Origin of the sequence: Bradyrhizobium sp. cir1, from assembly GCF_014198245.1 — a bacterium.
GTDB lineage: Bacteria > Pseudomonadota > Alphaproteobacteria > Rhizobiales > Xanthobacteraceae > Bradyrhizobium.
On sequence record NZ_JACIHE010000013.1, the window covers coordinates 56,399 to 169,870 of the forward strand.

Annotated in this window: 105 protein-coding genes, 2 tRNA genes and 1 pseudogene (2 of these 108 only partly in view); 66 read left to right on the forward strand and 42 right to left on the reverse strand. The window is 64.8% G+C overall.

The annotated features are described in order from the left end of the window. Positions 1–62 carry the end of a nuclear transport factor 2 family protein gene (locus tag GGD63_RS24440; RefSeq protein WP_183245710.1) on the forward strand. It extends 307 nt beyond the left edge of the window, so the window shows 62 of its 369 coding nt (coding positions 308–369); the start codon falls outside the window, past its left edge; the stop codon is at positions 60–62. 97 nt (positions 63–159) lie between these two features. Here the strand turns inward: GGD63_RS24440 and GGD63_RS24445 are convergent, their stop codons facing one another. Next, entirely contained in the window at positions 160–1,491 is a 1,332-nt protein-coding gene (locus tag GGD63_RS24445) for a histidine kinase (protein WP_183245711.1), read from the reverse strand. An 86-nt stretch (positions 1,492–1,577) separates the two neighbouring features. Between GGD63_RS24445 and GGD63_RS24450 the strand changes: the two genes are divergently transcribed. The 5 genes from GGD63_RS24450 to GGD63_RS24470 all read left to right on the forward strand — a co-directional run bounded on the left by GGD63_RS24450 (position 1,578) and on the right by GGD63_RS24470 (position 6,871). Then, on the forward strand, positions 1,578–2,222 hold the full coding sequence (locus GGD63_RS24450) for a response regulator transcription factor (protein ID WP_183245712.1): 645 nt from the start codon (positions 1,578–1,580) through the stop codon (positions 2,220–2,222). 546 nt (positions 2,223–2,768) lie between these two features. Next, on the forward strand, positions 2,769–4,187 hold the full coding sequence (gene thrC / locus GGD63_RS24455; RefSeq protein ID WP_183245713.1) for a threonine synthase: 1,419 nt from the start codon (positions 2,769–2,771) through the stop codon (positions 4,185–4,187). Beyond that, complete coding sequence (locus GGD63_RS24460) at positions 4,184–5,473, forward strand: pitrilysin family protein (protein WP_183245714.1); 1,290 nt, start codon at positions 4,184–4,186, stop codon at positions 5,471–5,473. The genes thrC and GGD63_RS24460 overlap by 4 nt, the downstream gene beginning before the upstream one ends. Positions 5,474–5,512: 39 nt before the next feature. Next, complete coding sequence (locus GGD63_RS24465; RefSeq protein WP_183245715.1) at positions 5,513–6,100, forward strand: GNAT family N-acetyltransferase; 588 nt, start codon at positions 5,513–5,515, stop codon at positions 6,098–6,100. A gap of 117 nt (positions 6,101–6,217) precedes the next feature. After that, entirely contained in the window at positions 6,218–6,871 is a 654-nt protein-coding gene (locus GGD63_RS24470; RefSeq protein WP_183245716.1) for a hypothetical protein, read from the forward strand. A 34-nt stretch (positions 6,872–6,905) separates the two neighbouring features. On the opposite strand, the gene dapE is transcribed toward GGD63_RS24470, so the two are convergent. The 11 genes from dapE to rpmH all read right to left on the reverse strand — a co-directional run bounded on the left by dapE (position 6,906) and on the right by rpmH (position 16,768). Then, a complete protein-coding gene (gene dapE, locus GGD63_RS24475) occupies positions 6,906–8,072 on the reverse strand; it encodes a succinyl-diaminopimelate desuccinylase (protein WP_183245717.1) in 1,167 nt (388 codons plus the stop codon). Further along, on the reverse strand, positions 8,069–8,719 hold the full coding sequence (locus GGD63_RS24480) for a DUF805 domain-containing protein (protein WP_183245718.1): 651 nt from the start codon (positions 8,717–8,719) through the stop codon (positions 8,069–8,071). The genes dapE and GGD63_RS24480 overlap by 4 nt, the downstream gene beginning before the upstream one ends. A gap of 224 nt (positions 8,720–8,943) precedes the next feature. Then, a complete protein-coding gene (gene dapD, locus GGD63_RS24485; protein WP_183245719.1) occupies positions 8,944–9,789 on the reverse strand; it encodes a 2,3,4,5-tetrahydropyridine-2,6-dicarboxylate N-succinyltransferase in 846 nt (281 codons plus the stop codon). Positions 9,790–10,032: 243 nt separating this feature from the next. Beyond that, complete coding sequence (locus GGD63_RS24490) at positions 10,033–10,725, reverse strand: pyrimidine 5'-nucleotidase (RefSeq protein ID WP_183245720.1); 693 nt, start codon at positions 10,723–10,725, stop codon at positions 10,033–10,035. Positions 10,726–10,961: 236 nt separating this feature from the next. After that, entirely contained in the window at positions 10,962–11,948 is a 987-nt protein-coding gene (locus GGD63_RS24495; RefSeq protein WP_183245859.1) for a DUF1036 domain-containing protein, read from the reverse strand. A 275-nt stretch (positions 11,949–12,223) separates the two neighbouring features. After that, positions 12,224–13,111 carry an acetylglutamate kinase gene (argB, locus tag GGD63_RS24500; protein ID WP_183245721.1) on the reverse strand — a complete coding sequence of 296 codons (888 nt, stop codon included), beginning with the start codon at positions 13,109–13,111 and terminating at the stop codon, positions 12,224–12,226. 83 nt (positions 13,112–13,194) lie between these two features. Continuing rightward, the gene (locus GGD63_RS24505; protein WP_183245722.1) at positions 13,195–13,563 is read right to left on the reverse strand and encodes a DUF423 domain-containing protein; all 369 of its coding nucleotides are present in this window, start codon (positions 13,561–13,563) and stop codon (positions 13,195–13,197) included. Positions 13,564–13,565: 2 nt separating this feature from the next. Further along, positions 13,566–14,219 carry a ribosome biogenesis GTP-binding protein YihA/YsxC gene (gene yihA, locus GGD63_RS24510; protein WP_183245723.1) on the reverse strand — a complete coding sequence of 218 codons (654 nt, stop codon included), beginning with the start codon at positions 14,217–14,219 and terminating at the stop codon, positions 13,566–13,568. A gap of 109 nt (positions 14,220–14,328) precedes the next feature. Then, a complete protein-coding gene (gene yidC, locus GGD63_RS24515; RefSeq protein ID WP_183245724.1) occupies positions 14,329–16,182 on the reverse strand; it encodes a membrane protein insertase YidC in 1,854 nt (617 codons plus the stop codon). A 16-nt stretch (positions 16,183–16,198) separates the two neighbouring features. Further along, entirely contained in the window at positions 16,199–16,606 is a 408-nt protein-coding gene (gene rnpA / locus GGD63_RS24520) for a ribonuclease P protein component (protein WP_183245725.1), read from the reverse strand. Between the two features lie 27 nt (positions 16,607–16,633). Then, on the reverse strand, positions 16,634–16,768 hold the full coding sequence (gene rpmH, locus GGD63_RS24525) for a 50S ribosomal protein L34 (RefSeq protein ID WP_008542748.1): 135 nt from the start codon (positions 16,766–16,768) through the stop codon (positions 16,634–16,636). Positions 16,769–17,132: 364 nt separating this feature from the next. Here rpmH and GGD63_RS24530 point away from each other — a divergent pair, with 364 nt between their 5' ends. The 3 genes from GGD63_RS24530 to queD all read left to right on the forward strand — a co-directional run bounded on the left by GGD63_RS24530 (position 17,133) and on the right by queD (position 19,419). Further along, entirely contained in the window at positions 17,133–18,632 is a 1,500-nt protein-coding gene (locus GGD63_RS24530; protein WP_183245726.1) for a HAMP domain-containing sensor histidine kinase, read from the forward strand. 265 nt (positions 18,633–18,897) lie between these two features. Further along, positions 18,898–18,974 (forward strand) — tRNA-Arg (locus GGD63_RS24535). A gap of 88 nt (positions 18,975–19,062) precedes the next feature. Then, positions 19,063–19,419 (forward strand): 6-carboxytetrahydropterin synthase QueD, encoded by a 357-nt coding sequence (queD, locus tag GGD63_RS24540; protein ID WP_183245727.1) that lies wholly within the window; start codon positions 19,063–19,065, stop codon positions 19,417–19,419. A 40-nt stretch (positions 19,420–19,459) separates the two neighbouring features. On the opposite strand, the gene GGD63_RS24545 is transcribed toward queD, so the two are convergent. From GGD63_RS24545 to GGD63_RS24560, 4 genes are all read right to left on the reverse strand, one after another. Next, positions 19,460–19,834: a hypothetical protein gene (locus GGD63_RS24545; RefSeq protein ID WP_183245728.1), complete on the reverse strand. Its 375-nt coding sequence runs from the start codon at positions 19,832–19,834 to the stop codon at positions 19,460–19,462. A gap of 188 nt (positions 19,835–20,022) precedes the next feature. Continuing rightward, positions 20,023–20,457, reverse strand: a complete 435-nt coding sequence (locus tag GGD63_RS24550; RefSeq protein WP_183245729.1) for a CBS domain-containing protein — start codon at positions 20,455–20,457, stop codon at positions 20,023–20,025. A gap of 340 nt (positions 20,458–20,797) precedes the next feature. Then, positions 20,798–21,118 carry a hypothetical protein gene (locus GGD63_RS24555; RefSeq protein WP_183245730.1) on the reverse strand — a complete coding sequence of 107 codons (321 nt, stop codon included), beginning with the start codon at positions 21,116–21,118 and terminating at the stop codon, positions 20,798–20,800. A gap of 37 nt (positions 21,119–21,155) precedes the next feature. After that, complete coding sequence (locus GGD63_RS24560; protein WP_183245860.1) at positions 21,156–25,979, reverse strand: NAD-glutamate dehydrogenase; 4,824 nt, start codon at positions 25,977–25,979, stop codon at positions 21,156–21,158. Between the two features lie 301 nt (positions 25,980–26,280). On the opposite strand from GGD63_RS24560, the gene GGD63_RS24565 reads away from it, so the two are divergent. Then, entirely contained in the window at positions 26,281–27,183 is a 903-nt protein-coding gene (locus GGD63_RS24565) for a hypothetical protein (protein ID WP_183245731.1), read from the forward strand. A gap of 286 nt (positions 27,184–27,469) precedes the next feature. On the opposite strand, the gene GGD63_RS24570 is transcribed toward GGD63_RS24565, so the two are convergent. Next, on the reverse strand, positions 27,470–28,333 hold the full coding sequence (locus GGD63_RS24570) for a LysR substrate-binding domain-containing protein (protein ID WP_183245861.1): 864 nt from the start codon (positions 28,331–28,333) through the stop codon (positions 27,470–27,472). Between the two features lie 102 nt (positions 28,334–28,435). On the opposite strand from GGD63_RS24570, the gene GGD63_RS24575 reads away from it, so the two are divergent. Together GGD63_RS24575 and GGD63_RS24580 are read left to right on the forward strand one after the other, a co-directional pair. Further along, positions 28,436–29,746, forward strand: coding sequence for an aspartate aminotransferase family protein (locus GGD63_RS24575; RefSeq protein ID WP_183245732.1), 1,311 nt, complete (start codon positions 28,436–28,438; stop codon positions 29,744–29,746). A gap of 71 nt (positions 29,747–29,817) precedes the next feature. Next, a complete protein-coding gene (locus GGD63_RS24580; RefSeq protein WP_210315952.1) occupies positions 29,818–31,377 on the forward strand; it encodes a gamma-glutamyltransferase family protein in 1,560 nt (519 codons plus the stop codon). A 147-nt stretch (positions 31,378–31,524) separates the two neighbouring features. Here the strand turns inward: GGD63_RS24580 and GGD63_RS24585 are convergent, their stop codons facing one another. After that, positions 31,525–32,301 carry a helix-turn-helix domain-containing protein gene (locus GGD63_RS24585; RefSeq protein ID WP_183245734.1) on the reverse strand — a complete coding sequence of 259 codons (777 nt, stop codon included), beginning with the start codon at positions 32,299–32,301 and terminating at the stop codon, positions 31,525–31,527. 211 nt (positions 32,302–32,512) lie between these two features. Between GGD63_RS24585 and GGD63_RS24590 the strand changes: the two genes are divergently transcribed. The 5 genes from GGD63_RS24590 to GGD63_RS24610 all read left to right on the forward strand — a co-directional run bounded on the left by GGD63_RS24590 (position 32,513) and on the right by GGD63_RS24610 (position 38,314). Further along, on the forward strand, positions 32,513–33,304 hold the full coding sequence (locus GGD63_RS24590; RefSeq protein ID WP_183245735.1) for an enoyl-CoA hydratase/isomerase family protein: 792 nt from the start codon (positions 32,513–32,515) through the stop codon (positions 33,302–33,304). A gap of 3 nt (positions 33,305–33,307) precedes the next feature. After that, positions 33,308–35,395 (forward strand): acetate--CoA ligase family protein, encoded by a 2,088-nt coding sequence (locus GGD63_RS24595; RefSeq protein WP_183245736.1) that lies wholly within the window; start codon positions 33,308–33,310, stop codon positions 35,393–35,395. Between the two features lie 22 nt (positions 35,396–35,417). Further along, positions 35,418–36,452, forward strand: a complete 1,035-nt coding sequence (locus tag GGD63_RS24600) for a tripartite tricarboxylate transporter substrate binding protein (protein WP_183245737.1) — start codon at positions 35,418–35,420, stop codon at positions 36,450–36,452. A gap of 139 nt (positions 36,453–36,591) precedes the next feature. After that, complete coding sequence (locus GGD63_RS24605) at positions 36,592–37,257, forward strand: class I SAM-dependent methyltransferase (RefSeq protein WP_183245738.1); 666 nt, start codon at positions 36,592–36,594, stop codon at positions 37,255–37,257. A 13-nt stretch (positions 37,258–37,270) separates the two neighbouring features. After that, the gene (locus GGD63_RS24610; protein ID WP_183245739.1) at positions 37,271–38,314 is read left to right on the forward strand and encodes a zinc-binding dehydrogenase; all 1,044 of its coding nucleotides are present in this window, start codon (positions 37,271–37,273) and stop codon (positions 38,312–38,314) included. Between the two features lie 45 nt (positions 38,315–38,359). Here the strand turns inward: GGD63_RS24610 and GGD63_RS24615 are convergent, their stop codons facing one another. The 7 genes and pseudogenes from GGD63_RS24615 to GGD63_RS24645 form a co-directional block, all read right to left on the reverse strand. Beyond that, positions 38,360–39,436 (reverse strand): M48 family metallopeptidase, encoded by a 1,077-nt coding sequence (locus GGD63_RS24615; RefSeq protein ID WP_183245740.1) that lies wholly within the window; start codon positions 39,434–39,436, stop codon positions 38,360–38,362. A gap of 180 nt (positions 39,437–39,616) precedes the next feature. Further along, positions 39,617–40,639: an LLM class flavin-dependent oxidoreductase gene (locus GGD63_RS24620; protein WP_183245741.1), complete on the reverse strand. Its 1,023-nt coding sequence runs from the start codon at positions 40,637–40,639 to the stop codon at positions 39,617–39,619. Between the two features lie 409 nt (positions 40,640–41,048). After that, on the reverse strand, positions 41,049–41,321 hold the full coding sequence (locus tag GGD63_RS40245; RefSeq protein ID WP_246785628.1) for a hypothetical protein: 273 nt from the start codon (positions 41,319–41,321) through the stop codon (positions 41,049–41,051). Between the two features lie 424 nt (positions 41,322–41,745). Next, positions 41,746–44,154, reverse strand: coding sequence for a GAF domain-containing protein (locus tag GGD63_RS24630; RefSeq protein WP_183245743.1), 2,409 nt, complete (start codon positions 44,152–44,154; stop codon positions 41,746–41,748). Positions 44,155–44,514: 360 nt separating this feature from the next. After that, positions 44,515–44,601, reverse strand: a pseudogene (locus tag GGD63_RS40995) (alkaline phosphatase family protein); the annotation flags it as partial. A 201-nt stretch (positions 44,602–44,802) separates the two neighbouring features. After that, positions 44,803–45,945 carry an MBL fold metallo-hydrolase gene (locus GGD63_RS24640; protein ID WP_183245744.1) on the reverse strand — a complete coding sequence of 381 codons (1,143 nt, stop codon included), beginning with the start codon at positions 45,943–45,945 and terminating at the stop codon, positions 44,803–44,805. Between the two features lie 569 nt (positions 45,946–46,514). Next, on the reverse strand, positions 46,515–48,536 hold the full coding sequence (locus tag GGD63_RS24645; RefSeq protein WP_183245745.1) for a YgiQ family radical SAM protein: 2,022 nt from the start codon (positions 48,534–48,536) through the stop codon (positions 46,515–46,517). A gap of 188 nt (positions 48,537–48,724) precedes the next feature. Here GGD63_RS24645 and GGD63_RS24650 point away from each other — a divergent pair, with 188 nt between their 5' ends. Both GGD63_RS24650 and GGD63_RS24655 read left to right on the forward strand, forming a co-directional pair. Then, positions 48,725–48,910 carry a hypothetical protein gene (locus tag GGD63_RS24650; protein WP_183245746.1) on the forward strand — a complete coding sequence of 62 codons (186 nt, stop codon included), beginning with the start codon at positions 48,725–48,727 and terminating at the stop codon, positions 48,908–48,910. A 180-nt stretch (positions 48,911–49,090) separates the two neighbouring features. After that, the gene (locus GGD63_RS24655) at positions 49,091–49,255 is read left to right on the forward strand and encodes a hypothetical protein (protein WP_183245747.1); all 165 of its coding nucleotides are present in this window, start codon (positions 49,091–49,093) and stop codon (positions 49,253–49,255) included. 6 nt (positions 49,256–49,261) lie between these two features. On the opposite strand, the gene GGD63_RS24660 is transcribed toward GGD63_RS24655, so the two are convergent. Continuing rightward, positions 49,262–49,957, reverse strand: coding sequence for a GntR family transcriptional regulator (locus tag GGD63_RS24660; protein ID WP_183245748.1), 696 nt, complete (start codon positions 49,955–49,957; stop codon positions 49,262–49,264). A 12-nt stretch (positions 49,958–49,969) separates the two neighbouring features. Continuing rightward, a complete protein-coding gene (locus GGD63_RS24665) occupies positions 49,970–51,382 on the reverse strand; it encodes an FAD-binding oxidoreductase (RefSeq protein WP_183245749.1) in 1,413 nt (470 codons plus the stop codon). Positions 51,383–51,561: 179 nt separating this feature from the next. Here GGD63_RS24665 and GGD63_RS24670 point away from each other — a divergent pair, with 179 nt between their 5' ends. The 8 genes from GGD63_RS24670 to GGD63_RS24705 all read left to right on the forward strand — a co-directional run bounded on the left by GGD63_RS24670 (position 51,562) and on the right by GGD63_RS24705 (position 63,388). Further along, on the forward strand, positions 51,562–52,446 hold the full coding sequence (locus tag GGD63_RS24670) for a dihydrodipicolinate synthase family protein (protein ID WP_183245750.1): 885 nt from the start codon (positions 51,562–51,564) through the stop codon (positions 52,444–52,446). 198 nt (positions 52,447–52,644) lie between these two features. Next, positions 52,645–54,990, forward strand: a complete 2,346-nt coding sequence (locus GGD63_RS24675) for a TonB-dependent siderophore receptor (protein WP_183245751.1) — start codon at positions 52,645–52,647, stop codon at positions 54,988–54,990. A gap of 2 nt (positions 54,991–54,992) precedes the next feature. Next, positions 54,993–56,183, forward strand: coding sequence for a PepSY domain-containing protein (locus GGD63_RS24680; RefSeq protein WP_183245752.1), 1,191 nt, complete (start codon positions 54,993–54,995; stop codon positions 56,181–56,183). 76 nt (positions 56,184–56,259) lie between these two features. Next, on the forward strand, positions 56,260–57,492 hold the full coding sequence (locus GGD63_RS24685) for a rhodanese-like domain-containing protein (RefSeq protein WP_183245753.1): 1,233 nt from the start codon (positions 56,260–56,262) through the stop codon (positions 57,490–57,492). A 309-nt stretch (positions 57,493–57,801) separates the two neighbouring features. Further along, the gene (serA, locus tag GGD63_RS24690; protein WP_183245754.1) at positions 57,802–59,046 is read left to right on the forward strand and encodes a phosphoglycerate dehydrogenase; all 1,245 of its coding nucleotides are present in this window, start codon (positions 57,802–57,804) and stop codon (positions 59,044–59,046) included. Between the two features lie 110 nt (positions 59,047–59,156). Next, positions 59,157–60,176, forward strand: coding sequence for a patatin-like phospholipase family protein (locus tag GGD63_RS24695; protein WP_183245755.1), 1,020 nt, complete (start codon positions 59,157–59,159; stop codon positions 60,174–60,176). 3 nt (positions 60,177–60,179) lie between these two features. After that, positions 60,180–61,634, forward strand: coding sequence for a GntP family permease (locus GGD63_RS24700; RefSeq protein ID WP_183245756.1), 1,455 nt, complete (start codon positions 60,180–60,182; stop codon positions 61,632–61,634). A gap of 92 nt (positions 61,635–61,726) precedes the next feature. Then, on the forward strand, positions 61,727–63,388 hold the full coding sequence (locus tag GGD63_RS24705) for a tannase/feruloyl esterase family alpha/beta hydrolase (RefSeq protein ID WP_183245757.1): 1,662 nt from the start codon (positions 61,727–61,729) through the stop codon (positions 63,386–63,388). Between the two features lie 177 nt (positions 63,389–63,565). Here GGD63_RS24705 and GGD63_RS24710 read toward each other — a convergent pair whose 3' ends face one another. From GGD63_RS24710 to GGD63_RS24720, 3 genes are all read right to left on the reverse strand, one after another. Further along, positions 63,566–65,281 (reverse strand): ATP-dependent Clp protease adaptor ClpS, encoded by a 1,716-nt coding sequence (locus GGD63_RS24710; RefSeq protein ID WP_183245758.1) that lies wholly within the window; start codon positions 65,279–65,281, stop codon positions 63,566–63,568. A 119-nt stretch (positions 65,282–65,400) separates the two neighbouring features. Next, positions 65,401–67,017 (reverse strand): MDR family MFS transporter, encoded by a 1,617-nt coding sequence (locus tag GGD63_RS24715; RefSeq protein ID WP_183245759.1) that lies wholly within the window; start codon positions 67,015–67,017, stop codon positions 65,401–65,403. Further along, the gene (locus GGD63_RS24720) at positions 66,965–68,224 is read right to left on the reverse strand and encodes an HlyD family secretion protein (RefSeq protein ID WP_183245760.1); all 1,260 of its coding nucleotides are present in this window, start codon (positions 68,222–68,224) and stop codon (positions 66,965–66,967) included. The genes GGD63_RS24715 and GGD63_RS24720 overlap by 53 nt, the downstream gene beginning before the upstream one ends. A gap of 142 nt (positions 68,225–68,366) precedes the next feature. Between GGD63_RS24720 and GGD63_RS24725 the strand changes: the two genes are divergently transcribed. From GGD63_RS24725 to GGD63_RS24755, 7 genes are all read left to right on the forward strand, one after another. Beyond that, positions 68,367–68,978 carry a TetR/AcrR family transcriptional regulator gene (locus GGD63_RS24725; protein WP_409334092.1) on the forward strand — a complete coding sequence of 204 codons (612 nt, stop codon included), beginning with the start codon at positions 68,367–68,369 and terminating at the stop codon, positions 68,976–68,978. 47 nt (positions 68,979–69,025) lie between these two features. Then, complete coding sequence (locus GGD63_RS24730) at positions 69,026–69,487, forward strand: MarR family winged helix-turn-helix transcriptional regulator (RefSeq protein ID WP_183245762.1); 462 nt, start codon at positions 69,026–69,028, stop codon at positions 69,485–69,487. Positions 69,488–69,497: 10 nt separating this feature from the next. Continuing rightward, positions 69,498–70,268, forward strand: a complete 771-nt coding sequence (locus GGD63_RS24735; protein ID WP_183245763.1) for an enoyl-CoA hydratase — start codon at positions 69,498–69,500, stop codon at positions 70,266–70,268. 110 nt (positions 70,269–70,378) lie between these two features. Next, complete coding sequence (locus tag GGD63_RS24740) at positions 70,379–72,460, forward strand: methyl-accepting chemotaxis protein (protein ID WP_183245764.1); 2,082 nt, start codon at positions 70,379–70,381, stop codon at positions 72,458–72,460. Positions 72,461–72,583: 123 nt separating this feature from the next. Then, complete coding sequence (locus GGD63_RS24745) at positions 72,584–73,522, forward strand: dihydrodipicolinate synthase family protein (RefSeq protein WP_183245765.1); 939 nt, start codon at positions 72,584–72,586, stop codon at positions 73,520–73,522. Between the two features lie 316 nt (positions 73,523–73,838). Beyond that, positions 73,839–75,239 (forward strand): selenium-binding family protein, encoded by a 1,401-nt coding sequence (locus GGD63_RS24750; protein ID WP_183245766.1) that lies wholly within the window; start codon positions 73,839–73,841, stop codon positions 75,237–75,239. Positions 75,240–75,244: 5 nt separating this feature from the next. Continuing rightward, positions 75,245–75,916 (forward strand): hypothetical protein, encoded by a 672-nt coding sequence (locus GGD63_RS24755; protein WP_183245767.1) that lies wholly within the window; start codon positions 75,245–75,247, stop codon positions 75,914–75,916. Between the two features lie 3 nt (positions 75,917–75,919). Here GGD63_RS24755 and GGD63_RS24760 read toward each other — a convergent pair whose 3' ends face one another. From GGD63_RS24760 to GGD63_RS24770, 3 genes are read right to left on the reverse strand one after another with little or no spacing between them, the layout of a single operon-like run. Further along, positions 75,920–76,618, reverse strand: coding sequence for a DUF1045 domain-containing protein (locus tag GGD63_RS24760; RefSeq protein ID WP_183245768.1), 699 nt, complete (start codon positions 76,616–76,618; stop codon positions 75,920–75,922). A gap of 18 nt (positions 76,619–76,636) precedes the next feature. Then, on the reverse strand, positions 76,637–77,830 hold the full coding sequence (locus tag GGD63_RS24765; RefSeq protein ID WP_183245769.1) for an alpha-D-ribose 1-methylphosphonate 5-triphosphate diphosphatase: 1,194 nt from the start codon (positions 77,828–77,830) through the stop codon (positions 76,637–76,639). After that, complete coding sequence (locus GGD63_RS24770; RefSeq protein WP_183245770.1) at positions 77,827–78,489, reverse strand: chloramphenicol acetyltransferase; 663 nt, start codon at positions 78,487–78,489, stop codon at positions 77,827–77,829. The genes GGD63_RS24765 and GGD63_RS24770 overlap by 4 nt, the downstream gene beginning before the upstream one ends. A 174-nt stretch (positions 78,490–78,663) precedes the next feature. On the opposite strand from GGD63_RS24770, the gene phnC reads away from it, so the two are divergent. From phnC to phnE (GGD63_RS24790), 4 genes are all read left to right on the forward strand, one after another. Continuing rightward, complete coding sequence (gene phnC, locus GGD63_RS24775; protein WP_183245771.1) at positions 78,664–79,473, forward strand: phosphonate ABC transporter ATP-binding protein; 810 nt, start codon at positions 78,664–78,666, stop codon at positions 79,471–79,473. A gap of 63 nt (positions 79,474–79,536) precedes the next feature. Then, on the forward strand, positions 79,537–80,472 hold the full coding sequence (gene phnD, locus GGD63_RS24780; protein WP_183245772.1) for a phosphonate ABC transporter substrate-binding protein: 936 nt from the start codon (positions 79,537–79,539) through the stop codon (positions 80,470–80,472). Positions 80,473–80,549: 77 nt separating this feature from the next. After that, on the forward strand, positions 80,550–81,434 hold the full coding sequence (phnE, locus tag GGD63_RS24785) for a phosphonate ABC transporter, permease protein PhnE (RefSeq protein ID WP_183245773.1): 885 nt from the start codon (positions 80,550–80,552) through the stop codon (positions 81,432–81,434). Beyond that, positions 81,431–82,279 (forward strand): phosphonate ABC transporter, permease protein PhnE, encoded by an 849-nt coding sequence (gene phnE / locus GGD63_RS24790; protein ID WP_183245774.1) that lies wholly within the window; start codon positions 81,431–81,433, stop codon positions 82,277–82,279. The genes phnE (GGD63_RS24785) and phnE (GGD63_RS24790) overlap by 4 nt, the downstream gene beginning before the upstream one ends. A gap of 161 nt (positions 82,280–82,440) precedes the next feature. On the opposite strand, the gene phnF is transcribed toward phnE (GGD63_RS24790), so the two are convergent. Continuing rightward, positions 82,441–83,172 (reverse strand): phosphonate metabolism transcriptional regulator PhnF, encoded by a 732-nt coding sequence (phnF, locus tag GGD63_RS24795; RefSeq protein WP_183245775.1) that lies wholly within the window; start codon positions 83,170–83,172, stop codon positions 82,441–82,443. A 120-nt stretch (positions 83,173–83,292) separates the two neighbouring features. Between phnF and phnG the strand changes: the two genes are divergently transcribed. Genes phnG through GGD63_RS24840 form a run of 9 tightly spaced genes read left to right on the forward strand, consistent with a single transcriptional unit; the run spans position 83,293 to position 90,262 of the window. Beyond that, positions 83,293–83,757, forward strand: a complete 465-nt coding sequence (phnG, locus tag GGD63_RS24800; protein WP_183245776.1) for a phosphonate C-P lyase system protein PhnG — start codon at positions 83,293–83,295, stop codon at positions 83,755–83,757. Positions 83,758–83,761: 4 nt separating this feature from the next. Next, complete coding sequence (gene phnH / locus GGD63_RS24805; RefSeq protein ID WP_183245777.1) at positions 83,762–84,370, forward strand: phosphonate C-P lyase system protein PhnH; 609 nt, start codon at positions 83,762–83,764, stop codon at positions 84,368–84,370. Between the two features lie 3 nt (positions 84,371–84,373). After that, positions 84,374–85,477, forward strand: coding sequence for a carbon-phosphorus lyase complex subunit PhnI (locus GGD63_RS24810; protein WP_183245778.1), 1,104 nt, complete (start codon positions 84,374–84,376; stop codon positions 85,475–85,477). Beyond that, positions 85,474–86,370 carry an alpha-D-ribose 1-methylphosphonate 5-phosphate C-P-lyase PhnJ gene (locus GGD63_RS24815; RefSeq protein ID WP_183245779.1) on the forward strand — a complete coding sequence of 299 codons (897 nt, stop codon included), beginning with the start codon at positions 85,474–85,476 and terminating at the stop codon, positions 86,368–86,370. The genes GGD63_RS24810 and GGD63_RS24815 overlap by 4 nt, the downstream gene beginning before the upstream one ends. Beyond that, complete coding sequence (gene phnK / locus GGD63_RS24820; protein WP_183245780.1) at positions 86,363–87,160, forward strand: phosphonate C-P lyase system protein PhnK; 798 nt, start codon at positions 86,363–86,365, stop codon at positions 87,158–87,160. The genes GGD63_RS24815 and phnK overlap by 8 nt, the downstream gene beginning before the upstream one ends. 8 nt (positions 87,161–87,168) lie before the next feature. Then, a complete protein-coding gene (phnL, locus tag GGD63_RS24825; protein WP_183245781.1) occupies positions 87,169–87,867 on the forward strand; it encodes a phosphonate C-P lyase system protein PhnL in 699 nt (232 codons plus the stop codon). Between the two features lie 5 nt (positions 87,868–87,872). Then, positions 87,873–89,030 (forward strand): alpha-D-ribose 1-methylphosphonate 5-triphosphate diphosphatase, encoded by a 1,158-nt coding sequence (locus tag GGD63_RS24830; protein WP_183245782.1) that lies wholly within the window; start codon positions 87,873–87,875, stop codon positions 89,028–89,030. Next, complete coding sequence (phnN, locus tag GGD63_RS24835) at positions 89,027–89,623, forward strand: phosphonate metabolism protein/1,5-bisphosphokinase (PRPP-forming) PhnN (RefSeq protein WP_183245783.1); 597 nt, start codon at positions 89,027–89,029, stop codon at positions 89,621–89,623. Before GGD63_RS24830 ends, phnN begins: the two co-directional genes overlap by 4 nt. Before the next feature lie 27 nt (positions 89,624–89,650). Next, on the forward strand, positions 89,651–90,262 hold the full coding sequence (locus GGD63_RS24840; RefSeq protein WP_183245784.1) for a pyridoxamine 5'-phosphate oxidase family protein: 612 nt from the start codon (positions 89,651–89,653) through the stop codon (positions 90,260–90,262). A 441-nt stretch (positions 90,263–90,703) separates the two neighbouring features. On the opposite strand, the gene GGD63_RS24845 is transcribed toward GGD63_RS24840, so the two are convergent. Then, positions 90,704–91,435 carry an SDR family NAD(P)-dependent oxidoreductase gene (locus tag GGD63_RS24845; RefSeq protein WP_183245785.1) on the reverse strand — a complete coding sequence of 244 codons (732 nt, stop codon included), beginning with the start codon at positions 91,433–91,435 and terminating at the stop codon, positions 90,704–90,706. 390 nt (positions 91,436–91,825) lie between these two features. Between GGD63_RS24845 and GGD63_RS24850 the strand changes: the two genes are divergently transcribed. The 3 genes from GGD63_RS24850 to GGD63_RS24860 are packed head-to-tail and all read left to right on the forward strand — an operon-like array spanning position 91,826 to position 93,968. Beyond that, positions 91,826–92,020 carry a hypothetical protein gene (locus GGD63_RS24850; protein WP_183245863.1) on the forward strand — a complete coding sequence of 65 codons (195 nt, stop codon included), beginning with the start codon at positions 91,826–91,828 and terminating at the stop codon, positions 92,018–92,020. Between the two features lie 28 nt (positions 92,021–92,048). Then, positions 92,049–93,002, forward strand: coding sequence for an aliphatic sulfonate ABC transporter substrate-binding protein (locus GGD63_RS24855; RefSeq protein WP_183245786.1), 954 nt, complete (start codon positions 92,049–92,051; stop codon positions 93,000–93,002). 27 nt (positions 93,003–93,029) lie between these two features. Then, the gene (locus tag GGD63_RS24860; protein WP_183245787.1) at positions 93,030–93,968 is read left to right on the forward strand and encodes a TauD/TfdA family dioxygenase; all 939 of its coding nucleotides are present in this window, start codon (positions 93,030–93,032) and stop codon (positions 93,966–93,968) included. Between the two features lie 23 nt (positions 93,969–93,991). On the opposite strand, the gene GGD63_RS24865 is transcribed toward GGD63_RS24860, so the two are convergent. The 4 genes from GGD63_RS24865 to GGD63_RS24880 all read right to left on the reverse strand — a co-directional run bounded on the left by GGD63_RS24865 (position 93,992) and on the right by GGD63_RS24880 (position 97,738). Beyond that, positions 93,992–94,495 (reverse strand): DUF6496 domain-containing protein, encoded by a 504-nt coding sequence (locus GGD63_RS24865; RefSeq protein WP_183245788.1) that lies wholly within the window; start codon positions 94,493–94,495, stop codon positions 93,992–93,994. A 67-nt stretch (positions 94,496–94,562) separates the two neighbouring features. Continuing rightward, the gene (locus tag GGD63_RS24870; RefSeq protein ID WP_183245789.1) at positions 94,563–95,345 is read right to left on the reverse strand and encodes an alpha/beta fold hydrolase; all 783 of its coding nucleotides are present in this window, start codon (positions 95,343–95,345) and stop codon (positions 94,563–94,565) included. A 4-nt stretch (positions 95,346–95,349) separates the two neighbouring features. Next, positions 95,350–96,645, reverse strand: a complete 1,296-nt coding sequence (locus GGD63_RS24875; protein WP_183245790.1) for an O-acetylhomoserine aminocarboxypropyltransferase — start codon at positions 96,643–96,645, stop codon at positions 95,350–95,352. 301 nt (positions 96,646–96,946) lie between these two features. Next, the gene (locus GGD63_RS24880; protein ID WP_183245791.1) at positions 96,947–97,738 is read right to left on the reverse strand and encodes an IclR family transcriptional regulator; all 792 of its coding nucleotides are present in this window, start codon (positions 97,736–97,738) and stop codon (positions 96,947–96,949) included. 132 nt (positions 97,739–97,870) lie between these two features. Here GGD63_RS24880 and GGD63_RS24885 point away from each other — a divergent pair, with 132 nt between their 5' ends. The 6 genes from GGD63_RS24885 to GGD63_RS24910 all read left to right on the forward strand — a co-directional run bounded on the left by GGD63_RS24885 (position 97,871) and on the right by GGD63_RS24910 (position 102,500). Further along, positions 97,871–98,836: a tripartite tricarboxylate transporter substrate binding protein gene (locus GGD63_RS24885; RefSeq protein WP_183245792.1), complete on the forward strand. Its 966-nt coding sequence runs from the start codon at positions 97,871–97,873 to the stop codon at positions 98,834–98,836. A 3-nt stretch (positions 98,837–98,839) separates the two neighbouring features. Then, on the forward strand, positions 98,840–99,457 hold the full coding sequence (locus GGD63_RS24890; RefSeq protein WP_183245793.1) for a flavin reductase family protein: 618 nt from the start codon (positions 98,840–98,842) through the stop codon (positions 99,455–99,457). 66 nt (positions 99,458–99,523) lie between these two features. After that, the gene (locus GGD63_RS24895; protein ID WP_183245794.1) at positions 99,524–100,384 is read left to right on the forward strand and encodes a fumarylacetoacetate hydrolase family protein; all 861 of its coding nucleotides are present in this window, start codon (positions 99,524–99,526) and stop codon (positions 100,382–100,384) included. 3 nt (positions 100,385–100,387) lie between these two features. Continuing rightward, positions 100,388–101,191 (forward strand): 2-oxo-hept-4-ene-1,7-dioate hydratase, encoded by an 804-nt coding sequence (gene hpaH, locus GGD63_RS24900; protein ID WP_183245795.1) that lies wholly within the window; start codon positions 100,388–100,390, stop codon positions 101,189–101,191. Between the two features lie 25 nt (positions 101,192–101,216). Then, complete coding sequence (locus tag GGD63_RS24905; RefSeq protein ID WP_027575064.1) at positions 101,217–101,612, forward strand: RidA family protein; 396 nt, start codon at positions 101,217–101,219, stop codon at positions 101,610–101,612. Positions 101,613–101,624: 12 nt separating this feature from the next. After that, complete coding sequence (locus GGD63_RS24910) at positions 101,625–102,500, forward strand: amidohydrolase (RefSeq protein WP_183245796.1); 876 nt, start codon at positions 101,625–101,627, stop codon at positions 102,498–102,500. A 109-nt stretch (positions 102,501–102,609) separates the two neighbouring features. Here the strand turns inward: GGD63_RS24910 and GGD63_RS24915 are convergent, their stop codons facing one another. Then, positions 102,610–103,617: an LLM class flavin-dependent oxidoreductase gene (locus GGD63_RS24915; protein WP_183245797.1), complete on the reverse strand. Its 1,008-nt coding sequence runs from the start codon at positions 103,615–103,617 to the stop codon at positions 102,610–102,612. Positions 103,618–103,806: 189 nt separating this feature from the next. On the opposite strand from GGD63_RS24915, the gene plsY reads away from it, so the two are divergent. Further along, positions 103,807–104,493, forward strand: coding sequence for a glycerol-3-phosphate 1-O-acyltransferase PlsY (plsY, locus tag GGD63_RS24920; protein WP_183245798.1), 687 nt, complete (start codon positions 103,807–103,809; stop codon positions 104,491–104,493). 63 nt (positions 104,494–104,556) lie between these two features. Then, the gene (locus GGD63_RS24925; RefSeq protein WP_183245799.1) at positions 104,557–105,033 is read left to right on the forward strand and encodes a Crp/Fnr family transcriptional regulator; all 477 of its coding nucleotides are present in this window, start codon (positions 104,557–104,559) and stop codon (positions 105,031–105,033) included. A gap of 1,158 nt (positions 105,034–106,191) precedes the next feature. On the opposite strand, the gene GGD63_RS24930 is transcribed toward GGD63_RS24925, so the two are convergent. After that, positions 106,192–106,266: transfer RNA gene (locus GGD63_RS24930), tRNA-Thr, on the reverse strand. 315 nt (positions 106,267–106,581) lie between these two features. Between GGD63_RS24930 and GGD63_RS24935 the strand changes: the two genes are divergently transcribed. The 5 genes from GGD63_RS24935 (at position 106,582) to GGD63_RS24955 (ending at position 110,624) form a co-directional block, all read left to right on the forward strand. Next, the gene (locus tag GGD63_RS24935; protein WP_183245865.1) at positions 106,582–106,782 is read left to right on the forward strand and encodes a hypothetical protein; all 201 of its coding nucleotides are present in this window, start codon (positions 106,582–106,584) and stop codon (positions 106,780–106,782) included. Between the two features lie 50 nt (positions 106,783–106,832). Further along, positions 106,833–108,539 carry an FAD-dependent oxidoreductase gene (locus GGD63_RS24940; protein ID WP_183245864.1) on the forward strand — a complete coding sequence of 569 codons (1,707 nt, stop codon included), beginning with the start codon at positions 106,833–106,835 and terminating at the stop codon, positions 108,537–108,539. A gap of 125 nt (positions 108,540–108,664) precedes the next feature. Further along, the gene (locus GGD63_RS24945; protein WP_124159447.1) at positions 108,665–108,973 is read left to right on the forward strand and encodes an EthD family reductase; all 309 of its coding nucleotides are present in this window, start codon (positions 108,665–108,667) and stop codon (positions 108,971–108,973) included. Positions 108,974–109,164: 191 nt separating this feature from the next. Continuing rightward, positions 109,165–109,674 carry a hypothetical protein gene (locus tag GGD63_RS24950; protein WP_183245800.1) on the forward strand — a complete coding sequence of 170 codons (510 nt, stop codon included), beginning with the start codon at positions 109,165–109,167 and terminating at the stop codon, positions 109,672–109,674. Between the two features lie 125 nt (positions 109,675–109,799). Beyond that, complete coding sequence (locus GGD63_RS24955; protein ID WP_183245801.1) at positions 109,800–110,624, forward strand: alpha/beta fold hydrolase; 825 nt, start codon at positions 109,800–109,802, stop codon at positions 110,622–110,624. Between the two features lie 167 nt (positions 110,625–110,791). On the opposite strand, the gene GGD63_RS24960 is transcribed toward GGD63_RS24955, so the two are convergent. Continuing rightward, positions 110,792–111,433: a TetR/AcrR family transcriptional regulator gene (locus GGD63_RS24960; RefSeq protein ID WP_183245802.1), complete on the reverse strand. Its 642-nt coding sequence runs from the start codon at positions 111,431–111,433 to the stop codon at positions 110,792–110,794. Between the two features lie 89 nt (positions 111,434–111,522). Between GGD63_RS24960 and GGD63_RS24965 the strand changes: the two genes are divergently transcribed. From GGD63_RS24965 to GGD63_RS24975, 3 genes are all read left to right on the forward strand, one after another. After that, entirely contained in the window at positions 111,523–112,461 is a 939-nt protein-coding gene (locus GGD63_RS24965) for an SDR family oxidoreductase (RefSeq protein ID WP_183245803.1), read from the forward strand. Between the two features lie 26 nt (positions 112,462–112,487). Continuing rightward, entirely contained in the window at positions 112,488–113,147 is a 660-nt protein-coding gene (locus GGD63_RS24970; RefSeq protein ID WP_183245804.1) for an NAD(P)H-binding protein, read from the forward strand. Positions 113,148–113,228: 81 nt separating this feature from the next. Continuing rightward, a protein-coding gene (locus GGD63_RS24975; protein WP_183245805.1) for a DUF2948 family protein crosses the window boundary here: on the forward strand, positions 113,229–113,472 show its 5' portion. 206 nt of this gene lie beyond the right edge of the window; 244 of the gene's 450 nt are visible here — the first part of the coding sequence; the start codon lies at positions 113,229–113,231; the stop codon falls past the right edge of the window.

Consider the following 113,472-nt stretch of genomic DNA (forward strand, 5'->3'; position numbering starts at 1 on the left):
AGATCTACAGCACGCTGTGCACGCCCGCGCGACAGAACGCCCACGGCGGCTGCGCGTGCTAAAGCATGATCCGGAAAAGTGCGAAGCGGTTTTCCGGAAAGATCATGCGTAAACAACAAGCTAAAGCGCGATGACGATTCATCCCAATCTCATCGCGCTTTAAAGCGCGTCTCGCGCCCTCTCCACGGGCAGGCGGCAGCGCACATGGGTTCGGTGGTCCGCGCGCAGCAATGACAGCGACCCGCTGAGTGCGCGCACGCGCTCATGCATGCCGGTCAGGCCGCGGCCGAACACATTGCCCTCGGGAAAGCCGCCGCCGTCGTCGGAGATCTCGATGACGAGCGCGTCGCCGACGATCGCCGCCTGCACGTCGGCGTTGCTCGCGCCGGCATGGCGCAGCACGTTGGTCAGCGCCTCCTGGATCACGCGGTAGACGGTCTGGGCCAGCGGTCCGTCGATCGCGTTGAGGCCGGGATCAATCGTGGCCGTCAGGCCGATATGCGGTGCCTGCTTGCGAAAGTTTCGAAGCAGCGTCTGCACGCTCGTCTCCAGCCCCAATTCCTCGATATAGAGCGGGCGCAGCCGGTCGAGGATGCGGCGGTTGGTCTGCTGGAGCGCCTCGACCGATTGCAGCACCTCCTCCGCCGAATTGCCGAGATTTCCTGCCGGTGAGGAGGCCTCGATCAGCGAGATCGTGCCGGCGCGGATGCTGAACAGGAGCGGGCCGAGCTCGTCGTGCAGATCGCGGGCGAGATCGCGCCGCTCGTCGTCCTGAAGCGACACCAGGCGGTGCAACAGGTCGCGATTGTCATGGCTCAATTGTGCGAGCGTTGCAGCCAGGGCGTTCGCCGCCTCGCAGCTGCGCCGGATCTCGGGCGGCCCTTCGACCGGGATCGGCGTCGCGTAGTCGCCGCGCCGTATTCGCGTCAGTCCTTCGCCGAGATATTGCAGCGGGCGCACCACCGATCCCGCGAACAGATAGGCGATGGTGCCGGTGAGCGCCATCAGCACGACGACAAGGCTGGTCAGCGCGAGGAAGCCGATCCACTTCTCGAACAGGTCGGCCGACAGGTCCGGCAGGAAGACGATGTCGCCGACATGCCTGCCGTCAATGACCACCGGCGACGCAGCGTCGATGTCCGGCATGGTCAGCAGGTGGAGAAACCACTGCGGCACTGTCTGCAGGTTGCGCAGACCGTCCTTCGCGGAGGAAATGGGACCCGCCTCCACTGCGCGGAATTGGATATCGGAGGAGGTGTCCAGGGATTGGACGAAGGCCTCGAGCGTTTTCTGCGGATCGTCCGAGGCGCGCAGCGTGTTGTTGAGCGCGGCGGCGATCGTTTTGGTCGAACGTCGAGCCGGCTCGTTCTCGTCGGCCAGTTGACCGGTTGCAAATATCTGCAGCAATATGCCGCCCAGGACCAGCGCCGCGAGAAAACCTGCGCCGAGCGGAAGAAACAGTTGCGTTCTGAACGGAAGTCGTTGCCACATTAGGTCAATTCTAACGCGTATCGGCGTGATTTTCTCTTTCCATTTGTTCCCGCCGGTCTATGAGTCGCAAAACAAGAGAGCGCGCGATGCAAGATATTGCCAAGCCGGCGACCCGGATTCTCATTGTCGACGACCACCCCGTGGTGCTGTCCGGCTGCCGCACCCTGTTTGCCTCCGACCATTCGATCCGGATCGACGAGGCCGGCGACGCCAAATCCGGTCACCGTGCCTATGTCAGCAAGCGGCCCGACGTCACCGTGATCGACATCAGCCTGCCCGACGTCTCCGGCTTCGAGCTTATGCGACGCATACGCAAAGACGATCCCGAGGCCAAGATCATCATGTTCAGCATGAATGACGATCCGGCCTTCGTGGTGCGGGCGGTCGAGCTTGGGGCCCAGGGCTATGTCTCCAAGGGCGACGATCCCCGGATCCTGCTGAAAGCGGTGCGCAAGGTGGTCGCGGGCGACAATTTCATCTCGCCGCAGCTGGCGGAGGCCGTGACCTTCTCCGGCGCCGCGATCAAGGCCAATCCGGCCTCGCAGATGACGCCGCGGGAGCTGGAGATTCTCCGCCTGCTCGGCCGCGGCGACAAGATCGTCGAGGTCGCCGAGGCGCTCGGCATCTCCTACAAGACCGTCGCCAACACCACGTCGCTGCTCAAGCAGAAGCTTGGCGCCAAGAACCATTCCGACCTGATCCGGATTGCCGTGGAAATCGGGATGGGCTGACTTGCCGCCAGCGACCGAACCGGCTGCTTCAGGATGCAGCGGTTCGGCCGACGGATCGGCGCTTCCGCCGGCCGGGCAATGCATGGCCGGCGGCGGACGCCAACCCCCCGGCACAATGGACCGAGGCGGCGTTCGTTCCTGTCTTGATCTGAAGTTCGGGAAAGAGCGGCAAAATGCCCTCTCGATTTGCTCGTATCTGGAGCAGCGGCATTCACATGCGCCGGGAAAGACAGGAACATTTGCGGCGTGCGCGGTTTTGGCTCTTGACGATTTCGTGACAGGCGACGAAAGCTTGCAGCAACAGTTTTAGCGGGCAGGCGCCCCGGACGAGCCAAACTGGTCTGCACATATCAACGACAGACCTTCCAAGAGAGGGCTGCGGCATCGCCGCAGCCCTTTTCGTTGGAAAGGCCCGAGCGGGAAGCGGTTTCCCGATGCCGCAAAACACTTTATGGTGGCCCGAAGCCTCTGGCTGTTGACAAGTAATTTCGTAAAATCAAAGGCTTACGGATCTGGCTGCGGCCCGGCCGGCCTTTGGAGGGCAGTTTGACTCGTTATATCTCGACCCGGGGCGAGGCCCCTGAACTCGGCTTCTGCGACGTGATGCTGACCGGGCTTGCCCGTGACGGCGGCCTGTATGTACCGGCGACGTGGCCCCAGCTCCCGGCCGAGACCATCGCCGGCTTCTTCGGCCGCCCCTATTGGGAGGTCGCGGTCGACGTGATCCGGCCCTTCGCCGCCGGCGAGATCTCCGATGCCGAGCTCGGCCGCATGGCGAACGAGGCCTATGCCACCTTCCGCCATCCCGCCGTGGTGCCGCTGCGCCAGATGTCGCCGCACCAGTTCGTGCTGGAGTTGTTCCACGGTCCGACGCTGGCCTTCAAGGACGTGGCGATGCAGCTCATCTCGCGGCTGATGGACCACGTGCTCGAAAAGCGCGGCCAGCGCACCACCATCGTGGTCGCGACCTCCGGCGATACCGGCGGCGCCGCGGTCGAAGCCTTCGCAGGGCTCGAGAACGTCGACCTCATCGTGCTGTTTCCGCATGGCCGCATCTCCGAGGTGCAGCAGCGGATGATGACGACGACGGGCGCGGCCAACGTCCATGCGCTCGCCATCGAAGGCACTTTCGACGACTGCCAGGCGCTCGTGAAGGGCATGTTCAACAACCATCGCTTCCGCGATGCGACCTCGCTCTCCGGCGTCAACTCCATCAACTGGGCGCGCATCGTCGCCCAGGTGGTCTACTACTTCACCTCCGCCGTTGCCGTCGGTGCGCCGGCGCGCGCGGTGGATTTCGTGGTGCCGACCGGCAATTTCGGCGACATCTTCGCAGGCTACGTCGCCAAGCGCATGGGCCTCCCCATCCGCACGCTGCGTATCGCCGCCAACGTCAACGACATCCTGGCGCGCACGCTCAAGACAGGCATCTACGAGGTGCGCGAGGTGCATGCCACGGCGTCGCCGTCGATGGACATCCAGATTTCCTCGAATTTCGAGCGGCTGCTGTTCGAGGCCGGCCGGCGCGATGCCGCCGGCGTGCGCCGTCTGATGGATTCTTTGAAGCAGTCCGGGCGCTTCGTGCTGCCCGACGCGACGCTGGCCGCGATCCGCGAGGAGTTCGATGCCGGGCGCGCCGACGAGACCGAGACTGCGGCTGCGATCCGCGCCGCCTGGCGCGAGGCGGGCGAGCTGGTCGACCCCCACACCGCGGTGGCGCTCGCTGTCGCCGACCGCGACACCACCGACACCACGGTGCCCAGCATCGTGCTCTCCACCGCCCATCCGGCCAAATTCCCCGATGCGGTCGAAGCGGCCTGCGGCCAGCGGCCGCAACTGCCGGCCTGGCTCGACGGTCTCATGACCAAATCCGAACACATGAAGGTGATGAAGAACGATCAGGCCGAGGTCGAGCGGTTCGTGCTGTCGGTCAGCCGCGCCGCAAAGCAGGGAGTTGCCGGATGAGCGTCGAGATTTCCAAGCTTGCGTCCGGCCTCACCGTCGTCACCGACAAGATGCCTCATCTCGAAACCGCCGCGCTCGGCGTCTGGGCCGGCGTCGGCGGACGCGACGAGAAGCCCAACGAGCACGGCATCTCGCACCTCTTGGAACACATGGCGTTCAAGGGCACGACGAAGCGCTCCTCGCGCGAGATCGTCGAGGAGATCGAGGCGGTCGGCGGCGACCTCAATGCCGGCACCTCGACCGAGACCACGTCCTATTATGCGCGGGTGCTGAAGGCCGACGTGCCGCTCGCGCTCGATGTGCTCGCCGACATCCTCGCCAATCCCGCCTTCGAGCCGGACGAGCTGGAGCGCGAGAAGAACGTCATCGTGCAGGAGATCGGCGCGGCGCAGGACACGCCCGACGACGTCGTGTTCGAGCATCTCAACGAGCTCTGCTATCCCGACCAGCCGATGGGCCGGTCGCTGCTCGGCACCGCCAAGACGCTGCGCAGCTTCAACCGCGACATGCTGCGCGGCTATCTCTCGACGCATTATCGCGGCCCCGACATGGTGGTGGCGGCCGCCGGCGCGGTCGATCACAGCCAGGTGGTCGCCGAGGTCGAGAAGCGCTTTGCGAGCTTCGAGGCGACGCCGGGCCCGAAGCCGCAAGCCGCCCAGTTCGGCAAGGGCGGCGCCAAGGTGGTGCATCGCGAGCTCGAGCAGGCGCATCTGACGCTGGCGCTGGAAGGCGTGCCGCAGAACGACTTGTCGCTTTTTTCGCTTCAGGTTTTCACCAACGTCCTCGGCGGCGGAATGTCGTCGCGGCTGTTCCAGGAGGTGCGCGAGAAGCGCGGCCTCTGCTACTCGATCTACTCGTTCCACGCGCCCTATACCGATACCGGCTTCTTCGGCCTCTACACCGGTACCGATCCGGCCGACGCGCCGGAGATGATGGAGGTCGTGGTCGACATCATGAACGATTCGGTGGAGACGCTGACCGAGGCCGAGATCGCGCGCGCCAAGGCGCAGATGAAGGCAGGGCTCCTGATGGCGCTGGAGAGCTGCTCGTCCCGCGCCGAGCAGCTCGCCCGGCATGTGCTCGCCTATGGCCGGCCGCAGACGGTGCAGGAACTGGTGGCCCGGATCGACGCCGTCAGCGTCGAATCGACCCGGGACGCGGCGCGTGCGCTGCTTTCGCGTAGCCGGCCTGCGGTTGTCGCATTAGGCAGCGGCAGGGGTCTGGACACGGCGGTGTCTTTTGCGGAAGGATTGACTCGGGCACGTGCCAAGGCGCGGCTGCATTAGGAGCCCCCTTACGGCGCCATTGCCCCGGGAAGCATCACCATGGCCCTCTTTCGCCTGCCGTCCAGTGGACCCGCCGCCCTCGCCCCGCGCGGCAACGGTCTGTTGCTGCGCGCGCCGCAGATGTCGGATTTCCTGCAATGGGCTCACCTGCGCGAGACCAGCCGCGACTATCTCACGCCCTGGGAGCCGATCTGGCCGTCGGACGATCTGACCCGCTCCGGCTTCCGCCGCCGCCTGCGCCGCTATTCCGAGGACATCGCCGCGGACCGCTCCTACCCCTTCCTGATCTTCCGTGAGCTCGACAGCGCCATGGTCGGCGGCATCACGCTCGCCAATGTCCGGCGCGGCATCGTGCAGGCCGGCACAATCGGCTATTGGATCGGCCAGCCCCATGCCCATCGCGGCTACATGACGGCGGCGCTCCGGGTGCTGCTGCCGACGCTGTTCGGCGAGCTCAATCTGCACCGGGTCGAGGCCGCCTGCATCCCCACCAATGCGCCGTCGATCCGGGTGCTGGAGAAGTGCGGCTTCTCCCGGGAGGGCCTCGCCCGCCGCTATCTCTGCATCAACGGGGTCTGGCAGGACCACCTGCTGTTCGGCCTGCTGCACGAGGATTTCCGCGGCTGAGCCGCCCGATTGGTGCGGGCCAAATCCCCTTTTTGCTGCCTTGGGTTCGCCGATTTTGGCGATATAACCCGCATGGCCGGCGATCGGCCGGAACATTGTCATGGAGTGTGGGCGTTGATGGTGAAGGAGCTTCGGTCGTCGCGGACGACGTTGCGGCGGGGGACGGCGGTCGCGTTGGCGTTATCGGTCGCGCTCGCCTCCGTTTCGCCGGTAGCGGCCCAGTCGTTGAGCGATCGCTTCAAGAGCCTGTTCGGCGGCAAGTCCGACGAGCCGGCAGAGCCCAAGCCGGCGCCCGCGCCCGGCCAGCCGGCGGCTGACGACGACGTCGATTGCCCGCAGGTCACGGTGCGTGCCGGAGCCTCCACCTACGCGGTCGGCGCCAGCGGCAAGCCGGCCGCCGGCAACGACGTCCGCTTCCAGGCCTCGATCACCAAGATGGCGCGCGAATGCTTCCGGAACGGTGGCGATATCACGGCCCGGATCGGCATCCAGGGCCGCGTCGTCGCCGGTCCCGCCGGAGCGCCAGCCACGGTCGAGGTTCCCCTGCGCATCGCCGTGGTGCAGGGCGGCGTCGGCGAGAAGGTGATCGCCTCGAAGGCCTACCGGACCACGGTCGCGATGCCGGAGGGCGGCAGCGTGCCCTTCACCTTCATCGCCGAGGATCTGGCCTATCCGGTGCCGTCAGCTGCGACCGCCGATTCCTACATCTTCTACGTCGGCTTCGACCCGCAGGCGCTCTCGCCGGAGCCGAAGGCGCGGAAGAAGAAGTAGGCGGCGAATTTCAGCTCTGTAAGGCGCGTGCGCCTTACGCGAAATACCGCGTCAATATCCCGCGATACACCTTCGTCAGCTTCTCCAGATCCGCAACCGGCACGCGCTCGTCGACCTGGTGCATGGTCTGGCCGACCAGGCCGAATTCGATCACCGGGCAGTAGCTCGAGATGAAGCGCGCGTCCGACGTGCCGCCCGAAGTCGACAGCTCCGGCCTGCGTCCCGTCACCTCCTCAATCGCGGACACCGCGAGATCGGTGAAGGGGCCGGGCTTGGTCACGAACACGTTGGAGTTCGACGGCTCCCAGACGATGCGGGCCTTGATGCGGTTGCCGCAGGCTTTGGCGAGGCGCGTCTCGACCAGCTCGCGCAGGCTCGCCTGGGTGTGGTTGTCGTTGTAGCGGATGTTGAATTTTGCGCGGGCCTCGCCGGGGATGACGTTGTAGGCCTTGTTGCCGACGTCCACTGACGTGAATTCGAGATTGGAGGCCTGGAACTGGGCGCTGCCATGATCGAGCGGCTCGTCGGAGATCGCCACGATCAGCCGCGAGATATCCGGCACCGGATTGGCCGCGCGGTGCGGATAGGCGACATGGCCCTGCACGCCGTCGACGTAAAGCGTGCCGGATTGCGAGCCGCGGCGGCCCACCTTGATGGTGTCGCCGAGCGTCTCGACATTGGAGGGCTCGCCCAGCACACAATGATCGAATTTTTCGCCGCGCTCGGCGGCCCATTTCAAGAGCTTGATGGTGCCGTTGATGGAGACGTCTTCTTCATCGCCGGTGATCAGGAAGGATATCGAACCCGCACCGTCCGCGCGCGGCTTGCCGCCGTTCGCAGCGAGATGCTCCAGCACCGCAGCGACCGAGCAGGCGATGCCGCCCTTCATGTCGACCGCGCCGCGGCCGTGCAGGATGCCGTCCTTCACTTCGCCAGAGAACGCGCCGACGCTCCAGGCGCTCTCGTCGCCCGGCGGCACCACGTCGGTGTGCCCGGCAAAGGTGATGTGCGGGCCTTCGCTGCCGATCCGTGCATAGAGATTGTCGACGTCGGCGGTGCCTTCCTCGCTGAAGGTCACGCGGTGGCAGGTGAAACCGGCGGCGCCGAGGGCTTTTTCAAGCACCCCCAGTGCGCCGGCATCGGCCGGGGTCACCGAGGGGCAGCGGATGAGATCGCGGGCAATCGAAAGAGCATCGGTCATGTGCCCCGCTTAACATGCATGCCGCCGGGTGGGCTAGCACTGGGCGGCACGAATTCGAGCTCGCGTTGCTGGTCCCAGCTTTTTGCGGGCGGCGCGGCCGGTGCGGAGCCGTCCTCGATGTCGGCCAACGGATCGGCGCCGAACCGGTTGCTGCCCGAGGTGCCGGGCACAATGAACATTTCAACGAAGCCCCACAGCCACAGGCCGGACGCGGCCAGGCTGAACGGAAGCATCCAGGTGGAGTCGGGCAGCAGGTCCGAGAACTGGCTGAACAGCCCGGGGACGGCGAAGAAGGCAAGGATCCACCAGCCGCTCCTGTCGCGATCGTGCAGCCGCTTGATCGTCGTCGCCAGGAAAATCCATGAGAATAGCGCGAGGCCGGACGCCTTCAGGAACAGGTCCGTGCGATCGAGGGATGCCAGCGAGCGATAGGCTCGGGGATCGACCAGCTTGAAGAGGTCGTCGAGACCGAAGTCGAAATCGAGCTTGATGGATAGTTTCAACGCCCCTTCGGCGCTGATGAGGTGGATCACCTGACCGATGATTCCCAGCAATGCCGCCAGCACCGCGACGATCAGCAGCGCCTGCCATAGCAAAGCGCGGCCAATGCGGCCGTCGAAGCGGAAGAGGTACCAGGTCCAGTCCATGCCAACGGCTCCGGGCGGGAGGGGCCGCCCGGAAATTGGTCGCGATGGAGAGTTAGGTGGTTCGATGCGGGCCCTCTTCACCTCGCCCCGCTTGCGGGGAGAGGTCGGATTGCGAAGCAATCCGGGTGAGGGGGTACAGGTCTCTCGACGATCTCACGTGCGGAGAGAGGCCCCTCACCCCAACCCTCTCCCCGTAAGAGCGGGGAGAGGGAGGAGAGAGAATATCAATCCCGCAGCAGCTCGTTGATGCTGGTCTTCGAGCGCGTGCGCTCGTCGACGCGCTTGACGATGACGGCGCAGGCCGTGCTCGGGCCGATCTGGCCGTTCTTCATCGGCTTGCCGGGCAGTGCGCCGGGCACCACCACCGAATATTCCGGCACTTCGCCCATGAAGACCTCGCCGGTCTCGCGGTCGACGATCTTGGTCGATGCGCCCAGGAACACGCCCATCGCCAGCACCGCGCCCTTGCGCACGATCACGCCTTCCGCGACCTCGCTGCGCGCGCCGATGAAGCAGTCGTCCTCGATGATGACGGGCTCGGCCTGCAGCGGCTCGAGCACGCCGCCGATGCCGGCGCCGCCGGAGATGTGCACGCGCTTGCCGATCTGCGCGCAGGAGCCGACGGTGGCCCAGGTGTCGACCATGGTGCTCTCATCGACATAGGCGCCGAGATTGACGAAGGACGGCATCAGCACGACGTTCTTGGCGATGAAGGCCGAGCGGCGGACCACGGCGCCCGGCACCGCGCGAAAGCCGGCATCGCGAAACCGGTTCTCGCCCCAGCCTTCGAACTTCGAGGGCACCTTGTCCCACCAGGTCGCCTTGCCGGGACCGCCCGGAATGACGCCCATGTCGTTGAGGCGGAAGGACAGCAGCACGGCCTTCTTCAGCCACTGATTGACCCTCCACTTGCCGTCAGTGCCGCGCTCGGCCACGCGCGCCTCGCCCTTGTCCAGGATCTCCAGCGACTGGTCCACGGCCTCGCGCACCTCGCCCTTGGTCGTGGTCGAGATGCCGTCACGCGCGTCGAAGGCGCTGTTGATGGTGGATTCGAGGGCGGACAGGGACATCGGGATTTCCTCTTCGGATCGGGAATTTTGAGGGATTGGGGCGCTTTTTCAGGATTTGGGGGGGCGGAGTCAAGGCTCCGGCGTCGTCCTTTGCATCGTCGTCCTGGACAAGCGAACGAAGTGAGCGCCGATCCAGGACCCATTACCACAGGGGGGAGTTTAGCGAAGATTCGTGGGGATCAGCCTCGCGCCACAATTTCTGCCTGGGGTAATGGGTCCTGGCTTTCGCCAGGACGACGGCGGTTATTTGGGAGATAGTTTTGCCAAAAACCCCGCCAGATCGTCCGTGACGTGGTCGACATGGGCCGCATCCCGGCCTTCCAGCTCCCAGTCCTCGCGCACCACTTCTTTCGTCCCGTCGGGCACCACCAGCACGGTGGTCATGCCGAGCTCGTGCGGGACCGTGAGGTTGCGGGCGAGGTCCTCGAACATGGCGGCGCGGGTCGTATCGACCGCATGGTCCGCGAGGAATTTCCGGTAGGTCTGTGGCGCCGGCTTCGGCTCGAAGTCGGCGGCGATAATGTCGAACACGCCGTCGAAATGGCCGGCAAAGCCGAGCCGCGCCAGCACCGCATCGACATGGTCGACCGAGCCGTTGGTCAGGATCAGCTTGCGCCCCGGCAGCTTGGCGATGGCCTCGCCGAGCTGCGGGTTCGGCTCCAGCGGCGAGTGGTCGATCTTGTGGACGTAAGCGAGGTAGTCGTCGGCACGGACGCCATGCAGGGTCATCATGCCGCGCATGGTGGTGCCGAAGCGGCGGTAATAGTCCTTCTGGATATTGCGTGCTTCTGCGGGGCTGACGTTCAGCCAGTTGCACACGAACTCCCCGATCCGCGCATCGACCTGCTGCCACAGATTGACGTGATGCGGATAGAGCGTGTTGTCGAGGTCGAACACCCAGGTGTCGATGTGGGTGAAGGTGCGGGGGGAGGTCATCGCAACTCTCTATCCTTCAAACGCAATCGTCGCCCAATCCTCCGCCGTCGTCCCGGACAAGCGTAAGCGCAGATCCGGGACCCATAACCACAGGGAGGAGTTTGGCGAAGACTCGGGGTTACCGGCTTCGCGCCACAACCACTCCCTGGGGTTATGGGTCCCCGCCCCCGTGCGCAATTGCGCACTAGGCGGGGACGACAGCGGAGCTTTTGGTGCGGCCATCATCGCCACTACAATCACGGCACCGCAAACCGCAGCGTCTTGCCGCCGCTCGACATGTCCACCGCGCCGAAGCCCGCCGCCGCAAATCCGCGCGCGGCGCAATCGGTGTGCTCAACGGTCTCGAACTTGGTCTCGCGCGTGCAGAGCTGCTTGTCGCCGCCCCAGTTCAGCGGCCTGTCCTTCAGCTTGATGGCGCGGTTGTCGGCATCGACTGCTTCGGCGAAGCTGAAGATCTGCTTCGGCTGGCCGGTCACGTCAGGGTGCAGGCACTTGCCGGGATCGATGCGGTACCAGCCGCGGCTGGTCACCGACTTGCCGTCGTCGGTGGCGATCGCCGCCATCACCTTGTGTGGCGTGTCGTTGCACCAGGTGAGGCCGCTCGCCGATGGCGCCTGCGTCGCATCAACCATGGTCTTGAAGAAATTTTGCGACGACACCGCGTCGGAGGACAGCCCGCGGCTCTTCAGGAACGCGGCGAGTGCGCCTTGCGTCTTCGGCCCGTCGACGCCGTCGATGGCGCCGACGTCGTAGCCGATGATCACCAGGAGCCGCTGGATGCCGGCGAGCCGCGCCTGCTCGTCGTCATATTCGGAATCCTCCGCGAGATAGGTGACCAGATTGCCGTCGTCGCTTTGCGTCGGCGTCACCTGCGTGAAGGGGACCTGCGTCTGGCCACTGCGGCACTGTCGCGCCGCCGCGATGACGAAATTGTCCTGTGCCACGCACAGCATGTCGCTGCCGTTCTGCGGGATCGGGGAGGCGCCGTAGACGCCGAGCGCGCGGGCGTTGAGCAAAATGCGGTCGGCGGTCAGCGTGCCCTGGACCACGACGCGGCAGGTGGCGGGATCGATCCTGAACCAGCCGCGCGTCGCGGTGGCCGCCTTGTCGTCGATGCCGATCGCGGCCTCGACGATATAGGACATGCGGTTGCAGATCTTGAGGTCGGCGAAGGCGGGTGCAGAGGAGAAGACAAACGAGACGACGGCCGCCGGCAGCGTCATCAGGAAGCGGGTGAGGGGCGAGCGGCGATGCTTCACCCCCGTCATTCCGGGGCGATGCAAAGCATCGAACTCTGGTGCGCAATTGCGCACCTTAGAATCTCGAGATTCTCCGGTGCGCAATTGCGCACCGTAGTTCGCCCTTCGGGCGCCCCGGAATGACGGACCAATGCGAGAGCCGTGGATACCCGGGCCTTCGCCACGCCGAAGCGGCTTTGGCCGCGCAGGCGGGTCAAGCCCGGGCATGACGACCTTCTTCCGCTGCTCGCGTTCGCTCATCACTTGTGGATCAGCGTCCCCGTGCCCTGGTTGGTGAAGAGCTCGAGCAGCACCGCGTGCTGCATCTTGCCGTCGATGATGACGACGCCCTCGACGCCCTGCTCGAGCGCGTAGATGCAGGTCTCGACCTTCGGGATCATGCCGCCGGAGATGGTGCCGTCGGCGATCAGCTTTCGCGCGTCCCTCACCGAGAGCTGCGGGATTAGCTTTTTCGACTTGTCGAGCACGCCCGGCACGTCGGTGAGCAGCAACAGGCGCTTGGCCTTCAGCGCGCCCGCCACGGCACCGGCAAAGGTGTCGGCGTTGATGTTCAGCGTTTGGCCCTCTTTCGAGGTCGCGAGCGGCGCCAGCACCGGGATCAGCTCGTAGCCGATCAGCTGGTTGAGCAGGGTGAGGTCGACCTTCTCGGGATCGCCGACGAAGCCGAGATCGACCGCCTTCTCGATGTGCGAGTCCGGATCGACGATGGTGCGCGTCGTCTTCGTCGCCTTCACCATGTTGCCGTCCTTGCCGGACAGGCCCACGGCCTTGCCGCCGGCCTCGTTGATGTAGCCGACGATCTGCTTGTTGACGGAGCCGGCCAGCACCATCTCGACGATCTCGATGGTCGCGGCATCGGTGATGCGCAGGCCGGCTGCGAATTCCGAGACGATGCCGAGGCGCTTGAGCATGGTCGCGATCTGCGGCCCGCCGCCATGCACCACCACCGGGTTGATCGCGGTCTGCTCCAGCAGCACGATGTCGCGCGCAAAGTTCTTCGCAGTCTCCTCGTCGCCCATGGCATGGCCGCCATATTTGATGACGATGGTTTCCTCGTCATACTGCTGCATGTGCGGCAGCGCTTCGGACAGGATGCGGGCCTGGTCGAGCGGGGAGATGTCGGTCATGTCACGGTCTCGCTGGCGGGTCGGTCGATGCGCGTTCTATCCGATTGGCGGGCGCGGCGCAAAGAGCGACTGGCATGCCGACGCTACGGATTGGGCTTCGCCACCACCGCCGCCAGCGTCACCGCCAGCCAGCTCGCAATCATCACCGTCCCGCCCGTCGGCGCCGCCATGGGAAACAGCGAATGCCCGGCATATTGCCGCAAGGTGAGGTCGCCCGCGAACAGCGCGGCGCCAATCACGAAGCCAACCGCCGCAACGAGCCCAATTCCGCCGTGCAGAAGGCCGCGCGTCAGCAATCCAATCACCGCAAGTATGGCAGTTGCATGAAACAGCAGCATGGCGCTGGCGGAGGCAAGCCGGCTTGCATCTGCACCGTGGGCGGAGGCTGCGGCCAGCGCGACGCCGGCGGCGCCCATCAAGCCGGCAAGCCCAATCAGCAGGCGGTGCGCCATGATCACGAAGTCCGCTCTTCCAGCAGCTTCGCCATCGCGGCGCGCAACTCGGCCATGCCGGTCGCGCTCCTCGACGAGGTCGCGAGCACGTTCGGGAACGCGGCCGGATGTTTTGCCAATGCCGCCTCGGTCTCGGCGATGCGCGATTGCAGCTCGGAGGCCTTCACCTGGTCGGCCTTGGTCAGCACGATCTGGTAGCTGACGGCGGAGCGGTCGAGCGTCTTCAGGATCTCGAGGTCGACATCCTTCAGGCCGTGCCGTGCGTCGATCAGCACGTAGACGCGCGCGAGCGAGGCGCGGCCCAGCAGGAATGTGTGGATCAGCTCGGTCCAGGACGCCACCTGGCTCTTCGGCGCCTTGGCATAGCCATAGCCGGGCATGTCGACGAGGCGCAGGTCCTTTTTCCCGGGGACCTCGAAGAAGATCAGCTCCTGGGTGCGGCCCGGCGTATGCGAAGTGCGCGCCAGCGCGTTGCGTCCCGTGAGTGCGTTGATCAGGCTGGACTTGCCGACATTGGAGCGGCCGGCAAAGGCGATCTCCAGCCCCTCCATCGGCGGCAGCGTCTGGATCGAGGGCGAGGCCCAGATGAACTGCCAGTCGCGGGCGAACAGCTTGCGCCCGGCCTCGATCAGCTCCGCATCTTTGTCGTCGGTCATGCGAAGCTCGCTGTTTCCCCGCGTCATTGTGAGCGAAGCGAAGCAATCCAGAAATGCATCCGCGGAGGGATTCTGGATTGCTTCGTCGCTTCGCTCCTCGCAATGACGATTACGTCGCCTTCTTCGCGAACGTCGCCTTGAGATTATCGAACAGCTCCACCTTCACGCCGTTGCGGCGCATGATGTAGCTCTGCTGGACCACCGAAAGCAGGTTGTTCCAGGCCCAGTAGATCACGAGACCCGCCGGGAAGCCCGCCAGCATGAAGGTGAAGATCAGCGGCATCCAGTTGAAGATGATCTGCTGCGTTGGATCCGGCGGCGTCGGGTTCAGCTTCATCTGGAACCACATCGTGATGCCCATGATGATCGGCCAGATGCCGAGCGCGAGATAGTGGCCGAACACCGGAATGGTGGTCGGATCGAACGGGATGAGCCCGAACAGGTTGAAGAGGTTGGTCGGATCCGGCGCCGAGAGGTCCTTGATCCAGCCGTAGAAATGCGCTTGCCGCATTTCGATGGTGACGAACAGCACCTTGTAGAGCGAGAAGAACACCGGGATCTGGATCACCACGGGAAGACAGCCGGCGACCGGATTGATCTTCTCCTTGCGGTAGATCTCCATCATCTCCTGCTGCTGCTTCACCTTGTCGTCGGGGTAGCGCTCCTTGAGCGCCTGCAGCTGCGGCTGGATCGACTTCATCTTCGCCATCGAGGCGTAGGACTTGTTCGCCAGCGGGAAGAACAACAGCTTCACGATCACGGTGACGAGCAGGATCGATATGCCGAAATTGCCGAAGAGGCGGTAGAAGAAGTCGAGGCCGAGGAACATCGGCTTGGTGATGAAGTAGAACCAGCCCCAGTCGATCAAGAGATCGAAGTGGTTGAGGCCGAGCTCCTTGTTGTAGCCGCCGAGGCCGGCGAATGGGAACACGCCGACGACGCCGGCTTCCTTGGCGCCCGCGAACAGCCGCGCGTTCGCCGCCGCGGTGCCGCCGATCGCGACGGTGACGGGCTCGAGCAGATAGTCGGTCTGATAGGTGTGGAGATTGCCTGATGGGTTCGACGAGAAGCGCGCCTGCAGCTTGGCATTGGTGTCGGGCAGCAGCGCCGAAGCCCAGTACTTGTCGGTGATGCCGAGCCAGCCGTTGGTGACGTTGTTGAAGTTCACCTGCTTGGCTTCGTCGACCTTCTTGTAGGCGTATTCCTGCAGGCCCTGGTCGCCGAGATAGCCGATCAGGCCTTCATGCAGGATGTAGTAGCCCGAGACCTGCGGCGCGCCGTGGCGCGAGATCAGCGCAAACGGATAGAGCGTGACCGGCGAATTGCCGACATTGCTCACCTCGTCCTTGATGGTGAAGAGATAGTGGTCGTCGACCGCAATGGTGCGGCGGAAGGTGAGGCCGTCGCCATTGTCCCACTTCAGCACCACCGGGCTCGTCGGCGTCAGGCTGCCGCTGCCGTCCTGCTGCCAGACGGTCTGGGCATCCGGCATCTTCGCCGTCACGCCCGTGGCCGCCACCCAACCGAACTCGGCGTAATAGGGCTCCGCCGTACCTGAGGGCGAATAGAGGATGATCGGCGGCGACTTCGGGTCGACCGTCTCGCGGAATTGCACCAGCGCGATGTCGTCGATGCGGCCGCCCTTCAGCGAGATGCTGCCGGCGATCCGCGGCGTGTCGATCTTCACGCGCGGGCTGGCCGCGATCGCGGCGTCGCGGGCAACGACCGGCTGGCCTTGCTGGCTCGCGGCCGGCGTCGATGGCTGCGCGGCACTGCCGGCTTGCGGCGCGGCGCCCGGCGTTGCGGACGCGGTCGGCTGCGGCGTGGTCTTCTGGAGCTCGGACTGCGCCTGCTGCTGGGCGCGCTGCTTCTCCATCTGCGGCACGTTGTAGAAATATTGCCAGGCGATCAGGACGAGGCCCGACAGAATGACGGCGAGGATGGTATTGCGATTGTCGGTCATCTCTAATGTCTCGTCATCAATCCGGTTTGCGGCTGGCAGGGGCAGCGCCCGGCTTTTCGCCGCGCCCCTTCGCAGGTCCCTTGTGAGACCCCTTGGCCGTATGCCGCGCGGGCTTCGAGAAGGCTATGCGCAGATCGTCGAGCATGGTGGCGAAGTCGCGCGAGAGCGCGTCCCTTCGGCCGACCAGTACATAGTCATGGTGGGGCTGCATCGACACCGGATCGAGCCGCTTCACCAATTCGCGAAGCCGGCGCCGGATGCGATTGCGCTCGGGGGCGTTGCCGTTCTTTTTGGTGACGGTGAAACCGATCCGGATCGGGCCAAGATCGTCGCGGCGGCGGCTTTGCAGGACAAACGCGGGACTATTCACCCGCGCGCCATTGGCAACGGCGAGGAAATCCGCCCGCTGCCTCAGCCGATCCATGATGAAATCCCAAAAAGGGGGTCCGGCTCAGGCGCTCAGACGCTTGCGGCCGCGGGCGCGGCGGGCGGCGAGGACCTTGCGGCCGCCGGCAGTGGCGAGGCGGGCACGGAAGCCGTGACGGCGCTTGCGCACCAGTTTGCTGGGTTGATAAGTCCGCTTCACGGGTTTTTCTCCGCTGACCGGGCAATTTGCCTGTAGAATTGATGGTAAAGTCCGGAAGATGCGGCCCAAAACGGGCCTTTTTCGGCCCCAAGAGAGCCGCTCCCGGCGTCACACCGGGTCATCGCGGACAATTCGCGCGGCTTATAAGGGAGCGCCTTGTTTTCGTCAACGCCGCACAAGCGCACGATTCCGGTGAATATCGCTGTTTGTGCGGGGTTTTTAACCCGTGAGGTAGCGACTCGCCGGATCAGCACCTACATCCCACCTCGGCATATTAGCGATCCGTAATTTGACCGGACCGGGGGCGGGCCGCATCCTTCATCCGCCAGATCGTTCACCGGGCAAGTCAGCGAGGGCGAATTTCGTGGCAGCGACAGACTTCCAGCCGATCCAGGATACGGATCTGCAGGACCCGCCTGCGGCGCGGCCGCGTGGGCCTGCCGGGCTTGGGCTGTCGGGCAAGCTGCTGCTGCTCACCGTCCCCCTGGTGATGATCGCCGCAATCCTGCTCTACGTGCCCGCCATCGCCAACTTCTGGGTCAACCGGCTCAACGACCGCGTGGCGGCCGCCAACACGGCAGCGCTGGTGCTCGATGCCGCGCCGCTCGGCATGGTCCCCGATTCGCTCTCGCGCGAGATCCTGAAGAGCATCAATGCCCGCGCCGTCGCCATCAAGATGGGCCAGCAGCGCCGGCTGCTCGCCAGCGACAATCTGCCCGCTGCGATCGGGCACGACGTCGATTTGCGCGACATGACGGTGTGGGAGGCGATCACCGGCTCGTTCCAGATGATGCTGGAGACCGGCAACCAGGCCATTCGCATCGTCGGCCCCGGCGTCGGCAACGCCCAGTTCGTCGAGATCGTGACCGACGAATTGCCGTTGCGGCAGGCGATGTACCGCTTCTCCCGCAATGTCGTCGTGGTCGCGCTGATCATCGGCGTCCTGACCGCGGGCCTCGTCTATCTCGCCCTCCATTATCTCTTCGTGAGGCCAATGCGGCGGCTGACCGCGAGCCTGGTCGGCTTCCACGAAAACCCGGAAAGCTCGGCGGGGATCATCGTGCCGAGCCAGCGCAGCGACGAGATCGGCGTCGCCGAGCGCGAATTGTCGGACATGCAGCGCGACCTGATGTCGATGCTGAATCAGAAGAGCCGGCTCGCCGCCCTGGGCCTTGCGGTGTCCAAGATCAACCACGACCTGCGCAATTTGCTGGCGTCGGCCCAGCTCCTGTCGGACCAGCTCGCCAGCGTGCCCGACCCGCGGGTGCAGCGCTTTGCGCCAAAACTCGTGCGCTCGCTCGAGCGCGCCATCGCCTTCTGCCAGTCGACCCTTTCTTATGGCCGCGCCCAGGAAGCCGCGCCTGACCGCCGCATGATCCTGATCGAGCCCGTGGTGCTCGAGGTGCGGGAGACCGCCGGCCTTGCCAGCGACGCCTCGATCGCCTGGGTCGCCGCGATCGAGCGCGGCCTCGCCGTCGATGCCGATCCCGACCAGCTGTTCCGGGTGCTGCTCAACCTCGTCCGCAACGCCGCCCAGGCGCTGGAAAGCCATTCTTCGGGCGATGGCGGGGCGCAGCAGATCCGGATCACGGGGAAACGCGAGGGCGCCGTCGCCATCCTGGAGGTCTCCGACACCGGCCCCGGCGTGCCCCAGAAGACCCGGGAGCACCTGTTCGAGGCCTTCCAGACCTCCGGCCGCCCCGGCGGCAGCGGGCTCGGCCTTGCCATCGCCGCCGAGCTCGTCCGCGCTCATGGCGGGGACATTCACCTCGTCGAGGGCACTATCGGCGCCACCTTCCGGATCGTCATCCCCGACCGCCCGGTGGAACTGCTCTCCATCCGCAACGAGCGGCAGAGGGCGTAGGTATGCCAGAGGCCGAGCCAACCGTCATTCCGGGGCGGCGCGCAGCGCCGAACCCGGAATCCAGAGGTTTTAGGCACGAGATTCCGGGTTCTCGCTTCGCGAGCCCCGGAATGACCGGGTGGAGACCGTCATCTCCCTGCAAAATCTCCCCAACCCGGCGCTTGCCAATCGGGGCAAGAGCGGTTAGTCAGAGCGCTCTTTCGCACCCCTCCGGCGCTGTCCGGAGGCTGCGTGTGGGCTAACGCCCGCACTATCAGCGAAAAACGCGCCCGTAGCTCAGCTGGATAGAGCATCAGACTACGAATCTGAGGGTCGGACGTTCGAATCGTTCCGGGCGCGCCATTTTTCTCGACGCCGGTCAGAACAAGGCAGCATCTGGTCGCCAGATTGGGCCGAGATCGCGGATCGACCGCGCCCAACGAGGAACCGGATGAAGATATCGCAGGCATTCAAGTTCGAGGCGGCGCACCGGCTGCCGAACGTACCCGAGACGCATCGATGCAGCCGATTGCACGGTCATTCCTACCGGGTCGAGGTGCAATTGGACGGGCCGGTGGATCCGCGCACGGGCTTCGTTGTGGATTTCTTCGACATTGAAAAATGCTTCGCCGACATCATGGACGCATTGGATCACCGATGCCTCAATGAGGTCGCGGGGCTCGAGAACCCGACTGCCGAGAATATCGCGGTCTGGATCTGGGACCGCGTGAAGCCGGATCTCCCGCAAGTCTCCGCTGTTCGGGTCTATGAAACGGCGGACTGCTGGGCCGAATATCAGGGGCGGTGAGGACCACCGCACGCCGAGCCTTTGCTCCCGCGCGACCAGATCAAAAAGCGACCGCGGCCGGGGCGGCCCAATGGCTCCTGACGAAGTCCCGGATGTGCTCCGGCACGGGCATGGTGTCGATGTCGCAACGCGTCTGGATTTCTTCTGCAAGCTCTCTCGACATATCCTTCGACCAACGACCCTTTGAATCGAAGGCGACGATGCGGACGGGGTCGTTGAAACGGCCGGCGATCAGCTTCGAGATGACGGTTTCGATGTCAGTCCGCTCGACCTCGGTTTTCCGGCCGGCTCTGCCGGGCCGTCCGGCAATGTTGTCGACGATCAGATAGACGATTCGATCTGCCGCATCCTGATGAGCCGCACCTTTATGAGCCGTGCATGGGGCGGCCATCGACGTCAATCCATTTCCAGCCATACGCGTCTCCAGTGCAATAGAGCCGGTAATTTGTCCGGACGGGACCCGCCTGAATTGATCAAGCGCAATGCTATGTACCCGGATCACTACGGTCCCGCATCAGGACCAAAGTACGATCAGGACCAAAGTATGATGACGCGCTGGGGAGCATCGCGACGTTTGGCAACGAGCGGGTTTTCGAACTCGCTTCACCTCGTGCCGTGTATGTAATGCACGAGCTGCTCGATGACGAATGTTTGATCGCTGATCTTGTCCTTCACCAAATCTCCGATCGAGATCATTCCCACCACGTTTCCCTGCTCAATAACGGGAAGATGGCGCACGGCCTTTTCGGTCATGATGGCCATGGCTTCTTCGACAGATTGATCGGGCCGCACAAAGACGACTTTCGATTCCATGATATCGCGGACGGGAGTGGTGGGCGATGCGCGGCCTTTCAAGAACACGTTCCGCGCATAGTGGCGTTCGGTCATGATGCCTACGAGCTTGTCGCCCTCCATCACAACCAGAGAACCCACGTTCTTGTCCGCCATCCTCTTGATGGCATCAGACACAGTCTCGTCCGGACGAACGGACAGGACCTCATGGCCTTTCTTGTCCAGCAACTGCCCAATGGTTGCCATGGGACGCAACCTTCACTGTGAACACATATTTCAATGACTGCTTCGGTTGACGCGCATTGATCCAGATCATGCGTCAAGACGATGTGATGAGGATCGGTGGCATCGTGCCTGCGGCAAAGGCGCAGCAACTCGCTGGTGCGGCTGTGGGAGGTTTCCGAAAAACGAAATGACGTCCGGCATGTCTGATGGCGCGTGTGGGCGGTGGTTGCGGATCCGGCGTGCTTTGAAATTGGATATTAATATCAAATACATAAGAGTTTGCGATTTTGTCCTGAATGGCGCGCGATTTCCGCCTCGCTCGCGATGCCGCCAGTCAATGGTGGCCTGCGCTTGCTGTGGCTTACGGGATCCTTGCCGCGACGTTCGGCCGGTTCTGCTTGAGCCAGGCGACGGCCTCGGGTCCATCGACGACGCACTCGAAGGCTTCCCAGGTCGGGTCCTCCAGGGATTCCGATTGCAGTCGCTTCGCCGCATACTCGACGAGGTCGTGCAAGCCTTCGTATCCTCGTCGGTGCTCGAGGGACTCTGCAATCGCCGTGCTGGTCCATCCTCGCTCAGCCAAATCGATGATGCTCGGAGCATCAGCCTCGCTGAACCACGGCGTGGCATCGAACTCGATGCAGCGGACATTGTCGGCGGTATGGCAAGTGGCGTGAATCATTGGATTCCTCCGCTAGCATTGCACGTCTCGCACGCACTCAGCCTTTGACCAGGTCTCCCAGCAAGTTCGCCGCCACCATCAGCTTCGCGAGCGTCAGGCCGCCAGCGGCAATCTCCTCGATCGTACGGCGGATGCGCGTCGCCTCGGGATGAGCTGCAAGCCAGGTCTCCGCAGCCTGCTGACCGGATTGGCCGATTGTCAGCATATCTGCGGCCAGGCGTCTTTCGGCAGCCGCGATCAGGTCGACGGCGCGGTCGATGGCGAGGCGCTCGAAATGATCGCTGGCCGGCACGTTGCGCGCAGCGGCGGTGATGCGGTCGAGACGGAAATTGGCCTCGGCGGCAAAGAACGTCGCGGCGGCATCACCGATGCTGCGGCTGGTGCGCTCGGCGACCGTCACGATATCAGGCGCCGAGACCAGGGCGTCGAGGTCGGCCAGGTCGCCGGCCAGCCCGGTCGGGACGCCGGCATCGATCAGGTCCTGCCGGCGCTTGCTGCGCGCGGCCTGCAAGTCCGGTGGCAGGGCGTTGTCGAGCGAGGCTGCGACCTCACGGACGGCAGGGCCAAACCGGGCGATGACCGCGCTCAAGCCATCCCTAAAATCGACATTGCGCACATACCAGACCATGCGGGAGAGCAGCAGATCCTGAATCGCCGCGTAGAGGCCGAGCTGCAACTGTCCGTCGATGAGGGTGTCGAGCGCGTCGATCCCGTCATTGAGCCGCCTGAGCTCATAGATCGCGTCCACCGCCACCTGGGCCATGACGATGGTCGAGATATCGGCGTCGGTCTCGTCGGTCAGGCGCACGATGCAGGCCGGGCCCGCGCGGTTGATCACGGCATTGACGAGACTGGTCGCGATGATCTCGCGTCGGAGTCGATGGAGCTCGACCGCGGCCGGGAATTTGTCGAGAACCTCGCGCGGAAAATACAGGGACAGTCTGCGGGCGAGATAAGGATCGTCAGGCACGCCGGTTTCGAGCAGGTCACTGTAGAGTGTCAGCTTGGCATAGGCGAGCAACACGGCAAGCTCCGGCCGTGTCAGGGCTTGGCCGCGTCGTGTGCGCTCGGCGATGGCGGCATCGTCAGGCAGGAATTCGACGGCGCGGCTGAGCAGGCCGCGTTGCTCGAGCGACTGCATCAGGCGGGTGAGGAAGCCGGTCTCGGCCATGCCCTTGCGTTCGGCGAGCGAGAGCGCCAGCGTCTGCAGGTAGTTGTTGCGCAGGACCAGCGCACCGACTTCGCCGGTCATTGCGGCAAGCAGGGTGTTGCGGTCAGCCGGGCTGAGGCGTCCCTCGCGCTCGGGGCGCGCCAATGCGATCTTGATGTTGACCTCGACGTCGGACGTGTTCACGCCGGCCGAATTGTCGATCGCGTCGGTGTTGAGCTTGACGCCCTTCTGCGCCGCTTCGATTCGCCCGCGCTGGGTGACGCCGAGATTGGCGCCTTCGCCGATCACCCTGGCACGAACGTCGGTCCCGGCGATGCGGATCGGATCGTTGGCGCGGTCGCCGGCCTGATCGTCGCTCTCCGCCGACGCCCGGACATAGGTGCCGATGCCGCCGAACCACAACAGGTCCGCGCGCGCCTTCAGGATCGCCGTCATCACCTCGAAGGGCGTTGCCTGCTCCTTGTCGAGATCGAGCAGGGTGCGCACTTCCGGCGCGAGCGGGATCGCCTTGAGCGAGCGCGGGAACACGCCGCCGCCCTGCGAGATCAGCGATTTGTTGTAGTCCTGCCAGCTCGATCGCGGCAGGTCGAACAGGCGCTTGCGCTCAGTGAAGCTGATCGCCGGGTCAGGGGAGGGATCGATGAAGATGTCGCGGTGATCGAACGCCGCAACGAGCTTCGTCGCCGGCGAGAGCAACATGCCGTTGCCGAAGACGTCGCCGGACATGTCGCCGACGCCGACCACGGTGAAAGGCATGGTCTGAATGTCGGTGCCGAGCTCGCGGAAGTGGCGCTTGACCGCCTCCCAGGCGCCGCGCGCCGTGATCCCCATCTTCTTGTGGTCGTAGCCCTGGCTGCCGCCGGAGGCGAAGGCATCGCCGAGCCAATGGTTCTTCTCGGCCGAGATCGCGTTGGCGACGTCGGAGAAGGTGGCGGTGCCCTTGTCGGCGGCAACGACCAGATAGGGATCGTCGCCGTCATTCCGCACGGTCAAATCGGGCGGCACCACGATGTCGCCGTCGAGATTGTCGGTGAGTTCGAGCAGCGAGCGCACGAAGATGCGATAGGCTTCGGTGCCTTCCGCGAGCCACGCCTCGCGATCGGAGGGCGGCGGCAGGCGCTTGGGCACGAAGCCGCCCTTGGCGCCGACCGGCACGATCACGGCGTTCTTGACCTGCTGCGCTTTCACGAGGCCGAGGATCTCGGTGCGGAAATCCTGTGGCCGATCAGACCAGCGCAAGCCCCCGCGCGCAACCTTGCCGAAGCGCAGGTGAATGCCTTCGACACGTGGTGAATAGACGAAGATCTCGTAGAGCGGTCGGGGAGGGGGCAGATCCTCGATCTTGCGCGCGTCGAACTTGAAGGAGATCACCGGACGCGGATGTCCGTCCGGGCCGAGCTGCCACAAATTGGTGCGGATGGTCGACTGCACCAGATTGGTGAAACGGCGCAGGATGCGATCTTCATCGAGCGAGGCAACGGATTTGAGCTGCTCCTCGATCTCGGCAAGGAGAGTTATCTCGCGCGCCGAACGCTCGCGATCGGTCAGAACGAGGTGCGGATCGCGGCGGGCCTGGAACAGCGCGACGAGGTTGGCCGTGATCGCGGCGTTCTTGCGCAAGGTCTCCCACATATAGTCCTGGGTGAACGGTGCGCGGATCTGGTGCAAATAGCGCGACAGCGCCCGGATGGTCGAGACTTCCCGCCAGCCCAGGGCCGAGCGCAGGATCAAGGCATTGTACCCGTCGGATTCGGCGCGATCGGTGACCACTGCCATGATCGAGGCTTCCAGCCGATGGCTGAAGTCCGGGCTGATCTCGATCGGCTGGCCGTCGCTGGTCTCGATCGTCATGTCGTGCAGCCAGACCGGCTCGGGCCTGTTGCCGGGCACGATCTGATAGGTGCGTTCGTTGACCACGCGCAGGCCGTGATTTTCGATCACCGGCACGCGATAGGACAGCGACAACGGTGCGGCGTCCGAAAACACCTTGAGGCCGAAGCGCCTGGGATCGTCATCCTCGAAGCGGTGAACCGAAATCGTCACCGGGCGGGCCGGTGTGAGCTTCTCGATGGTGGCGATATCGGCGATCGCCTGTTCTGCCGTGGAAGCCTCGGTATAGCCGCCGCTGAAGGCCTGAGCGTAGCGATTTGCGAGCATGCGCGCCCGCATGCCGTCGGTCGACGCAGCCAGCGCGGCCTTCAGCTTGTCGGCCCAGGTCGCGGCAATGGCGCTGATCCCTGCTTCCAGCGTGGCGCGCTCGACCGCGGGAGTGTTACCTTCATAGCGTCCGATGATGTAGTGGACGCGCGCCAATGCTCCTTCGGGGAAGGACACGTAGGACGCCGACAGCGCCCCCTTGTAGCTCCGCGCCAGGAAGGCGCCGACGCGCATGCGCACGTCGGTGTCGTATTTGTCGCGCGGAATGAAAACGAGGATGGAAACGAAGCGATCGAACTTGTCGACCCGCGCCAGAGCCCGGACGCGGGGGCGCTCATAGAGGATCAGGATCTCCATGACGAAATCGAAGAGGGTATCGACGTCGACCTGGAACAGCTCGTCGCGCGGATATTCCTCGAGAATATGCTGGAGAGCCTTGCCGGAATGGCTGTTCGGGTCGAAGCCGGCGCGCTGGAGCACCCGCGATACCTTGTGGCGAACATAGGGGATCTGTCGTGCCGAGCGCGTGTAGGCGCCCGAGGTGAACAGGCCGACGACTCGCAATTCACCCTCGAGCCGGCCGTCGGGCGTATAGAGCTTGATGCCGACATAATCCATCCGGATGCGGCGATGGACGCGGCTGCTCACATTGGCCTTGATGACGATGAGCAGGGTCGGCTCGCGCATGAACTCGCGAATCTCCGGCGTCATCACCACCATTTCGCTGCCGCGGCGCAGGACCTTTACGTCGGGATCTCGGAGGATACCGAGGCCCTCGGCGGTCGTGATGTCGTCCGACGCATCGCGGCCGGGCGAGAAGCGATATTCGCGCACGCCGAGAAAGGTGAAATTGTCCGCGCACAGCCATTGCAGGAACTGGTTGGCCTCGGCGACGTCGTCGATCGGAAGCGGCGGCGGATTGGACGAGAACGTCTTGACCGCGTCCTCGACGCGGTCGCGCATGGCGCGCCAGTCCACGACGCAGGCGCGCACGTCGCTCAACGTCCTGGTGAGGCCGTCAATCAGCCTCTCGCGGTCCGCGTCGGCGTCCAGGCGGGTGATGTGGAGGTGAATCAGGCTCTCTCGCGTGCCCTTTGCCCCTTCCGGCAGTGTCTCGCCGTAGAAGCGCAGGAGCCTGCCCTGGTCATCGCGCTCCACCGCGATGATGGGGTGAGCGACAAGGGTGACTTCGATGCCCTGCTCGGTAAGCTCCGCCATGGTGGAATCGAACAGGAAGGGCATGTTGTCGTTGAGGATTTCGAGCACGGAGATCTCGCGCCCGTCCGGCATCAGCGGATTGACGACGCGGATATCGGCACGCCCCGCCGTGCGCCGCTGCACATGCTCCCAGGCTTGCTCCGCGAGGAAGGCAAGCGAGGAGGCATCGTGACTGGCGAGATCCTCGACATTGGTGAAGGCGAACAGAAGCTCGGCAAAGGCCCGGGGGGCCTTGCCCGGCTGCACGCTTCCTGCTGCCTCGCGGATCAGAGTTGCCCGGGCCTTGTCGTCACGCCAAGCCATAGCGTCCTCCATCTCCCAGCCGACGAGCCGCAATGACGGTCGGGCATTGTTCTTGGAGTGCGCCTCTTCGAGCGCATCTTCTTGACCGCGTTTCAATCGCCTCGGCGAAATCTTCGGTCTTGCGGCCGCGACGATATTAGCATTCCGCAGCCGTCATGGCGCGGGGAGTTGTGAGGCGCGCTTTGGGGGCGGAAAACCGGCGCCGACGACCATCGCGTCATTTGGTGCTCTGCAAAATGACGAGGAATTTCAACTGCGTATGAATTCGTGATTTTATTCTGAATGGCGCGCATTTGCGATAATAAGTAGTCGCATGAGTACGATCGATCGTCTGTTCTCCTGCCTCGTCCTGTTCCTCGCAGTCGCAGCCGTCCCGGTACTTCCGGCACGCGCGGCCGAAACCTGCCCGTTCATCGGCGCCAAGGAGCTCGCCAATGCGATGCCGGCGCTCAAATGGTCGCTGATTTCAAATCAGGACGGCCGCGGCTGCATCTACCAGGGCGGGCGCGGCGATACGATGATGCTGACCGTGTTCCGCAATCCCGACAAGGATCGCGCCAGGGAATTGTACGCGACCTTCGTCAAGACGCTAGGCGAGCGCATGCCGCTCAACGCAGTCGCAGGGATCGGCGACGAAGGCCAGGGCGGAACGAGCGCCGCCGGCGCGGAGCGCCAGGAGGCCTCGGTCGTCGCCCTGTCCGGCGACTACATCCTGCAGATCAGCGTCTATCCGATCGGCCGGCGCGCCGACGATGCGCTGCTCGGACCGGTCACCGAAGCCGCGCGCGTCGCCATCGCCAAGGTGAGCAAGAGCAGCGAGCGGTTCGGCGATTGCGAGTGGCTCACGGCCGCCGATGCCGACGGCTTTCTCGACAAGGGCACACTGACGGTTCAGCGGACCGGCGCGGGCAGCTGCATGATGTTCGATCGCGAGGCCAACACCATGACCGTCGCGGTGATCGACATCTCGCGCGCCACGGTCGTCGGCATGATGAAACGCACCGGCCCGTGCCAGCACGTGGCGATCCCCGAGCTCGGCAGTGAAGCCTTCGGCGAGCATTCCTGCACCAAGGGCAACGGCAACGCCGTCACCATCTATGTCTGGAAGAACGGCAGGCAGGCCTCGATCCTGTTCGCGCCGGTCAAGCCGCATCCCGAGTCCGGCTCGGTCGAGCGCCTGAAGGCGGTCGCCGGGCGGGTGTATGGAAAATTGTAATGGCGCCGCGTGACATTTTCCGGCGCATACGCCCGTAGCTCAGCTGGATAGAGCACCAGGCTACGAATTTGAGGGGGGACGTTCGAATCGTTCCGGGCGCGCCATCTCCGAATAAGACTGAACACCCCGGCCAGGGCCGCGTACTCCTGAGTCACGATCATCGCATTCGTTTGGGGATATCCGCTTCGTCGCAAGCCTGCTTGCAGGAGGTCGCATTCCAGGCTTCGGAGGCCGTTACCGCGACGTTTGCCAACTATCGCCAGCAAATCGTGTTCTCCCAATGCCCTTAATCGATCTCCGCCTTGGTCTTCAGTCCGGGCAGCACGGTGCGAACGTGCTCGGCCAGCGTTGTCGCCAACAACGAGGGCTTCGCCTCCGAGAATTCCAGCGCGATGCCGATCGTCGGAAGCAGTGGCAATCCGGCCGACACGACGTGAAGATCGAACGGAACGGCGGTTCGCGTCAGGACGCTGATCGCATGACCGGACCGCGCGATCGCGATCAGGCCGGCGAGACTGTTGCTTGCGTAAGCGACCCTGTAGCGTCGGTTGACCGCGTTCATCGCGGCGCAGGCCGCGCGGTAGTCCAGGCTCATCGGTGCCGCCAGCGCGAGAGGCAGGACGTCTTGCATCAGTATTTTCGGTTCGGCCTCGTTCGCCACCCAGACGAAGCGCTCCTGGCGGATCACATCGCTCGCGCTGGCATCAGACAGCGAGACCAGCGCCATGTCGATCTGGCGCCGCGCCAGCATGGGGCGCAGCTCGGAGGTCGGGGCGCAGACCATGCGCAGTTCGACGTTGGGATGGAGCGCGCAGAACCCCTTCAGCAGCCCCGGCAGGAAGGCGATCGAGTAGTCCTCCGGGCAGCCCAGGCTCAACGCCCCCTTGAGGCCCTCACCGCTCATGTCGGCCAGAATCTCATCATGCTGCGCCAGCAGCGTCTCAGCGTGTGCGAGCAGTTTCTCGCCGGCCGCGGTCAGCCTCATGCCGGATCCGCTGCGATGAAACAGCGGTTGCGTGGTCGTCGCTTCCAGTCTTTGCATCTGCATGCTGAGCGCGGACTGCGTCCGGCCGATCTGCAAGGCGGCCAGACTGATGGAGCCGACACGGGCCACAATGACGAAATTCCGCAGGAGAATGAGATCCAGCATCATCGGTATCAGTCAGATTGATATCCAGTTTGAATTATATCAATTAGCCTGAAGTCAGATGATTGAGTAGAGGTCTGATAGTCCAAGCGCAGGTGGCTTGTCATGACCTTGAACGCCGATACCGATTTCTGGGCTTCCGCCAACACGCATCTGACCCGCTACGGCCCGAGTTTCGAATCCGTCATTATCGAGCGGGCGGCCGGCAGTTTCGTGTACGACGCCGATGGACGCGCCATCCTCGATTTCACCTCGGGTCAGATGAGTGCCGTGCTGGGGCACACGCACCCCGATATCGTCGCCACCGTCGCGCGGCAAATGGGTGCGGTCGCTCATCTCTTTAGCGGCATGCTCTCGCGCCCGGTGGTGACGTTGGCTGAGCGTCTCGCCGCGCTTGCTCCCGGCCTTGGCCGCGTGCAGTTGCTGACGACAGGTGCGGAAGCCAACGAAGCGGCGATCCGAATGGCGAAGCTCGTCACCGGCGGGCACGAGATCGTTGCCTTCGCGCAAAGCTGGCACGGCATGACCGGCGCTGCGGCATCGGCGACCTACAGCGCGGGCCGGCGCGGTTACGGGCCGGCTGCGGTCGGATCGTTCGTCATTCCCGCGCCGAACGCCTATCGGCCACGTTTCAAGACCGCCGATGGCAGCAACGACTGGCAGACCGAGCTGGACGATGCGTTCGCGTTGATCGACAGCCAGTCGACCGGCAATCTGGCGGCCTTCATCGCCGAGCCGATCCTGTCCAGCGGCGGCATTCTGGAACTGCCGCTCGGCTATCTCGCCGCATTGAAGCGAAAATGCGAACAGCGCGGAATGCTGCTGATCCTCGACGAGGCCCAGACCGGAATTGGCCGCACCGGGCACATGTTCGCCTTCGAGCGCGATGGCGTGGTGCCGGACATTCTCACGCTGTCGAAGACGCTCGGTGCGGGCCTGCCGCTCGCCGCGGTCATGACGACCCAGGCCATCGAGCAGGCCGCGTTTGAGCGCGGCTTCCTGTTCTACACCACGCATGTCTCCGATCCGCTGCCCGCCGCGGTCGGCGTGACGGTGCTCGACGTGGTCGCGCGCGACGGGCTGGTCGCGCAGGCGACCGCCAGGGGCGACCGGCTCCGGGATGGATTGCTGTCGTTGCAACAAAGGTTCGAATGCGTCGGCGACGTCAGAGGCCGCGGACTTCTGCTCGGTCTTGAAATCGTCGTCGACCGGCAGTCGAAGGCGCCGGGCTTCGAGCTCGGCGCGCGGATCATGGAGGAAACCATGCGTCGTGGTCTCAGCATGAATATCGTCAAGCTGCCCAGCATGGGCGGGGTGTTCCGAATCGCGCCGCCGCTCACGGTGTCCGAGGCCGAAATCGATCGCGGTCTTGAGATCATGTCGGAGGCGATCCAGGCCGCCACGAACGGCCGTTGATCGCCGGGAAGCCCGAACAGATGCAACTCGCCAGGACACATGGGCGTCCGACACTTTTCTCGCGGCACGGTATGGTCGCTGCCGCCCATCCGCTCGCGGCGCAGGCTGGTGCGCGGCTTCTGATCCAGGGCGGCAATGCTTTCGATGCGGCCGTTGCCACCGCGGCCGCCCTCAATGTGGTCGAACCGTTCATGTCGGGGCTTGCCGGGTTTGGACTGGCCACGGTCTGGGTCGCAAGCGAGCAGCGCGTTCGCGTGCTCGACTTCGCGCCGCCGATGCCCGCGAGCTTCCCGGTTGGCAGATACACCAGCCGCCTCGAGCTCGAGCGCGGCGCGCAGGCGGCCTCAACGCCCGGAAATCTCGCGGGCTGGTGCGAGCTGCTCTCGCGCTATGGCCGCAAATCGCTTCCTGACGTCCTCGCCCCGGCGATCACCCTGGCGCAGGACGGCTTTGCTCTCTCGGATTTCGGTCGTGATGAGATCAACGAGCAGGTGCCGCTGCTCGAGCCCTGGCCGGAATTACACAGTGCGCTGGTCAAGAACTACCTGCCGGACGGCATGCCGGTGAAGCTCGGCGGCATCATCCCTCAGCCCGAACTCGCGCAGACGCTTGCCGAGATCTCCGAATTGGGGCCCGAGCATCTGTATGGCGGCAAGCTCGGCCGGCGGATCATAGACTATCTCCGCACACTCGGCGGCGGCCTGACGCTGGCCGATTTCGCTTCCGTCAAGCCGCATTGGCTCGACCCCCTGACCGTGTCTTATCGAGGGCTTGAGCTTCACGTCCCGGCCTCGCAATGCGGCGGTTTCCAATTGGCTCTGACCCTCAAAATTCTTGAAGGTTACGATCTTGGGCGCCTGCGGAAGGACGGCGCGGATCATCTCGACACGGTCTATCGCGCGATTCGTCTTGCAGCCGGCGAGCGCATCACAAACGGTCATCTGGGGCTGGATCAATCAACTGACGTCTTGTCCGACACGGTGATCGCGCGGCTCCGGCAGCGCGTCAGCGACGGCCGGCCGATCACTGGTCCGACCGAGCAATGGATGCCGCAGGATCGTGCCGACCCCGGGCACACCACCTCGTTCTCGATCGGAGACGCCGAGGGCAATCTGATCTGTATCACGCAGAGTCTCGGCAGCCCGTTCGGCAGCGGCGTTGTGGTGCCCGGGACCGGCGTTTGCCTCAACAATCACCTCCATTGGGCCGATGTGCAGCCGGCAAGCCCGAACCTGGCCAAACCAGGCGACGCATTGCCGGTGACCATGGCGCCATCGCTCGCGACGCGGAGTAACCGTCCGGTGCTCGCGCTCGGTACGCCCGGCAGCTACGGCATCCCGCAAACCCAGGCTCAGGCTTTCGTGCAGTATGTCGAGTTCGGCCTTCCGCTGCAGCAGGCCATCGAGGCGCCGCGTGCGCGGCTTTGGGATGGCCGCTTCATTCAAGCAGAGAACCGCATCGCGCCGGAAACGATCGCCGAACTGAAACGCCGCGGTCACGAGATCGAGATACTGGACACCGGGTGGACCATGCTCTGCGGCGGCATGCAGGCCATCGCGCTCGATCCGGAAACCGGAGTGATGACGGGTGCCGCCGATCCAAGGCGGGATGGATATGTCGTCGCCCTGTGAACGGGCCGCAATCAGAATGACCAGGGAAATTCGCTTCTTCATTCTTCGCCCGGCGGCCGGAGGAGCCCCGGAGATGCGATATGCCAATCTTCGTCGGCCATCGTGCCGTTCGGATTCAAGGACCGGGGCGCGGCGGCATCGTTGCCGTCAGCGACCCGCCAGCACCTCCTTGCACCTGACCGCGAAGGCGTTGAGGTACGCGCCCATCTCGCTCGCCAGCGTGTCGGACCGGTCGACATTCTGCAGGCTCATGTTGAGCGCGTAGACCGGAAGGCCCTCCAGCACGATGGGTGTTGCGACGGCGAGAACGGCGGGCTGCCACGACACCGCGCAATAGCCGTTGCGTTCGACGGAGGCGATCGATCTCCTGACGTCTGCAAGCAGCGCCTTGGTGGCCGCAGCGCTCCGCCGCTTGAACAGCTTCAGCAACCGCTCGCGCTCGATCTCTGCAATGCCGGCGAGGTAGGCACGGCCGAGCGACGTCAGCTCCATCGGGACCTGCTGGCCGGCGACCACGTTGCGTAGCGCCGCGCGCGGGCTGTAGCGGATCGACTCGAGGTAAACCATCATGGTTCGATCCGCAGTCGCGAGCCCGACGTTCAGCCGGCGTCTTGCCGATTCCGCCCGCATCATCGGGCCGATCGCGTTGAGCGCGGGTGATCCGGTCCGCATGGCGTGGCCAATGCTGATGACGGACGCGGCAAGGCGGTAGCTCCGCTCGGTGCGGACCTCGTCGAGCATCCCGGAATTGACTAGCGTTCGTGTCAGCCGGCTGACCGTCGATCGCGGCAAGCCGCATCGCTCCGCAATCTCGCCGTTGCCCAGCGTGTCGACGCCGGGCCGGAACGCCCGAAGGATTTCGATGCCTCTTTCGAGCGACCGGTTGCCATCAACCCCGCCCGCATATCTTCGCGCCTGCGCCACATCCAGCCTCCCAAGAATTCCCACCAAGCCATTTCCACTCAGTGGAACTAAGGGGATGTTCGAGCGGGTGCAAGCCGCTATAGGCAACGACAAGAAGAATGCCCGGCTGCGCACGGCTCATCGAGGAAACGGCACGGCCCGAAACCGGCATTCGGGAGCCCGCGCGGATCGCCGCGCGGCGATCGATCCGACTCCAGCCACGGAGCTTGCCATGCCCTATCAGCTCATCGAACTTTCCGTCGAGGCCGGCGTCGCGACCATCGCATTCAACCGCCCGGAACGGCGCAACGCCATGAGCGACGAGATGCGCTCCGAGTTTGCAGGTGCGCTCGAAACCGTGTCCCGCGACAAGGCGATCAAGGCCCTGGTGCTGACGGGGCGCGGCAACGCCTTCTGCGCCGGCGGCGACATCAGCGGCATGAAGCGCCGGCTCGAGGCGCCGCAGGGCGAAGTCGCATTCAACGGATGGAGCCGTCAGCAGGGCGTGCATCACGTGCAGTCGCTGCTGCTGGGCCTGCCGAAACCGACGATCGCCGCCGTCAACGGCGCGGCGGCGGGCCTCGGTGCCGACACTGCGCTCGCCTGCGACTTCGTCATGGGCACGGAACGATCGAAATTCACCTGGTCCTACATCAAGCGCGGCTTGATCCCCGACGGCGGTGGCCTGTATTTCCTGCCGCGCCGGGTCGGGCTTCCCAGGGCAAAGGAGCTGATCTTCACCGGGCGCGTCGTCGAGGCCGACGAAGCGCTCGCGCTCGGCATCGTCGATCGCAAGGTGGCGGCGGCCGAGCTGCTGCCGGCCGCGCAGGCCTGGGCGGCCGAGCTGGCTCAGGGGTCTCCCACCGCGCTCGCCCTGGGCAAGAAGATCCTGAACGAGACGTTCGAGCATTCCGCGCACGACATCTTCAATCTCGGCAGCCAGGCGCAGGCCATCTGCTACACCAGCGCGGAGCATCGCGACGCCGTTACGGCGTTCCTCGCGCAATCCTCGTCGAAGGATTGAGCGATGAATGCGATCGAACGCCTGATCCGGCCACGCAGCATCGCCGTCATCGGCGCGTCCGCGGACCCGAGCAAGACGTCGGGGCGACCGGTCTCCTATCTTAGGAAGCACGGCTTTGCGGGTGCGATCTATCCCGTCAATCCGAAGGTCGGGGAAATCGGCGGTCTTGCCTGCTATCCCGACGTCGCTTCGCTACCTGATGTGCCCGACGTCGGCCTTGTCCTGCTCGGCGCCGAACGCGCCCACATCGCCGTGCGCGAATTGGCCGAGCGCGGCGCTGCCGCGGCGATCGTTCTCGCCAGCGGCTTCACCGAAACCGGTGCGGAAGGCGTCGCGCGCCAGCAGCAGCTGATGCAGGCCGCCGGATCCATGCGGATTCTCGGGCCGAACACGATCGGCCTCGTCAATCTCACCGACAACATCGTGCTGTCGGCCTCCGGTGCGCTGGCGATGGATCATTTCCCCGCCGGCCCGATCGGGCTGGTCTCGCAAAGCGGAGGCATTCTCGGCGCCGTGCTGTCGCGCGCTGCGGCGCGCGGGGTCGGGCTGTCCAAGCTGGTGTCGACCAGCAACGAAGCCGATCTCGAGCTCGCCGACTTCATCGACTTTCTCGCCGACGACAGCGCGACCAGGGTCATTGCGCTCTATATCGAGGCGATCCGCAATCCAATTCGCTTCCGCGAAGCGGCGCTCAAGGCGCGCCGCGCCGGCAAGCCAATTGTCGCCTTCAAGATCGGGCGATCGGAGGCAGGTGCAAAGGCGGCCGTCTCGCACACGGGGGCGCTTGCGGGCTCCGACCGCATGTATGACGCCCTGTTCAGGCAGCTCGGCGTGATCCGCGCGAGAACGTTCGAGGACCTGCTCGACATTCCCGCGGCCCTCAGCGCGGGACGCAAGCTCTCCGGTAGACGCGTGGCGATCCTCACCTCGACCGGCGGCGCCGGCACGATCGTGTCCGACAGTCTGGGAATAGCAGGCTTTGCAACGCCGTCCCCCGACGCGGAAACCGCCGCGCAATTGCGCAGCCTCCAGTCGGGATCGCACGCCATGCTCGATCGCAATCCGATCGACGTCACCCTGGCCGGTCTGCAGCCGAACCTGTTGCGCGGCGCCATCCGCATCCTGCTCGCCAGTCCCTCCTACGATGCGCTGGTCGTCATTGCCGGCTCGTCGGCCGTGGGATCGCCGGCGCTGCTAGCCGATGCCATCCACGACTGCCTGCCGCTCAGCGACAAGCCCGTCATTGCCTATGTCAGTCCCTACGCGCCCGACGTGGTCTCCGTGCTCACCCGGCGAGGCGTCCCGGCTTACACGTCCGCCGAAAGCTGCGCTGCTGCGCTCGACGGACTTTTGCAGGCCGCAATGCCGGAGCAGGTCCAGACATCCGGCGCGACCGTGACGACGGTCGATATCAGCGATTTCCCGGCGGGATCGCTGGATGAGGCGCAGGCCAAGGCGTTGTTCGCCCGCTTTGGTATTCCCATCGCCGCAGAGAAGGTGGTCGCAACGCCCAGCGAAGCGGAACAGGCGGCGCGCGACCTCGGTGGCCCCGTCGTCCTCAAGATTCTCTCGCGCGAGATCGCACACAAGAGCGACGTCGGCGGCGTCGCGGTCAACCTGACGGCCGAGACGATTGGTAGCCGTGTGACGGCGATGGCCGACGAGGTCGCGCTCAGGACCGGGAAGCGACCCGAGCAATTCCTGGTTCAGGAGATGATTTCAGGCGGCGTCGAGATCATTCTCGGAATGCATCGCGATCCTCTGGGCACCGCCATTCTTCTCGGAATGGGCGGCGTCGCCGCCGAGCTGTTCAAGGATACGACGATGCGTCTGCTTCCGCCGCAAGGCGGTCTCAGCCTGGACGAGGCCAGAGCGATGGCGCGCGATCTCGTCACCTGGCCGTTGCTGGACGGTTTTCGGGGCCGGCCGAAATGCGATGTCGAAGCCCTCGCAGCAGCGGTCGTCGCTTTCTCGCGCATGGTTGCGCAGCTCGGCGACCGCCTCACTGAAGCCGAGATCAATCCGGTGTTCGTGCTGCCGGCCGGGCAGGGTGTGAAGGCGGCCGACGGATTGGTTGTTCTCAATGTCTGAACAAAATCGGATGGAGCTCCAGATGACCATTGGCGAAATCATCAATCACGACAGCGCGCGCGGGAAGGGTTTTGCCGCGCGGCGCTGGCTGAAATTCGCCATCCTCGCCTGCACCGTCTTGCCGGTCGTCGCGGGGCTTGGAGCAGCGCCGGCGCGCGCCGAGTATCCCGAAAAGATCATCAGGATCGTGGTGCCCTTCGCGGCCGGTGGCGGGACCGACATCATCGCGCGAACGACAGCGCAGGAAATCCAGACGGATCTCGGCAAATCCGTCATCATCGAGAACAAGCCGGGTGCCGGGACCATCATCGGAAGCCAGACGGTGGCCACGAGCGAGCCTGACGGCTATTCGCTGCTGATGGCGACCTTCGCGCACGCAGTCAACCCGAGCCTGTACAAAAAGCTGCCGTTCGATCCGCACAAGGATTTTTCGGCGGTCTCGCTGATCGCGCGATCCTTCAACATCGTCGTCGTCAACCCGGCTTCCAAAATCAACTCGATCGCCGATCTGATCACTGAGGCCAAAGCTAATCCGGGCAAGCTCAATTTCGGCACGTTCGGCACCGGCACCTCGGCTCATCTCGCCGGCGAGCTGTTCAATGCGATGGCCAAGGTCAAGATGACGGCGGTGCCCTACAAGGGCGCGGCGCCTGCAATCAGTGATCTCTTAGGGGGACAGATCGACGTGATGTTCACCACCGTGGCGAGCGCGGCCTCGCTGGTGGCCGCGGGTCAGCTCCGGGCGCTGGCCGTCACATCCGCCGAGCGTTCGGCCGCGTTTCCGCAATTGCCTGCTGTCGCCGAGGCCGGGGTGCCCGGCTACGCCGCCGAGTCCTGGTACGGATTGTACGCTCCGGCCAAGACGCCCGCTCCGGTGATTGCACGCCTCAATCAGGCGGTCGCAAAGGCCGTTCAGTCCGGTGCCTTCAAGCAGTTGGAGGCCAACGAAGGCCTCATCATGGTCGGCAGCGCGCCTGACGAGCTCGATCGCTATGTCCAGCAGGAGGAGGAACGCTGGCGCAAGCTGGTCAAGGACGCGAACATCGAGGTGCAATAGCAGGCGGACGCGCCACCCGGTTGCAGTTATTGATCTGAAACAACGATGGCCCTCGGCGAAAGTGCTAAAGTTGAGTCGCCGTTCACGACGCAAGGCCCCGAGGCCTTAATCTCAGCGCGTGATGGAATCCGAGGGCTCAATGGGACGACTGCTGAATATCGTGACGCCACTGCATACTGCGACCAAGCGCGACTACATGGCTCGCATGAACGACGACAAGATCGGCTGCTCGCTGAAGGCGCGGGAATATGAGGCCGATTACTGGGATGGCGACCGCCGCTTCGGTTATGGCGGCTACCGCTTCATCGAGGGGCGCTGGGCGCCGGTCGCCAAGGCGCTGATCGAGACCTACGGCCTGAAGGACGGGTCGAGCGTACTCGACGTCGGCTGCGGCAAGGGTTTCCTGCTCTACGAGATGCAGAAGATCCTGCCGGGCCTGAAGGTCACCGGCTTCGATATCTCAAAGCATGGTCTTGCCAATTCGCACGAGCAGGTGCGGCCCTATCTGTTCAACTATCGCGCCCAGGACGTCTATCCCTATGGCGACGACAGCTTCGACCTCGTCATCTCGCTCGGCACCCTGCACAATCTCAGGCTCTATGAGCTCGATGCCGCGCTCAAGGAGATCGAGCGGGTCGGCAAGAACAAATATGTGATGGTCGAGGGCTACCGGACCGTCGCCGAGCTGCACAACCTCGAATGCTGGGCGCTGACGGCGGAATCCATCCTGCATACCTCGGAATGGATCTGGCTGTACGGAAAGCTCGGCTACACCGGCGATTACGAATTCATCTATTTCGAGTGACCGGGCGCGCCTCATGGATATCAAGACTGCCAAGGCTGCGATTCTCGTCGAATCGGGCAAGCCGCTGATCGTCGACGAGTTCACCCTGCCTGATACCCTCGAGCACGGCCAGGTGCTTGCGCACGTGCACACTTCGAGCATCTGCGGCGCACAGATCAACGAGATCGACGCCGTCAAGGGCGTCGACAAGTTCCTGCCGCACCTCTTGGGGCACGAGGCGCTGGCGACCATCGTCGAAACCGGGCCCGGCGTCGTCTCCTGCAAGCAGGGCGACACCGTGGTCATGCACTGGCGGCCGGGCAAGGGCATCCAGTCCAACACGCCGGTCTATTCCTGGCGCGGCAAGCGGCTCAACGCGGGCTGGGTCACCACCTTCAACGAATATGCCGTGGTGTCGGAAAACCGCGTCACGCCCGTGCCGGCCTCGATCGATCGCACCAGCGCGCCGCTGCTCGGCTGTGCGGTGACGACCGCGCTCGGCGTCGTCAACAACGATGCGCAGATCGCCATCGGCGAAGCCGTGGTCGTGTTCGGCGTCGGCGGCGTCGGCTTGAACATCGTGCAATTCGCCGCGATGGTCGGCGCTCACCCGGTCATTGCGATCGACCGCCTCGACAACAAGCTCGAGATGGCCAGGCAGTTCGGCGCCACCCACACCATCAACTCCGACGCGGTGAAGGATGTCGCCGCCGCGGTGCGCGACATCACGGGAGCCGACGGACCCGACAAGGTCGTCGAGACCACCGGCGTCAGGAAACTGATCGAGATCGCCTACGAGGTCACCGCGAAGAAAGGCCGCTGCATCCTCGTCGGCGTTCCCCGCGAGAAGGTCGAGATCTACACGCTGCCGCTCCATTTCGAGAAAGTGCTGAAGGGCTCGGAAGGCGGGCAATGCCAGCCGGCGCGCGATATCCCGCGCCTGGTCCGCCTCGACGAGGCCGGCAAGGTCAGCTACCGCGGCATCGTCACCCACGCGTTCGCGCTCGATGACATCAACGAGGCGCTCGATCTGATGCGCAGCGGCGAATCGGGGCGGATCGTGCTGAACGTCAGCTGAGTGCTGCGGCACGGTCCGGGGCAGTTGCTCAGGTTTCGGCCGCGATCACCTGCCGACGCTGACCCACTCCTGCGCCTTCTTCCGCCATTCCCCGTCGAAGCGGGCGGGGAGGTCTTTGGCTCCGTCCCGTGAGAGGAGTTCGCCGATGGCGGATGTCCGGACCTCGTCGATCTCGGGAATGTCGGTGTAGCCGAGGTTGGCGAGCCGCTTGCCGAAAGGCGGATGCGTCGAATCCGGATCGTCCTTACGATCCAGACCCGCGACGGCGGCAACGGTCATCGGCTCGTGCGCCCTGATGTCCTCAAGCTGCTTGATGATCCGCTCGAGGGGCGGGCGGGGCGCATTGATTGCGCCCAGAATCTCTTTCTCCAGAGGCGCGAACACGAGATCGGTAAGACGTGTTCCGCAGGCTTCCGTAATGACCAGGGCGCGCGCCATCTCGGCCCGCCCGACTTGCTCGGCTGCACCGAGATCGGCGCCAAGCTCGTTCTCCCGCTTTAACGCGCGATATTCCCTATCGAGCCATTCGAGCATGGAATGGAGGAGGGCCAGGGCAATGCGCCCGGTTATCGTTCGATCTGGATCGGCGTAGAAAAGCATGTTCTCCGAAGCGGCGATGAAGTCCCGAAGGTTCGCGCCTCCCGAAGTGTGTCGAAGCTGCGCATGCGCGACCTCATGGGCGATGATGGCACGAATCGCACGCTCGTCGAGAATGATCAGAAGTGGCAGGCCAATGGTCATTGTAACGTGTGGCCTGAACAGTCCGGCGTATCGGCTCACTTCCTCGATCGAGGCATTGAAATCGGTGTCGATCAGCAGGGTACGCCGTGATCGCACGAAGCTGGGATCGAGTTCTTTCCACATTGTCCAAAGACCCGGGGCGATCTCCTCGTTCGCCTCGAAACTCTGATGCTTTCGCGAAGGCAGGAGCAGGAGGCCAATCATGAGCGCTGCCGCTACCGTGAATATGGAGAACACAAGTGGCACCGTGGCCAGTGCCGTGATCGTGTACCGATCCATGATCATCAGCCAGATGGCGAGGATCGCACAGGCCAGTGCCACTACCGGGAGAACTGCGTAGCGACCGAGCCGCAGGATGATATTCAGAACGGCGCGTCTCATCCACGCCCCGTGGGAAGCGCGGCGACGGCAAGCCCCACCAGACAACCGCGCATTGACGTTGCCGATCTAAGATTGTGCTTGCGGCATCATTGTCGGGGATGGTGCCCGAAGTCAACCGCCATACCAGTTTGAACGATCGGCAGAACGTGCCGCCGCTATCCGAAGCAATGTGCGGTCTAATCACCGCCACCCCAGCGCCGGCGCAACATGCGTCAGGATCGCTTCGATTGCATGCGCGCAATAATCGACGCCGAGCTGGTTCGGAATCGTCAGCAGCAGCGTATCCGCTTCCGCAATCGCCTCGTCCTGCCGCAGCTGCTCGACCAGCACATCCGGCTCCGCGGCATAACTCCGTCCGAAGATCGCGCGCGTGCGCGGGTCGATGAAGCCGATCTGGTCCTCGCCTCCGCGCTCCCCGCCGAAATAGGCGCGGTCGCGATCGTCCATCAGCGCGAAGATGCTGCGGCTGACGGACACGCGGGGCTCGCGGCTGTGGCCGGCTTCCTTCCACGCCGCGCGATAGGCACGAATCTGCGCGGCCTGCTGCACGTGAAAAGCTTCGCCGGTCTCGTCGCTCTTCAGCGTCGAGCTCTGCAGGTTCATGCCGAGCTTGGCCGCCCATACCGCGGTGGCGTTCGAACCGGCGCCCCACCAGATCCGCTCGCGCAGCCCCTGCGCATGCGGCTCGATGCGCAGGAGGCCCGGCGGATTGGGAAACATCGGCTGCGGATTGGGCTCGGCAAATCCTTCGCCGCGCAAGAGGTCGAGGAAGACCTCGGCATGGCGCCGGCCCATGTCGGCATCGCTCGCGCCCTCGGCCGGCCGATAGCCGAAATAGCGCCAGCCGTCGATCACCTGCTCGGGCGAGCCGCGGCTGATGCCGAGCTGCAGCCTGCCGCCGGCGATGAGGTCGGCGCTGCCGGCGTCCTCCGCCATGTAGAGCGGGTTCTCGTAGCGCATGTCGATCACGGCCGTGCCGATCTCGATCCTACTTGTCTTCGCGCCGACGGCCGCAAGCAGCGGGAAGGGTGAAGCGAGCTGGCGGGCGAAATGATGCACGCGGAAATAGGCACCGTCGGCGCCGAGCTGTTCCGCCGCAACCGCAAGCTCGATCGATTGCAGCAGCGTGTCGCTGGCAGAGCGGGTCTGCGATTGCGGCGAGGGCGTCCAGTGCCCGAAGGAGAGGAATCCGATTTTTTTCATGGAGGCAACATATGGATGATCGGAACAGTTTGCGAGACGTCGACTTGAGGAAAGATGGTAACACGGGGCATGCACCCGTAAGCGTCCCCCAGTAGGGCTATTGCATATGGCATTTTGCGCGACCTGAGCGCGCGCCTCGTCCTTCGAGACGACCGCTTCGCGGTCTCCTCAGGATGAGGCTAAGTGGCATCAGTGCTCGTTGAAACTACCGCCGCGCAATCGGTCCTCATCCTGAGGGCCCGCCTACGGCGGGCATCTCGAAGGATGGCCACGAGGAAATGGCTCCCATATGCGATAGCCCCCCGGGGAAAGCAGATGAGGTACGAGTTTGGACTGCTGGTGCTTCTGCCTTACAGCGGACCACGAACTCAGATCATTCGACTTCGATCTGCCACGCCGGGAAGCCTCCTCAGATGTCGCAACCGGTCAAATTCAATGCCTTGCGCAAGCCTCCAAACGCCTTGAGCCGACAGGGCTCGGCATCGCTTGCGGCCTTCGAGCGCTGGAAGTCCGCGGTTCGCTTGACAGCAATTGCCTTCGGCTTCGGCTTGGGACGTTCAGCGGTCGCGATCTTTTTCGGATTGTGCCGAAGACGGACGACCGGCTCCGGCTTGGGCGAGCCGATATGGGGGTCTTCCGGCGGAGCAACGCGGTCTTCGGCCACGGCTGTCCGTGTCGGCATAGCGCTGCTCACAGCGGCAACGTCGAGGCGATCAGCCTTCGCCAAAGCGTCGTGTGAAGCAGAAATGCCTGCGTCTTGCGCGGCAAGCGGCTGCACGATTGCGGCTGCGCGACGCGGTGGCGCTCTCAGCTCCATTGCTGACAGGATTCCTGCACTCAGCAGGATGAGGAGGCCCAACAACGCCATTCTCAGCATATGCGCCTCTGACCCAAGCTCGTGTCGCTGAAAATTCTCCGCGCCAATGGGGCAACTTGTCGACGGCTGCTGGCCCCACGAGGAATCATTTGCCGACAGGGTTAACGTCGGTGATGCCTAGCACGTGCCGAGGATGCCGCCGCTCACGTCGGTTTCCGTGAGCCCCGAGCCGGAGCGCCACGAGAGCGATCGTCATGTCTGCTGTTTGAGGGAAGCCGGACACCGCCGTTTATCCAGCCACCGGGCGTCTACGTCGTGGCAGTCGCACCGTGAACTCGGTGAAGTCGCCGACTTCGCTGTCGACTGTGATAATGCCGCCGTGCTGTTGCGTTACGATCTCGTAGCTGATCGATAGCCCGAGCCCGGTGCCTTCGCCGGTCGGCTTGGTCGTGAAGAAAGGCTGGAACAGTTTCTCCCTGTTTTCCGTCGGAATGCCGATACCATTGTCGCGCACCCGCACCTCGACGCTGTCGCCAAACTCGCGGGTCGTGACCTTCAGTGCCGGACGATAAGTGCCGTCGCCTTCACGACTGCGCTTATTAGCGGCATAGAGGCCGTTGCCGATGAGGTTCAGGAGCACGCGCGTCATCTCCTGCGGCACGATGTCAACCAGTGCGAGATCATGATCGAGGTCGCGCTCCAATGTGATCTCGAAGCTCTGATCCTGCGAACGGGCACCGTGATAGGCGAGGTTCAGGGCCTCCTCGACGAGCGCGTTTAGATCGGTGGCTTGCCAGTCCTCGCTGCCGCCTCGCGAATGCTGCAGCATGCTTCGAACGATGCCGTCAGCGCGGCGACCGTGCTCGACGATTTTCTCCAGATTTCCGGTCAGCATGCCGATCGTTTCGACAATTTCGGCACGTCTTCCGGGATCGAGAGTGTCGACCGCATTCGCCGCTGAGTCCTTCAGCTCGTCCAACAATTCGACCGAGAGGTTGGCAAAGTTGTTGACGAAATTGAGCGGGTTCTTGATCTCGTGCGCAATGCCAGCAGTGACCTGACCGAGCGCTGCCATCTTCTGTGCGTGGACGAGGCTCGCCTGCGCGATCTGCAACTCGCGCAACGCCGTTTCGGCTGTATCTCGCGAGATACGAATGGCTTCTTCGGCGCGCTTGCGCTCCGTAATATCTGCATAAATGAGCACAAAGCCGCCACCTGGGACCGGATTGCGACGTACCTCAAGGATGCGGCCGTCGGGCCTCGTGCGCTCGTAGCGCATCTCCAGCCCGGTGTCGTCGACCGTGCGGCCGAGTTGCGCTTCGAGATCGGCCGAGACGAACTCGCCCCGATCAGCGAGATAGCGGAAAAGCTCGGCCAAACTCGGCCGCTTGGCGAGGAAGGACTCCGGGAGCTCAATCAACTCCTGGAAATTACGGTTCCAGGCAGTAAGTCGCCCCGCAGCGTCGAACATGACCACCCCGTCGCCCATATTATCGAAGGTGACGCGAAGCTCGGCCTGACGGTCGCGCAACTCGTCGAACAGCCGTGTGTTCTCGATCGCGATCACCGCCTGATCGGCAAAGCTGGTGGCGAGCTCGATTTCCTTGCTCGTAAAAGGCTCGACGTGCGTCCGGGCGATGCTGTATACCCCTATCAGCGTATCCTCGCGAAGCAAGGGAATGCCGAGCGTCGTGCGGTAGCCGGCGATCTCCTGCCCCTCACTGAGAGTGTATTCCGGATCCTGCAAGACGTCGGGGATGAGCACGGCTCGACGCTCCAACGCCGCGCGACCAGATGTCGCGCCGCGGCCAGGCGTGAACGGGTTCGTCTCGAAGAATTCTCTTGCTTCCGCCGAAAGCCCCCAAGCCGCGATCAGGTGCCACAAGTCATGGCGCAGGTGGAACATATAGACCTGGTCTGCCCGGCAGAGGCGCGCCACCGTCTCCACCAGCGTGTCGAGCACCGTCTCGAGTTCGACGTTGGAGCGGCTGATGATCTTGAGCACGTCTGCGGTGGCGGTCTGCTGCTGCAGCGATTCTCGCAATTCCTTGAGCAACCGTGCATTCTCGATGGCGATCACCGCTTGCTTCGCGAAGTTGCTGAGCAGTTCGATCTGCTTCTCGTCGAACAGCCGGACCTCCTGCCGATAGACGGTGATCACGCCGATCAACTCATCATCCCGTAGCATCGGCACGACAAGAACCGTCCGGGCCCCGCCAAGCTCGGCCAACTCGACGGTGGACTGGCTGCGTTCGAGATACCCGGGAGTGGTTTTCAGATCGGCGACGTGAACCACCTGCTTGCTGCGGATCGCGCGCGCCAGTGTGCTTTGCGGATGCGGGCGAGAGACCTTGTTGGTTCGCGCTGTGGCAAGTGCGGGTGGGGCATTGTAGAGCGCGGCCTGGCGCACCAACCCGTCTTCGACGAGATTCATCGACCCGAACTCCGCCCCGCACACGCGCGTCGCATTCTCGAGCATCTTGTCGAATATGGGAGCCAGATCGCCGGGCGAGGAACTGATGATTTCCAGCACTTCGGATGTTGCGCTCTGTTGCTCCCTTGCCTCCTTCAGCTCGCGGGTCAGAGTGCTTACCTGATTTTGCAGATCGGCAATGGATGGGGTTGCAATCGTGAGAGCCTTGGGCCTCTTCGCGCGCCGACTCTTAGCCGGTTGCTCGCTTGTGTCACGTTGTCGCATTTCGCTCCCTCGGCCGGGTCACGACAAGGCGCAAGCTTATCCACATCCTGAGTTTCGTGCCATGGCAGGATTTCGGCTCAGCGTCACAGGCTACCCTCGGTAGCCAGCATCACCTCAGTCGGTTCACCTCTCGGAAGCGGCCATTGCGGCGCTCCCGGTAGAGGTGAGCCACGGGCACACAAGCGGACATCTCGGTGTCAGCGACAGACCATTAGTTCGGATGGGTAGAGCCCTTGCGAAACCCATCAATCCATCCGCGATTGCGAAGCTCGATGGGCAGCGCGTAAGTGAACCCCATCAACCCTCCGCCGATGACGAAGCATGATGGGTTTCGCAAGGGCTCTACCCATCCTACGGGCTGTCCTGCAGCCCATTGGCCCCGGGGAAATGGCCATACAGATTATCGAAGCTACGGTTCTCCAAGTAGATGACTACAATATGCTCGATCCGCTCCGGCCCCCGGGTCTGCCGCCCACGCCCATTGGTCTACCGCCGCCAGTAACGCAAGACCCAGCATCGGACTAATGGTTGATTTCATGTGCGGGCCTCCTTTTTTCAAGAGATTGGCAAAGTCACGCAAGCGAAGGCACGACGAGTGCACACCCCGTTCGCGGCTGTGAGCGCTAGGATTGCGTGTATCCTTCTTGCTCAGGCAGCGAAGATGAAGCGTGTGCCCGTGTAGGAACGCAGGAGCTTGTTCGGCATCTCGGCTTTTGCAATTTCGTAGAACGGCTCACCGGTGCAGTGCAGTGGAATGACGTAGTCGATGTCGATAGCCTTCAGCGCTGTGATCGTGTCGCGCACATAATCCTCCTTGTAGGGCGCGAGGTGGAACCCGCCGATCACCGCATGAACCTTGCTGATACCCGAAGCCGCTTGGGCTTGTTTGATTGCGTTGATTACCCCGCGATGGCTGCAAGACGTCAACACGATCAACCCGCGGCCTTTTAGATTGAATGCGGTGGCGATCTCGTGCCGGAACTGGTCCGGGACGACAGTCTTCGTCCGTTCGTCCTCCGGAAGCTTGTCGGCATAGCATCCAATGCCGTGGTCCACGCCGATCTTCATGGCGCTGGGGGACAGCAGCTTCTCAAAGCTCGTTTGGCCGATGTGCCCCGTGGTGAAGCCGTGATCGGCGACCAGTGCCGGCCCTTCTGCATAGGTCACCGCAACATTGGCGCCTTCCAGTGCCTTGCGATCCAAGGCTCCGAAGTCGCCGCGCACCGGCGGAGCCGTCCATTCGCGGGAGCAGAATGCGTCCTCGCCGCCGATGTAAATCGGTAGCTTGGCTTTGAGCTTGCCGTTGTTTTGTTTTAGGAAGCCGGCGAGACCACCAAAATGATCGTAGTGACCGTGGCTCAAGACAAGAGCGTCAAGCGCGGCCGGGTCGACGCCTACGAGATTGGCGTTGTTGACCAGCGCGTCCGGCGTGAAACCGAAATCGACCAGGACATGTCGTGTTTCGGCGCCGCGCTGCGACTCGACGTGCATCGACAGTCCAAACTCACTAATCAACGTTTTGCCCGGCGGCTTGCCACCGCCGATGCCCCAGCCGAAGTGTTCAATCTCAACATCGGAAACCTTCCGGCTCGGCGCGACAGCGAATTGGTAGCTGTCGATGACCACGCGTACTGCCACACGATCGATCTCCGGAACCTTACCGGCCACCGTTTCTGCGCGTACCGGCTTCCTGCTACCGATCAGCGTCGCCACGACGGCGCTAAACAAGGCAGCACCGCCGCCGCATACCACATCGCGTCGATGAATTGCGTTGCACTGGCAAATGAACATGATCCAATCCTCCCTTTACGTGGCCTTTGCTGCCGCAAGGCATCACGCGGAAACGCACTCCAGGGCGGAGGCGTTGGGGTGCCGAACACACCAGCGTCTGGCAGCCCGCACACCGAGGATTAGACGCATCCTAACCCGCGCGGGATAGCGTGGCGAGTCGCATTGGTCTGGATTGGGTCGCAAGCCGCCTATCCCGTTCAAGACGGCTGATTTTCACTTTGCCTTGGCAACCCGGCGTCAATGCGCACGGCGAGTCGAGGTAGGAAGCTTTGAGCGCCGTGCGGGCCGAGCAAAGCTCGCGCTATCCTGGTGCTCCGATGCTGCCATCCTGCCCCTGTTTTGCCCGACGGTGCAACAGTTTCGTAAAATCAGCAAAATGCGCAGCGGTCTTTCGAAAAGATCATGCTCAATGAGCGAGTTAGGGCGCGGTGACGATCCATTCCGGCTCGTCGCGCTTTAAGCCGTTGATTTCACTGCCCCCGGCTACTGTGCATGGGGTTGTTTTCGCACTTTGTGTTTTGGAAGGTGCGAAAGCGCCACGCAGCCGGACCTGATCCGGCTCTCGCCCGCTACTTCATCACCCGCAGGCCCTTGGTCGTGAACCGCTGCGTCTTGCCGCCGGGACGAACTGGGCGCTTCGTGGCGGCGGCCTTGCCGGTGCCGGGCGGCTGGTGCGCTGGGACCAGCTGGTGGGGCTGGGAGCCGATCAGGTCGCGGCGGCCCATCTCGATCAAGGCCTCGCGCAGCACCGGCCAATTGTCGGGATCGTGATAGCGCAGGAACGCCTTGTGCAGGCGGCGCTGGCGCAGGCCCTTGATCGCATCGACCTTGTCGCTGCCGCCGTGGCGCACGCCGCGCAAGGGATTGACGCCGGTGTGGTACATCGCGGTCGCGGTCGCCATCGGCGAGGGCAGGAAGGTCTGCACCTGGTCGGCGCGATAGCGGTTCTTCTTCAGCCACAGCGCGAGGTTCATCATGTCCTCGTCGGTCGTGCCCGGATGCGCCGCGATGAAATAGGGGATCAGGTAATATTTCTTGCCGGCCCGCTCGGCCGCTTCATCGAACATCCGCTTGAACTTGTTGTAGGCGCCGATGCCCGGCTTCATCATCTTGTCGAGCGGACCGCGCTCGGTATGCTCGGGCGCGATCTTGAGGTAGCCGCCGACGTGATGGGTGACGAGCTCCTTGATGTACTCGGGGCTTTCGACCGCGAGGTCGTAGCGCACGCCGGAGGCGACCATCACCTTCTTGATGCCACGGGTCTCGCGCACCTTGCGATAGAGCCGGATCAGATCGTCATGCGAGGTGTTGAGGTTCGGGCAGATCTCGGGGAAGACGCAGGACGGCCTGCGGCACGCCGCCTCGACCTTCGGATCCTTGCACGCCATCCGGTACATGTTGGCGGTGGGACCGCCGATGTCGGAGATCACGCCGGTGAAGCCCGGCGTCTTGTCGCGGATCTTCTCGATCTCGCGCAGGATCGAGCCTTCCGATCGGTTCTGGATGATGCGGCCCTCATGCTCGGTGATCGAGCAGAAGGTGCAGCCGCCAAAGCAGCCGCGCATGATCGTCACCGAGAACTTGATCATCTCCCAGGCGGGGATTCGTGCCTCGCCGTAGGACGGGTGCGGCGCGCGCGCGTAGGGCAGATCGTAGACCGCGTCCATCTCCTCGGTGGTCAGCGGGATCGGCGGTGGGTTGAGCCAGAGATCGCGATCGCCATGACGCTGCACCAGCGGCCGCGCATTGCCGGGATTGCTCTCCCGGTGCAGCACGCGTGACGCCCTGGCATAAGCCTCGCGATCCTGCTCGACCTGCTCCAGCGCCGGCAGCCGGATCACGGTTAAGCCCTTCTGGCGCGTTGCGCCCTCGTCGGCGGAATCGAGATCGTCGGCGTGCAGCTCGGCATAGTCTTCAGGCACGCGGCGGAACAGCGCGACGCCCCTGATATCGTCGAGCTCGCGCGGCGCTTCGCCGGCGGCGAGCCGCTGCGCGACTTCGACCACGGCGCGCTCGGCGTTGCCGTAGAGCAGTAGGTCCGCCTTGGCGTCGGCCAGCACCGAGCGGCGCACCTTGTCCGACCAGTAATCGTAATGCGCGATCCGGCGCAGCGAGGCCTCGATGCCGCCGAGCACGATGGGCACGTCCTTGAATGCCTCGCGGCAGCGCTGGGCGTAGACGATGGTGCAGCGGTCCGGCCGCTTGCCGCCTTCGCCGCCAGCCGTGTAGGCGTCGTCGTGGCGCAGGCGGCGATCCGCGGTGTAGCGGTTCACCATGGAGTCCATGTTGCCGCCGGTGACGCCGAAGAACACCTTTGGCTTGCCGAGTGCCTTGAACGGCTCGGCCGAATGCCAGTCCGGCTGCGCGATGATGCCGACCCTGAATCCTTGCGCCTCCAGCAGGCGGCCGATGATGGCCATGCCGAAGCTGGGATGGTCGACATAGGCATCCCCCGTCACCAGCACGATGTCGCATTCATCCCAGCCGAGTGCATCCATCTCGGCGCGGCTCATCGGGAGGAACGGCGCGGGCTTGCGCGGCCGGGCCTGGGCCATCAGGGGCTTTTCGGCGGTGATGATCTGGGTGTCCATGGCGCCTACGCATAGGACCCCACGCCCGCGAATACAACCGGCCGCTATGCCGCGTTGGCCGATTAAGGTTCCCCGGTGGCGCATAATTCAGCAGCGCCGCGCGGCGGCCCGGCTCGGCTCTGTGACACCGTCCACATACCGGCCGGCCGCGCCGCGTCATCCTGCTCCTGGTTTCAAGGGAGAGGTCCATGTTTCTGATCGACGCGTTGCTGGTCCTGGCGATGTTGTTCTTCCTGTTTCTGCCGGTCACCGATCACAGGACGGTGCACATGAGGCTCTGCACGTTCTTCGCGTTGCTGGCTGTGTTCGTGGTCTCGATCACACACACACCTGTTGCGCCGGTGCAACTTGCAGGCATCGTCCTGACGCATTGAGTGTCGCAATCATCACATCTGCCGGCATTGTGGTTCACTCGCAGGAACCAACCGCCTTCGCAAACATTCTGACCCCGGCACCCGCGCGAGCTCCGCTCGCGCGCACCTCAACAATCCCGGCGCCAGCGCCGCTGGCCGGATTTTCTGCCCCGATGCTCGCTTCGGGGCGATGGGGGACTTGTGAGCACGGTCATAGAGAACTTGCTGGCGCGAAAGCAGAAGCTCGTGGAGGAACTCGAGAAGGCGCAGGTCGTCGAGGATCGCGACAGGCTCGAGCATCAGCTCGAGCAGATCAACACCGCGCTGGACTTCCTGGACAGGCCGGGATCGAGGGACGGGCAGTAGCCGCGCTCAATCCGCCTTCAGCGCTTCCACCTTCAACGCCTCCACCTTCAAGGCCTTGGCATAGACCACGCCCGAATTGGTGATGTGCGTCGTCATCAGCCGTTCGAAAGCGGCAAGCTCGCCGCGTGCGAACAGATCCAGCAGCTTGCGATGCTCGTCAAAGGACGTGCGGGTGCGCACGTCGATCGGTGAGGTCAGGTTGGTGCGGAGCGCGGCGACGCGGCCGGAGACGAGCTGGTAGGATTCGACGAGGTAACGGTTGCCGCAATGGGCGAACAGCGCCTCGTGGAATGCGGTGTCGGCGCGGCCATAGGCGATGTTGTCCCTGGCCTCGACGGCAGGCTCCATCGCCGCAATCGCGTCGTTCATCGCGGCGATCGCACCCTCGCGATCATGGCGAAAGGCGAGCTCGGCCGCCTTGGGCTCCAGCGCGATGCGGAAGGTGCAGAGCGCGGTGATGTCGTCCGCACTCGGCGTGAACACGAAGCTGCCGACCTGCGGGCGGATCACCACGAGCCCCTGCACCTGCAGCTGGCCCATCGCCTCGCGCACCGGCGTGCGGCTGACGCCGAAGGAATTCGCCACCATCTCTTCCGAGATCGCTGCACCCAGCGCGAACTCGCCGTCGATGATGGCCTGGCGCAGCCGCTGCATCACGCGCTGCGACAGCGATTTCGGCGTATCGAGCTTGAGCGATCGCATGCGGGCTCCCGCTCAGATCACCTTGCCGGGATTGAGCAGATGATCGGGATCGAGCGCCGCCTTCAGCGTCCGCATCAGCGCGATCTCGGCCTCGCTCCTGGCATGGCCCAGCCACTTCTTCTTCAAGGTGCCGATGCCGTGCTCGGCGGAGACGCTGCCGCCCATCTCGCGAACCAGACCGTAGATGATCGCGTCCATCTCCTCCTTCGGCTGCTGCTCGACGGAAAGGCCGGTGACCCAGGACACCAGATGCAGATTGCCGTCGCCGATATGACCGTAATAGACGCTCTCGCAGCCCTTGATGCCGTCAGCGAGCGCGGCCTTGCAGCGCGTGACGAACTCGTCCATGCGCGCCACGGCAAGGCCGATGTCGTAGGAGATGTGCGGGCCCAGCACCTGGCCGAACTCGGCGCAGATGTCGCGCACGCGCCAGAACGCTTGCGTCTGTGCCAGCGATTGCGCCACGGCGGCATCGGCCAGCAGCCCGCGCTCCATCAGCTCTTCGAGCCAGGCCTGGAAGCGCGGTGCGTCGATGCTCTCGTCGGTGCCCTGTGCCTCCACCAGCACGTAGAGTCCGTGGCCTGGGGCGACCGGCGGCTTTACGCCGGCGCGCGTCGTGATCACGTCCCAATAATCCGGCCACATCACCTCGAAGGCCGACAGCAGCGGGCCGAGCCCGCTGCGCGCGGCGCCGAGCAGCGCGATCACCGCATTATAATCCTTCAGCGCGCAGAGCGCCGCCATGGTCGAGCGCGGCTTCGGGAACAGTTTCAGCACGACACGGGTGATGATGCCGAGCGTGCCTTCCGAGCCGATGAAGAGATGCTTCAGATCGTAGCCGGCGTTGTTCTTCATGAGCTTGTTGAGATTGGTGATGATGGTGCCGTCGGGCAGCACCACCTCCAGGCCGAGCACCAGCTCGCGCGTCATGCCGTAGCGGATCACGCGGTTGCCGCCGGCATTGGTCGAGAGATTGCCGCCGATCGCACACGATCCGCGCGAGCCGAGATCGAGCGGAAAGAAGAAGCCGGCTTCATCGGCGGCCTTCTGGATCGTCTCCAGCGGCGTTCCTGCCTTCACCGTCATCGTCATCGACGCGCGATCGATCTCCTCGATGCCGGTCATGCGCTCCAGCGAGATCGCGACCCAGCCAGCTTCAGGCGAGGCGCCGCGGCACAGCCCGGTCAAGCCGCCCTGCGGCACGAACGGCAGGCGCGCCTGCCGGCAGGCGGCAATCGCATCGGCAACGCCCTGCGCATCGAGCGGGCGGATCACCGCGCGCGGGGTCTGCGGCAGGCTCGCGCTCCAGTCATTGCAATTGCGCGCCGGCACGTCGGTGCCAAGAAGCACGGCGGCCGCGCCGAGCCTGTCGCGCAACGCGCCGAGCAACTGATCGGGTCGTTCAACGGGGGTCACCATGTTCATGCGAGACCTCCTTAAAGGTTCGACTGCGCCTCATGCGCGCCGTGACGGTGGAAAGGGTTTGCGCCCACCTTGTATGTAAGGTACAAGACGAAAAGTAAAGCAAAAACAAAACTCCGCCCGGCAGAGAAGATCGTTAGGGATCAGAGGCTTAGTCGGCGGCCGCAGCAAAGGGTGGTGTGATGACGGAGGCGATTCGCGGGTTCTGGGTGGCGTCGGCGACGCCGCTGGCAGCGGACGGCAACGTGGACTCCGTAAAGCTCGCGGCGCACGCCAGGCAGCTGTTCAGCAAGGGCGTCGACGGCGTCGTGCTGTTCGGCACCACCGGCGAGGGCACCTCGTTCAACGCCGCCGAACGCATTGCGACGATCGAAGCCCTGCTCAAGGCCGGCGTCGCTGCGGACCGCATCGGCATCGGTGGCGGCTTCCCCGCCATCACCGACAGCATCGCGCTGACGCGCGCCGTGCTCGGCCTCGGTTTGCGCCATGTGTTGCTGTTGCCGCCCTACTTCGACCGCAATGTCACGCCCGCGGGCATCGAGGATGCCTTCGCCGCGATTATCGATGGCGTCACTGATGATCGCCTGCGCGCCTCGCTCTATCACATCCCGCAGGTCTCGGGCGTCGCGATCCCGACGACGGTCGCCGCAAGCCTGCGCAAACGCTACGGCAAGGTTGTCGCCGGCTTGAAGGACTCCAGCGGCGACTTCAAGCAGTTCCAGGCATTCCGTGCCGCCGCGCCCGAGCTCGCCATCACCGTCGGCAACGAAGCCGACATCACCCGCGCGATCGCCGCGGGCGGCGCCGGCACCATCTGCGGCATGGCCAATGTCGTGCCCGAGCTGGTCAAGGGCATGGTTGACGGCAAGGACGTCGAAGCGCGCATGCAGGCGGCCATCGATGTCGTGGTGAAGACGCCGTCTCTGGTCGCGACGCTGAAGGGGATCCTCGCGGCGCAGACGGGCGATGCAGCCTGGCTGCGCGTGCGCCCGCCGCTCCGCGCCCTGTCCGACGGCAGCGCGTTCAAGCGGAAGCTCGACGAGCTGATCGCTCCCGCCATCGCGTGATCGTGAAACATCGGGACACGCTGCCGCGATTTCGCGTGCAGCGTGTCGCGACCCACGAGAGATCATCGCTGATTGATGCCCAGCGCTCCCTTCGCTTAGAACCATTCAATACTAGAGCGATTCAAGCCCCGCTCCGGTTCTCTTCGATTGCGGCGACTGTTACAGGCGCACACTTCAACGTTCTTGACTTGAAGTGGAATGAAAGTGCGTGCCTTCGTGGATGGCCAACGCGACAGCGGCCATCGAACTCGTGCCGGCAAGAGCCGCGCAGGTCTTCTCATGGGAGCAGCGGTGCTGCTCATCGAATATCCCTCCATCACGACGAGCGCGCAGGCGCAATCGGCTCTGCCGCCGGTGACGGTAGAAGCTCCAGCGCCACGGCCGAAGCCGGCGCGGGCATCGGAGGGGTCTCCACGCCGCACGCAAGCCGCCGCGCGCCAGCGCAGTCGCAATGCCACGGCCGCGCCTGCGGTGCCGACGCTCTCGGAGCGCGCCGCCGCAGAAGCCGCTGCACAACAGGCCGCAAAGCTCGGCTACCGTGCGATGCCGAGCGCGACCACGCTGCGCAGCGGCGCCTCGCCGCTCGACACCTCGCAGTCCGTCAACATCGTGCCCGAGCAGGTGTTAAAGGATCAGCTCCCGCGCAACATCGACGATGCGCTGATCAACATCAGCGGGATTACTCAGACCAACACGCTCGCCGGCACCCAGGACGCCGTAATCCGCCGCGGTTTCGGCGACAATCGCGACGGCTCGATCATGCGCAACGGCATGCCGCTGGTGCAGGGCCGCAGCCTCAATGCCGCGGTCGAAAGCGTCGAGGTGCTGAAGGGGCCGGCCTCGCTGCTCTACGGCATCATGGATCCCGGTGGCATCGTCAACACCGTCAGCAAGCGTCCGGAGCTCTATCAGCACGGCTCGGTCACGCTGCTCGGCTCGACCTACGCGAACAACCGCAGCGGTGCCGACGGCACGCTCGACATCACCGGTCCGATCGGCGACGGCGGTCTCGCCTATCGCTTCATCGGCTATGGCGTCAGCGAGGACTATTGGCGGAATTTCGGCCGCCACCGCGAGATGCTGGTGAACCCGTCGCTCGCCTGGTATGGCGACACCACGACGGTTCAGCTCACTTACGAACACCGCGAGTTCATCTATCCGTTCGACCGCGGCACGGCCTTCGTCAACGGCGCTCCGCTGGCGATCCCGAAGACGCGCCGGCTCGATGAGCCCTTCAACAACATGTGGGGCACCTCCGACCTGATCCAGGGCTCGGTCGAGCAGAAGCTCGACGACAATTGGAAGGTCACGGCGGCCTACAGCTACAACACCGAAACCTACAGCGCCAATCAGCTGCGTATTACCGGCGTCAACGCCAAAACCGGCGTCGAGACCCGCAGCAACGACGGCACCCAGAACTCGCTGAGCAACGCCAGTTACGGCACCTCCTATCTGCAGGGTGACGTCTGGCTGGGCGGCTTCCGCAACGAGATCCTGTTCGGGGGCGAGGCGCTGTATCGCACGATCGATCGCCACGATTTGATTCGCCAGGCGACCCCGAGCTTCAATTTCTACAATCCGGTCTACGGGCTGGTTGTGCCGGGCACGACCGTCTCGGCAACCGACAGCGAGCAGACCGACAAGCTCGGCACCCGCAGCTTCTTCGCCCAGGACACGTTCCACCTGACCAACTGGCTGGCGGTGGTCGGCGGCGTTCGCTGGATGGAATACGAGCAGCTCGCCGGAAAGGGCCGGCCGAACTTCATCACGAACACAAATCTGGCGGGAGACAAGGTGCTGCCGCTCGGCGGCATCATCTTCAAGCTGAACGACCAACTCTCGTATTACGTGAGCTACACGCAGTCGCTGAAGCCGACCTCGACCATCGCGCCTTTCTCCGGTGCTCCCGCCGGCTTCGTAGTCGACTCCAGCTTTGCCGCCGAAGAGGGAACTCAGTGGGAGACGGGCCTGAAATTTGACGTCAACAAGCGCTTGTCGGGCACTTTGGCCGTTTACGACATCCAGAAGAAGAACGTGCTGGTGATAGATGACATCGGCGGCGGCAAGTCGGCGGCGCGCACCTCCGGCGCAGCGCGGTCGCGCGGTGTCGAACTGGATGTCACCGGCAGACTGACCGATGAATGGAGCGTGATCGGAAGCTACGGCTATACCGATGCGCGGCTGATCAACGATCCCACCGTCGGCAATGCCAAGCTCCTGAACGCCGCGATGAACACGGCCTCGCTCTATCTCGTCTACGATTTCGGCGAGCGGTTGCCCGGACGTCTGCGGCTCGGCGGCGGCGCACGCTATGTCGGCGACCGGCCGGGCGACTCCGCCAACAAGTTCTTCCTGCCGGCCTATACCGTCGCGGACATCTTTGCGACCTACGACACGAAAATCGACAATCTGCCGGTGACCTATCAGTTCAACGTCAAGAACCTGTTCGACAAGCTCTACTATACGTCCAGCACCGGGAACGCTTTGAACGTCGCGATCGGCGATGCCCGACGTTTCTCGCTGTCGGCGACGGTGAAGTTCTAGCCATGCGGCTGGGGCACACCATCAAGGCCGCTCTGCTCCAGGTCCATTCCATCGCGGGCTTGGTGCTCGCGCTGCTGCTTGCGCTGATCGCGCTGACCGGCGCGGTCATGAGTTTTGAGGACGAGATCGTCGATCATCTCAACGCCGGCATCACGCAGGTCGCGCCGCGCGAGATGCCGCCGCTGATGCCGGACGAGCTGGTCGCGCGGCTGAAGGCGGGGCAGGATGTTGGCCAGGTCTCAGCCGTCATGCTGTCGAGCGATCCGGCTGCTGCCGTGCGGGTCCGCTTCGCGCGCGACGAGCAGGGCACGCGGCCGAATTCGCTCTATGTCGACCCATATGATGTGCACGTGCTGGGTGCGCCTCGCGGCGAGGAGTTTTTTGCGACGGTTCGGAAGCTGCATCGCTGGCTGCTGATCCCCGGCGATGCCAAGGGCTGGGGCCGCCAGATCACCGGTGTCGCCGCGCTTGGCCTGATCGTCATGCTGGTCTCGGGCCTCGTGCTGCGCTGGCCCCGCCGCGCGCGCAGTGTGAAGCTGTGGCTCAAACCGAATCTCGGTCTCAGCGGGCGCGGGCTGCATCGCTCGCTGCATGCGGTCATCGGCACCTGGGCTCTTCCGGTCTATCTGGTGATGACGCTCACGGGCCTGTGGTACTCGTTCGACTGGTACAAGGACGGCGTCGTCTGGTTGCTGTCGCGTCCAGAAGTCTCTGCGGCGAAGATGCAGCCAAAAATGTCCGCAAAGGCGCCGCGTGCGGCGGCCCGCTCCGAGCCGGCCCAGCCGATCGGGTTCGACCAGGCCTGGACGACGTTCCGCCGCGAGGAGGGCGACCGCTTTGCCAGGGCTCTGCTGACGCTGCCGCCCAGCCCCGGCACCGTGATACGGATTCGGTCGTGGGGGAAGGATTCGACGCTCGACACCACGCGCGATGAATTCCGCATCGATGCCGTCACCGGTCAGCTGGTCTCCGCGGAGCGCTATTCCGACAAGACCTTCGGCGAGAAGATCATCGCCAACGTGCTCGATATCCATCGCGGCGCGGTCCTGGGCTGGCCCGGCAAGCTCGCGTTCATGATCGCCGCGGCCCTGATGCCGCTGTTCTCGGTCACCGGCATTTTGCTCTATCTGTCGCGCCGCAGGCTGCGGCGCCCGGCGCAGCCGCCGCTCGGGCGGCTCGTTCCGGGCGAGTGAGTTGCTGCCGGAGAGGCTAGCCAACACCTCGACAATCGTTCAAAAGCCATGGCACGTCCTTGTCAGGGTTTTCGCCATGAAGCTCCCCACCGTCATCCCCGCCGATGTCCGCCGCGCGCTGCTGCTGCGCGAGGAGATTGCGTTGCTCGATCTCAGGCACGAGGCTGGCTTTGCCACGGGCCATCCGCTGTTCGCCGCCAACATGGCCGCGGACCGGATCGCGATTGAGGCCGAGGCGCGGCTACCGCGCAAGGACGTGGCGATCGTGCTCTATGATGACGGCGAGGGGCTGGTGGCGACCGGCGCCGAACGCCTTGTGGCGCTCGGCTACAGCAATATCAGCGCGCTTGACGGCGGGCTGACGGCCTGGCGCGATGCGGGCTATCAAATGTTCGAGGACGTCAACTCGTACTCCAAGGCCTTTGGTGAACTGGTCGAGGCGCGCCGCCATACGCCCTCGCTCAGTGCCGATGAAGTGGCCAAGCTCATCGCGGACAAGGCCAACATCGCCATCCTCGACGTCCGCCGCTTCGACGAATACGCGACCATGAACATCCCGGGCTCGGTCAGCGTGCCCGGCGCGGAGCTGGTGCTGCGCGCAGGCCAGGCCGCGCCCGACCCTGAAACCACCATCATCGTCAATTGCGCCGGCCGCACCCGCTCGATTATCGGCACCCAGTCGCTGATCAACGCCGGCGTGCCGAACAAGGTGCGCGCGCTGCGCAACGGCACGATCGGCTGGACGCTGGCGCGGCATGCACTCAATCACGGTGCCGACCGGCGCGGCGCGATCGGATCGTTCGAGGGCGGTCCGGCCAATGCCCGCGACGTCGCCTATCGCGCCGGTGTCCGCCACATCGGTGCGGGCGAGATGGCGGCGCTGCTCGCAGAGACCGATCGCACGCTCTACCGCTTCGACGTGCGCGACGCCGAGGAATATGCCGCCGGCCATCTGCCGGGCTTCCGTCATTATCCGGGCGGCCAGCTGGTTCAGGAAACCGACATGGCCGCGCCGGTGCGCGGCGCGCGCATTGTCCTGACTGACGACAAGAGCGTTCGCGCCGACATGACGGCGTCCTGGCTCGCGCAGATGGGCTGGGAGGTCTATGTGCGCGAGGGCGGCTATGACGGCACGCTGGACGTCGGCCCGCCGCTGGTGCTGCCGAAGCCCGACCCGGCCCACCGTTACCGCCGTCCCTATGAGGGCACCGATGTTGCGCAAGCCGCGATGCAGGCCTATCTCGACTGGGAATACGGTCTCGTCGAGCAGCTCCGCCTTGACGGGACACACGGGTTTTATGTGATTTGAGGGGGGCGCAGAGCGGACTCTTGGTCCGAGCGCTACTCCATCACCGTCACCCTGAGGTGGCCGCTTCTTAGCGGCCCTCGAAGGGCGACGGCCCGGCTGCATCGGGGCCGTTCATCCTTCGAGGCTCCCCGTGCGGTGCTCTGCACCGCACGCCTCGCGCCTCAGGATGACGGGGATAGAGAATAGTGCGTCTGGTACACCAAGCACACCCATCGCCCCGCCATCTTCTCCCCGTATCCGAACCCTATTGTGCTGTGCACCGTCCGCGGTCTATGAGCTGCAGCAAAGCCGCCATTCTTAGGAGATTCTATGCCAGCCCCAGGCCAAAGCCCTGAGCGGACCGCGAAGGCGCTTCTGCTCGAAGGCGTCAATGACAGCGCTGTGGACCTGTTCAGGAGTGCCGGTTTCATCAATGTCGAGCGGCTGACCAAGGCGCTGGACGGCGAGGCGCTGCACCAGGCGATCAAGGGTGTGTCGCTGCTCGGCATCCGCTCGCGCACCCAGATCACCGACGACGTGCTCGCCGCCGCCGATCAGCTGCTCGCAGTCGGCTGCTTCAGCGTCGGCACCAACCAGGTCGATCTGCTGGCGGCGCGCAAGCGCGGTATTCCCGTGTTCAACGCGCCGTTCTCGAACACGCGCAGCGTCGCCGAGCTCGTGATCGGCGAGATCGTGATGCTGCTGCGGCAGATCTTTCCGCGCTCCGTGTCGGCCCATGCGGGCGGCTGGGACAAGTCCGCGGCCGGCAGCCGCGAAGTGCGCGGCCGCACCCTCGGCATCGTCGGCTACGGCAATATCGGCTCGCAGCTCTCGACGCTGGCCGAAGCCATGGGCATGCGCGTGATCTTCTACGACCGCACCGACAAGCTCCGCCACGGCAACACCGAGCCGGTCGAGAAGCTCGAAGAGCTGCTGGCGCAGAGCGACATCGTCAGCCTGCATGTTCCGGAAACGCCGGAGACATCAGGCATGATCGGCGAGAAGGAGCTGAGGGCGATGAAGCCGGGCTCGTTCCTGATCAACAACAGCCGCGGTACCGTGGTCGATCTCGATGCGCTCGCGGCCGCGTTGCGCGACGGTCACATCGCCGGCGCCGCGATCGACGTGTTTCCGGTCGAGCCGTCCTCGAATTCCGAGCGATTCAAGAGCCCTGTGCAGGGCCTCAACAACGTCATCCTCACGCCGCATGTCGGAGGCTCGACCGAGGAGGCGCAGGAGCGCATCGGCGGCGAGGTCGCGCGCAAGCTGGTCGACTATTTCATCACCGGTTCGACCATGGGCGCGGTGAATTTCCCGGAAGTGCAGCTGCACCTGCGTCCCTCCGGCGCGCGCTTCAGCCACGTCCATCGCAACGTGCCCGGCATGCTGCGGCGGCTGAATGAGGTGTTCCTCCAGCGCGAGATCAACATCGCCGCGCAATATCTGGAGACCGCCGGCGACCTCGGCTACGTCGTGCTCGATGCCGATCTTGGCGGCCAGGATTCGGGCGAGCTGCTTGCGCAAATCCGCGCGCTCGAGGGGACGGTCGGCGCGCGGCTGGTGTTCGAGCACTAGACTGCTGCCACGTTCCGGTTGCATCTTGCGGCCGTTGCTCCCACACTGCGGTCGAATTCGACGTGTTCCACTCGCGTCGAATTCGAGCTTCAGTTGCGTGAGTGTCCGCCATGAAACGGGACGCCGTACTGATCGATCTCGCGCTGCAGGGCGGCGGTTCGCACGGCGCCTTCTCCTGGGGCGTACTTGATCGCCTGCTGGAGGAAAACTGGCTCAGCATCGCCGCGATCTCCGGAACCTCCGCGGGCGCGATGAATGCGGCGGTCCTGGCGGACGGCTGGACGGCTGGCGGCGCCGAGGGCGCGCGCGAGGCGCTCGAGCAATACTGGCGCCGTGTTTCGAAGGCCGCGGCCTTCAGTCTGCTGCAACGCTCGCCGCTCGACCGCTTGATGGGGCGCTGGACCCTCGATACGTCGCCCTTCTACATCCTCACCGACCTGATGTCGCGTGTGCTGTCGCCCTACGATCTCAATCCGACCGGCTACAATCCGCTGCGCGCGGTGCTGGCCGAGAGCATCGATTTCGAACGCCTCGTGCGCTCGCCGATCCAGCTGTTCATCACCGCGACGCGGGTACGCACCGGTCGCGGCCGTATCTTCCGCAATGCGGAGATCACGGCTGATGTGCTGCTGGCATCGGCCTGCCTGCCGACCATGTTCCGCGCAATCGAGATCGACGGCGAGCCCTATTGGGACGGCGGCTTCGCCGGTAACCCGACGATCACGCCGCTGGTCCGCGAAAGCGACGCGCATGACACCATTCTCGTCCAGATCAATCCGACCGAGCGGCCGGAGGAACCGCGGACGGCTGCGGAGATCCTCAACCGGCTCAACGAAATCTCCTTCAACTCGCCGCTGATGAAGGAGCTACGCATGATCGCGCTGCTGCGCCAGGCGGCCGATCCCGGCAGCGGCGAGGGCGCGCGCTGGGCGAAGATGCGGACACACCGGATCAAGAGCGACATGCTGGCGAAGTTCGGTGCGTCCTCGAAGCTCAACGCGGAGTGGGAGTTCGTCTCGATGCTGCGGGCGGAGGGGCGCATGGCCGCGGACGACTTCCTCGCCGAGCACGGCGCGGATATCGGCTGTCGTTCGACCGCCGATCTCGACGTCCTCCTGTCGGAGTGCTGAGGCATGGGTCTCCTCGGCCTCCTCGTCGGGCTCGGCCTGCTCGTTCTGTTCGCCTTCCGCGGCTGGAGCGTCCTGCTGCTCGCGCCGTTCGCCGCACTCGTTGCCGCGCTGTTCGGCGGTGAGCCGCTGCTCGCGAACCTGACCCAGGTGTTCATGGTGAACGCAGCCGGGTTTCTGGCGCAGTTCTTCCCGATCTTCCTGCTTGGCGCCGTCTTCGGCAAGTTGATGGACGACAGCGGCGCGGTGACGTCGGTCGCAGGCTTTATGGCGGAACGCCTCGGCGAACGGCGCGTGATCCTGGCGGTCGTGCTTGCCGGCGCGCTGGTGACCTATGGCGGCGTCAGCCTGTTCGTTGCGTTCTTCGTCATCGTTCCCATGGCCCGTTCGCTGTTTCGCGCGGCTTCGATTCCGCGCCGTCTGATCCCAGCCGCGATCGTGCTGGGAACGTCGACCTTCACGATGTCGGCCTTGCCGGGCACGCCGTCAATCCAGAATGCGATCCCGATGCCGTTCTTCGGCACGACGCCGTTCGCGGCGCCGGGCCTCGGCATCGTTGCGTCCCTGATCATGCTCGGCGCGGGATTGTGGTGGCTGCATCGCGCCGAAGCGGCCGCGCGCCGCGCCGGCGAAGGCTACGGTGACGACGCAGAGGGCGCGATCGAGCAGGCCGCCGCCGACGAGTTCGTGCGCGAGCGCGCAACGACCGCGCGCGAGTTCGATCCGGCGGAACTCCAGCACGGTCATCGCAGCGACCGGCCATCGCCGGTGCTGAACGCCATCGCGCCGCTGGTCGTCGTCGTCACCGTGAATCTGATGATGTCGCTCGTGGTGCTGCCGCGGCTCGATGTCAGCTATCTCGCCGAGCAGCGTTTTGGCGATACGTCGCTCGCGGCCGTCGCGGGTGTGTGGTCGGTCACGGTTGCGCTGGCTGCTGCCATCGTCACCACCATCGCCCTGAACTGGGCGCGCCTGCCGGCGCTGCGCCGAACCATGGATGCCGGGGCCAATGCGTCGGTCCTGCCTGCGTTCAGCGTTGCCAGCCTCGTCGGATTCGGCGCCGTCGTCGCCTCGCTGCCGGCGTTCACGATCGTGCGCGACTGGGTGCTGGCAATCGAAGGCGGGCCGCTGGTCTCGCTCGCTGTCGCGACCAACATCCTTGCCGCGCTGACCGGGTCGGCGTCGGGTGGCCTGACCATCGCCCTCGACGCTCTCGGCCCGACCTATGTCGAACTTGCCGCGCGCACCGGCATCAACCTTGCGCTGATGCATCGCGTGGCGGTGATCGGCGCGGGAACGCTGGATATCCTGCCGCACAACGGCGCGGTGGTCAGCCTGCTCGCGATCTGCGGCCTGACGCATCGCGACAGCTATTTCGACATCGTCATGGTCGGCATCGTGACCTCGCTCCTGGCGCTGGTGGCCGTGATTGCCCTGGGCAGCGCGCTGGGATCGTTATGACGGAAAGCCGGCGTCAGCGATTGACGGACGGGCGAAGGTTGCATTGAATGCGGCCAACTTTCGAACGCAACAGAACAAGCCGGGTGGAAACGATGAGGCGAAACAGGGCGAAACTATCTGCATTGCTCGTGGGGACCGTGGCTGCCTTGAGCGGGCACAGCGCGTCGGCGCTGACGCTGGCGGAGGATGCCGAGACGGTCTGCAAGGGGCTGATCGGCGGCACCGATGCCGTGAAGATCGATGCCGCGACGTTTCAGTCGCCGTCGCCGCTCGCGGTTGCCGAGCGCGGCCCGACGCCGTCGGGGCGGATCACGCCCGCCAATCCCGGCTTCTGCAAGGTGCTCGGCCATATCGACCCGGTCGATCCCAAGGCGCCGCCGATCAAATTCCAGGTCAACCTGCCCGTCGAGTGGAACGGGCGCTCGGTGCAATATGGTGGCGGCGGCTTCAACGGCGTGCTGATCACCGGCCTCGCGCTGCCGCCGGCCTATCCCTTCGACAAGCCGTCGCCGCTCGCGCGAGGCTTCGTTACTTACGGCACCGATTCCGGCCACGAGACCAGGCCGGGCGAGCCGCCGCAGCTGTTCGCGCTCAACGACGAGGCATTCGAGAACTTTGCCCACCGCGCCTACAAGAAGGTCCGCGATGCGGCCGTGACGCTGATGGAGCGCGCCTACGGCAGGAAGCCCGAGAAGATGTATTTCATGGGCTCGTCCGAGGGCGGCCGCGAAGGCCTGACCATGGCGCAGCGCTACCCCGACGATTTCGATGGCATTTTTTCGCGCGTGCCCGTCATCAACTGGGTCGGCCTGCAGCATGCCGGCACGCGCTCGGGCCTTGCGACCATGGGCGAGGGCTGGATCAACCCGGCGCAGGTCAAGCTCGTGGGCGAGGCCGTGCGCGCGGCGTGCGACAAGGCTGATGGCTCCGATGACGCGCTGGTGCAGGATCCCGTGACCTGCAAGGCGGCGTTCAAGGTCGAGACGTTGCGCTGCGAGGCCGGCAAGAGCGGCGATCAGTGCCTGACCGATGCACAGATCAAGGCGGTCAACACGCTGCACGCGATCTACAAATTCCCGTTCGTGCTCGCCAACGGGCTCGACGACTATCCGGGCTGGGGCGTGTCGGGCGAGGACACGCCGGCTATCGGCCCGACCGGCGGCTGGACCGCCTGGTGGCTCGGCACCGCAGCGCCTGCGCAACCGCCCGCGCCCAACAACGGCATCGCCTGGATCTACGGCGCCGGCGGCATTCAATATGTGTTCGCGCGCGATCCCAAGCTCGACGTCACCACCTACAAGGTGGAGGAGCACAAGGCACGGCTGCTCGAAGTCTCCAAGCTGATGGATTCGACCGATCCCGATCTCAGCCGTTTTCGCGAGCGCAAGGGCAAGCTGATCATCCTTGAGCACATGGCCGACTATGCGCAAAGCCCTTACGCCGGCATCCGCTATTTCGAGAATGTCGAGCGCTTGATGGGGACGGCGACGACGGCGCAGTTCGCGCGGCTCTACACCGCGCCCGGCGTCGATCACGTCGGCTCGGGGGCGCCTGCCAATGTCGACATGCTCAGCGTGCTGGTCGACTGGGTCGAGAAGGACAAGGCGCCGGGCGACCTCGAAGTGACCGAGCAGAAGGTCGAAGCGCCGTCGTTTGCGGTAGCCCGCTCGCTACCGCTGTGCCGCTGGCCGGCCTGGCCGCACTACAAGTCGGGACCGGTGACGGAGGCGTCGAGCTATTTCTGCGCGCAGTGACCCTTCACTTCTCCCCGCTTGTGGGGAGAGGTCGGATCGCCCCGGCGACGCAAAGCATCGTCCGGTGCGATCCGGGTGAGGGGGTACCGGCCACTCGACGACCTCAAGCGGTGAGAGAGCCCTCGCCCCATGAAGGGTAAGGCGAGGAAAAGGGCAAGGTGAGGAAAACACGCCCGCTCATCCTGCCGCCATCGCGTGCGCGCCGCCGAGCAGTCGCGCATTAAGCCGGCCGCCGGAGAACAGCATGTCATCGAGGGCTTCGTCGATATCCGCGGAAATGACGGAGTTGCCGCCATCGCGCGCGAGGCTCGCTTGCGCCAGCCGCCGCATCAGTTCCTTGATGAAGGCACAGCTTGTGCCTTCGCTGCGTCGGGCGGCTTCGGCGACGACGGTGTCCTCAATCGGCAGTCCCTTGCCATAAAGCCGGACGAGCTTGCCACGACCGATTTCATCAGGAAGCGGCACTTCAATGGCCTGATCGATGCGACCCGGGCGGCCCGCGAGCGCTCCTTCAAGGTCCTCCGGCCGATTGGTGGTCAGGACGAACAGGATGTCCGCATCCTCCTTCAGCCCGTCCATCTCGTTGAGCAATTTGTTCAACATGGATTCCTCGCACGGACCCATGTCGTCGCGGTCGCGGGCGATGAGATCGACATCCTCGATCACGACCATGGACGGCTGGAGCAGTCGCGCCAGACTCATATAGGCGCCGAGCAAGCCGATTTGCTCGGCGGTGATGATCAGCGTCGTATGGCCGGGCAAATGGGTTGCGAGATAGCGGATCGTGTGGGTCTTGCCAGTGCCGGGCGGGCCGTACAGCAAAATGCCCTTGCGCGTCGACTGGCCGAGCCGGCGTAGCTGGTCGCGGGTGCCTACGAAAGTCAGTACATTGCGATCGAGCAGCCGCAGGGTCTGCTCCGGCAGGATCACCTCGTCACGCGCAACCGGCGGCAAGCGATGCACGGTGATGCCACGCGATTGGCCGCGATAATCGGAATCGGCATCGAGCGAGAGAATCTTGCCGCGATAGGTCCGCGCGGCCTGTACGGCCTCTTCCAACTCGCCGAAGCATTGCTGGACGAGGGCCGCGCCTGCGGAGCCTGATGGCACCAGGATCTCGATCCGAATTCCCGGCTCGCGGCTGTACTCACGGTGCGCGCAGAGCAAAACCGCATATCGAAGCTTATCCTGCTCGCACAGCCATAGTCCGTTATCCAGACACTTGACCGGGCTCTTCTCGCCTATGTCGACATCGGAATATTGCAGCGGGGCAATTGCGGTTGCATAGCGGCCTTCCCGCAGCAGCCGCGATATCGACAGTGTCTCGTAGCGCTGCTCCTCGTTGAGACCGAACAGCCGGACGGCATTGCTGAACAATCGGTCGATGGCCGCTTGGACGTCGACTCGCATGTGGCCCGGAAACTGCCGGATCGTGGTCACGAGCTTGCTGCGCGGGACGTCGGCAAAGTGCCAGTCCAGCACGTCGCAGGCGAATTCGAACTCCTTGTCCGGCTCGACCGGCGTGCTCACGGTATCTGCTGCACGAATGCAGTCGCTACACAGCCAAACGGTTCGGCTGCCAATGCGAACATCGGTCTGTCCCTCAGGCTTGCCGCAGAGCTCACACGGGGTCTTGATCTCTTCAAGCGTGATCTTCAAAGGATGCTGGCCGAGCCAGACATATTGCTTGGCCGACTTGAAAAGCGCCTCCGCGACGGATTGCGGGTAAGGCCCGCAGACGGCTTTTTCCTTCTGCTCGATCTGAGTGATCAGTGCGATGGCCTCGCGCTCCGTCTTGCCGAAAACCTGGCGGAGCAAGCCAATGACGAACTCGTCCGGCGTGTCGTCGTCATTGTGAATCACGAGTTGGGCCGGTTCACGCTCGCCGCGCATATTGCTCATCTGCAAATGACTCCGCTGCAACCAGTACTAGAATAGAACAAATAAGGAACATAAAAGGAGGCGGCCGTCAAGCGTGACGGCCACAACAAATTGCAGCTGAAGAAAAGGCCTTAATGCGCACCACCTCCACCCGCCGCCTTCACGCGCCGCGTCAGCAGCACGGCGATCGCGGCGAGCACCAGCACCACGCCGATCACCGCAAAGGTGTCGGAATAGCCCATCACCAGCGCCTGGCGCTTCACCGTCTTGCCGAGCGCGATGATGGCCTGCTCGCGTGCGGCATTGGGATCAGGCACGCCGTGGGCCATGAAATAGTCCGTCATCTGGGCGATGCGGCTGCGGACTTCCTCGCGGCCGAGCGTGACCGAATGGCCGATGATGTTGGAGTGGAACTGCTCGCGCTTGGTGATGATCGTCGCAAGCGTCGCCGTGCCGATCGCGCCGCCGAGATTGCGGAACATGTTGCTGATGCCGGAGGCCGCTGCCGCATCCTGCGGCGCGATGCCGCCTGTCAGCACCGAGGTCAGCGGCGTCAGCACCATGGCCTGGCCGACCGCGCGCACGATGTTCGGAATCCAGAGCTGGTCGCCGGCATAGTCCGGCGACATCGCCGTGTTCATGAAGCAGCTATAGGCGAAGATCAGAAGACCGGTGATGGCGATGTAGCGCGTGTCGAAGCGCTGCATCAGTTTCGGGATCAGCGGGATCAGCACCAGCTGCGGCAGGCCGGTCCAGGCCAGCACGTTGCCGATCTGCTCGGCGTTGTAGCCCTGCGCCTGGCCGAGATAGGCGGGCAGGATGTAGACCGAGCCGAACAGCGCAAAGCCGACCATCGTCATCGCGATGGTGCCGAAGCCGAAATTGCGCTGCGTCAGGAGGCGCAGCCGGATCAGCGGCTTTTCGATGCTGAGCTCGATCGCGACGAACAACGTCAAGCTGACGGCCGCGATGATCGCTAGCTTGACGATGAAGGGCGATGAGAACCAGTCGTCCTTGTTGCCTTCCTCGAGCACGGCCTGCAGCGCCGACAGGCCGATCGCCATGGTGACGATGCCGGCCCAGTCGCCTTCCTTCAACAGACCAAGCTGCATCTTCTGCCGCTCCAGCGTCATATAGAGTGCAGCGACCATCACGGCGGTCGGGATCACGTTGACGAAGAAGATGGTGCGCCAGCCATAGGTCTCCGTGAGATAGCCGCCGATGGTCGGGCCGATGGCCGGTGCAGAGGTGACCGACAAGGCGAAGGTCGCGAGCCCGACCGGCTGCTGCGGTTTCGGCAGCTTGGTCAGGACCAGCGTGAAGGCCATCGGGATCAGCACGCCGCCGGCAAAGCCCTGCAGGCCGCGCATCGCGATCATCGACGGCAGATCATGGGTGAAGGCGCAGGCGACCGAGAACGCCGCGAACAGCGTTGCGCTTGCCAGCATGTAGCGGCGGAACGTGAACACGCGGCTCAAATAGTCGGTCAGCGGGATCACGATGATCTCGCCGATCAGATACGACGTCGAGATCCAGGAACCGTTGTCGGCGCCGGTGCCGATGCCGCCTTCGATATTGGCCAGCGAGGCGTTGGTGATCTGGATGTTGAGGATCGCCATGAACGAACCGATCATGGCCGCGAGCACGGCGATCCAGGTTGCGAGGCTCGCGCGGCTGGGATCGCTTGCGGAGCGGTCAGGCGTCGCGGCCGGTGTCGCTTGCGTCGAAAGTGAGAGGCTGTTTGACATGGCACGACCCTCCGGAAACGAGTTTTGGCTTTACGTTTGTCTTGGGCGCTACGGCCGCATTCGCGGTCGGCCCGCTTGAACGTGTCGCAATGGTCGGAATCACGGACATGCCGGGCCGCAGCGCGATCGCAGGCCCATGCTTGTCATCGAGCGCGATCTTCACGGGAATGCGCTGCACCACCTTGGTGAAATTGCCGGTGGCGTTGTCGGGCGGCAGCAGCGCGAATTCCTGGCCGCTGGCCGGCGCGATGGAATCGACGTGACCATGCACGATCTGGCCCGGGAACATGTCGATCTCGATATCGACGGCCTGTCCCGGTGCCACATGCGTGAGCTGCGTCTCCTTGAAATTGGCGACGACATAGGCCCCCTCAGCCGGCACGATCGACATCAGCTGCGTGCCCGCCTGAACGAACTGGCCGACGCGCAAGGAACGGTTGCCGATGACCCCGTCAATCGGGGAGACGATCGTGGTGTAGCCGAGATTGAGCTCAGCCTGCTGCTGGACCGCGGCTGCGCGCGCGGCGGCGGCCCTGGCCTGCACGATCTCGGCCTTGAGCAGATCGACCTGCTTCTGTGCGGAGATGAGGTTGGCGTTGTCGCGCGCGATCGCGGCGTCCGCGCCGGCATCGCGCGCCTGCGCCTGCTGCGCATTCTGCACGCTGCCATAGCCGGTCCTGGCGAGATCCGTGTAGCGCTTGTTCTCCTGTTGCGCGAAAATCTTCGCGGCATTGTCGACATCGATGGTCGCCTTCGCGGCGGCGATCAGCGCTTCCTGAACCTCGAGTTGGGCCTGCTTGCTCGTCACCGTCGCGTTCGCGGCGGCGACGTCGGCCTTGGCTTGGTCGAGCGCGACGCGGAAGTCGCGGTCGTCGATCCGGGCCACCATCTGGCCGGCCTTCACATGCTCGTTATCGGCGACCAGGACGCGGTCGAGATAGCCGCTGACCTTCGGCGCGATGGTGGTGTTGTCGGCCTTCACATAGGCGTCATCGGTGGAGACGAGGTACTGGCCGACGGTCCAGTAATCGTAGCCGTACCAGCTCGCGCCGGCCAGCGCGACGGCCGCAGCTCCCATCAGCAACAGCTTGCGAAAATTGAGCTTTTTCCGGCTTGCCTGGACCGGTGCGGCGGGCAGGACGCCCTCCAGAGCGGTTGCTGCGACGGCGGTCTGGGCGGCCGCGGATGGGGTGGTGTGGACGGTCATGGCCGGCTCCCCTGAATTAGGAAACTTGACGATTTCCAAAATAGGATTAGCTTGGGGAGAGTCAATGGAATGACAGGCATCATCTAAAAACATGGCTCAGGCAAAACCGTCATCAGAAGGCCGCCCGCGCGGGCGGCCGCCGGTGCGCAGCGACGACGAGACGAAGCGGATCGTCATCGAGGCGGCGCGGCACGCTTTCGCCGTCGATGGCTACGCAGCAACCAGCACCGAAGAGCTGGCGCGCGGCGCCGGCATCTCCACCAAGACTCTCTATCGGCTGTTTCCGGGCAAGGCGGCGCTGTTCGAAGCGATGTGCGCGGACCGGCTCGACCGGTTGCTCTCCGACGTCAATCTTCAGGCCAACAATCAGGCCGACATCGAAACCGGCTTAGCTGCCGTGCTTGTCGCCTGTGCCGATCTCGCGCTCGATCCCGAGGTCGTGGCGCTGCAGCGTATGGTGCTGCAGCAGTCGGCCACGTTTCCCGACCTTGCCGCGAACTTTTACAGGGATGGCATCTCCCGTACCGCGGCGGCGCTCGCGGGCTGGCTCCGCGATCAAGTCAAGAAGAAGCGCATCGCACTCGATAACGTCGATGAAGCCGCCGGAATGATGATCGGCATGATGGTGTCAGCCCCGCAGCGCGCGGCGATCTACGCCGGCCTGACACTGCCCTCGCGCAAGGAGATCGAGAGGCGGGCGAAGGTATGCGCCGCAATTCTGCTCGACGGCTGTCGCGGGCCGTCGGGCAGTTAGCTCTGGCAGGCTTTGACAACCGGCCAGGGCTCGATTATATATTTCGCATGCGAAATAATGAGGCTGCAGCGAAGCACCATCGGCTGATCTATTTGCTCAACGTCGCGCAACGCCGCTTGCAGCGCTGGATGGCGGCGCAGCCTTCGAACGAGGTGACGCCGGCGCAGGCCGGGCTGCTGTTCATCCTCGGCAGGCAGGACGGCGTCCTGATGGGCGAGGCGGGCGCGGCGCTCGACATGGGGCCGGCCGGCATTTCCGGGCTGGTCGATCGCAGCGCTGCGGCGAGGCTGGTCGAGCGCCGGGCCGATCGCGACGATGGACGTGCCTTTCGCGTGTGGCTGACGCCGAAGGGACGTACCGTGCTGACACAGGCGAAGACCGACGCGGCCAGGATCAACGCGGTGCTGACGGACGGATTTACGGCTGCGGAGATCGACATCGTCGCGCGCTGGCTGACCAGCGTTCAGGACAAGTTTCCAAGAGACGCCACAAAAGACCAAGAGGATTAAGGAGAGAGCAATGACCGAGCATGTCAGGATCGAGAACAACGGCGGAATTCTCACCCTCACGCTGGCGCGCCCCGACAAGAAGAACGCGCTGACCGACGCGATGTACGGCAAGCTCGCCGACACTATCGAATCCGCCGAGTTCGATCCGTCCGCCCGCGTCATCCTGATCCGCGGCGAGGGCGACATGTTCACCGCCGGCAACGATGTCGGCGAGTTCGCGGCGGTTGCATCCGGCAAGTCGGAAGGCAGCCGCAACGTCGTCCGCTTCATCCAGTCGCTGGCGCGCTGCACCCGGCCGCTGGTCGCCGCCGTGCAGGGCCGCGCCGTCGGCGTCGGCACCACGATGCTGCTGCATAGCGACCTCGTCGTGCTCGCCGACAACGCGCAATTGTCGACGCCCTTCGTCAGCCTCGCGCTGGTGCCGGAAGCCGCCTCCAGCCTTTTGATGCCGGCGCGCATCGGCTATGCGCGCGCCTATGAGATGTTCGCGCTGGGCGAGACCGTGCCGGCCAAGGCCGCGCTGGAATGGGGCCTCGCCAACCGCGTCGTCCCGCTCGACAAGCTAGATACCGAGGCCCTGGCGCTGGCGCAGCGGCTCGCTCGCCAGCCGGCCGGCGCGCTCACCGCCACCAAGAAGCTGATGCGCAACGGCGAGGCGCTGGTCGCGCAGATGCAGGCGGAAGGCGAGCAGTTCGCGCAGCGCCTGCGCACCGCTGAGGCGCGCGAGGCATTCACGGCGTTCGCCGAGCGCCGTCCGCCCGATTTCACGAAAGTCGCCTAACGAGCCCGGCCTGGCGCAAGCGGAAAGCTGGTATTTAATTACAACCTTAACGAAACATTGGCATGTCGCAATGCAAGGTGGCCGCTATTGAAGAATAGGCCCCCTGGCTCATGGCAATTTTTAAGAAATCGGTAAGCACGCTGCTCCTGGTGCTGATGGCGCTCCTGGCTGCCGGTGCGCTGACCAGCACCGCGATCCAGATGGTCGGCGCCTTCGGCCGCTATAGCGACAGCCTGGAAACGGCCCGCCTTGCCGCCGCGGACAAGGCGATCTTCCATGGCGTGCTCGCATTGCGCACCAATCGTGGCGATGCCCAGAGCGCCATCCTTGGCGAGGACGATCCCAAGGCAAAACTTGCCGAAGCGGAAAACGCGGAACAGGCCGGTTATGACGGCATTGTCGCCGCGCTCTCCACCATTGAATTCGCTCGCCGCGATGAACTCGCCAGCACGCTGAAGCAGCGTTGGAACGACGCCGCGCCGCAGTTCCAGCTGTTCTACGACGAAGCCAAGCGTCCGCGCGCCGAGCGCAAGATCGAGCGGACCAATTCCTGGTACGATGCCGTCTCCAAGGTCATCGACACCGCGAATCTCGCCTCCACCGCGGTGTCGAACCGTGCCTGGATGAATGATCCCTACATCGCCCGCATGATCCAGGTCCGCCGCTTCGCCTGGCAGGTGCGCGACCGCTATGGCATCCATTGTTCGTCGCTTCGCTCGAACGTCAACAGCAGCAGGCCGCTCGACGAGGCCCAGAAGCGGTCGGTGGCGCAGTGGGATGGCACCATCACCTCCGGCTGGGCGGGCATGGCTGAGTTACTGGCTGCGCCCGATGTGACGTCAGAGCTGGTTGCGGCCGCGTCGGATGCGAAAGCCAAGACCGACGGCGTCCTCAAGCAGATCAACGACCTCACCAAGAATTTCGACGGCAGCGGCAAGCCTGCGATGCCTGCTTCGGAGTGGAACATGCTTTGCCAGTTGCCGTTCCCGCTCATTGTCGGGGTCGCGACCAAGGCCCTCGACCAGTCGATCGCGCGTGCGGAGACGGTTCAGGCGAAGGCGCTCACCAACCTCATCGTGCAATCGCTGGCGTTCCTGCTGGCGCTGGCGGTGACCCTCGCCGGCGTCTATGTGGTGCGCAGTCGCCTGATGCGCCCGGTGCGCGCCATCCTCGATGCCATCGCGCGGATCGGCGCGCGCGACTACGCGACGCCGGTTCCGCAATCCCGCTATCCCGACGAGTTCGGCACCATGGCGGCAGCGCTCGAAAGCCTGCGCGAAAGCGCGGCGACCGCGGAGCGTCTCGGCCAGGAACGCGAATCGCAGCAGGCGCTGCAACTCGCCCGCTCCGGCACCGTGGATGCGGCGTGCCGCAGCTTCGACGACACCGTGCAGGCCGTCATCCAGGGCGTTGCGGCGTCGGCGAAGGAGCTTGATACGACCGCAACCGGCGTGCGCTCGCTGGTTGCGGAATCGAGCAGCCAGACCGCGGCGGTGTCCTCGGCGGCCGAGCAGGCCACCAACAATCTCGAGACCATCGCGGCCGCGACCGAGGAGCTCTCCGCCTCCGTCGGCGAGATTTCCGCGCAGGTGCAGTCGAGCGCCCGCGAGGCCCGCGAGGCCGTGGCGCAGGCCGAGCAGACCAATGCGACGGTCGAGATCCTCGACCAGACCGCGAGCCGCATCAGCGAAGTCGTGAAGATGATCCACGCCATCGCCGGCCAGACCAACCTCCTGGCGCTGAACGCCACCATCGAAGCCGCGCGTGCGGGTGAGGCCGGCCGTGGCTTCGCCGTGGTCGCCGGCGAGGTCAAGAGCCTCGCCGCGCAGACGGCGACGGCGACCGAGGAGATCTCCCGCCAGGTCGAGGAGATCCAGGGTGCGACCGGTCAGGCGGTGACCGCGATCCGCTCCATCGGCGGTGCCATCAGCGGCATCGACGAGAAGATGACGGCGATTGCCGCCGCCGTCGAACAGCAGCGCGCGGCCACCACCGAGATCTCGCGCAACTTCCAGCAGGCCGCGCAAGGCACCCGCGAGGTCACCGACACCATCGGCAGCGTCGCGAGACTCAACCAGGAGACCGGCAATGCCGGCACGGTGCTGTCGGAATCCGTGAAGAAGATGTCGGCCGATGCCGATCGTCTCCGCGTCGCGGTCGAAGGCTTCCTGGGAGCCGTGAAGACCGCGTAACTTCGCTCATCCTCCATCCTGACGTCGCGCGGGCATTGCCGCCGGTCCGCGCGGCGGGTACATCTGTGCCGCCGCGCCCGTATGCGGCGACAGACGCAAGACATATCAGGGATGGAGAGTTCGATGCCGGTCACCCCACACAAGGCCCAGCGCCCCTATCGCGGCGTGTTCCCGGTCGCGCCCACCATCTTCGACGAGCGCGGCGAGCTCGACCTCGAGGGCCAGCGTCGCTGCATCGACTTCATGATCGACGCCGGCTCGCACGGTCTCTGCATCCTCGCCAACTTCTCCGAGCAGTTCGTGCTCACTGATGCCGAGCGCGAAACCGTGATGCACGCGGTGCTGGAACATGTCGCGGGCCGGGTTCCCGTGATCGTGACCACCACCCATTTCAGCTCGGCCGTCTGCGCCGCGCGCAGCAAGCAGGCCGAGGCGGCCGGCGCCGCCATGGTGATGGTGATGCCGCCCTATCATGGCGCGACTTTTCGCGTGCCGGAGAAGGGCATCGTCGAATTCTTCAAGGTACTCTCGGGCGCGATCAACATTCCCATCATGATCCAGGATGCGCCGGTCGCCGGCACGCCGCTGTCGGTCGAGCTGCTGGCGCGGCTGTCACGAGAATTCTCGAACATCCGCTATTTCAAGATCGAGGTTCCCGGCGCGGCTGCAAAGCTCCGCAGCCTGATCGAAGCGGGCGGCAAGGACATTGAGGGACCCTGGGACGGCGAGGAGGCGATCACGCTGCTGGCCGATCTCGACGCCGGCGCCACCGGCGCCATGACCGGGGGCGGCTATCCCGACGGCATCCGCCAGATCATCGATCCCTATTTCGCCGGAAAGCGCGAGGAGGCCAAGGCGGCCTACGAGCGCTGGCTGCCGCTGATCAACTACGAGAATCGCCAATGCGGCCTGATCGCCTGCAAGGTGATGATGCAGGCCGGCGGCGTCATCAAGTCGGAGGCCGTGCGGCATCCCTTGCAGCCGCTGCATCCGGCGACGCGGGCAGGGCTATTGGAGCTCGCCGAGGAGCGCGATGCACTGGCGCTGCGGTGGGGGAAATAGGTCTTTCCCCGTCATTGCGAGGAGCGACTTGTCCGCCGTAGCTCGAAGAGCGAAGGCGGCAGCGACGAAGCAATCCAGACTGTTTCCGCGGAGAAAGCCTGGATTGCTTCGCTTCGCTCGCAATGACGGGGCCGCCCAATTTCGGCTGAAGGCGTCGAATTAGCGCGGTCCGGGCCGTTTCCCAAAGCCCTGCGATGGCATATTGTACACTCGCCAACCGGCCCTGCGGAGCAATCGCGACACATCGAACACCTCTTCATTATGCCGTTATCCCGAGCCAGGTTGGCGCGAACCGACAGAACAGGGAGGCAGTGCCATGACGATGAGGCCGGATCCCACCTTTCACGCATCGCCCAAGCTTGCGATGGAAGCGCCTGCGGAGAACTTCGCCTACACGTTGCTGCTCAGTCCGGGCTTCTCGAAGCCGGATGCTCTCGCGGTCATCGACGTCAAGCCGGGATCGCCGACCTACAGCCAGATCGTTCACACCGTGACGATGCCCAACAAGGGCGATGAGTTTCATCACTTCGGCTGGAATGCCTGCTCCTCCGCCCTGTCGCCGCTCGCCGGACACGCCTTCATCGAGCGGCGCTATCTCATCATCCCCGGGCTGCGCTCGTCGCGGATCTACATCATCGATACCAAGCCGGATCCGACCAAAGCCAAAATCCACAAGATCATCGAACCGGAGGAGGTCTTCAAGAAGACCGGCTACTCGCGGCCGCATACCATCCATTGCGGGCCGGACGGCATCTATGTGAGCACGCTGGGCGGCGGCGGCAAGGACGGCACCAACGGACCGCCAGGTGTCTTCATCATGGATTGCGAGACGTTCGAGGTCCTTGGACGATGGGAGATCGACCGTGGCCCGCAGACACTGCATTATGATTTCTGGTGGAATCTGCCGCGCGACTACATGGTGACGAGCGAATGGGCGTTGCCGCCGCAGTTCGAGAACGGGATCGTCCCTGAAGATCTGCTTGCGAACAAATATGGCCATCGTCTCCACTTCTGGGACCTTCGCGCCCGTCGCAACGTCCAGACCATCGACCTCGGCGCCAATCATCAGATGGCGCTGGAGGTGCGGCCCGCGCACGATCCGGTTCGCGAATACGGCTTCGTCGGCGTCGTGGTCGACACCACCAACCTCGAAGCATCGATCTGGACCTGGTGGCGCGAAGACGGAAAATTCCATGCCGAGAAGACGGCGACGATCCCTCCCGAACCCGCGCCAAAAGAGAAGCTCCCGCCGCTGCTGCAGGGATTTGGCGCCGTGCCGCCGCTGGTGACCGACATCGACCTGTCGATGGACGACCGGTTTCTCTATGTCTCGTGCTGGGGCACGGGTGAAATGCGCCAGTACGACGTCAGTGATCCCAGAAAGCCGAAGCTTGCGGGCTCCGTCCACATCGGAGGGATCGCGCGCCGCACGCCCCATCCGAACGGCAAGGCCTTTGCGGCGGGTCCGCAGATGGTTGAGATCAGCCGCGACGGCAGGCGCGTGTATTGGACCAATTCGCTCTATTCCACCTGGGACGACCAGTTCTATCCCGACGGGGTTCCGGGCGTGGAAGTCATGGCCAATGTCGGTCGCAATGGCGGCCTCGAGCTCGACAAGGACTATTTCGTGAGCTTCCCCGACGGATATCGCGCGCATCAGATCAGGCTCGAGGGCGGCGATTGTTCGACGGACTCCTTTTGCTACCCGTCGGTCTAGATGGGATGCCTGCGAGCCCGGCGCTTGGCTGGCTGTGGCTCGCGCTTGTCGCGAGCGGTCTCTACCACGGGATCAATCCGGGAATGGGGTGGCCGCTCGCCGTTTCTGCCGGGCTCCTGGACAAGAGCCCGCGCGCGCTCTTCCGTGCATTGTGGGCGCTGGCGGCCGGGCATCTGCTGGCAACGCTTCTCGTGCTGCTGCCATTCGCGTTCCTGCTCGTGCTGGCCGAATGGCAGCGTCCGATCCAGCTCGGTGCGAGCCTTCTCGTCATCGGCTTTGGCGTCTACCGGCTGATCGACCGCCGTCATCCGCGCGCGCTGGCACGAATTCCGCCGACGCAATTGGCGCTCTGGTCGTTTGCCGTCGCCATTGCTCACGGCGCCGCCCTGATGCTCGTGCCGATCTACCTCGGGCTCTGCCAGGCCCTCGAGCTCGATGCCGGTCATGAGGCGGCGGGCGCGCTGATGAAGGCAAGTCTGGCGATGGCCGTGATGGTATCCCTGGTGCACGTGACCGCCATGGTCGGCGCCGGCGGATGTCTGGCGTGGCTGGTCTACCGCTATCTGGGATTGAAGTTCGTCTCGCGAAGCTGGTTCAATCTCGATGCAGTCTGGGCGATCAGTCTCGTTCTGGTCGGCGCGGTGGCGCTCGCCTTTAATCTGGTGAGCTGGCGCTGAGCTCTACCGCGTCAAAGCCCACTCGCCGATGATACGAAAGCGCGCCCTGGCATCATCCTGCTTGAACAGCGCGATGCGGTCGATCTCGATCGCATCTAGCTTCAGCCCCGCAAACCGCTCCCGCAGCATCTGCAGAATCGGCCCGCGCCGCTCCGCATCCAGTCGCCCCGTCAGCGTCATGTGGAAGCGGAATTCTTCCATCACGTAAGGATAGCCCCAGCGGTCGAGATAGTCGCGATGCCGCTCGCCAAGCTTCTCGGGCTTGCGCCGTGCGCGGTCTTCCGCCGTCAGCGGCGCACGGAAGGCGTCGAATTCGCGGACGCTATCGGCGGCAAGCTGCTGAAGTGCTTCGACCGGCTCGGCCGGAATGACGGCGATGAAGCCGCTGATGGCATCGACGATCGGGCGGATCACCGGAACGGGCCGCGCCTTGCCGGCGAAGGCCGCGCAGGCGGCGATCAGCTCCGCTTCAGTCTTGCCAGGCGCCAGCGCCATAGGCGCCTTCAGCGTGCCGTGAAAGCCGTATTTGCGAGGATCGGCGCTGACGTCGCGCCAGTCCGGAGCGACATGCAGTGCTTGCTGCGGAAACGGCAGCTCGTCGCCGGTATGGGCGTCGTAGCCGAGCAGCGCGGCGCCGAAGCGGGAGAGGGCACTGTCGCTGTCTGCGGCAAAATAGATCGCGTAGCGGGGAAAACCTGTCATCGCCTCAGCCTAGCCGATTCATGCTGCCGCGACAGCTTCGCGCGGTGCGGCCGCTGCTGCGAGCAGCCGCGTCGCATCGGTGAGATGCACGAGCTTTCCGCCTGATATCACCGCGACAAGCCGCGGCCGCAGCGGCGCGCTGTCGTCGACCAGCAGAATGTCGGCGCGGCGTCCTTGCGCGAGCTGGCCGCGATCGAAAAGGCCAGTCGCGCGTGCCGGGCCCGCCGAGACCAGATCCCAGGCCTTCGTCAGCGGCAGCACGCCGTCGGCGGCGAGGCGGAATGCGGCGAGCAGCTGTGCGGGATAGTAGTAGTCCGACGCCAGCACCGAGCAGAGTCCCTTGGCGATCATGTCGGACGCCCTGGTCCAGCCGGTATGGCTGCCGCCGCGCACGACGTTCGGCGCGCCGTAGACGATGGCATCGCCGTGGCTTGCCGCCGCCCGCGCGGTCTCCTCGTTGATCGGAAACTCCGCGATGTCAGCGCCCAGCTCGCGAAACTCCTGGCGCATCGCCGGTGTCGCATCGTCATGCGAGAGCATCCGCACCTCGGCCGCGCGGGCGGCCGCGGCCAGCCGTGACACCGAAGCCGGCACGTCAGCGGCGCGCGAGACCACCAGATCGACCAGCTTGTCAAAATCATCGCTCGATAGCCCGGTACGCTCCACCATGCGGTTGCGCTTGCGAGGCTTGGCCATGTCAGCGACGGTACCGTCCATGTGGTCGTTGAAGGCGAACAGGTCGACGCGACCCTCGCTCAGCCATTGAGCGATCTCGGCCTCGGCGTCGAGATTGTAGGTCTCGTGCCGCAGGTGGAAGCGGGTGTCGGCGGCAAATTGCGGGCGCTGCCGCTCGATCGCCTCCATCAGGCCGCGCGCGTTGTCGGCGCTGCGCAGGCCCGGCTCCCACGAGCAGGTCGTGGCGTGAAACACGGTGGTGATGCCGTTGCTGATGGCCTGGCGGTCGCTGTCGGCGAGCGCGACGTCGATCGGGAAGTCGACGCCGGCGCGCGGCATCATCTGCCGCTCGAAGGCATCGCCGTGCAGGTCGATGATGCCGGGCAGCACCAGCAGGTTGCGCGCATCGATCGCGAGCCGCGCGCGGCCGCGAGACGCCGCTACGTCCGCGATGTCCGGTCCGGACACTGCCAACGAAGTTTCAACGAGTTCAGTGCCGATCAGGGCCCGGCCGCCTTCAAGGAAAATGTCTGTCACGCGATGGCGCTTTTCTTGCTGCTGCGAGGGGAGCTTGCCCGTGCTTCATACGTGGCGAGGAAATCTTCAATCCCGAGCTTGCGGAAATCGGGCAGGGCTTCACGCAATTTGTCGTGATCCCAGTCCCACCAGGCGAGCCTTGCCAGCCGGTCGGCGATCTCTTCCGAGAACCGCCGTCGAACAATCCGCGCCGGATTGCCGGCGACGATGGTGTAGGCCGGCACGTCCTTGGTGACGATGGCGCCGGCCGCGATCACCGCGCCGGTGCCGATGTTGCGGCCCGGCAGCACGATCGCGCCATGGCCGATCCAGACATCGTGGCCGATGTGAACATGATGCTGGCGCCGCCAGTCGAAGAACTCGTTGTCGTCGCTCTCACCTTCGAAATAGGCGCTGGAACGATAGGTGAAATGGGCCTGCGTCGCGCGGTGCATCGGATGGTTGCCGGGATTGACGCGCGTCATCGCCGCGATCGAGCAGAACTTTCCGATGGTCGTGTAGGTGATCTGGGCGTCGTTCACGACATAGGAGTAATCGCCCATCGTGACCTCGTGCAGGATGGTGCGTGCGCCGACCTCGGTGTAGGCGCCGAGCCTGGTCTCATGGAGTTTCGCGGAAGCGTCGATGGTCGGTTGGACTGAAAGCACCTTGCCGGCCATGTTGCGTCCGAACGTTCGAGGGCGGGCAATCCTCTTCGAGTGGCTTGATGACAATATCACGACATGGCGATGACAGGGGATGAGGTGTGTAGGATCGCCGCACTGCAACGCGCGTGTCACACAAGTGTCAAGCGCCGGCGTTAGCGGTTGGCTCCAGCTACTCTGGAGCCCTGCATGCTGGTGGTTGAAGGTCTGACGTGCCGCTTTGGCGCAAAAGCCGCGGTGGACGACGCTTCGTTTCAAATCTCCCCCGGCGGTTTCGTCGGTGTGATCGGACGGTCCGGCGCCGGCAAGTCGACGCTGCTGCGGACCATCAACCGCCTGGTGACGCCGACTGAGGGGCGCATCCTGTTCGACGGCACCGACGTGACCGCGTTGCGCGGCAAGGAGCTGCGGCAGTGGCGCGCCCGCTCGGCGATGATCTTTCAGCAGTTCAACCTGGTCGGCCGGCTCGACGTCCTCACCAACGTCCTGATGGGACGCCTCGCGACGATGCCGGCCTGGCGCTCGCTGTCGCAGATCTGGCCCGAGCAGGACAAGGCGCTGGCGATGTCCGCGCTCGAGCAATTCGACATCGCCTCGCTCGCCGCCCAGCGCGCCGACCAGCTCTCCGGCGGTCAGCAGCAGCGCGTCGCGATCGCCCGCGCGCTGGTGCAGCAGCCCGACATCATCCTCGCCGACGAGCCGATCGCCTCGCTCGACCCGCGCAACACCAAGATCGTGATGGACGCGCTTCTGCGCATCAACAAGCACTTCGGCATCACCGTGCTCTGCAATCTGCATTCGCTCGATCTCGCTCGCACCTATTGCGACCGCCTGATCGGCATGGCCGCCGGCCGCGTGGTGTTCGACGGCGCGCCGTCCGCGCTGACCGACCACGTTGCGCGTGAGCTCTACGATCTCGAAGCCGCCGACGTCATGGGTGGCCTGCCTGTCCCGGCGCCCGAGGGCGTGCCGGCGCTCGGAACCGCCGCGGCGGCCTGAACCACGCCGCATCTTTTGTTGCCAGTATTGCGTCAACCGACCCCAACCGATGAAGAGGGTATCATGTTCACTCGCAGACTAGTTCTTGCCGGCGCCGCCGCGCTCGCCTTCACTGCTTCCGCGTCCGCCGACGACTGGAAGGCCAAATATCCCGAGCTGACCTTCGCGGTCGTCCCGGCCGAGAACGCCTCGGGCGTCACCGAGCGTTGGGCGCCGTTCGTGAGCTATCTCTCCAAGGAACTGGGCGTGAAGGTCACGCTGCGCATCGCCAACGACTACGCCGCCGTCATCGAGGGCCAGCGCGCCGGCAACATCCACATCGCCAGCTATGGCTCGGCCTCGTTCGCCCGCGCCCGCCTGACCGGTGTCAAGACCGACGCCTTCGCCAACGACATCAACGCCGACGGCTCGACCGGCTATTACTCGGTGTTCTTCGTCAAGGCGAGCAGCGCCTACAAGAAGGTCGATGACCTCAAGGGCAAGAACCTCGGCCTCGTCGACCCGAACTCGACCTCGGGCAACAACGTGCCGCGCTTCGAGCTCGACAAGATGGGTATCCCGGATGCCGACGGCTATTTCAGCAAGGTCGTCTTCACCGGCAGCCACGAGAACGCGATGCTGGCGCTGGCGCAGGGCACGGTCGACGTCGCCGCCAACCAGTGGACCAGCGACGACGATTCCACGCTGGCACAGATGCTGACCAAGGGCATGCTGAAGAACGCCGACGGCTCGGCGATGAAGAAGGACGATTTCCGCATCATCCACAAGTCGGCGCCGATCATCAACGGCCCCTATGCCTACAATGCCGACCTGCCGGAAGACGCCAAGGCCGCCATCGCCAAGGCGTTCTTCGACGCGCCGGCCAAGGACAAGGCCGCGTTCGACCGTCTCTCCGACGGCCAGAAGAAGGGTTTTCATCCCGCCACCACCAAGGACTGGGATGGCACGATCGAGCTGATCAAGTTCGTCGATGCGCTGCGTAAGAAGAAGGCGTCCTGAGCTTTCGGGACGAGCAACTCGAGCCGGGTCGATGGACCCGGCTCTTTCTCTTTTGATCGGCCACTCTTCCTGACCAGATGACCGTCGCGGTTTCGATCCTCCCCGAGCAGCAGCTGGCCGCGCTCAACGCCGCCTATCGCCAGGCGGTCTCGCGCAGGCGGCTTCGTCTGCTGTTGGGCGCCGCGATCTTTGCCGCAGCGCTGGCACTCGCCGCGATCGGCGCCGAAGTGAATTTGCGCACGCTGTTCACCTATTTCGGCAACTTCATCAGCTATTTCGACCGCATCCTCACGCTCGAGAATGGCCAGCGGGTCTGGACCGATGTCGGCGAGTGGTTCTGGGGCTGGCGCAAATGGCTGAAGATGCTGGGTGAGACCCTGCTGATCTCGTATGTCGGCACGCTGATCGGCGCGACTTTCGCATTCTGCCTGAATTTCTTCGCGGCCGAAAACACCTCGCCGGCCCCCTGGCTGCGCTTCGTCGTCCGGCGCCTGCTGGAATTCGCCCGCACGGTTCCCGGCATCGTCTTCGCGCTGGTCTTCGTCATCGCCTTCGGGCTCGGACCGATGGCGGGCGTGCTGGCGATCGCAATCCACTCCACCGGCGCGCTCGGAAAGCTGTTCTCGGAGATCGTCGAGAACGCAGACATGAAGCCGGTCGAGGGCATCCGCTCGACCGGGGCGAGCTGGCTCTCCTGCATGCGCTTCGCCATCGTGCCGCAGGTCACGGCCGGCTATGCCAGCTACGCGCTGCTGCGCTTCGAGATCAATGTCCGCGAAGCCTCCGTGATGGGCTTTGTCGGCGCCGGCGGCATCGGCCAGGAGCTCGTCGTCGCCATCCGCAAGTTCTACTATTCGGACGTCAGCGCCATCCTGCTCACCATCATCGTCACGGTCTTCATCATCGACATCACCACCGGCTGGCTGCGCAGCCGCCTGTTCGGCAAGGAGGCGCGGACGTGACGAAGCCGCAGCAGGTCGACACGCAAGAGCTTCGCGCGCGCTACCCCGACGTATTCGCCCGGCCGGCCTCGGCGCGGCTCGCAACGCCGGCGATGATCGTCGTGGCGCTCGCGATCCTGATTTATGGCCTCGTCGATCTCGACTTCTCGCCGTCGCGCTTCTTCGCTGGGCTGAGCCAGCTTGGCTGGATCAGCCTGATGATGATCCCGCCGGATCCCGGCTCCTCCCTGCCGATCTATCTGAAGGCGCTGGGCGAGACGCTCTCGATCGCGCTGCTCGGGACGACGCTGGCCGCCATCTTCGCGCTGCCGGTCAGCCTGCTCGCCGCTCGCAACATCGTGCCGTCCAACATTGTGCGCTTCCCGATCCGCCGCTTCCTCGACTCGATCCGCGGCGTCGACACGCTGATCTGGGCGCTGGTGTGGATCAACGTCGTCGGCCTCGGCCCATTCGCCGGCGTGCTCGCCATCGCCGTGTCGGATTTCGGCGCGTTCGGAAAGCTGTTCTCGGAGGCGATCGAGGGCGCCGACCAGAAGCAGGTCGAAGGCATCCGCGCCTCCGGCGGCAGTGCGCTGCACGAGATCCGCTTCGGCCTGTTGCCGCAGGTCCTGCCCGTGATCGCCGGCCAGGTGCTCTATTTCATCGAATCCAACACGCGCTCGGCCACCATCATCGGCATCGTCGGCGCCGGCGGCATCGGCCTCCAACTCGCCGAACAGATCCGCGTGCTGGAATGGCAGAAAGTGTCGTTCCTGATCCTGATGATCCTGGTCGCCGTCGCGGCGATCGATTTCATCTCGGGCAAGCTGCGCTTTGCGATCATCGGGCGAAGGGCCGTGGCTTGAGTTCTTCGCCTCTCCCCGCCTGCGGGGAGAGGCCGGAATTTGCGAAGCAAATTCCGGGTGAGGGGGACTCTCCGCGAGTCCGTCTCTCACCGTCATTGCGGAAGCAGCCCCTCACCCCAACCCTCTCCCCGTAAGAACGGGGAGAGGGAGAACAGGCGGCCTCACCCGTTCTCGACCAAGAACTCCACCCGCTCCGCGGCAAACCGCGAATGCTTCGTCACCAGCGGCTTGCCGGCGAGGTCGTGGTCGGTGGCATCGACCACCAGGATCGGCCGCCCCAGCGGCAGATCGAGCCGCGCGGCATCGGTGGCATCGACGATGCCGGCGGTGATCCGGGTCGCGCCGCGGCGATAGTCGCGCACGCCAAAATGCTCGAGCAGCTTCGTCATCGAGCGCGTTGCGGCGAACACCTCGCCGGCGCCCGGAAATTGTTCCGCTGATAGCCAGGTGGTGGAGACGCAGATCGGCGTGCGGTCGGCGAGGCGGATCGCTTCGATCCGCACCAAGGGCGCGCCGGTCTTCAGTCCCAGCTCGCGCGCGAGTTCGCGCGTCGCGACGTCATCGGTCGCCTCGATCAGCCGGCCATGCGGCTCGCGGCCATCAGCGCCGACGATCTCGGAGAAGCGCGTGCGCGAGCGCAAGGGATAAGCGAGCTTCTGCGCCTCGACATAGGTTCCGCTGCCGCGCTCGGCGCGCACCAGGCCGCGCTCGGCGAGGGCGGCCAGCGCCCGCCGCACGGTGTGGCGGTTCACGCGATAGGTTTCGGCGATCTCCATCTCGCCCGGCAGCTTGTCGCCGGCCGCAAAGCGGCCGTCGGCGATGCCGCGCTCGATGCCGTCGGCGACGAGGCGCCACAACGCGACGCCCGAAGAGGCTGTGTCCTGCATGCTCATGTCGTCGGTCAGCCTAGCGCGAAAATCACATCATTGTCACGAAACAGTCATGGCGCATCCGTATGAAGTTGTCTATTATCATAGACAACTTGGATTCGGCAAGTTCTGTAGAAACGTTCGGTGGATCAGGTGACCCAGCACAATACCCAGCAAGCCCAGCGCAAGGCCGCGATGGCCGTGCTGGCGCACGCGGAGGCGGGCGAGATCGCCGCCCGCCTCCGCGATCTCGCTCTGCCGGCTCATCAGGATCTGCGTGCGCCGGAGAACGGCCTCGTGATGCTGCGCGGCCGGGTCGGCGGTGACGGTGCGCCGTTCAACCTCGGCGAAGCCACGGTGTCGCGCGCGGCGGTGAGGCTCGCGAGCGGCGAGGTCGGCTTCGGCTACACGCTCGGGCGCGACGGTGAGAAGGCGCGGCTGATCGCGCTGTGCGATGCGCTGGTGCAGTCCCGCGATTTCGGCGGGCTCGTCGAGCGCAGCGTTATCGCGCCGTTGCGCGAGCAGCTTATGGTCAGGCGGACGCGGGCGGCGGAAGAGACCGCCGCGACGAAGGTTGATTTCTACACCATGGTGCGCGGTGAGGGGTGAGATCATGACCACGATTGCGGAACTGCCGCCGGGTTTCGCCGACAAGGTCTTGTCGGCGCAATCGACCTTTCGTTCGGTCATGGACGCGATGGCGCGGCCGGGCTCGGTCCAGCGCATCGTGCCGATGGCGGGAGCGCCCGGCATGATGATGCGCGGCACCGCCGCGATCGCACTGACGCTGTTCGACCACGACACGCCGCTCTGGCTCGATGCGCGGATGTCGGAAAGCTCGGACGTGACCAAGTGGCTTAAGTTCCATACCGGCGCGCCGGTGGTGCAGGATTCCTCGATCGCTTCGTTCGCGCTCATCAGCGACGGTGGTGCGTTGCCTTCGCTCGAGCGCTTCGCGCTCGGCACCGGCGAATATCCGGACCGTTCGACCACGGTGATCATTCAGGTCGATAGCCTGAGCTCCGGTCGCGGCTTCGAGCTGCGCGGCCCCGGCATCGATGGGGTCGCGACGCTGCAGGCGTCGATCAAGCCGTTCGACCTGTTCGAGCGCCTGCGCATGAACGAGGCGCTGTTTCCGCGCGGCATCGACGTGGTGCTGGTCGCAGATGACGCCGTGGTCGCGATCCCCCGCACCACGCGCGTCGTGAGCAAGGGAAGCTGAAGCATGTATGTCGCAGTCAAAGGCGGCGAACGCGCCATCGAGAACGCCCATCGCCTGCTCGCGCATAAGCGGCGCGGCGACCAGAGCGTTGCGGAAGTCACGCTCGATCAGATCTCGGAGCAGCTTGGCCTCGCCGTCGACCGCGTCATGAGCGAAGGCTCGCTCTATGATCGCGAGCTCGCCGCGCTTGCGATCAAGCAGGCGCGCGGCGATCTGATCGAGGCGATTTTCCTGGTCCGCGCCTTCCGCGCCACGCTGCCGCGTTTCGGCACCAGCGAGCCGGTCGACACTGGCGCGATGCGGGTGCGGCGGCGGGTGTCGGCGACCTTCAAGGACATTCCGGGCGGCCAGATCTTAGGTCCGACCTTCGACTACACCCACCGCCTGCTCGATCCCTCGCTCGCCGAGGGCTTCGTACCGGAGGCGCCGGCTGTGGCCGAGGCCTCGACCGCGCCGACGCCGCGCGTCACCGACATTTTAGGCCGGGACGGGCTGATCGAATCCTCGCCGGAAGCCGAGGACGGCGCCAGCGTCGGCGATCTCACCCGCGAGCCGCTGAATTTTCCGGCCGACCGCGACCTGCGCCTGCAGAACCTTGCGCGCGGTGACGAAGGTTTTCTCCTCGCGATGGGCTATTCCACCCAGCGCGGCTACGGCCGCAACCATCCTTTTGTCGGCGAGATCCGTTTCGGCGAGGTCGAGGTCGAATTTCTCGCGGAAGACGTCGGCTTCGCCGTGCCGCTCGGCGCGATCGAGCTCACCGAGTGCCAGATGGTCAACCAGTTCAAGGGATCGGCCACGGAAGCGCCGTGCTTCACCCGGGGTTATGGCCTCGCCTTCGGCCAGAGCGAGCGCAAGACCATGTCGATGGCGCTGGTCGATCGCGCGCTGCGCGCGCGCGAGCTCGGCGAGGAGGCATTGGCCCCGGCGCAAGATGAAGAATTCGTGATGTCGCATTCCGACAACGTCCAGGCGACCGGCTTCGTCGAGCACCTGAAGCTGCCGCATTATGTCGACTTCCAGTCCGAGCTCGGCCTGCTGCGCAAGCTGCGTCAGGAATTTGCCGAGGCCAATGCGCCCGATGCCATGAAGGAGGCCGCGGAATGAACGCGCCCGCCTACAACTTCGCCTATCTCGATGAGCAGACCAAGCGGATGATCCGCCGCGCGATCCTGAAGGCGATCGCGATCCCCGGCTATCAGGTGCCGTTCGCCAGCCGCGAAATGCCGATGCCCTATGGCTGGGGCACCGGCGGCGTGCAGGTGACGGCCGCGATCCTGGGACCGCAGGACGTCTTGAAGGTGATCGACCAGGGTTCGGACGACACCACCAACGCGATCTCGATCCGAAAATTCTTCGCCAAGACCGCTGGCGTCGCCACCACGACGGCGACGGACGAGGCAACGGTGATCCAGACCCGCCACCGCATCCCGGAGACGGCGCTGCGCGCGAACCAGGTGCTGGTCTATCAGGTGCCGATCCCGGAACCGCTGCGCTTCCTCGAGCCGCGCGAGACCGAGACGCGGCGCATGCACGCGCTCGCCGAATACGGCCTGATGCATGTGAAGCTCTATGAGGACATCGCCCGCTTCGGCCACATCGCGACCGCCTATGCCTATCCGGTCAAGGTGAACGCGCGCTACGTGATGGACCCGTCGCCGACGCCGAAATTCGACAATCCCAAGATGGACAATTGCCCGGCGCTGCAATTGTTCGGTGCCGGCCGCGAGAAGCGCATCTATGCGATCCCGCCTTACACCCAGGTGGTCTCGCTCGATTTCGAGGATCACCCGTTCGAGCCCTATCGTTTCAATGCGCCTTGCGCGCTGTGCGGGGCGGAGAACTCCTACCTCGACGAGATCGTCACCGACGACAAGGGCGGGCGCATGTTTGTCTGCTCGGACACCGATTATTGCGAGGGACGCCAGGCCGCCGGTCATCACGGCAGCCTCAGCGCCGCGCCGTACAAGGAGAAGGCGCAGGAGGCCTCGAATGGCTGATCAGAATCTGGTCGAGAACGACGAGCCGCTGCTGGTCGCAAAATCCCTCAGCAAGTCGTTCGGCCGCATCAAAGCCTGCCGCGACGTGTCGTTCTCGCTCTATCCCGGCGAGGTGCTGGCGATCGTCGGCGAATCCGGCTCGGGCAAGTCGACGCTGCTGCAGATGCTGTCGGGCCAGCTCGCCCCGAGCGCGGGTCACGTCTCGTATCGCATGCGTGACGGCATCACCCGCGATCTCGCGACGCTGGGCGAAGCCGAGCGCCGCTTCCTGTTCCGCACCGATTGGGGTTTCGTGCATCAGGATCCTGCCCAGGGCCTGCGCATGGCGGTGTCGGCCGGCGCCAATGTCGGCGAGCGGCTGATGGCGGTGGGCTGGAATCACTACGGCCGCATCCGCGACACCGCCTCCGACTGGTTGACCCGCGTCGAGATCGATACCGCGCGCATCGACGATGCGCCGCGCACCTATTCCGGCGGCATGCGCCAGCGTCTCCAGATCGCGCGCAACCTCGTCACCGAGCCCCGGCTGGTGTTCATGGACGAGCCGACCGGCGGCCTCGATGTCTCCGTGCAGGCGCGCCTGCTCGACCTCCTGCGCAGCCTCGTCGCCGAGCTTAACCTCGCCGTGATCATCGTCACCCACGATCTCGCGGTAGCGCGCCTGTTGTCGCACCGCGTGATGGTGATGAAAGGCGGCCGCGTCATCGAGACCGGTCTCACCGATCAGGTGCTCGACGACCCGCGCGAGCCGTATACGCAACTCCTCGTCTCCTCGATTCTGCCGCCATGAGTGTTCCGATGACCGCCATGATCGACGTCGCCGATGCGCAAAAGACCTTCACGATGCACCTGCAAGGCGGCATCGAATTGCCCGTCGTCAGCGGCGTGACCTTCCACGTCAACCCCGGTGAATGCGTCGTGCTCTCCGGCCCATCCGGCGCCGGAAAATCGTCGATCCTGAAGATGATCTTCGGCAATTACCGCTGCGACTCGGGCCGCATCGGCATCCGCCATCGCGGCACGGTGGTCGATCTCGCCACCGCCGAGCCGCGGCAGGTCCTCAACATTCGTCGCTCCACCATCGGCTATGTCAGCCAGTTTTTGCGGGCGGTGCCGCGCGTCGCCACCATCGACGTCGTCGCCGAGCCGTTGATCGTCAACGGCATGAGCCGGGCCGATGCACAGGCGCGCGCCGGTGAGTTGTTGCATCGCCTCAACATCCCCGAGCGCCTGTGGCAGCTTCCCCCTGCCACCTTCTCCGGCGGCGAGCAGCAGCGCGTCAATATCGCGCGCGGCTTCATCTCGGATCTGCCGATCCTGCTGCTGGACGAGCCGACCGCCTCGCTCGATGCCGCCAACCGCGCCGTGGTGGTCGAGCTGGTCGCCGAGAAGAAGCGTCAGGGCGTCGCCATGGTCGCCATTGTCCATGACGACGAAATCCGCCATCTGATTGCCGACCGCATCGTCGACGTCACCAGCTTTGCCGCCGCGGCCTGAAGGACATGGAAATGAAGCCGAAGGACACATTGATTGCCAACGCCAGGATCGTCCTGGCCGACCGGGTGATCGAGCAGGGCTGGCTCGCGCTTGCCGATGGACGCATCGCAGAGATCGGTGAGGGCAGGGCCCCCGCGGGCGCAGAGGATGCCGGCGGCGATCTGATCATGCCGGGCCTGATCGAGCTCCACACCGACCATCTCGAAGCGCATTACGTGCCGCGGCCAAAGGTGTTCTGGAATCCGGTCGCCGCCGTCGTCTCCTATGACGGCCAGCTCGCCACATCAGGCATCACCACCGTGTTCGATTCGCTCCGGGTCTGGCGTGAGGACGGCGCGGAGGAGGTCGATGGCCGCGCCGGCGTGCTCGCCGCCGCGATCACCACCGCGCGCGAAGCCAACCTGCTGCGCGCCGACCACTTCCTGCATCTGCGCTGCGAAATCCCGATGCCGAGCGTGGTCGAGGAGGCCAAGGAGCTGATCGACCGTCCCGACGTCAAGCTGATGTCGCTGATGGACCACACGCCGGGCCAGCGCCAGTTCCGCGACGAGGTCAAGCTGCGCGACTATTACCGCGGCAAGGGCGGTGGCAAGACCGATGCCGAGCTCGACGAGCTGTTCGCAAAGCGCTTCGAATATCAGAGGCTCTATGCCGCGGCCAACATGCGCGAGATCGTGGCGCTGGCGCACGAGTACAAGATCCCGCTGGCGAGCCACGACGACACCACCGAGGAGAATGTCGCGGATGCCGTGCGCGATCGCGTTTCGGTCGCGGAATTCCCGACCACGCTGGAGGCCGCGCGCGGCCTGCACCAGGCCGGCATCGACATCCTGATGGGCGCGCCCAACGTCGTGCGCGGCGGCTCGCACTCCGGCAACATTGCCGCGGTCGATCTCGCCCGCGAAGGCCTGCTCGATATCCTGTCGTCGGACTACATTCCGTCCAGCCTCCTGATGGCGGCGTTGCAATTGCCCGAGCATGTGCCTGCGATCAGCCTTCCGGCTGCGGTTCGCACGGTGACCAAGGCACCCGCCGAGGCGGTCGGCCTCACCGACCGCGGCGAGGTCGCAACCGGCAAGCGCGCCGACCTGATCCGCGTGCATGTCGCAGGCCACGTTCCCGTGGTCCGCAGCGTCTGGCGCGAGGGACGCCGCGTCGCATGAGCGAGACCGTGACCACGGCCGAGGGCGAGGCGGGCGCGATCGGGCCCGGCCGGCTCGTGCTCGTGGTCGGTCCCAGCGGCGCCGGCAAGGATACGCTGCTCCGGCTGGCGCAGGCGGCCTGCGCCGATGACCTGAGTGTCGTCTTTCCGCGCCGTGTCGTGACGCGCGCGTCCTCCGCGGACGAGGACAATATCGCGGTCAGCCAGGACGAATTCCGCCGTGCGCGCGATCACGGCGATTTCGCCGTGCACTGGGAGGCGCATGGACACGCCTATGCGCTGCCGCTCGAGATCAACGACGACATCCGCGCCGGTTGTGCGGTCGTCGCGAACGTCTCGCGCACTGTGATTGCCACGTTGCGCCGGGCCTATGCCAATGTCGTGGTGGTCGCGATCACGGCGCCGCCGGACGTGCTGGCGCAGCGGCTTGCCGCGCGGGCGCGGCAGAGCGACCGAAATATCGCGGAGCGGCTGTCACGCAGTGTCGACAACTCGTCGGCGCAAGCCGACGTCACCATCCTCAACGCCGGCAGCGCGGACTATCACAGCCGCCAGCTCGTGCGCGTCATCAAGAACGAAAGCTGGCAAGACTAGCGGCTGGCCCAACAAGGAGAGAGTGGAATGACGGTGATCGAAACGGTCGAACAGCTTGAGGCCATCTACGGCGCCACCAACGATGCCTCGACCGTGAAAGTCGCCGACCATGTCACGCCGCTCTACCGCATCTTCATCGAGAAGGCGCCGTTCGCCGCGCTCGCGACCATCGGCCCCGAAGGCATCGATTGCTCGCCGCGCGGCGATCTTCCCGGCTTCGTCCGCATCCACGATCCCAACACGCTGATGCTGCCGGACCGACGCGGCAACAACCGGGTCGATTCCCTGCGCAACATCGTGCGCGACCCGCGCGTGTCGCTGATGTTCCTGATCCCCGGGTCCGGCAATGCGGTCCGCGCCAACGGCCGCGCGCATCTGTCAGTCGATCCGGAGCTGCTGGCCTCGTTCAAGGTCGAGGGCAAGGCGCCGCGCAGCGTGATGGTGATGAACGTGGAAGAAATCTATTTCCAGTGCGCCCGCGCCATCGTCCGCTCCGATCTCTGGAATCCCGACAAGCGCGTCGATCCCAAGACGCTGCCGACACCGGGCCAGATCCTCGCCGAGATGAGCCAGAACAAGGTCGGCGGCGCGGAGTACGACCGCATCTGGCCCGAGCGCGCGGCGGCAACGATGTGGTGATCGACCGCGCTCTCTCGTCTCCCTCGCCCCGCTCTCTTGTCCGCCGAAGCCCGCCTTCGGGCGAAGGCGGATGCGGGGAGAGGGCGGGGTGAGGGGCCTCTCTCTCCACACGTGAGATCGTCGTGGGACCTGTACCCCCTCACCCGGATTGCATCTTCGATGCAATCCGACCTCTCCCCGCAAGCGGCAGGGCTATCGCATATGACTCGTTGAGGCGGCCTGCGCGCACGCCTCGTCCTTCGAGACGGCGCTTACGCGCCTCCTCAGGATGAGGCTAATCAGCGTCAGTGCCCGTTGAAACTGCTGCCGCGCACTCCGTCCTCATCCTGAGGAGCCCGCCCTGAAGCGGGCGTCTCGAAGGATGGCCACAGGGGAAGCTCTCAAATGCGATAGCCCTGCCGCAAGCGGGGAGAGGTGAAGCAAGCACGCCGCAGCCGCCCTCTAATTAAACGCCGTTCCGCCGCTCAGCGCGATGGTCTGCCCGGTCATGTAGGCATTATCGACCAGCAGCATCACCGCTTTCGCCACCTCATCCGCCGTGCCGAAGCGGCCGAGCGGGATGCGACTGACGAGGCCGGGCTGGCCGCTCATCATGTCGGTCTCGATCAGCGAGGGCGCCACCGCGTTGACGGTGATGCCTTCCTTCACCAGCCGCGCCGCATAACCTCGCGTCAGGCCCTCCATGCCGGCCTTGGACGCATTGTAGTGCGGCCCGATCGAGCCGGCGCCACGTGCAGCACCGGAGGAGATGTTGACGATGCGGCCCCATTTCCGCGCGCGCATCGACGGCAGCACCGCCTGCGTGCACAGGAAGGCGGATTTCAGGTTGACCAGGATGGTGCGGTCGAAATCGTCCTCGGTGAGATCATCGATGCCGCGCGTGATGGCGATGCCGGCATTGTTGACGAGGATATCGATCGGCCCGAGTCCGGCCGTGACGCGCTCGACCATTCCGGCCACGGCTTCGCGTTGCGAGACGTCGGCGGCGACCACGATGGCGCGGCCGCCCTGCTGGCCGATCTCGCCCGCGAGTTGTTCAGCCTGGCCAATTCTCTCGCGGCAATTGATCGCCACCGCTGCGCCTGCTTCGGCCAGCGCACGACAGACGGCTGCGCCAATCCCGCGCGAGCCGCCGGTGACGAGCGCCGTGCGCCCCTTCAAAGCATCCGTCATGTCGTCCTCCCGCACTTCTTTGCGCCTCTCAGGGCAACGGTACCACGCTATGGACCCCCTGCGTGTTGACATCATCGCGAGATGATTTCGGCTGCGGCGGCTTGCGCGCAGAGAAGTGCGCGCACGCGACCGCGGCAAATATGGATAGCCATTTCATTGACCGATTGGGTCAATCCCTCGATATTCGCAACATCGAAACTGCATCGTCGAGCCGAAGGCCTGCTGCATGAGATCGAATGACCAGCGAGTGAGAAGCGACATGCGCAAGCGCATGATGCGTCGCTGCGTCTCGGCCGCGACCGGCGCCTGTTGTTGCTGCTGATCGCCGAGCCAAAGTCCCGATCGCAATCTCTTGACAGGAGCGCCGACCCGTTCGGCGAACGAGCAGCCATGCCCAAAGCCTATATCATCGAAGTTCACGATCGCACCGCCGGCATCATCGCCAGCGACGAGCGCGGCTTCCGCTTCTTCTCCTCCGAACGTCTGTTCGACAGCCTCGAAGGCCGCCAGTTCCGCTCCGCGCGGGACGCCGAACGCGCCGCACGCGCCGTGTTGGCGGAACGCGGGTACCTTGTCTCAATCTGAGCACCAGCAGACCGAAAGGACTTTGCAAATGATCACGCGACGACACATCATCGCCGGCGCTCTGTTGCTGGCAACTGCGGCGGGTTCGCCCGTGCGCGCCGAGGACAAGCCGGCGGAAATCCGCATCGGCACGCAGAAGGGCGGCTTCTTCCCGGCGGTGCGCCAGCGCCAGACGCTCGAGAACGCCTTCAAGCCGCTCGGCATCGCGATCAAGTGGGTCGATTTCCAGTTCGGTCCGCCGCTGCTGGAAGCCATCAATGTCGGCAGCGTCGATTTCGGCTATGTCGGCGACTCCCCGCCGATCTTCGCGCAGGCCGGCGGCGCCAAGATCCGCTACGTTGCTGCGGTGAAATCGGAAGGCAACACCCAGGCGATCATCGTGCCGAAGGACTCAGCCATCAAGACGCTGGCCGATCTCAAGGGCAAGCGCATCGCCTTTGGCAAGGGATCGAGCGCGCATAATCTGCTGGTCGCTGCGCTCGAAAAGGCCGGGCTGTCCTGGTCCGACATCACGCCGGCGCCGCTCGCGCCAGCCGATGCGACGGCCGCCTTCGTCAAGGGCTCGGTCGATGCCTGGTCGATCTGGGATCCGTATCTTGCGCTTGCCGAATTGAAGGAGAACGCGCGCGTCATCGCCTTCGACAAGGACGTGCACAAGCCGAACGCCTTCTACATCGCCAACACGGATTTCGTTGATAAATATCCTTCGCTGGTCGCGAAGCTCAACTCCACCTTCGCGTCCGAAGGCGTCTGGGCCAACCAACACCACGAGGACGTCGCCAAAGCGCAGGCAGACGCGACCGGCGTCGACATCGAGGCTGTCAGGCGTTTCGTGGATCGCTCCAACTTCCGCGTCGTGCCGCTGGATGCCGAAATTGTCGCAAGCCAGCAGGCGGTCGCCGATCGCTTCGCCAGGCTCGGCCTGATCCCGAAGCCGGTCAAGGTCTCCGACATCGTCTGGAAATGGAATCCGGGCTCCTGAGCGGGCATCCTTTTGAGGAGTAGCAGTATGAGTTTCTACAGAGACTTCAACGACAAGCTCGCGATCGAACGGTGGAACACGCACCAGCGCGAACCGTTCGAGACGATCAAGGTAAGGCAGCTCTCGCCGACTGTCGGCGCGGAGATCTCCGGTGTCGATCTCTCCAAGGAGGTGAGCGAGACGCAATTCGCCGAAATCAGGCGGGCGCTCGACGAGAATCTTGCCGTGATCTTCCGCGACCAGAAACTGTCGCCGGAGGATCATAAGCGCTTCGCGCGCCGCTTCGGCAAGTCTTTGCACCGGCATGAGCTGGCCGCCACGCGTTTCAAGGGCGATGGTCCGTTCGATCCGGAATTCCTGTCATGGAAGACCGGCCGGGACTCGCGCTTCACTGCCGGCGACGGCTGGCATCCCGACGTGTCCTGCGATCCCAGCCCGATCGCCTATTCGCTGCTGCGGGTGACGAAGACCCCGCCGCTCGGCGGCGATACCGCCTTCGCCAACATGTATCTCGCCTACGAATTCCTGTCGGATCCGATCAAGCAATTGCTCGACGGCCTGACCGCCATCCACGATGGGTCGCTGGCCTGGACCGCCGGCTATGGTGCGAAGCCTGATCCCGGCAAGACCTATCCGCAGACCGAGCACCCGGTGGTGCCGATCCATCCGCGCACGGGACGAAAGTTCCTCTATGTGAATGCGTCCTTCACCTCGCACATCGTGCAACTGACGCGGCGGGAAAGCGACGCCATTCTGCAGCTCTTGTTCCGGCATGTCGAAAGCCAGCTTGCGTTGCAGACGCGCGTCAACTGGCACCCGAATTCGCTGCTGGTATGGGACAATTGGGCGAGCCAGCACCACGCGATCTGGGATTACTATCCCGAGGAACGCTGGGGCGAGCGTGTCTCGGTGGTGACCGGAGAGGCACCGCGAGCCCGGCTCGATCTCGGCGAGGCCGCCGAGTAGTTTCGCCCGACGCGGCGCTCCACCTACCTCCGGCGGCGCGCCCTGGTGCGTGCCGCCTTCTTTGCGGCGGCGGAGCGCACCTTGGCGCCCTTGGTGTGGCTCGCCTTCCGCGCGGCGGCTGAGCGGGACGCTGCGGTTCGACGGCTTGCAGCACGCTTGGCCTGTTTCGACAGCGCGCCGCGCGATGCGGTCGACCGCGGCTCCTTCTTCAACACGCCTTCGACGGCGCGTGACACGCGCGGGCGGTGTTTCGCGGTACGTTTGCCCTGGCCGACCTCGTAAGCGTATTTGGCGCTGCGGCGCGTCGACTTCTTGGTGCTTCCCTTGCGCGGTGGCGGCAGATCGACACCGGCGCGCCGCGCCTCGGAAAGGCCAATGGCGATGGCCTGCTTGGTCGAGCGCGCGCCGTGCTTGCCTTTCCGGATCCTGTCGATCTCGTCCTTGACGAATTCGCCGGCCTGCGTGCTGGCCGATTTACCGGCGCGCTTGTCCTGCCTGGCTTTGCGGATGATTTCCTGTCTTGGCATAGTCGAGTTCCCCTTCTGATTCAGAGGGATGTCTGACCGCAACGCGCAAGGCAGAAGATCGATCCGCTTAGTTCCTCAGCGCCGCAAGCAACTCGTCCGGGCGTTCGGCCATGATCATGTGGCCGGCACCGGGCACCACGACGGTCTTCGCATGCGGGATCGCGGCCGCAAGCGCCTTGCCGGCCTTGGCCGGCGTCATCATGTCCCGCTCGCCGAGAATGAGCGTCGTCGGCACCTTCACGCCCGCCGCAGCGGTGAGCGCATTCGCATAGGCATTGCAGGCCGACAGATCCCTGAACAGGACGCCCGGCTCGCAAGCCTTCAGCACCGCCTGCGCGCCGCCATGCATCCACAGGCCTGGCGCGAGGCTGCCGCCGAGTTCCGCGTTGAAGCCGAGGCCCCAGATCGAGACCATGTCGTTGGCATCCTGCAAGTTGGCCTCGGCGGCCTTCAGCAGATCCGGACCGACGGTCATGGTCGCGGCGGTGCCGATCAGGCTCAGCGCGGAGACTTTTTCGGGATGCCGCGCCGCCGTCTCCAGCGAGATCAACGATCCCATGGAGTGACCGATCAGATGTGCCTTCGCAGCGCCGGCCGCATCGAGCAGCGCCGCGATCCAGTCGGCCATCTCCGCGATGGTCGAGAGCGACGGCCCGGCCGAGCGGCCGTGGCCGGGGAGGTCCGGCGCCAGCACCGAAAAACCATGATGGGCAAACCAGCGCGTATGCAGCGCCCAGGTCGAATGATCGAAGCCCGCGCCGTGGATGAAGACCACCGCGGGCAGCGACTTGTCGAAGTCGCGGCCGCCGGTTGCGACAAACACATCAGTGCCGTTGACGGAAAGCTTCATGGTGTCAGGCCTTTTGCGAGATGCGCAGTGCTTGGTTGAGGTCGTCGATGATGTCGGTGGCGGTCTCGATGCCGACAGAGAGCCGCACCAGCTCCTCGCCGACGCCGGCCGCCTTGAGCTGCTCGGCGTCCATCTGCTGATGCGTGGTCGAGGCGGGATGGATCACCAGCGTCTTGGCATCGCCGACATTGGCGAGATGGCTGATCATGCGCAGCGACTCGATGAACTTGCGCCCGGCGGGCCGGCCGCCCTTGATGCCGAAGGACACGATCGAGCCGGCGCCGCGCGGCAGCAGCGTCTTGGCGAGCTGATAGTCGGGATGGGTCTCCAGCGAGGGATGCAGCACCCAGTCCACGGCCTTGTTGGATTTGAGCGCCTCCAGCACGGCGTGCGTGTTCTGCATGTGCCGGTCCATGCGCACGCCCAGCGTTTCCACGCCCTGCAGCAGCTGGAACGCATTGGTGGGCGACAGGCAGGCGCCGAAATCGCGCAGGCCTTCCGTGCGGGCGCGCATGATGAAAGCGGCGGTGCCGAACTGCTCGTCGAAGACGATGCCGTGATAGCCGCCATAGGGCTCGGTCAGCACAGCGAATTTGCCGGAGCCGCGCCAGTCGAAGCGGCCGCCGTCGACGATGGCGCCGCCGATCGCGATGCCGTGGCCGCCGATCCATTTGGTCGCCGAATGCATCACGATGTCGGCGCCAAGCTCGATCGGGCGGCTGAGATAGGGCGTGGCAAAGGTGTTGTCGATCAGCAGCGGAATCTTTGCCTCATGCGCGATCGCAGCGACCTTGGGAATGTCCAGCACCTCGAGCCCGGGATTGCCGATGGTTTCGCCGATTACGAGCTTCGTGTTCGGCCTGATCGCGGCGCGAAACGCATCGAGATCGCGTGGTTTCACAAACGTCGTGGTGATGCCGAAGCGCGGCAGGGTGTGCGCCAAGAGGTTGATGGTACCGCCATAGAGCGAGCTCGAGGCCACGATGTGGTCGCCGGCATTGAGCAGCGTGGCGATGGCCAGGTGCATCGCCGCCTGGCCGCTCGCGGTGCAGATGGCGCCGACGCCGCCTTCCAGCGCCGCAAGCCGCTCCTCCAGCACGCCCGTGGTCGGATTGGAGATGCGCGTATAGATGTGCCCGGCGCGCTCCAGGTTGAACAGCGCGGCGGCGTGGTCGGAATCCTGGAATACGTAGGACGTGGTCTGGTAGATCGGCACCGCACGGGCACCGGTGGTGGGATCCGGATGCTGGCCCGCATGCAGGCTCAGGGTCTCGAAGGCAGGCGGCTTTGGCGCGGGCATGCGTGGCCTCGTTGGTCGGTCGGTGATGGCGGCCGTTGTGCCACAAAACGGAGCCGCACGTCAGCCCATTGACAGCGCCGCGTGGTGACGTGCAGCGCGAAGTGTGACGTGAGCCGTGGCCGCATCGTCGGTGCGCTCCCTCGCCCCGTTCTTACGGGGAGAGGGTTGGGGTGAGGGGCTCTCTCCGCAGAGACGGTGACAGCGAGCTTGCGGAGACTCCCCCTCACCCGGAATTCAAGCTTCGCTCGAATTCCGGCCTCTCCCCGCAAGCGGGGAGAGGCGAAGAAGCGCCGTCTCTACCTTACCCCCCGATCGCCTGCTCGATGATCCGAGCCTCCCGCAGCAGAATCTCCGCCACCTCCTGCTCTCGCCTTGGCCCGAGCCTCGTGCGAACGGCGGAGACGGTCATCGCCGCGGCGGGCTGCCCGTCCGGAGTCTTGATCCAGGTCGAGATCGATTTCGTGCCCTGGATGAGGCCGATCTCTCTCATGCCGTATCCCAGCCGCCTGGCGGCGGCGACCTCGCCGAGCACCGTCGCGACATCGGTCCGGTAGGCCTCGAACCGCTTCTCATTGGCCGCGACGATTTTTCGCGCCTCCTGCGCCGGCATCGCGGCGAGGATGGCGACGCCCGCGCTGGAGACGCCGAGCGGCCGGCGCGCGCCGACCTCGATCGACAGCACCTGGATCGGATAGACGCCGATCCTGCGGTCGACGCACAGCGTGTCGTTGCCGGTGCGCACGGTCAGGAACAGCGTGTCGCCGATCGCGGCGGATGCACGTTGCAGCGACGGATTGGCCGCGATCAGCAGCCGCGACGGCCGGGGACGCGCCAGCGCGAGCTCCGGCACCTGGTTGCCGATCGCGTAGCGCCCGGTGCGCTGGTGCCGCTCGACGATGCCTTCCTCGATCAGCACATGGACGATGCGATGCACGGTCGGACGGGTGAGGCCGGTGGTCCGTACCACCTCGGCCAATGGCACACCGTCCTCGCGGCCTGCGGCAAGAATGCGCAGCACCGCGAGGGCGCGCCGGATCGCCTGCGCGCCCTGCCGCGGTTCCATGGCGTTGCGGGCTATTCTGGTTCTGTCCATAATATGGACAAGAACGCCACAATTCACTCGACAGGACAAGTGCGCATCTGGAGATTGCGCCGCGATCGGGATGCCATGCGCGACGTCATCGGCACCCGATACTGGAATTGGAAGGGCCGCTGGGAGGTTAACATGAGATTAATCTGGATTGCCATCGCTGCTGCAGCCGCGATGCTGGCAGGGCCTGCGTTGGGCCAGCAATGGCCCGCCCGCAGCGTCAAGCTGATCGTGCCTTATCCCGCCGGCGGCAATGTCGACAGCGCCGCGCGCATCATTGCCGACAAGCTCCAGGAAAAGCTCGGCCAGCCCTTCATCATCGAGAACAAGGCCGGCGCCGGTGGCATGATCGCGGGCGAGGCCTTCGCGAAATCGGCGCCCGACGGCTACACGCTGTTCGTCGGCGCCAACGGCCCGGTGCTGTTCGCAACCGAGATCAACAAGCGCGACGCCTATAACTGGAAGAAGGACTTCCTGCCGATCTCGACCATCTCGATGACACCGCTGGTGCTCGAGGTGCATCCGTCGGTGCAGGCCAGCACCTTCAAGGAATTCATCGAGCTCGCCAAGCGCGAGCCCGGCAAGCTGACCATGGCCTCGCCCGGCCCCGGCACCACCAACCATCTGCTCAGCGAGCTGATGCAGTCGAACCTCGACCTGCAATGGGTTACCGCGCACTACCGCGGCAATGCGCCGGCGATCAACGATCTCTTGGGCGGCCAGGTGCAGTTCGCATTCGACCAGCTCACGGTCAGCCTCCAGCACATCAAGGCCGGCCTGTTCCGCGCGCTGGCCGTCACCTCACCGCATCGCCTGAAGTCGCTGCCCGACGTGCCGACCTTCGCCGAGCTCGGCTACAAGGACTTTGACGGCCAGACCTTTACCGGCCTGTTCGCGCCCGCTGGCACGCCGGCGCCGGTCGTGGAGAAGCTTCACGAGACGCTGGTCGCGATCCTGAAAGACCCGGGTGTCGTCGACAAATTCGAAAAACTCGGCGGCGAAGCCACGCCGATGACGCCGGACGAGTTCAGGGCCTATCTGGAGCGCGAGGACGCCAAGTGGATTCCGGTCGTGCGCAAGGCCAACATCAGGGCTGAATGATCGATGCGGATCGACCCAACCGAGCTCGGCGCCGAGCGCATCTACCGCCTGATGACCGGCATCGTGGTGCCGCGTCCGATCGCCTGGGTCACGAGCCTGTCAAGCAAGGGCGTGCTCAATCTCGCCCCGTTCAGCGCCTTCACCTTCGTCTCGCAGAAGCCGCCGATGCTCGCCATCAGCGTCGGCCGCAAGGGTGCCGACTACAAGGACACCGCGCACAACATCCTCGACACCGAGGAATATGTCATCCACATCGCCGATACGCCCCTGATGAATGCGGTGCACGACAGCTCCGTCGAGCATCCGCCTGAGATCAGCGAGGTCGAGCATCTCGGGCTGGAGACGCTGCCCTGCGAGCGCATCAAGGTGCGTCGGCTTGCGGCCGCACCCGTCGCGATGGAGTGCCGCTTCCGCCAGTGCCTCGAATTCGGCGATGCCAAGAGCCGGCTCATCGTCGGCGAGGTCGTGATGTTCCATTTGCGCGACGGCCTCGTGAACGACGGCAAGGTCGAGACCAAGGCGCTCGACCCGATCGCGCGCATCGGCGGCCCGCGCTACGCCCGCCTCGGCGAGATCGTGACGCTGAACACCGTGTTCCAGACTCCCAAATCGAAAGACTGAGTGCGCGGGCCTCTCGCGGGCCGGTCATCCCGCCCAGCCGCCTCAAGATCATCGGAGGAAATGACAATGCGACTCCTGAGCTATCTCCTGGACGGCGAGGCGCGCTATGGCGCGGCCGTTGCTGGCGGTGTCGTCGATCTGACCAAGCGGATCGGCCGCGACTTCTCGGATGTGAAGGCGCTGATCGCCGCCAATGCGCTCGCCGATGCGCAGGAGGCTGTTGCCGGACAAAAGCCCGACTACGCGCTGGACAAGCTCGTCCTGTTGCCCCCGGTGCTGGCGTCGGAAAAGCTCTGGTGCATCGGCGTCAACTACGCCGAGCGCAACGCGGAGTATAAAGACAATTCGGACCTGCCCAAATATCCCAGCTTGTTCGTGCGCAGCATGTCCTCGATGACGGGCTCCGGTCAGCCGCTGGAGAAACCGAAGGTCTCCGATCAGCTCGACTATGAAGGCGAGCTCGTCATCGTGATCGGGCAGGGCGGCCGCCACATCTCGCGCGAACAGGCGTGGTCGCACATCTTCGGTATGACCTTGTGCAACGAGGGCACGATCCGCGACTGGCTGCGCCACGGCAAGTTCAACGTCACGCAGGGCAAGAATTTCGACCGTTCCGGCAGCATCGGCCCGTGGATCGTCACGGCGGACGAGCTCGACCCGCGCGGGCCGCACGACATCGTCACGCGCGTCAACGGCGAGGTGCGGCAGCAGGACACGACGGAACGGCTGATGTTCCCGTTCGATTTCCTGATCTCCTATCTCTCCACTTTCGCAACCCTCAAACCCGGCGACATGATCGTCACGGGCACGCCGACCGGCGCGGGCGCGCGCTTCGACCCGCCGCGCTGGCTCAAGGTGGGCGACGTCGTCGAGGTCGAGTCGAGCCGCATCGGCGTGCTGCGCAACATCGTCGCCGCGGAGCAATAGACCATGCTGGACAGCGCCACGATCGAACGCCTTGCCGCGCGTCTTGATGAAGCCGAGCGCACCAAGGCGCTGATCCCGATGTTCTCGAAAGAGTATCCGGACTTCAGCATCGAGGATGCCTACGCCATCCAGCGCGCCTGGACCAAGCTCCAGCTCGGCCGCGGCCGCGTCATCAAGGGCCACAAGATCGGCCTCACTTCGAAGGCGATGCAGAACGCGGTCGGCATCAATGAGCCCGATTACGGCGTGCTGTTCGCCGACATGTTCTATGCCGACGCAACACCGATCCCGTTCGACCGCTTCCATGCGCCGCGCATCGAGGTCGAGCTCGCCTTCGTGCTGAAGGCGCCGCTGCGCGGGCCCGACTGCACCATCTTCGACGTGCTCAACGCCACCGACTACGTCACGCCCGCGCTGGAGATCCTGGAGACGCGCATGCATCGCGTCGACCCTGAGACGGGCAAGACCCGCAAGGTCATGGACACGATCTCGGACAACGCCGCCAACGCCGCGCTGGTGCTCGGCGGCCGGCCGATCCGTCCGATGGACGCGGACCTGCGCTGGATCGGCGCGCTCCTGTTCCGCAACGGCGAGGTCGAGGAGACCGGCCTTGCCGCAGGCGTGCTCAATCATCCCGCCAACGGCATCGCCTGGCTCGCCAACCGCCTCGCGCCGCATGACGAATATCTCGCCGCCGGCGAAGTCGTGCTGGCAGGATCGTTCACGCGTCCGGTCGACATCCGTCGCGGCGACACCTTCCACGCCGACTACGGCGCCTTCGGCTCGGTGTCGTGCCAGTTCGTCTGAAGCAACAACAAGAAGGGAGCGCACCATGACCGGTCAAACGCGGCGCAAGAGCATCCACATCGGCGGCTTCAAGCACGTCAATCCGATCCCGAACGCCTGCCGCATCGGCAATCTCGTGATGTCCGGCGTCATCCTCGGCCGCGATCCCGCGACGAATGCGATGCCGGAGAGTCTCGATGCCCAATGCGCCAACATGTTCGCGCATATGAAGGCGACGGTCGAGGCCGCCGGCGGCACCACCGACGATATCATCAAGATGACGGTGTGGCTGAAGGACCGCTCGCAGCGCGGCCCCGTCAATGTCGAGTGGCTGAAAATGTTTCCGGACGAGCATTCGCGCCCGGCGCGCCACGCGCTGCCGATGGACAACATGGATGGCGGCGCGCTGGTGCAGTGCGACTTCACCGCCGTGATCGACTGAGGAGTTTTGCGCATGCCGACCTATCTGCCGTTCGATCCCAATCCGCGCCGCCCGGTGAAGGCGCCTCCGCCGAAGACCATCGACAGCCAGTTCCACGTGCTGGGGCCGATCGACAAATATCCGGAGCGTCCCGGCGCCGCCTATCGGATGCCGACCGCGACCTGGGAAGCGGCGCTGCGCATGCACAAGACGCTCGGCATCGAGCGCGGCATCATCGTGCAGACCACGACCTATGGCGCCGATCATGCCGTCGTGCTCGACGGTCTCGCCGCGATGGGTCCGAACTATCGCGGCTGCGCCAACGCGCTGGTGTTCGCGGAGGCCGACGATTCCTATCTTGCCAAGCTGCATGATGCCGGCGTCCGCGGCGCGCGCTTCAGTTTTCGCCAGGAGCTCGGCGCGGTGCTGTCGGATGCCGATTTCGCCCGCGCCATCGCCCGCATCCGCGAGCTCGGCTGGTACGTCAAGATACAGCCGGAGAAGGACGGCATCGTCTCCAGCGTCGCCAAATACGAGAATCTCGACGTGCCCGTGCTGATCGACCACATGGCGCGCCCCGATCCGCTAGCTGGCAAGAACGATCCGAACCTGCGCAAGATGCTGGAGCTGCTCAAGAAAGGCAATTTCTGGGTGATGCTGTCGCTCGGCGAGAAGACCTCGAAGGCCGGGCCTCCTTACGACGACGTCATCCCGATCGCGCGCGCCTATATCGAGGCGGCGCCCGACCGCTGCGTCTGGGCCAGCGACTGGCCGCATCCGGTCTCGGTCAAGCAGCCGCCGAACGATGCCGATCTGCTCGAGCTGATGTACCGCTACGCGGCGGATCAGGCCGAGCTGGAGAAGATCCTGGTGCACAATCCGGCGAGGCTGTTCGGCTTTCCGGATTAGAGCCTCCTCGTCATTGCGAGGAGCGAAGCGACGAAGCAATCCAGCCTATTTCCACGGAGATAATCTGGATTGCTTCGCTGCGCTCGCAATGACGAGCGCCGTCTCCACATTACACCGCCGGCTGCTTCGCCAGCCGGTCGCGCACCTCGGCTGCGATCTCGAACGAGCGCAGCCGCGCGGCGTGGTCGTAGATCTGCCCCGTCGTCATCAATTCGTCCGCGCCGGTCTCAAGGATCAGCGCTTTCAGCTTCTCTTCCACCACTTCGGGCGAGCCGACCGCGGAGCAGGACAGCGACTGGCCGACGCCCGCCTTCTCCGCCGGCGACCACAAAGCATCCATGTCGTCCACCGGCGGCGGGAGGGGCCCGGGCGTGCCGCGGCGCAGGTTGATGAACTGCTGCTGCAGCGAGGAGAACATGCGCTGCGCCTCCGCATCGCTGTCGGCGGCGAACACGTTGACGCCGATCATCGCATAGGGCTTGTCGAGCTGGGCTGAGGGTTCGAAGCGCGCGCGATATTCGCGCAGCGCCGGCATCATCATCTGCGGCGCGAAATGCGAGGCAAACGCGAACGGCAGCCCGAGCATCGCGGCCAGCTGCGCGCCAAACGTGCTCGAGCCCAGGATCCAGAGCGGCACCTTGGTCCCCATGCCGGGCACGGCGCGGATCGCCTGGTTCGGCTGCACGTCGCCCAGCAGCGCCTGCAGCTCCAGCACATCATGCGGAAAATTCTCGGAACTGGTGGCAAGGTCGCGCCGCAGCGCCCGCGCCGTGAACTGGTCCGTGCCCGGCGCCCGCCCGAGCCCGAGATCGATCCGCCCGGGATAGAGCGACTCCAGCGTGCCGAACTGCTCGGCGATGACCAGCGGCGAATGGTTCGGCAGCATGATCCCGCCGGACCCGACGCGGATCGTCTTGGTGCCCCCTGCGACATGTCCGATCACCACCGACGTCGCCGCGCTCGCGATGCCCGTCATGTTGTGATGCTCGGCCAGCCAGAAGCGCTTGTAGCCCCACCTCTCCGCATGCTGCGCGAGATCGAGCGAATTGCGGAACGCCTGCGCCGCATCGCCGCCCTGGCGGATGGGAGCGAGGTCGAGCACGGAGAAGGGGGTCATGCGTGGGGTACCGGAGTGGAGGGGATGCGCGATCGAGGATCACATGTAGTGTCAGCGCGTCGGATGGGTAGGGCACTTGCGAAACCCATCATCTTCGCCACCGAACGAGTCTGATGGGTTTCGCTTCGCTCACCCCATTCTACGCGCTAAGGTGTTTTCCTTGACCTTTTTCGAAGGCAACTCATCCCCATGGCTTTCTGGACAGCGGGCTCGTTCGCAGTGGTGGTCGCCTATTTGTTGGGTTCGATCCCCACGGGCTATCTGGCGGGGAAACTCCTTGGGGGGATTGATATTCGTCAGCATGGCTCCAGATCCACCGGCGCCACGAATGTGTTGCGGACCCTTGGAAAATGGCCCGCGTTGCTGGTGCTGGTCGCCGACGTGCTGAAAGGCGTGGCGGCCATCATCGTTGCCCGCGCGTTCTGTCCCTGGCTCTATGCCGCACTGTTTCCGATGCCGCCGACGGCGTCTGACCTGCAAACCTGGGTGCCATGGGCCGTTTGCCTGGCCGGAATTGCCGCGCTGCTCGGGCATAGCCGCTCGATCTGGTTGAGCTTCACAGGCGGCAAATCCGCCGCGACCGGGCTCGGCGTGTTGCTGGCGATGTCGTGGCCCGTGGGACTGGGAGCTGCCGCGGTCTTCGGCCTCGTGCTGGCTGTTGCCAGGATCGTCTCCCTGAGCTCGATGCTCGCGGCATTGACCGCAATCGTTCTGGTCTGCGCCCTCGCGCAGCCGCTGCCTTATCGATTGTTGGTGATCGCAGGCGGCATCTACGTGATCTTTCGCCATCGCGCCAACATTCAGCGCCTGCTCACGGGAACGGAGCCGCGCCTGGGTCGAAATGGCCCGGACACGAAGGCAGAAGCGCAGGTGTAGCCATCGTCCGCGCCGATATGTGCTCTGCTTGCCGCAAGTAGCGGCGGGGCGTATCCTTGCGCAATGACTGTCACGGCCCCCGATCTGAAAGCGTTCCTGCTGGCGACGCCGTTCTTCGGCGGTCTGCCGGATCAAAGCCTCGACCTCCTGATCTCGATGCTGGTCGAGTGCCGCCTGGATGCCGGAGCAACCGTCGTGGCCGAGGGCGAGCCGGGACGCTCGATGTTCATCGTCAAGTCCGGTCGGCTGGCGGTGAGCAAACGCACGAATTCAGGCAGCGTCGTCCCGATTTCCCGCCTGGAGCCTGGTGATTTCTTCGGCGAGATGACGCTGATCGAAATGCAAAATCGCTCGGCCACGGTGGTCACGGAGAGTCCGACGGTGCTGTACGAGCTGACGGCCCGAAAGCTCTACGCCTGCTACAAGGCCGATATCCACGCCTATGTGATCGTCCTGCAGAACATCAATCGCGAGCTGTGCCGGCGGCTGCGCCGTGCGGATGATCGGTTTACAGCGCATCAGATGGGTGAAGACAATTGACGACGCGTAGGATGGGTAGAGCACTTGCGAAACCCATCATGTCTCGTCACCGAGCAGACGCCGATGGGTTTCGCTTCCGCCTTCGCTCTTTGAGCTACGGCGGACAAGTCGCTCTACCCATCCCACGCACGTTTCGCAAAAAGGTCTGCAAGTCCGCTGAAGCGAGCGTGATCTCTCATAGTCCCGCCGCGTATGCTCAGGTCTTGGCCAGAGAGATCCGGACGTTCAGGGAAGCCTGGTACGGCTAGAGCAACGCCATTGAGTGCAGCGAGTTTCTATGAAAGCCGAAGGCAACCAAGCCGGACAGAAGCAGCACAGTCCCAGTCACGATCAGGAAAAACGCAAACACTATCGGAGCCTCTGGTTCGTCATGAATGAGAAGACGATAATAGATAAAATTTTACCGACAATCGAAAGGAAGAATTAACCTTACTTGCGCGGTCCAACAGGCAGGAGCCTCGGCGGACGTGTCGGCGGGCTTGTGTGCTCCATGCATGTCAATTTGACCCGTCGGGCAAAACACCCGCCTCCCTCAAAACTCCGTCAACCCCCTCCCGCAAAAATATTCCACTTTACCGAAATTCGGATTTGCGGCAGTATCGCGCCATCCCGGTCCCCGGAGAGGGGCGATCGTACGTCGTAACGAACGTGGATCGGGGTGCGGTGGACGCGGCTGCGTCGGGCATGCGAAGGCGGGACCAGGGCGAGATGAACCTCGTGAGGTCTGGCTGCGTGCTGACGGACGGCGCCAACACCTTCGCGAAGCTCCTCGGGGCGAAGCAGGGTGAAGCTGCGTACGGCAAAACCGTGTGGTCCTGACCGTCGTTGCTACGGTCAAGCCTTGCGGAGATGCCTCGGGGCTCAACCGGGCCTGGAGACATCGTCAATTCGCGAGGTGACGGAGGCCAGAAGGAACTCGGCTCCGGGGAGAGCAGGCATAAGCCGTCAAACCACTGCGCAGGGAAGGCCGTGTGTTGGGCTTCACCTGTATGCCGCTGTGCAGTTTTCTGCGTGTGCTTTCGCACAGTGGACCGTGGGTGCCAGCCGGCACCCGGCCTTCCCTGCGCTCTCTTCAAAGAAGAGGGGCAAGGAAAACAGCAAAACTCGGGCGCCAGATGCCGCGAGAATGCTGAATCATGTCTGATTGAACGAAGAGAATGGTGCTGCCAGACAGGATTGAACTGTCGACCTCTCCATTACCAATGGAGTGCTCTACCACTGAGCTACGGCAGCATGTGCTGGGATCAGAATCGGCCGCCACGGGGGCCTACCAAGCGGGCCGATATCTGCCACAAGCCCCCCTCCTGTGCAAGCTTGCTAGGCCCGTGAAAACGAGAAAATCGGGCCGATATCGGGGCTAAAATGCCCGTTTTCGCTCGAAACGACCGACTCTCCCCGATTCGGGGTCCGATATCCCCGCCCAACTGGCCAGTTGGCCCGGGGGGCGGATTCGATCCATTTCGAGTTTCGCACGATCGGATTGCGCTCGCCTCTTGAGCTGCCATGTTCGTTGGGCATGTTATGGCCGATCCCGGCGATGGACCATTGATGACTGACCGGAACGACAAGAACGCGAGACAGGACTCGAGACGGGGCCCGGCGTCCCGGGACGACCGGCTGAAATCGGCGCTGCGCGAGAATCTCAAGCGACGGAAGCTGCAGGCGCGCGAGCGCGCCGCAATCACCGAGCCCTCGCAGAATGACGATGGTTCCCTAAATGAGGGGACCGCCGGCAAGACCGGCGATTGAAGTCCGGCGATTGAATACCGGCAGCTAGATTGGAATGAGCGGGAATGACGATGCCGCAGGACGAGGTGCAACGAACCGACCGGGAGGCGCTAATGGCGCAGTTCACACGTCCCGAGCAGACCTTTCCGACGCTGACTCAAGTCGAGATCGAGCGCCTGCGCCATTTCGGCGAGCTCAGGCACTATGAGGACGGCGAGCTCCTGTTCGAGACCGGCAAGCCAGGGCCCGGCATGTTCGTGGTGCTGGCGGGCCATGTCGCCATCACCCAGCGCGACGGCCTTGGTCACGTCACCCCGGTGATCGATCAGGGGCCGGGGCAGTTCCTGGCCGAACTCGGCCAGCTCTCGGGCCGGCCGGCGCTGGTCGACGGCCGTGCCGAGGGCGAGGTCGAGGTGCTTCTCGTTCCGCCGGACCGGCTGCGGGCGCTGCTGGTGGCCGAAGCCGAGCTTGGCGAGCGCATCATGCGCGCGCTGATCCTGCGCCGGGTCAATCTGATTCAGGGCGGCATCGGCGGTCCCGTGCTGATCGGGCCGTCGAACTCCGCCGGCGTGGTGCGCCTGCAGGGCTTTCTCACCCGCAACGGCCAGCCGCATCATCTGCTCGATCCCAATAGCGAGCACGACGCCGCCGAATTGATCGCGCGCTATTCGCCGAAGCCGGAGGATTGGCCGCTCGTCGTCACGGCGGGCGGCACGGTGCTGCGTAATCCCAGCGAGACCGAGCTCGGCCGCGCCATCGGCATGATCGGCGGGGCCAAGGACAACCGTATCTACGACGTCGCCATCGTCGGCTGCGGGCCGGCAGGGCTGGCGACCGCGGTCTACGCGGCATCAGAAGGTCTCTCGGTCGCGGTCGTCGATACCCGCGCTTTCGGCGGCCAGGCCGGCGCCAGCGCGCGCATTGAGAATTATCTGGGCTTTCCGACCGGCATCTCCGGCCAGGCGCTGGCGGGCCGCGCCTTCACCCAGGCGCAGAAGTTCGGCGCCGACATCATGATTCCGATGTCGGTGAGCTCGCTGGATTGCTCGCGCGCCAACGGCACCTTTGCGCTGGCGCTGGATTGCGGCGACACCTTGCGCTCGCGCGCGGTGGTGGTCGCGAGCGGCGCGCGCTATCGCCGGCCTGAGATCGCCAACCTCGACAAGTTCGAGGGCCGCGGCGTCTGGTACTGGGCATCGCCCGTGGAGGCGCGGCTCTGCGCCGGCGAGGAGGTGGCGCTGGTCGGCGCCGGCAATTCGGCAGGCCAGGCCGCGGTGTTCCTGTCGGGCCATGCGAAGCGCGTGCTGATGATCATCCGCGGCGGCGGCCTGGGCGCCAGCATGTCGCGCTATCTCATCGAGCGCATCGAAGCGACGCCGAACATCGAATTGATGTTCAACACCGAGATCACCGCGCTCGAAGGTGACGAGACCTCGCTGCTGCGGCGCATCCGCTGGAAGAGCCGGCTGTCTGACGACGAGGACTCCGCCGACATCCGCAATCTCTTTTTGTTCGTCGGCGCCGATCCCGCCACCTCCTGGCTCGACGGCTGCGGCGTCACGCTCGATCGCGGCGGCTTCGTCGTGACGGGCGCGCAGTCCGAGCTGAACCAGGGCAACCTGGTGGCGCCGCTCGAGACTTCGGTGCCCGGCGTCTACGCCGTCGGCGACGTCCGCTCCGGCTCGGTCAAGCGCGTCGGCGGCGCCATCGGCGAAGGCGCACAGGTCGTCGCCTCCCTGCACGGCTATCTCGGCGACGCCGCAAAACCGGCGCTTTAGTCAAGCAGAAGACAAGCGGACGGCAAGACGAATCCGGCTTGCTATCGTGGTGTGTCCTACGGACTATCGTCTCGTCGCGAGGCCAATCGCGCGTGGAAAAACAAGGATTCCCAAGGGAGGACTCAATGGCTGAAATCGTCGTGCTGTACAAAACACCCAAGGATGCTGCCGCCTTCGACAAGTACTATGCCGAAACGCACATTCCGCTCGCCAAGAAACTTCCCGGCCTGAAGAAATACGCCGTCAGCAAGGGGCCGGTCGCATCTCCCGCAGGTCCTTCCGGAATCCATCTCGTCGCCATTCTCACCTTTGACAGCGTGGCCGACATTCAGGCGGCCTTCGCCAGTCCGGAAGGCAAGGCGACCGGCGCCGACGTGCCGAAATTCGCCAGCGGCGGTGCCGACCTCTTGATCTTCGACACCAAGGAAGTCTGAGGGATCGATTCAACTTTCGTCGAAAGCCTGCTGTCATTTGCGACGGCGCTGCAAGAAATTCAGCCATGCGTTTGTCGATTCGCACGATGACGCATGGCTGCGCGCATGCATGTACGACAACGCATGTGGCAATCCCATGAGGACCGTAATACTACTCTCGTTGTCTCAATGCAGAGTGTAGGAGAGATGTCATGGTGCTCGGGTTGAGTCTTCCCGCCTTCACGTTGGTCCATGTCATCATCAGCCTGATCGCCATCGTCGCCGGCCTCGTCGTGATGTTCGGCCTGCTCGGCTCGAAGTCGATGCCTGTTCTCACCGCGATCTTCCTGCTGTTCACCATCCTCACCAGCGCCACCGGCTTCCTGTTTCCGTCTAGGGAGCTGCTGCCCTCGCACATCATCGGCATCATCTCGCTGGTGCTGCTCGCGATCGCCTGCGTCGCGCTCTACGGCATGAAGCTCTCCGGGGTCTGGCGTCCGGTCTACATCGTGACCGCGATGGTCTCGCTCTACTTCAACGTCTTCGTGCTGGTGATCCAGTCGTTCCTGAAGGTGCCGGCACTCGCCGCGCTCGCGCCCGCCGTGCCGCCGGCGCCGCCATCGGGGCCGGTGTTCGCCGTGGTGCAGGGCACCGTGCTGGTGTTTTTCGTCGTGCTGACGATCGGCGCCTGGCGCCGCTACAAGCCGATGGCATTTGTCTGATCACACGATTCTCATCGCCTTTAGGGCCGGTGCGGGTCTCGATCTCGCATCGTCGCACAACCATCTCCGCCTCGTGGGCTCGCGTCTCGCGGGCGCCGAACTGATTCTCACTGAAGGAGGCATTCATGCCCAGCATCATCACGAAAGACGGCGTCGAGATCTTCTACAAGGACTGGGGCTCGGGCCAGCCGATCGTGTTCAGCCATGGCTGGCCGCTGTCGTCGGACGATTGGGACGCGCAGATGATGTACTTCGTCACGCGCGGCTACCGCGTCATCGCCCATGACCGCCGCGGCCACGGCCGCTCGGCGCAGGTCGCCGACGGTCACGACATGGATCACTATGCCGACGATCTTGCCGCGCTCACCGCCCATCTCGACCTCACGAACGCGATCCATGTCGGCCACTCCACCGGCGGCGGCGAAGTCGTTCACTACATCGCCCGTCACGGCGAGAGCCGCGTCGCGAAGGCCGCGATCCTCTCCGCGGTGCCGCCGCTGATGGTGCAGACCGCGGCCAATCCCGGCGGCCTGCCGAAGAGCGTGTTCGACGATTTCCAGGTCCAGCTCGCCGCCGGCCGCTCGGCGTTCTACCGCGACATCGCGGCGGGCCCGTTCTACGGCTACAACCGCCCCGGCGCGAAACCCTTGGAAGCGGTGATCGAGAACTGGTGGCGCCAGGGCATGATGGGCGGCGCAAAAGCGCATTACGACGGCATCGTCGCCTTCTCGCAGACCGACTTCACCGAGGACCTGAAGAAGATCAACGTCCCTGTGCTGGTGATGCACGGCGACGACGACCAGATCGTGCCCTATGCCGACTCGGCGCCGCTGTCAGCAAAGCTGCTCAAGAAGGGTATCCTGAAGACCTACAAGGGATTCCCCCACGGCATGCCGACCACCCACGCCGAAACGATCAACGCCGACCTGCTGGCGTTTTTCAGGGAGTGAGGTGTCTTCCTTCTCCCCCTGCGGGAGAAGGGGGCGCGAAGCGCCGGATGAGGGGTTCTATCCGCGAATACATTTGAGAGTGAGTATGCGGAGACAACCCCTCACCCGTCTCAATCGCGCAGAGCGCGATTGATCCACCCTCTCCCGCAAGGGGAGAGGGAAGAATGTCACTTCAATATCGCCCGGATCGCATCGAAGGTGCGCTTCACGAAAGCCTCCGGCTTCTCGCGTGCACCCTCGCCGATCCAGCTCTCGCCGCCGACGCGCATCGCGCCGGTGGCGATCATGGCGACGAGCCGCGCCTTCAGCTGGTCCGATTTGTTTCTCGCGCGCCGTGCAAGCCCCTCGGCGAGCGCGCGCTCGAGCTTCTCGTATTTGAGCTGGTCGCGAGCGTGGAGCGCGGGATTGTCGCGCTTGAGCCGCGACATGGCCGCGGCTTCCGCGGGATCGATCCGCTTGAGCGCCGCTGCGATCGCGTTCTCCGCCGCCGTCAGCATCGATTCGTCCGCGGGCCGCGCCAGGATCTCGGTGACCAGCGCGGCCGCGGCATCCTCCTGCCAGGCGGAGACGACGTCCTCCTTCGAGGCGAAGTAGTGGAAGAAGCTGCGGCGCGAGACATCGGCAGCCGCCGCGATCTCGTCGATGGTCGTGGCCTCGAAGCCGCGCTCCAGGAACAGCGCCATCGCCGCGCGGGTCAGCCGCTCGCGAGTCTGCTGCAGCTTGCGCTGGCGCAGGCCGGCAGCGGGCGGCGATTTTGCGGCCGCTGACAATGGCTTGGCGCCCTTCCTGACCGCCTTCGAAGCCTTCAAATCATTTCACCTCTTGCAAACTTGCACTGAGTGCACATTTAGACCGGTCGCGGGCCTTATTCCACCCTGATAGCGCCTGGAGACATGGCATGACCGACTGGAGCACGGCAGACATCCCCTCCCTCAGCGGCAAGATCGCGGTCGTGACCGGCGCGACGGGCGGGCTTGGTTACGAGACGGCGATGGCGCTGGCGGGCGCCGGTGCCATCGTCATACTCGCCGGGCGCAACGACGCAAAGGGCCTGCGGGCCATCGAGGGCATTTGCGAGCGGTTTCCCAATGCGCTGATCGCCTATGAGCATCTCGACCTCGCCAGCCTGTCCTCCGTCGCCGATTTCGCCAGGCGCTTTGCCGCCGCCAACGAACAGCTCGACCTCCTCATCAACAATGCTGGTGTGATGGCGCTGCCGAAGCGGCAGCAGACCGCGGACGGTTTCGAGATGCAGCTCGGCACCAATTATCTCGGCCATTACGCACTGACGGCGCGCCTGCTGCCGCAGCTTCGCCGGGCGAAGACGCCACGCGTCGTCAGTCTCTCCAGCCTTGCGCACCGCTCCGGCGCGATCAACTTCGACGATCTGCAGGGCAAGCATTGCTATCGTCCCTGGCGCGCCTATTGCCAGTCCAAGCTGGCGATGCTGATGTTTGCGCTGGAATTGCAGCGCCGCAGCCTCGCCGCCGGTTGGGGCGTGATGAGCCTTGCCGCCCATCCCGGCTACGCACGGACCGATCTCATTTCGAACGGGCCGGGCGCCAACACATTCCGTTGGCGGGTCGGCCGATTGCTCCAGCCGATGATGAGCCAGTCCGCGGCCGAAGGCGCATTGCCCACCTTGTTTGCGGCGACCTCGCCCGGCGCTGAACTGGGCGGCTATTACGGTCCGAACGGCTTCTACGAATTGAAAGGACCGCCGGCGCCTGCGAGGATCATGCCGCAGGCGAAGGACTTTGCCTCCGCGGCGATGCTGTGGGATGCCTCGGCAACGCTGACCGGTGTATCGTTCGACGATATCGCGGTCGCTGCATGAGCCGCGACACCGTTGGGGACGTCCCGATGCGAGTGATCATCTTCGGCGCGACCGGCATGGTCGGGCAGGGCGTCTTGCGCGAGTGCCTGATCGATCCCGGCATCGCGCGCGTGCTCGTGGTCGGCCGCAGCCCGACCGGCGTGCACGACGCCAAGCTCGCCGAGATCATCCACGATGATTTCCTGAACTATTCGGCGATCGAAGCGCAGCTCACCGGCTACGATGCCTGCTTTTTCTGCCTCGGCGTCTCCTCGATCGGCATGAGCGAGGCGCGCTACCGCCATCTCACCTACGACCTCACGCTCGCGGCTGCGACGACGCTGGCGCGGCTCAATCCGCAGATGACTTTCACCTATGTCACCGGCGCCGGCACCGATTCCACCGAGCAGGGCTCGCGGATGTGGGCCCGGGTCAAGGGCAAGACCGAGAACGATCTGCTCAAGCTGCCGTTCAAGGGCGCCTACATGTTCCGGCCCGGCGCGATCCAGCCGCTGCACGGCGCCCGTTCCAAGACCGCCTGGGTGCAGGCCACCTATACCGCAACCTGGCCGCTCTGGTCGGTGCTGCGTCGGATATCGCCTTCGCTCGTCACCTCGACCGAGCAGATCGGCCGCGCCATGATCCATGTTGCCCGGGAGGGGTATCCGCGGAAGGTGCTGGAAATGGAGGATATCAATAGCATCTAGCCGGCCGGCCGGTTAGTTGTAAGGAAATTTCGGCGCCTGCGCGCGTTGAGCCACGTCCGCCCTGAAGGAGAAGCGCCGGCGATGTCTCCCCAGCTCAAAATGATCGCGCTCGATGCCGACGATCTCGCCGTGATCTCGGCCCATGTCCAGGACGCCCGCGTGCAGGCCTCGGACATCATCTGGCGGCAGGGCGAGAAGCGCCTGGTGATCGGCATGAGCCGGCTGGACTGGGAGCAGACCCTGGACGGCGCGACCGAGCCGCGCCGGCTGGTCGCCGCGCTCCGCTTCGACCGCGTGCTCGCCTGCAAATCGCGCAACATCGATT

Bases quoted from the DNA above. Each gene is read 5' to 3' on its own strand.
- GGD63_RS24445 (WP_183245711.1), bottom strand. From the start codon at position 1,491: ATGTGGCAACGACTTCCGTTCAGAACGCAACTGTTTCTTCCGCTCGGC.
- GGD63_RS24450 (WP_183245712.1), top strand. From the start codon at position 1,578: ATGCAAGATATTGCCAAGCCGGCGACCCGGATTCTCATTGTCGACGAC.
- GGD63_RS24460 (WP_183245714.1), top strand. From the start codon at position 4,184: ATGAGCGTCGAGATTTCCAAGCTTGCGTCCGGCCTCACCGTCGTCACC.
- GGD63_RS24465 (WP_183245715.1), top strand. From the start codon at position 5,513: ATGGCCCTCTTTCGCCTGCCGTCCAGTGGACCCGCCGCCCTCGCCCCG.
- GGD63_RS24470 (WP_183245716.1), top strand. From the start codon at position 6,218: ATGGTGAAGGAGCTTCGGTCGTCGCGGACGACGTTGCGGCGGGGGACG.
- dapE (WP_183245717.1), bottom strand. From the start codon at position 8,072: ATGACCGATGCTCTTTCGATTGCCCGCGATCTCATCCGCTGCCCCTCG.
- GGD63_RS24480 (WP_183245718.1), bottom strand. From the start codon at position 8,719: ATGGACTGGACCTGGTACCTCTTCCGCTTCGACGGCCGCATTGGCCGC.
- dapD (WP_183245719.1), bottom strand. From the start codon at position 9,789: ATGTCCCTGTCCGCCCTCGAATCCACCATCAACAGCGCCTTCGACGCG.
- GGD63_RS24490 (WP_183245720.1), bottom strand. From the start codon at position 10,725: ATGACCTCCCCCCGCACCTTCACCCACATCGACACCTGGGTGTTCGAC.
- GGD63_RS24495 (WP_183245859.1), bottom strand. From the start codon at position 11,948: ATGACGCTGCCGGCGGCCGTCGTCTCGTTTGTCTTCTCCTCTGCACCC.
- argB (WP_183245721.1), bottom strand. From the start codon at position 13,111: ATGACCGACATCTCCCCGCTCGACCAGGCCCGCATCCTGTCCGAAGCG.
- GGD63_RS24505 (WP_183245722.1), bottom strand. From the start codon at position 13,563: ATGGCGCACCGCCTGCTGATTGGGCTTGCCGGCTTGATGGGCGCCGCC.
- yihA (WP_183245723.1), bottom strand. From the start codon at position 14,219: ATGACCGACGACAAAGATGCGGAGCTGATCGAGGCCGGGCGCAAGCTG.
- yidC (WP_183245724.1), bottom strand. From the start codon at position 16,182: ATGACCGACAATCGCAATACCATCCTCGCCGTCATTCTGTCGGGCCTC.
- rnpA (WP_183245725.1), bottom strand. From the start codon at position 16,606: ATGGATCGGCTGAGGCAGCGGGCGGATTTCCTCGCCGTTGCCAATGGC.
- queD (WP_183245727.1), top strand. From the start codon at position 19,063: ATGAAGATATCGCAGGCATTCAAGTTCGAGGCGGCGCACCGGCTGCCG.
- GGD63_RS24545 (WP_183245728.1), bottom strand. From the start codon at position 19,834: ATGGCTGGAAATGGATTGACGTCGATGGCCGCCCCATGCACGGCTCAT.
- GGD63_RS24550 (WP_183245729.1), bottom strand. From the start codon at position 20,457: ATGGCAACCATTGGGCAGTTGCTGGACAAGAAAGGCCATGAGGTCCTG.
- GGD63_RS24555 (WP_183245730.1), bottom strand. From the start codon at position 21,118: ATGATTCACGCCACTTGCCATACCGCCGACAATGTCCGCTGCATCGAG.
- GGD63_RS24560 (WP_183245860.1), bottom strand. From the start codon at position 25,979: ATGGAGGACGCTATGGCTTGGCGTGACGACAAGGCCCGGGCAACTCTG.
- GGD63_RS24565 (WP_183245731.1), top strand. From the start codon at position 26,281: ATGAGTACGATCGATCGTCTGTTCTCCTGCCTCGTCCTGTTCCTCGCA.
- GGD63_RS24570 (WP_183245861.1), bottom strand. From the start codon at position 28,333: ATGCTGGATCTCATTCTCCTGCGGAATTTCGTCATTGTGGCCCGTGTC.
- GGD63_RS24575 (WP_183245732.1), top strand. From the start codon at position 28,436: ATGACCTTGAACGCCGATACCGATTTCTGGGCTTCCGCCAACACGCAT.
- GGD63_RS24580 (WP_210315952.1), top strand. From the start codon at position 29,818: ATGGTCGCTGCCGCCCATCCGCTCGCGGCGCAGGCTGGTGCGCGGCTT.
- GGD63_RS24590 (WP_183245735.1), top strand. From the start codon at position 32,513: ATGCCCTATCAGCTCATCGAACTTTCCGTCGAGGCCGGCGTCGCGACC.
- GGD63_RS24595 (WP_183245736.1), top strand. From the start codon at position 33,308: ATGAATGCGATCGAACGCCTGATCCGGCCACGCAGCATCGCCGTCATC.
- GGD63_RS24600 (WP_183245737.1), top strand. From the start codon at position 35,418: ATGACCATTGGCGAAATCATCAATCACGACAGCGCGCGCGGGAAGGGT.
- GGD63_RS24605 (WP_183245738.1), top strand. From the start codon at position 36,592: ATGGGACGACTGCTGAATATCGTGACGCCACTGCATACTGCGACCAAG.
- GGD63_RS24610 (WP_183245739.1), top strand. From the start codon at position 37,271: ATGGATATCAAGACTGCCAAGGCTGCGATTCTCGTCGAATCGGGCAAG.
- GGD63_RS24615 (WP_183245740.1), bottom strand. From the start codon at position 39,436: ATGAGACGCGCCGTTCTGAATATCATCCTGCGGCTCGGTCGCTACGCA.
- GGD63_RS24620 (WP_183245741.1), bottom strand. From the start codon at position 40,639: ATGAAAAAAATCGGATTCCTCTCCTTCGGGCACTGGACGCCCTCGCCG.
- GGD63_RS40245 (WP_246785628.1), bottom strand. From the start codon at position 41,321: ATGCCGACACGGACAGCCGTGGCCGAAGACCGCGTTGCTCCGCCGGAA.
- GGD63_RS24630 (WP_183245743.1), bottom strand. From the start codon at position 44,154: ATGCGACAACGTGACACAAGCGAGCAACCGGCTAAGAGTCGGCGCGCG.
- GGD63_RS24640 (WP_183245744.1), bottom strand. From the start codon at position 45,945: ATGTTCATTTGCCAGTGCAACGCAATTCATCGACGCGATGTGGTATGC.
- GGD63_RS24645 (WP_183245745.1), bottom strand. From the start codon at position 48,536: ATGGACACCCAGATCATCACCGCCGAAAAGCCCCTGATGGCCCAGGCC.
- GGD63_RS24650 (WP_183245746.1), top strand. From the start codon at position 48,725: ATGTTTCTGATCGACGCGTTGCTGGTCCTGGCGATGTTGTTCTTCCTG.
- GGD63_RS24660 (WP_183245748.1), bottom strand. From the start codon at position 49,957: ATGCGATCGCTCAAGCTCGATACGCCGAAATCGCTGTCGCAGCGCGTG.
- GGD63_RS24665 (WP_183245749.1), bottom strand. From the start codon at position 51,382: ATGAACATGGTGACCCCCGTTGAACGACCCGATCAGTTGCTCGGCGCG.
- GGD63_RS24670 (WP_183245750.1), top strand. From the start codon at position 51,562: ATGACGGAGGCGATTCGCGGGTTCTGGGTGGCGTCGGCGACGCCGCTG.
- GGD63_RS24675 (WP_183245751.1), top strand. From the start codon at position 52,645: ATGAAAGTGCGTGCCTTCGTGGATGGCCAACGCGACAGCGGCCATCGA.
- GGD63_RS24680 (WP_183245752.1), top strand. From the start codon at position 54,993: ATGCGGCTGGGGCACACCATCAAGGCCGCTCTGCTCCAGGTCCATTCC.
- GGD63_RS24685 (WP_183245753.1), top strand. From the start codon at position 56,260: ATGAAGCTCCCCACCGTCATCCCCGCCGATGTCCGCCGCGCGCTGCTG.
- serA (WP_183245754.1), top strand. From the start codon at position 57,802: ATGCCAGCCCCAGGCCAAAGCCCTGAGCGGACCGCGAAGGCGCTTCTG.
- GGD63_RS24695 (WP_183245755.1), top strand. From the start codon at position 59,157: ATGAAACGGGACGCCGTACTGATCGATCTCGCGCTGCAGGGCGGCGGT.
- GGD63_RS24700 (WP_183245756.1), top strand. From the start codon at position 60,180: ATGGGTCTCCTCGGCCTCCTCGTCGGGCTCGGCCTGCTCGTTCTGTTC.
- GGD63_RS24705 (WP_183245757.1), top strand. From the start codon at position 61,727: ATGAGGCGAAACAGGGCGAAACTATCTGCATTGCTCGTGGGGACCGTG.
- GGD63_RS24710 (WP_183245758.1), bottom strand. From the start codon at position 65,281: ATGCGCGGCGAGCGTGAACCGGCCCAACTCGTGATTCACAATGACGAC.
- GGD63_RS24715 (WP_183245759.1), bottom strand. From the start codon at position 67,017: ATGTCAAACAGCCTCTCACTTTCGACGCAAGCGACACCGGCCGCGACG.
- GGD63_RS24720 (WP_183245760.1), bottom strand. From the start codon at position 68,224: ATGACCGTCCACACCACCCCATCCGCGGCCGCCCAGACCGCCGTCGCA.
- GGD63_RS24730 (WP_183245762.1), top strand. From the start codon at position 69,026: ATGCGAAATAATGAGGCTGCAGCGAAGCACCATCGGCTGATCTATTTG.
- GGD63_RS24735 (WP_183245763.1), top strand. From the start codon at position 69,498: ATGACCGAGCATGTCAGGATCGAGAACAACGGCGGAATTCTCACCCTC.
- GGD63_RS24740 (WP_183245764.1), top strand. From the start codon at position 70,379: ATGGCAATTTTTAAGAAATCGGTAAGCACGCTGCTCCTGGTGCTGATG.
- GGD63_RS24745 (WP_183245765.1), top strand. From the start codon at position 72,584: ATGCCGGTCACCCCACACAAGGCCCAGCGCCCCTATCGCGGCGTGTTC.
- GGD63_RS24750 (WP_183245766.1), top strand. From the start codon at position 73,839: ATGACGATGAGGCCGGATCCCACCTTTCACGCATCGCCCAAGCTTGCG.
- GGD63_RS24755 (WP_183245767.1), top strand. From the start codon at position 75,245: ATGCCTGCGAGCCCGGCGCTTGGCTGGCTGTGGCTCGCGCTTGTCGCG.
- GGD63_RS24760 (WP_183245768.1), bottom strand. From the start codon at position 76,618: ATGACAGGTTTTCCCCGCTACGCGATCTATTTTGCCGCAGACAGCGAC.
- GGD63_RS24770 (WP_183245770.1), bottom strand. From the start codon at position 78,489: ATGGCCGGCAAGGTGCTTTCAGTCCAACCGACCATCGACGCTTCCGCG.
- phnC (WP_183245771.1), top strand. From the start codon at position 78,664: ATGCTGGTGGTTGAAGGTCTGACGTGCCGCTTTGGCGCAAAAGCCGCG.
- phnD (WP_183245772.1), top strand. From the start codon at position 79,537: ATGTTCACTCGCAGACTAGTTCTTGCCGGCGCCGCCGCGCTCGCCTTC.
- phnE (WP_183245773.1), top strand. From the start codon at position 80,550: ATGACCGTCGCGGTTTCGATCCTCCCCGAGCAGCAGCTGGCCGCGCTC.
- phnF (WP_183245775.1), bottom strand. From the start codon at position 83,172: ATGAGCATGCAGGACACAGCCTCTTCGGGCGTCGCGTTGTGGCGCCTC.
- phnH (WP_183245777.1), top strand. From the start codon at position 83,762: ATGACCACGATTGCGGAACTGCCGCCGGGTTTCGCCGACAAGGTCTTG.
- GGD63_RS24810 (WP_183245778.1), top strand. From the start codon at position 84,374: ATGTATGTCGCAGTCAAAGGCGGCGAACGCGCCATCGAGAACGCCCAT.
- GGD63_RS24815 (WP_183245779.1), top strand. From the start codon at position 85,474: ATGAACGCGCCCGCCTACAACTTCGCCTATCTCGATGAGCAGACCAAG.
- phnK (WP_183245780.1), top strand. From the start codon at position 86,363: ATGGCTGATCAGAATCTGGTCGAGAACGACGAGCCGCTGCTGGTCGCA.
- phnL (WP_183245781.1), top strand. From the start codon at position 87,169: ATGACCGCCATGATCGACGTCGCCGATGCGCAAAAGACCTTCACGATG.
- GGD63_RS24830 (WP_183245782.1), top strand. From the start codon at position 87,873: ATGGAAATGAAGCCGAAGGACACATTGATTGCCAACGCCAGGATCGTC.
- phnN (WP_183245783.1), top strand. From the start codon at position 89,027: ATGAGCGAGACCGTGACCACGGCCGAGGGCGAGGCGGGCGCGATCGGG.
- GGD63_RS24840 (WP_183245784.1), top strand. From the start codon at position 89,651: ATGACGGTGATCGAAACGGTCGAACAGCTTGAGGCCATCTACGGCGCC.
- GGD63_RS24845 (WP_183245785.1), bottom strand. From the start codon at position 91,435: ATGACGGATGCTTTGAAGGGGCGCACGGCGCTCGTCACCGGCGGCTCG.
- GGD63_RS24850 (WP_183245863.1), top strand. From the start codon at position 91,826: ATGCCCAAAGCCTATATCATCGAAGTTCACGATCGCACCGCCGGCATC.
- GGD63_RS24855 (WP_183245786.1), top strand. From the start codon at position 92,049: ATGATCACGCGACGACACATCATCGCCGGCGCTCTGTTGCTGGCAACT.
- GGD63_RS24860 (WP_183245787.1), top strand. From the start codon at position 93,030: ATGAGTTTCTACAGAGACTTCAACGACAAGCTCGCGATCGAACGGTGG.
- GGD63_RS24865 (WP_183245788.1), bottom strand. From the start codon at position 94,495: ATGCCAAGACAGGAAATCATCCGCAAAGCCAGGCAGGACAAGCGCGCC.
- GGD63_RS24870 (WP_183245789.1), bottom strand. From the start codon at position 95,345: ATGAAGCTTTCCGTCAACGGCACTGATGTGTTTGTCGCAACCGGCGGC.
- GGD63_RS24875 (WP_183245790.1), bottom strand. From the start codon at position 96,645: ATGCCCGCGCCAAAGCCGCCTGCCTTCGAGACCCTGAGCCTGCATGCG.
- GGD63_RS24880 (WP_183245791.1), bottom strand. From the start codon at position 97,738: ATGGACAGAACCAGAATAGCCCGCAACGCCATGGAACCGCGGCAGGGC.
- GGD63_RS24885 (WP_183245792.1), top strand. From the start codon at position 97,871: ATGAGATTAATCTGGATTGCCATCGCTGCTGCAGCCGCGATGCTGGCA.
- GGD63_RS24890 (WP_183245793.1), top strand. From the start codon at position 98,840: ATGCGGATCGACCCAACCGAGCTCGGCGCCGAGCGCATCTACCGCCTG.
- GGD63_RS24895 (WP_183245794.1), top strand. From the start codon at position 99,524: ATGCGACTCCTGAGCTATCTCCTGGACGGCGAGGCGCGCTATGGCGCG.
- hpaH (WP_183245795.1), top strand. From the start codon at position 100,388: ATGCTGGACAGCGCCACGATCGAACGCCTTGCCGCGCGTCTTGATGAA.
- GGD63_RS24905 (WP_027575064.1), top strand. From the start codon at position 101,217: ATGACCGGTCAAACGCGGCGCAAGAGCATCCACATCGGCGGCTTCAAG.
- GGD63_RS24910 (WP_183245796.1), top strand. From the start codon at position 101,625: ATGCCGACCTATCTGCCGTTCGATCCCAATCCGCGCCGCCCGGTGAAG.
- GGD63_RS24915 (WP_183245797.1), bottom strand. From the start codon at position 103,617: ATGACCCCCTTCTCCGTGCTCGACCTCGCTCCCATCCGCCAGGGCGGC.
- plsY (WP_183245798.1), top strand. From the start codon at position 103,807: ATGGCTTTCTGGACAGCGGGCTCGTTCGCAGTGGTGGTCGCCTATTTG.
- GGD63_RS24925 (WP_183245799.1), top strand. From the start codon at position 104,557: ATGACTGTCACGGCCCCCGATCTGAAAGCGTTCCTGCTGGCGACGCCG.
- GGD63_RS24935 (WP_183245865.1), top strand. From the start codon at position 106,582: ATGACTGACCGGAACGACAAGAACGCGAGACAGGACTCGAGACGGGGC.
- GGD63_RS24940 (WP_183245864.1), top strand. From the start codon at position 106,833: ATGCCGCAGGACGAGGTGCAACGAACCGACCGGGAGGCGCTAATGGCG.
- GGD63_RS24945 (WP_124159447.1), top strand. From the start codon at position 108,665: ATGGCTGAAATCGTCGTGCTGTACAAAACACCCAAGGATGCTGCCGCC.
- GGD63_RS24950 (WP_183245800.1), top strand. From the start codon at position 109,165: ATGGTGCTCGGGTTGAGTCTTCCCGCCTTCACGTTGGTCCATGTCATC.
- GGD63_RS24955 (WP_183245801.1), top strand. From the start codon at position 109,800: ATGCCCAGCATCATCACGAAAGACGGCGTCGAGATCTTCTACAAGGAC.
- GGD63_RS24965 (WP_183245803.1), top strand. From the start codon at position 111,523: ATGACCGACTGGAGCACGGCAGACATCCCCTCCCTCAGCGGCAAGATC.
- GGD63_RS24970 (WP_183245804.1), top strand. From the start codon at position 112,488: ATGCGAGTGATCATCTTCGGCGCGACCGGCATGGTCGGGCAGGGCGTC.